This window comes from Gordonia sp. (in: high G+C Gram-positive bacteria), assembly GCF_020438995.1.
GTDB lineage: Bacteria > Actinomycetota > Actinomycetes > Mycobacteriales > Mycobacteriaceae > Gordonia.
Genome location: NZ_JAGQTN010000041.1, coordinates 1 through 112,485, shown reverse-complemented (window position 1 = coordinate 112,485; position 112,485 = coordinate 1). Strand labels below are relative to the sequence as shown.

The 112,485-nt window shown below is 65.9% G+C and carries 91 protein-coding genes and 1 pseudogene; 44 read left to right on the top strand and 48 right to left on the bottom strand.

Going from position 1 to position 112,485, the window contains the following annotated elements:
• On the top strand, positions 1–346 hold a 346-nt coding region (locus KDB67_RS03580; RefSeq protein ID WP_291012465.1), incomplete at its 5' end, for a hypothetical protein.
• 330 nt (positions 347–676) lie between these two features.
• On the opposite strand, the gene KDB67_RS03575 is transcribed toward KDB67_RS03580, so the two are convergent.
• The 5 genes from KDB67_RS03575 to KDB67_RS03555 form a co-directional block, all read right to left on the bottom strand.
• A complete protein-coding gene (locus tag KDB67_RS03575; protein ID WP_291012463.1) occupies positions 677–1,231 on the bottom strand; it encodes a hypothetical protein in 555 nt (184 codons plus the stop codon).
• Between the two features lie 7 nt (positions 1,232–1,238).
• Entirely contained in the window at positions 1,239–3,599 is a 2,361-nt protein-coding gene (locus KDB67_RS03570; RefSeq protein WP_291012460.1) for an AAA family ATPase, read from the bottom strand.
• A gap of 74 nt (positions 3,600–3,673) precedes the next feature.
• A complete protein-coding gene (locus KDB67_RS03565) occupies positions 3,674–4,909 on the bottom strand; it encodes a restriction endonuclease subunit S (RefSeq protein WP_291012457.1) in 1,236 nt (411 codons plus the stop codon).
• On the bottom strand, positions 4,902–6,527 hold the full coding sequence (locus tag KDB67_RS03560; protein ID WP_291012454.1) for a class I SAM-dependent DNA methyltransferase: 1,626 nt from the start codon (positions 6,525–6,527) through the stop codon (positions 4,902–4,904). Before KDB67_RS03560 ends, KDB67_RS03565 begins: the two co-directional genes overlap by 8 nt.
• Positions 6,528–6,695: 168 nt before the next feature.
• Entirely contained in the window at positions 6,696–8,612 is a 1,917-nt protein-coding gene (locus KDB67_RS03555; RefSeq protein WP_291012480.1) for a helix-turn-helix domain-containing protein, read from the bottom strand.
• Between the two features lie 377 nt (positions 8,613–8,989).
• Between KDB67_RS03555 and KDB67_RS03550 the strand changes: the two genes are divergently transcribed.
• Both KDB67_RS03550 and KDB67_RS03545 read left to right on the top strand, forming a co-directional pair.
• Positions 8,990–9,400: a hypothetical protein gene (locus KDB67_RS03550; RefSeq protein ID WP_291012451.1), complete on the top strand. Its 411-nt coding sequence runs from the start codon at positions 8,990–8,992 to the stop codon at positions 9,398–9,400.
• A 31-nt stretch (positions 9,401–9,431) separates the two neighbouring features.
• The gene (locus tag KDB67_RS03545; protein WP_291012448.1) at positions 9,432–9,953 is read left to right on the top strand and encodes an MmpS family transport accessory protein; all 522 of its coding nucleotides are present in this window, start codon (positions 9,432–9,434) and stop codon (positions 9,951–9,953) included.
• Here the strand turns inward: KDB67_RS03545 and KDB67_RS03540 are convergent.
• Positions 9,950–11,014: an acyl-CoA dehydrogenase family protein gene (locus KDB67_RS03540; RefSeq protein ID WP_291012445.1), complete on the bottom strand. Its 1,065-nt coding sequence runs from the start codon at positions 11,012–11,014 to the stop codon at positions 9,950–9,952. The two genes, KDB67_RS03545 and KDB67_RS03540, sit on opposite strands and share 4 nt — an antisense overlap.
• A gap of 88 nt (positions 11,015–11,102) precedes the next feature.
• Here KDB67_RS03540 and KDB67_RS03535 point away from each other — a divergent pair, with 88 nt between their 5' ends.
• A complete protein-coding gene (locus tag KDB67_RS03535; protein WP_291012442.1) occupies positions 11,103–11,495 on the top strand; it encodes a VOC family protein in 393 nt (130 codons plus the stop codon).
• Here the strand turns inward: KDB67_RS03535 and KDB67_RS03530 are convergent.
• The gene (locus KDB67_RS03530; RefSeq protein WP_291012439.1) at positions 11,477–12,145 is read right to left on the bottom strand and encodes a helix-turn-helix domain-containing protein; all 669 of its coding nucleotides are present in this window, start codon (positions 12,143–12,145) and stop codon (positions 11,477–11,479) included. The genes KDB67_RS03535 and KDB67_RS03530 overlap by 19 nt on opposite strands.
• Before the next feature lie 29 nt (positions 12,146–12,174).
• On the bottom strand, positions 12,175–13,056 hold the full coding sequence (locus tag KDB67_RS03525) for an SIP domain-containing protein (RefSeq protein ID WP_291012433.1): 882 nt from the start codon (positions 13,054–13,056) through the stop codon (positions 12,175–12,177).
• Positions 13,057–13,194: 138 nt separating this feature from the next.
• On the opposite strand from KDB67_RS03525, the gene KDB67_RS03520 reads away from it, so the two are divergent.
• Positions 13,195–14,244 (top strand): hypothetical protein, encoded by a 1,050-nt coding sequence (locus KDB67_RS03520; RefSeq protein ID WP_291012431.1) that lies wholly within the window; start codon positions 13,195–13,197, stop codon positions 14,242–14,244.
• A gap of 28 nt (positions 14,245–14,272) precedes the next feature.
• On the opposite strand, the gene KDB67_RS03515 is transcribed toward KDB67_RS03520, so the two are convergent.
• Together KDB67_RS03515 and KDB67_RS03510 are read right to left on the bottom strand one after the other, a co-directional pair.
• Positions 14,273–15,112, bottom strand: coding sequence for an HAD family hydrolase (locus KDB67_RS03515; protein WP_291012428.1), 840 nt, complete (start codon positions 15,110–15,112; stop codon positions 14,273–14,275).
• Entirely contained in the window at positions 15,109–15,855 is a 747-nt protein-coding gene (locus tag KDB67_RS03510; RefSeq protein ID WP_291012426.1) for a lysophospholipid acyltransferase family protein, read from the bottom strand. The genes KDB67_RS03515 and KDB67_RS03510 overlap by 4 nt, the downstream gene beginning before the upstream one ends.
• 209 nt (positions 15,856–16,064) lie before the next feature.
• Between KDB67_RS03510 and KDB67_RS03505 the strand changes: the two genes are divergently transcribed.
• Complete coding sequence (locus KDB67_RS03505) at positions 16,065–17,735, top strand: MBL fold metallo-hydrolase (RefSeq protein ID WP_291012424.1); 1,671 nt, start codon at positions 16,065–16,067, stop codon at positions 17,733–17,735.
• Between the two features lie 82 nt (positions 17,736–17,817).
• Here the strand turns inward: KDB67_RS03505 and KDB67_RS03500 are convergent, their stop codons facing one another.
• From KDB67_RS03500 to serS, 3 genes are all read right to left on the bottom strand, one after another.
• Positions 17,818–18,726, bottom strand: coding sequence for an EamA/RhaT family transporter (locus KDB67_RS03500; RefSeq protein ID WP_291012422.1), 909 nt, complete (start codon positions 18,724–18,726; stop codon positions 17,818–17,820).
• A gap of 66 nt (positions 18,727–18,792) precedes the next feature.
• The gene (locus KDB67_RS03495; RefSeq protein WP_291012419.1) at positions 18,793–19,299 is read right to left on the bottom strand and encodes a hypothetical protein; all 507 of its coding nucleotides are present in this window, start codon (positions 19,297–19,299) and stop codon (positions 18,793–18,795) included.
• A gap of 128 nt (positions 19,300–19,427) precedes the next feature.
• Complete coding sequence (gene serS / locus KDB67_RS03490; RefSeq protein WP_291012416.1) at positions 19,428–20,684, bottom strand: serine--tRNA ligase; 1,257 nt, start codon at positions 20,682–20,684, stop codon at positions 19,428–19,430.
• An 804-nt stretch (positions 20,685–21,488) separates the two neighbouring features.
• Here serS and KDB67_RS03485 point away from each other — a divergent pair.
• The 3 genes from KDB67_RS03485 to KDB67_RS03475 are packed head-to-tail and all read left to right on the top strand — an operon-like array spanning position 21,489 to position 23,780.
• On the top strand, positions 21,489–22,514 hold the full coding sequence (locus KDB67_RS03485; protein ID WP_291012478.1) for a septum formation family protein: 1,026 nt from the start codon (positions 21,489–21,491) through the stop codon (positions 22,512–22,514).
• Positions 22,515–22,518: 4 nt separating this feature from the next.
• On the top strand, positions 22,519–22,869 hold the full coding sequence (locus KDB67_RS03480; protein WP_291012413.1) for a metallopeptidase family protein: 351 nt from the start codon (positions 22,519–22,521) through the stop codon (positions 22,867–22,869).
• Positions 22,870–22,913: 44 nt separating this feature from the next.
• Complete coding sequence (locus KDB67_RS03475) at positions 22,914–23,780, top strand: SDR family oxidoreductase (protein WP_291012410.1); 867 nt, start codon at positions 22,914–22,916, stop codon at positions 23,778–23,780.
• A 23-nt stretch (positions 23,781–23,803) separates the two neighbouring features.
• Here the strand turns inward: KDB67_RS03475 and KDB67_RS03470 are convergent, their stop codons facing one another.
• Together KDB67_RS03470 and pheA are read right to left on the bottom strand one after the other, a co-directional pair.
• The gene (locus KDB67_RS03470) at positions 23,804–24,469 is read right to left on the bottom strand and encodes a histidine phosphatase family protein (protein WP_291012408.1); all 666 of its coding nucleotides are present in this window, start codon (positions 24,467–24,469) and stop codon (positions 23,804–23,806) included.
• Positions 24,470–25,381: a prephenate dehydratase gene (gene pheA / locus KDB67_RS03465; protein ID WP_291012477.1), complete on the bottom strand. Its 912-nt coding sequence runs from the start codon at positions 25,379–25,381 to the stop codon at positions 24,470–24,472.
• A 207-nt stretch (positions 25,382–25,588) separates the two neighbouring features.
• Between pheA and KDB67_RS03460 the strand changes: the two genes are divergently transcribed.
• The 4 genes from KDB67_RS03460 (at position 25,589) to KDB67_RS03445 (ending at position 29,535) form a co-directional block, all read left to right on the top strand.
• Positions 25,589–26,341: a DUF2470 domain-containing protein gene (locus tag KDB67_RS03460; protein WP_291012405.1), complete on the top strand. Its 753-nt coding sequence runs from the start codon at positions 25,589–25,591 to the stop codon at positions 26,339–26,341.
• A 22-nt stretch (positions 26,342–26,363) separates the two neighbouring features.
• A complete protein-coding gene (locus tag KDB67_RS03455) occupies positions 26,364–27,170 on the top strand; it encodes a CPBP family intramembrane metalloprotease (protein WP_291012402.1) in 807 nt (268 codons plus the stop codon).
• A 67-nt stretch (positions 27,171–27,237) separates the two neighbouring features.
• Complete coding sequence (locus KDB67_RS03450; RefSeq protein ID WP_291012400.1) at positions 27,238–28,851, top strand: LCP family protein; 1,614 nt, start codon at positions 27,238–27,240, stop codon at positions 28,849–28,851.
• Positions 28,852–28,971: 120 nt separating this feature from the next.
• A complete protein-coding gene (locus KDB67_RS03445; RefSeq protein ID WP_291012397.1) occupies positions 28,972–29,535 on the top strand; it encodes a ferritin in 564 nt (187 codons plus the stop codon).
• 139 nt (positions 29,536–29,674) lie between these two features.
• Here KDB67_RS03445 and KDB67_RS03440 read toward each other — a convergent pair whose 3' ends face one another.
• The 6 genes from KDB67_RS03440 to msrA form a co-directional block, all read right to left on the bottom strand.
• A complete protein-coding gene (locus KDB67_RS03440) occupies positions 29,675–30,592 on the bottom strand; it encodes a DUF5926 family protein (protein ID WP_291012394.1) in 918 nt (305 codons plus the stop codon).
• 57 nt (positions 30,593–30,649) lie between these two features.
• Positions 30,650–31,438, bottom strand: coding sequence for a glycerophosphodiester phosphodiesterase family protein (locus KDB67_RS03435; RefSeq protein ID WP_291012391.1), 789 nt, complete (start codon positions 31,436–31,438; stop codon positions 30,650–30,652).
• Between the two features lie 70 nt (positions 31,439–31,508).
• Positions 31,509–32,354 carry a DUF4328 domain-containing protein gene (locus KDB67_RS03430; RefSeq protein WP_291012388.1) on the bottom strand — a complete coding sequence of 282 codons (846 nt, stop codon included), beginning with the start codon at positions 32,352–32,354 and terminating at the stop codon, positions 31,509–31,511.
• Between the two features lie 143 nt (positions 32,355–32,497).
• The gene (locus KDB67_RS03425; protein WP_291012475.1) at positions 32,498–32,821 is read right to left on the bottom strand and encodes a rhodanese-like domain-containing protein; all 324 of its coding nucleotides are present in this window, start codon (positions 32,819–32,821) and stop codon (positions 32,498–32,500) included.
• Positions 32,822–33,159: 338 nt separating this feature from the next.
• A complete protein-coding gene (locus tag KDB67_RS03420) occupies positions 33,160–34,227 on the bottom strand; it encodes a winged helix DNA-binding domain-containing protein (RefSeq protein WP_291012386.1) in 1,068 nt (355 codons plus the stop codon).
• Complete coding sequence (gene msrA / locus KDB67_RS03415) at positions 34,224–34,922, bottom strand: peptide-methionine (S)-S-oxide reductase MsrA (RefSeq protein ID WP_291012383.1); 699 nt, start codon at positions 34,920–34,922, stop codon at positions 34,224–34,226. The genes KDB67_RS03420 and msrA overlap by 4 nt, the downstream gene beginning before the upstream one ends.
• 214 nt (positions 34,923–35,136) lie before the next feature.
• Here msrA and KDB67_RS03410 point away from each other — a divergent pair, with 214 nt between their 5' ends.
• Both KDB67_RS03410 and KDB67_RS03405 read left to right on the top strand, forming a co-directional pair.
• Complete coding sequence (locus tag KDB67_RS03410; protein ID WP_291012381.1) at positions 35,137–35,346, top strand: hypothetical protein; 210 nt, start codon at positions 35,137–35,139, stop codon at positions 35,344–35,346.
• 265 nt (positions 35,347–35,611) lie between these two features.
• A complete protein-coding gene (locus tag KDB67_RS03405; protein WP_291012378.1) occupies positions 35,612–36,241 on the top strand; it encodes a superoxide dismutase in 630 nt (209 codons plus the stop codon).
• A gap of 82 nt (positions 36,242–36,323) precedes the next feature.
• Here the strand turns inward: KDB67_RS03405 and KDB67_RS03400 are convergent, their stop codons facing one another.
• On the bottom strand, positions 36,324–37,154 hold the full coding sequence (locus KDB67_RS03400) for an FkbM family methyltransferase (RefSeq protein ID WP_291012376.1): 831 nt from the start codon (positions 37,152–37,154) through the stop codon (positions 36,324–36,326).
• Between the two features lie 104 nt (positions 37,155–37,258).
• On the opposite strand from KDB67_RS03400, the gene KDB67_RS03395 reads away from it, so the two are divergent.
• The gene (locus KDB67_RS03395) at positions 37,259–37,615 is read left to right on the top strand and encodes a VOC family protein (protein ID WP_291012373.1); all 357 of its coding nucleotides are present in this window, start codon (positions 37,259–37,261) and stop codon (positions 37,613–37,615) included.
• Between the two features lie 6 nt (positions 37,616–37,621).
• On the opposite strand, the gene KDB67_RS03390 is transcribed toward KDB67_RS03395, so the two are convergent.
• A complete protein-coding gene (locus KDB67_RS03390; RefSeq protein WP_291012371.1) occupies positions 37,622–38,374 on the bottom strand; it encodes an energy-coupling factor transporter transmembrane protein EcfT in 753 nt (250 codons plus the stop codon).
• The gene (locus tag KDB67_RS03385) at positions 38,371–40,428 is read right to left on the bottom strand and encodes an ATP-binding cassette domain-containing protein (RefSeq protein WP_291012369.1); all 2,058 of its coding nucleotides are present in this window, start codon (positions 40,426–40,428) and stop codon (positions 38,371–38,373) included. Before KDB67_RS03385 ends, KDB67_RS03390 begins: the two co-directional genes overlap by 4 nt.
• Before the next feature lie 276 nt (positions 40,429–40,704).
• Here KDB67_RS03385 and KDB67_RS03380 point away from each other — a divergent pair, with 276 nt between their 5' ends.
• Together KDB67_RS03380 and KDB67_RS03375 are read left to right on the top strand one after the other, a co-directional pair.
• The gene (locus KDB67_RS03380; protein ID WP_291012367.1) at positions 40,705–41,226 is read left to right on the top strand and encodes a peptidase; all 522 of its coding nucleotides are present in this window, start codon (positions 40,705–40,707) and stop codon (positions 41,224–41,226) included.
• A gap of 148 nt (positions 41,227–41,374) precedes the next feature.
• Positions 41,375–42,079: a TMEM165/GDT1 family protein gene (locus KDB67_RS03375; RefSeq protein WP_291012365.1), complete on the top strand. Its 705-nt coding sequence runs from the start codon at positions 41,375–41,377 to the stop codon at positions 42,077–42,079.
• Here the strand turns inward: KDB67_RS03375 and KDB67_RS03370 are convergent.
• The 5 genes from KDB67_RS03370 to KDB67_RS03350 form a co-directional block, all read right to left on the bottom strand.
• Positions 42,049–43,167: an MAB_1171c family putative transporter gene (locus tag KDB67_RS03370; RefSeq protein ID WP_291012363.1), complete on the bottom strand. Its 1,119-nt coding sequence runs from the start codon at positions 43,165–43,167 to the stop codon at positions 42,049–42,051. The genes KDB67_RS03375 and KDB67_RS03370 overlap by 31 nt on opposite strands.
• A gap of 9 nt (positions 43,168–43,176) precedes the next feature.
• Complete coding sequence (locus KDB67_RS03365) at positions 43,177–43,731, bottom strand: hypothetical protein (protein WP_291012361.1); 555 nt, start codon at positions 43,729–43,731, stop codon at positions 43,177–43,179.
• A 42-nt stretch (positions 43,732–43,773) separates the two neighbouring features.
• A complete protein-coding gene (locus KDB67_RS03360) occupies positions 43,774–44,355 on the bottom strand; it encodes an XRE family transcriptional regulator (RefSeq protein ID WP_291012359.1) in 582 nt (193 codons plus the stop codon).
• Between the two features lie 321 nt (positions 44,356–44,676).
• Positions 44,677–45,192 (bottom strand): hypothetical protein, encoded by a 516-nt coding sequence (locus KDB67_RS03355; protein ID WP_291012357.1) that lies wholly within the window; start codon positions 45,190–45,192, stop codon positions 44,677–44,679.
• A 257-nt stretch (positions 45,193–45,449) separates the two neighbouring features.
• Positions 45,450–45,635: a hypothetical protein gene (locus tag KDB67_RS03350; RefSeq protein ID WP_291012355.1), complete on the bottom strand. Its 186-nt coding sequence runs from the start codon at positions 45,633–45,635 to the stop codon at positions 45,450–45,452.
• 166 nt (positions 45,636–45,801) lie between these two features.
• Here KDB67_RS03350 and KDB67_RS03345 point away from each other — a divergent pair, with 166 nt between their 5' ends.
• Entirely contained in the window at positions 45,802–46,194 is a 393-nt protein-coding gene (locus tag KDB67_RS03345; protein WP_291012353.1) for a hypothetical protein, read from the top strand.
• On the opposite strand, the gene KDB67_RS03340 is transcribed toward KDB67_RS03345, so the two are convergent.
• Positions 46,171–47,982, bottom strand: a complete 1,812-nt coding sequence (locus KDB67_RS03340) for a TM0106 family RecB-like putative nuclease (protein WP_291012351.1) — start codon at positions 47,980–47,982, stop codon at positions 46,171–46,173. The two genes, KDB67_RS03345 and KDB67_RS03340, sit on opposite strands and share 24 nt — an antisense overlap.
• Positions 47,983–48,135: 153 nt before the next feature.
• On the opposite strand from KDB67_RS03340, the gene KDB67_RS03335 reads away from it, so the two are divergent.
• Positions 48,136–48,831, top strand: coding sequence for a DUF6474 family protein (locus tag KDB67_RS03335; protein WP_291012348.1), 696 nt, complete (start codon positions 48,136–48,138; stop codon positions 48,829–48,831).
• An 87-nt stretch (positions 48,832–48,918) separates the two neighbouring features.
• Here the strand turns inward: KDB67_RS03335 and KDB67_RS03330 are convergent, their stop codons facing one another.
• Together KDB67_RS03330 and rraA are read right to left on the bottom strand one after the other, a co-directional pair.
• Positions 48,919–50,472 (bottom strand): succinic semialdehyde dehydrogenase, encoded by a 1,554-nt coding sequence (locus tag KDB67_RS03330; RefSeq protein WP_291012345.1) that lies wholly within the window; start codon positions 50,470–50,472, stop codon positions 48,919–48,921.
• Positions 50,473–50,530: 58 nt separating this feature from the next.
• Positions 50,531–51,022 (bottom strand): ribonuclease E activity regulator RraA, encoded by a 492-nt coding sequence (rraA, locus tag KDB67_RS03325; protein ID WP_291012342.1) that lies wholly within the window; start codon positions 51,020–51,022, stop codon positions 50,531–50,533.
• Positions 51,023–51,120: 98 nt separating this feature from the next.
• On the opposite strand from rraA, the gene KDB67_RS03320 reads away from it, so the two are divergent.
• The 5 genes from KDB67_RS03320 to KDB67_RS03300 all read left to right on the top strand — a co-directional run bounded on the left by KDB67_RS03320 (position 51,121) and on the right by KDB67_RS03300 (position 59,750).
• Entirely contained in the window at positions 51,121–51,333 is a 213-nt protein-coding gene (locus KDB67_RS03320; protein ID WP_291012339.1) for an RNA-binding S4 domain-containing protein, read from the top strand.
• 317 nt (positions 51,334–51,650) lie between these two features.
• Positions 51,651–51,809: a hypothetical protein gene (locus KDB67_RS03315; protein WP_291012337.1), complete on the top strand. Its 159-nt coding sequence runs from the start codon at positions 51,651–51,653 to the stop codon at positions 51,807–51,809.
• Positions 51,810–51,901: 92 nt separating this feature from the next.
• Positions 51,902–54,649 carry a serine/threonine-protein kinase gene (locus KDB67_RS03310; protein WP_291012334.1) on the top strand — a complete coding sequence of 916 codons (2,748 nt, stop codon included), beginning with the start codon at positions 51,902–51,904 and terminating at the stop codon, positions 54,647–54,649.
• Between the two features lie 90 nt (positions 54,650–54,739).
• Positions 54,740–57,337: a serine/threonine-protein kinase gene (locus tag KDB67_RS03305; RefSeq protein WP_291012332.1), complete on the top strand. Its 2,598-nt coding sequence runs from the start codon at positions 54,740–54,742 to the stop codon at positions 57,335–57,337.
• A gap of 22 nt (positions 57,338–57,359) precedes the next feature.
• Positions 57,360–59,750, top strand: coding sequence for a serine/threonine-protein kinase (locus KDB67_RS03300; protein WP_291012330.1), 2,391 nt, complete (start codon positions 57,360–57,362; stop codon positions 59,748–59,750).
• Positions 59,751–59,810: 60 nt separating this feature from the next.
• Here the strand turns inward: KDB67_RS03300 and KDB67_RS03295 are convergent, their stop codons facing one another.
• From KDB67_RS03295 to gltB, 3 genes are all read right to left on the bottom strand, one after another.
• A complete protein-coding gene (locus tag KDB67_RS03295) occupies positions 59,811–61,298 on the bottom strand; it encodes an NAD(P)/FAD-dependent oxidoreductase (RefSeq protein ID WP_291012329.1) in 1,488 nt (495 codons plus the stop codon).
• 254 nt (positions 61,299–61,552) lie between these two features.
• Positions 61,553–63,004, bottom strand: coding sequence for a glutamate synthase subunit beta (locus tag KDB67_RS03290; protein WP_291012327.1), 1,452 nt, complete (start codon positions 63,002–63,004; stop codon positions 61,553–61,555).
• Entirely contained in the window at positions 62,997–67,646 is a 4,650-nt protein-coding gene (gene gltB, locus KDB67_RS03285; protein WP_291012325.1) for a glutamate synthase large subunit, read from the bottom strand. Before gltB ends, KDB67_RS03290 begins: the two co-directional genes overlap by 8 nt.
• Positions 67,647–68,156: 510 nt before the next feature.
• Between gltB and KDB67_RS03280 the strand changes: the two genes are divergently transcribed.
• Together KDB67_RS03280 and KDB67_RS03275 are read left to right on the top strand one after the other, a co-directional pair.
• The gene (locus tag KDB67_RS03280) at positions 68,157–69,215 is read left to right on the top strand and encodes an alpha/beta hydrolase (RefSeq protein WP_291012323.1); all 1,059 of its coding nucleotides are present in this window, start codon (positions 68,157–68,159) and stop codon (positions 69,213–69,215) included.
• A gap of 56 nt (positions 69,216–69,271) precedes the next feature.
• Positions 69,272–69,883 carry a DUF937 domain-containing protein gene (locus tag KDB67_RS03275; protein ID WP_291012320.1) on the top strand — a complete coding sequence of 204 codons (612 nt, stop codon included), beginning with the start codon at positions 69,272–69,274 and terminating at the stop codon, positions 69,881–69,883.
• A 93-nt stretch (positions 69,884–69,976) separates the two neighbouring features.
• On the opposite strand, the gene KDB67_RS03270 is transcribed toward KDB67_RS03275, so the two are convergent.
• From KDB67_RS03270 to KDB67_RS03255, 4 genes are all read right to left on the bottom strand, one after another.
• Positions 69,977–70,414: a DUF779 domain-containing protein gene (locus KDB67_RS03270; protein ID WP_291012318.1), complete on the bottom strand. Its 438-nt coding sequence runs from the start codon at positions 70,412–70,414 to the stop codon at positions 69,977–69,979.
• Between the two features lie 172 nt (positions 70,415–70,586).
• Positions 70,587–72,110 carry an aldehyde dehydrogenase gene (adh, locus tag KDB67_RS03265; RefSeq protein WP_291012316.1) on the bottom strand — a complete coding sequence of 508 codons (1,524 nt, stop codon included), beginning with the start codon at positions 72,108–72,110 and terminating at the stop codon, positions 70,587–70,589.
• Between the two features lie 282 nt (positions 72,111–72,392).
• Positions 72,393–73,721 carry a transcriptional regulator gene (locus KDB67_RS03260; RefSeq protein WP_291012313.1) on the bottom strand — a complete coding sequence of 443 codons (1,329 nt, stop codon included), beginning with the start codon at positions 73,719–73,721 and terminating at the stop codon, positions 72,393–72,395.
• Between the two features lie 112 nt (positions 73,722–73,833).
• The gene (locus KDB67_RS03255) at positions 73,834–74,502 is read right to left on the bottom strand and encodes a TetR/AcrR family transcriptional regulator (protein WP_291012311.1); all 669 of its coding nucleotides are present in this window, start codon (positions 74,500–74,502) and stop codon (positions 73,834–73,836) included.
• 126 nt (positions 74,503–74,628) lie between these two features.
• Here KDB67_RS03255 and KDB67_RS03250 point away from each other — a divergent pair, with 126 nt between their 5' ends.
• Complete coding sequence (locus KDB67_RS03250) at positions 74,629–75,672, top strand: NAD(P)-dependent alcohol dehydrogenase (RefSeq protein ID WP_291012309.1); 1,044 nt, start codon at positions 74,629–74,631, stop codon at positions 75,670–75,672.
• A gap of 33 nt (positions 75,673–75,705) precedes the next feature.
• On the opposite strand, the gene KDB67_RS03245 is transcribed toward KDB67_RS03250, so the two are convergent.
• The 4 genes from KDB67_RS03245 to KDB67_RS03230 form a co-directional block, all read right to left on the bottom strand.
• Positions 75,706–77,436, bottom strand: coding sequence for a SulP family inorganic anion transporter (locus KDB67_RS03245; protein ID WP_291012472.1), 1,731 nt, complete (start codon positions 77,434–77,436; stop codon positions 75,706–75,708).
• Between the two features lie 188 nt (positions 77,437–77,624).
• A complete protein-coding gene (locus KDB67_RS03240) occupies positions 77,625–78,251 on the bottom strand; it encodes an MBL fold metallo-hydrolase (RefSeq protein WP_291012308.1) in 627 nt (208 codons plus the stop codon).
• On the bottom strand, positions 78,248–79,339 hold the full coding sequence (locus KDB67_RS03235) for an S-(hydroxymethyl)mycothiol dehydrogenase (RefSeq protein ID WP_291012306.1): 1,092 nt from the start codon (positions 79,337–79,339) through the stop codon (positions 78,248–78,250). Before KDB67_RS03235 ends, KDB67_RS03240 begins: the two co-directional genes overlap by 4 nt.
• A 143-nt stretch (positions 79,340–79,482) precedes the next feature.
• Positions 79,483–80,463: a hypothetical protein gene (locus KDB67_RS03230; RefSeq protein WP_291012304.1), complete on the bottom strand. Its 981-nt coding sequence runs from the start codon at positions 80,461–80,463 to the stop codon at positions 79,483–79,485.
• Between the two features lie 397 nt (positions 80,464–80,860).
• Between KDB67_RS03230 and KDB67_RS03225 the strand changes: the two genes are divergently transcribed.
• Together KDB67_RS03225 and KDB67_RS03220 are read left to right on the top strand one after the other, a co-directional pair.
• Positions 80,861–82,315: a MinD/ParA family protein gene (locus tag KDB67_RS03225; RefSeq protein ID WP_291012303.1), complete on the top strand. Its 1,455-nt coding sequence runs from the start codon at positions 80,861–80,863 to the stop codon at positions 82,313–82,315.
• Between the two features lie 187 nt (positions 82,316–82,502).
• Positions 82,503–83,942, top strand: a complete 1,440-nt coding sequence (locus tag KDB67_RS03220) for a MinD/ParA family protein (protein WP_291012302.1) — start codon at positions 82,503–82,505, stop codon at positions 83,940–83,942.
• A 60-nt stretch (positions 83,943–84,002) separates the two neighbouring features.
• Here KDB67_RS03220 and gdhA read toward each other — a convergent pair whose 3' ends face one another.
• On the bottom strand, positions 84,003–85,343 hold the full coding sequence (gene gdhA, locus KDB67_RS03215; protein ID WP_291012301.1) for an NADP-specific glutamate dehydrogenase: 1,341 nt from the start codon (positions 85,341–85,343) through the stop codon (positions 84,003–84,005).
• Between the two features lie 124 nt (positions 85,344–85,467).
• The gene (locus KDB67_RS03210; RefSeq protein ID WP_291012300.1) at positions 85,468–86,943 is read right to left on the bottom strand and encodes a CCA tRNA nucleotidyltransferase; all 1,476 of its coding nucleotides are present in this window, start codon (positions 86,941–86,943) and stop codon (positions 85,468–85,470) included.
• Positions 86,944–87,906: 963 nt separating this feature from the next.
• Here KDB67_RS03210 and KDB67_RS03205 point away from each other — a divergent pair.
• The 8 genes from KDB67_RS03205 (at position 87,907) to KDB67_RS03170 (ending at position 100,828) form a co-directional block, all read left to right on the top strand.
• Complete coding sequence (locus tag KDB67_RS03205; protein ID WP_291012470.1) at positions 87,907–89,022, top strand: NUDIX hydrolase; 1,116 nt, start codon at positions 87,907–87,909, stop codon at positions 89,020–89,022.
• A complete protein-coding gene (locus KDB67_RS03200; RefSeq protein ID WP_291012299.1) occupies positions 89,015–92,029 on the top strand; it encodes a DUF6049 family protein in 3,015 nt (1,004 codons plus the stop codon). The genes KDB67_RS03205 and KDB67_RS03200 overlap by 8 nt, the downstream gene beginning before the upstream one ends.
• A 332-nt stretch (positions 92,030–92,361) precedes the next feature.
• A complete protein-coding gene (locus tag KDB67_RS03195; protein ID WP_291012297.1) occupies positions 92,362–96,339 on the top strand; it encodes a murein biosynthesis integral membrane protein MurJ in 3,978 nt (1,325 codons plus the stop codon).
• A gap of 254 nt (positions 96,340–96,593) precedes the next feature.
• Positions 96,594–97,181, top strand: coding sequence for an RNA polymerase sigma factor SigM (gene sigM, locus KDB67_RS03190; RefSeq protein WP_291012295.1), 588 nt, complete (start codon positions 96,594–96,596; stop codon positions 97,179–97,181).
• A 16-nt stretch (positions 97,182–97,197) separates the two neighbouring features.
• The gene (locus KDB67_RS03185; protein ID WP_291012293.1) at positions 97,198–97,908 is read left to right on the top strand and encodes a hypothetical protein; all 711 of its coding nucleotides are present in this window, start codon (positions 97,198–97,200) and stop codon (positions 97,906–97,908) included.
• A 139-nt stretch (positions 97,909–98,047) separates the two neighbouring features.
• On the top strand, positions 98,048–99,085 hold the full coding sequence (gene trxB, locus KDB67_RS03180; RefSeq protein ID WP_291012292.1) for a thioredoxin-disulfide reductase: 1,038 nt from the start codon (positions 98,048–98,050) through the stop codon (positions 99,083–99,085).
• A gap of 61 nt (positions 99,086–99,146) precedes the next feature.
• On the top strand, positions 99,147–99,479 hold the full coding sequence (gene trxA, locus KDB67_RS03175) for a thioredoxin (RefSeq protein WP_291012291.1): 333 nt from the start codon (positions 99,147–99,149) through the stop codon (positions 99,477–99,479).
• A gap of 206 nt (positions 99,480–99,685) precedes the next feature.
• Positions 99,686–100,828, top strand: coding sequence for an N-acetylmuramoyl-L-alanine amidase (locus tag KDB67_RS03170; RefSeq protein ID WP_291012288.1), 1,143 nt, complete (start codon positions 99,686–99,688; stop codon positions 100,826–100,828).
• Positions 100,829–100,924: 96 nt separating this feature from the next.
• Here KDB67_RS03170 and KDB67_RS03165 read toward each other — a convergent pair whose 3' ends face one another.
• The 3 genes from KDB67_RS03165 to KDB67_RS03155 all read right to left on the bottom strand — a co-directional run bounded on the left by KDB67_RS03165 (position 100,925) and on the right by KDB67_RS03155 (position 104,330).
• Entirely contained in the window at positions 100,925–101,815 is an 891-nt protein-coding gene (locus KDB67_RS03165; protein WP_291012285.1) for a hypothetical protein, read from the bottom strand.
• 198 nt (positions 101,816–102,013) lie between these two features.
• Positions 102,014–103,171, bottom strand: a complete 1,158-nt coding sequence (locus KDB67_RS03160; RefSeq protein ID WP_291012283.1) for a ParB/RepB/Spo0J family partition protein — start codon at positions 103,169–103,171, stop codon at positions 102,014–102,016.
• A 208-nt stretch (positions 103,172–103,379) separates the two neighbouring features.
• Positions 103,380–104,330 (bottom strand): ParA family protein, encoded by a 951-nt coding sequence (locus KDB67_RS03155; protein WP_291012281.1) that lies wholly within the window; start codon positions 104,328–104,330, stop codon positions 103,380–103,382.
• A gap of 1,291 nt (positions 104,331–105,621) precedes the next feature.
• On the opposite strand from KDB67_RS03155, the gene KDB67_RS03150 reads away from it, so the two are divergent.
• The 6 genes and pseudogenes from KDB67_RS03150 (at position 105,622) to KDB67_RS03125 (ending at position 111,740) form a co-directional block, all read left to right on the top strand.
• The gene (locus tag KDB67_RS03150; protein WP_291012279.1) at positions 105,622–105,822 is read left to right on the top strand and encodes a hypothetical protein; all 201 of its coding nucleotides are present in this window, start codon (positions 105,622–105,624) and stop codon (positions 105,820–105,822) included.
• A 786-nt stretch (positions 105,823–106,608) separates the two neighbouring features.
• Positions 106,609–107,355 (top strand): IS30 family transposase, encoded by a 747-nt coding sequence (locus tag KDB67_RS03145; RefSeq protein ID WP_291012468.1) that lies wholly within the window; start codon positions 106,609–106,611, stop codon positions 107,353–107,355.
• A 1,519-nt stretch (positions 107,356–108,874) separates the two neighbouring features.
• Positions 108,875–109,382, top strand: a pseudogene (locus tag KDB67_RS03140) (transposase); the annotation flags it as partial.
• A 538-nt stretch (positions 109,383–109,920) separates the two neighbouring features.
• Positions 109,921–110,163, top strand: a complete 243-nt coding sequence (locus tag KDB67_RS22340) for a transposase (RefSeq protein ID WP_366851720.1) — start codon at positions 109,921–109,923, stop codon at positions 110,161–110,163.
• Between the two features lie 51 nt (positions 110,164–110,214).
• Positions 110,215–110,577, top strand: a complete 363-nt coding sequence (locus KDB67_RS03130) for a helix-turn-helix domain-containing protein (protein ID WP_291012275.1) — start codon at positions 110,215–110,217, stop codon at positions 110,575–110,577.
• A 182-nt stretch (positions 110,578–110,759) separates the two neighbouring features.
• Entirely contained in the window at positions 110,760–111,740 is a 981-nt protein-coding gene (locus KDB67_RS03125; RefSeq protein WP_291012272.1) for an ATP-binding protein, read from the top strand.
• Positions 111,741–112,485: the final 745 nt, after the last annotated feature.

The window sequence follows — 112,485 nt, the reverse complement described above, 5'->3', positions numbered from 1 at the left end:
TTCACCGACAAGGTGCTTCTCCCGGTCTGATAGTTTTTGGCTTCGCAACCTCAATTATCAACCAGGACAAGCACTTTTGTCTTCTCAAACGCCGGAACTCCCACCACTACTCGCGGATCTAGGTCAGTTCAGGCAACGGTTTCAACAGTTGCGTGAAGCGGTACGTGATCGCGTACCGCTGGACTGGTACAGCTCCGATGATCCCAGGTATGTCGATTTCAAGACACTCGCCACTCGAGTGGAGCGGATCATCCTGAGCGAAACTAGATTGCCAGAAAACGACGATGATACACCCGCACGTGTGCTAATCGAGATTACATCCAATCGATGGGAAAGGCGAAATTAGTATATCAATTTCACCTTGGGGCACTATACGAGAATGTCCTTGACGGACAATTTTCCGGCTGCCCTCTGCGCCGAGGATCTCGTAGACGACCCGGAAGCTGTGGCCCTTGAGGAACTCCGATCAGATCACCGAACATTTTTCGTGACGTTCGCTCGTAGCTCATGTCGTCACGCAATAGAGATAGAAATCGGACACACCACAGGGTACCGGACCCTGCCACATGCGACCGCTATCGCGCCGCTTTGGGTGCAGGCGGTAGTGGGGACCGAAGGAAGCATGAAGTGTCGATATGCCCAACGTTCGCGATCATCGCCACGCTACCGCTCGTCATCAGCAAACGGACTCGCTGCTACACACGGCTTCGGCCAGCCCCGGAGCACCGGGAAACGTCCGAGGATGGTCAGTTTCACCACGGAGGTGGTCCCGACTGGTCCTGATCGTCTCAAGCTCAGCCCAAGCATCCGCGAGGCTTTGCACCCACCGCGCGATCCCCAGGGTGTATGCAATGTCTGGGTCATCTGTAACGCCAGGAAGGGTCTGGAAAGCTGTATCGAAGGTCAGAACATCGGGGATCATCGACCATTCAATGGGTGCCCGCGGCGCGCCGGACTTCGTCAGTGACAATGTGTTCAATGTTTCCAACCGATGCTGTTCAGCGAGTACCACCTTCCAGCATTCTTCAAACTGGAAAACCTCCATCTCCATCACCGATTCCGGGGTCGGTCCCTGGCCTGCAAGTAGTACAGCGCTGGTCTTCGATGCGGGCACGTGCCCGGACGTCCATGCTCCGACCAATCTTGTCATCACCGGCTCAGGACGTACCGAAACCTGCCAAGAAATTACCCGGTCCTCGCCGGCGTTGACAACCACGACATAAGAGAACACCCTCTATCTACCTTTCCTCTACTTCCGAAACCCAGTCAAGGAACTCTCCGGTCGCGACGATTGCTTTGTTGTACTTCTTCGCGTCCTGACTCTTCCTTGACTGAGACCCTATCTGTGCGGTTACAAGCACATCGCATCTACTCTTGGTCACAGCCTTGACCACCGTCAAGCCGCTCCTGCCGGCAAGTGCTTCCAGATCCCGTTTGCTCACCACCTCCCCGTTTGGATCAACGTAGCTGCCGGTAAAGCATACTCTCGCGCCGGGCCTCAACACTTCCGCAAGACAAGGTGCCATGAGATCGGTCGCATCCCGGAGCGGCGATCTCACGAGCGCTTCTACGCGGTCCAGCCGCTCGATAAGCCCCTCCGAGAGACGCCCAGCGCCCTCAGCCACGCTCCGAAGGCGCGCGGTTACAGCGCGGGCGACGTGGCCGTCTGTCACGAAATCCTCGGAAATCGACCCTGCGTCCGGACGCTTGTGCAAAGCCACTTCGCTCAGAATCAAGCTGTCGCGAACCACTTGGCTCCCCGAAATTCGGGACCCGGCCGATTCCGGTTGTACCAGCCCGTCTCGCGATAGGAGGTACCCAGACGACGAGCCTCGTTCCTCATACTCCGAGAAGACCTGGGCTACGTCGTCAACAGGACCTAACGATGCCCAATACAGATCACGAACTGCCTGTTGCAAGGCGGTTCTGGGTTGAATGTCGTCTGGCATGATTGTCACTACCGTTCCCAGTGGCAATGCAATCGACTGTCCCAGTCTCTTGGCCTCGTGGTCAAGAATCTCGGCGACGCGGTCCAGGTCGGCACCAACCGGCGTACAACCTGTAACGAAAGGTGCGATCACGGACCACGCCTCCGTCAGCGTCGGAGCAATCAACAGGTCGTCGTTCGATAGGCCGTAGTCCGCCAGTGCGTCTCCTGGGTCTCGTTGCGGATTTACGATGCTGGATATTCTGCTTCCGTCGGAGAACGCTACACCAATTTCCACTGGCCGCGCCTTGCCCCCGAACGTCGAGTCCGCCCCCACCGTCCAGACTGATATGGCACACCGAGGAGCTTCCACGGCACCAGGGTCATGCGGAGACAGAAACCTCTTCACCCGGATGTCGGTCCTCAGGTCCTTCGGCGCAACAGGCTTAGTAAGCACTATCCCTTCCAAGGAAGTTGCACGACTGAGTGCAACGTAAGTCTGCCCATCGCTGAACGTACCCCCCGATAGATCCACGACCATCCGATCGAGCGTCTGGCCTTGGCTCTTGTGAATCGTGATCGCCCAGGCAAGCCTGAAAGGAACCTGCTCGAATACGCCGACAACCTGGTGCACAATTCTGCCATCCTCTACGCTAGGACGTGTAGTTTCCCAACGGTGTCGACCTACCCATGCAGTGCCACCCGTTCGGAATTCGACCAGGACCCGATCGCCTTCAGTAGGATCAACAGCCACAATTGTGCCGACCGTTCCATTGACCCACCGATCGGCAGGATCATTGGTAAGCATCATGATCTGTGCACCCACCTTGTACTTCACGACGGGATCGTTCGGCTCCTCTACATCCGAAATATCGCCCTCGACTGAGGAATGGCTTTCGTACGAAACACCTTCCAGGGCGTCGAGCCTCATGCTGTTCCGCGCGGCTGCAATCCTATTGGTGGTTGTCAACGTCAACCAGAACTCATCATTCGGAATACTGAAGTCAGGAATCACACGACGGTTCAGCGCATCACACACACCTCCTGCGGCATCTCCTTCTCGTACTTCGTTGAGCAGCTGTGTCAGTTCAGGGTCACCTGATTGGCGAAAAACCTTGGTCAGGACGAACGGTGGAACGAGTTCACGGATATATCGGTGGCCGGAGAAGAAGAACGGAGAATCGTACACGGTCCGGAAATAGTCCTTCTCCTCATCTCGAACGACTGGTGGGAGCTGATACAGGTCACCGACGAGAACGAGCTGCACACCTCCGAAGGGTTTCTCCGGCTGCGGGCCATACATTTCAAGTATTGCGACAATCATGTCGAAGGTGTCCGCCCTCAACATCGACGCCTCGTCGATAATCAGGGTCTGAATCGATCTGATAACCCGCGAACGTGACTTCGGATGATAGCTGCCGCTATTCACATCGTACTCAGTCGTTCCTGGTTTCATACCAAGCAGCCGGTGAACAGTCTCGCCACCAATATTGAGCGCGGCAATTCCGGTGGTAGCGGTAACGAACACTTGGGCGTCAGATGTAGCAATGAAGTCACGTATCAGAGTGGACTTACCTGTTCCAGCTTTACCGGTCAAGAATATGCTATGACCCTTGTGCAGCGCGTCAAGAGCCGTAGCGAATTCGGCCGTATATTCAATATCAGGATTCACCTGATACTCCTCCCTCTTGGATCGGGACGAAACCACCACCTACCGTTAGGTAGTCGACACGTCACGATTCCAGGCTACTCAGGTGAACCACCGTTGATGCTGTTTACCGAAATCCTTCCCGACATCAGGAGAGGGAGGAGTTGGTCGCGGGTATACGCGAGGGCAGCGTTTTCGTTCACGAGTGCGTGGGCCTGACCCAGTAGTTGACGTTGAACCGCTCCGATTTCTTGCTGTGTCGCGATGTCCGGGACCGGAATCGATACGCTGCCGACGTCTTTCAAGTTGACGTATGGCGCCATGTCGCTCTTATGCATCAGGGGTTCGATCTGGCGTTGCGGATCGTCGCTGAGGAACCAGCCGGCAAAGTAGCCCCAGTCAAGACCGCTCGCGTCCTCTACCCGGAAGTAGCAACACTGTGGGCTGTAGACGGCCAGATCGACCTGACTAGGTACCACCGCAACTCGTCCGACGGTTCCCTTCGTCGTCATGACAAGATCACCCGGCTGGATAGTCTTGGCGCCGATCCTGCTTGCGTAATCGGTTGAGACGCAGTTTCCCCCATCCGGGAACGTCAGCTTCGCTCCCTTCACATCAGCGGCCCGAACTATCGCATAGCCCGACTCTGCCAGCTCCGACTTCTTCGTCCGGTACCCGTCACCGAATGCGAGCGACCCGCGAGCAGCGAGGTCGGAAAGTGACATCCGTTCGCTCCCTACCGACCGACTGAACTGCTCAAACTCCGCTTTCGCCAGGGATCTCCCAGCCGCGATCGCCCGCTCGTTTGCTGCGATCTTGTCGTCGAGAGCGCCAAGGACTTCGGCGATGGCTCGTTGGGTTCTCAGCGGTGGCAGGGATAGTTCAATTGAACGCAGATCCCGCAGCGAAATATAAGGGGCCATATCAGTGCTTGCAGATCTATCGCTCCGTTGGCGGCCGAAGGCCGATGACTTGAACCAGTAGGCGAGGTAGCGAGGATGTAAACCATTCCCTGGCCGAACCCTGAAATAGCACATCTGTGGGCTGTAAACGACCTGCTCCAAGCCCTCCGGGTAGATCGCGACACGGCCCACAGTGCCCTTCGTTGACAGAAGCACGTCTCCAGGTTCGCTCAGCTTGGGTCCGATCGCACGTCGGTACTCCTCTCGGACGTGGTCCGGGCCGTCTGCATGTACGGCCCAGTCTTCCATGTCCGCAACACGGAGAATACGGAACCCTTCGTCGCCGAGTTCCGTACGCTTGGTGCGATAGCCATCACCCAATTCGAGGACACCCTCATCTGCCAGCGTGCCTAGAGTCGTTACCTCACCCATGAACCCGCCCCATCTGCTCCCGCACCACAACATCCAAGCGCGCTGACTCATCCAGCGCCGCAAACAACTCCGTCTTCAACCGGGCGATCTTTTCGGCGATGGGTTCGCCGTCGTCTTCTACTTCGGGGGCTCCGACGTAGCGGCCGGGGGTGAGGGCGTAGCCGGCGGCGGCGATCTCGGCTAACGAAGCGGACTTGCAGAAGCCGGGGACATCCTCGTACGAGATACCCTTGGCCACAGCAGAACTAGAGCCGCGCCAGGCGTGGTAGGTGTCGCCGATGCGCACGATGTCGTCGTCGGAGAGGGCGCGTTCGGCGCGGTCGACCATGTAGCCGAGGTCGCGGGCGTCGATGAACAGGACCTGGCCGGAACGGTCCTCCGAACCTTGGGTGCCCTTTGTCTTGTCTTTGGCGAAGAACCAGAGGCAGACCGGGATTCCGGTGGAGCGGAACAATTGAGTGGGGAGGGCGATCATGGCCGATACGAGGTCGGCGTCGACGATTTCGCGGCGGATGTCGCCTTCGCCGTTGGAGTTGGACGACATGGAGCCGTTGGCCAGGACCACGCCCGCTTTGCCGCCGGGGGCGAGTTTGTACAGGATGTGTTGCAGCCAGGCGTAATTGGCGTTGCGGACCGGGGGGACGCCGTAGCGCCAGCGGGGGTCGTCCTCGTTGCGGGCCCAGTCCTTGATGTTGAACGGGGGGTTGGCCATGACGTAGTCCATCTGGACGTCGGCGTGTTGGTCGCGGGCGAAGGTGTCGCCCCAGCGCGAACCCACGCCGTTGTTGTCGATGCCGTGGATGGCGAGGTTCATCTTGGCCATCCGCCAGGTTTCTTCGATGGCTTCCTGGCCGTAGATGGCGACGTCTTTCGGGTCGCCGTCGTGTTCGTAGATGAACTGTTCGGTCTGCACGAACATGCCGCCCGAACCGCAGCATGGGTCGTAGACGCGGCCCTTCTTGGGTTCGAGGACTTCGACGATGACCCGCACGACGCTGCGGGGGGTGAAGAACTCGCCGCCCCGTTTGCCTTCGGCCCTTGCGAAATTGCCGAGGAAGTATTCGTAGACCTCGCCCATCAGGTCGCGGGCCTTGTGTTCGCCCTGCCTTGAGAATCTGGCGCTGTTGAACAGGTCGATCAGTTCACCGAGGCGGCGCTGATCGATGTTGTCGCGGTTGTAGATTCGGGGCAGGGTGCCCTGTAGCGATTTGTTCGCGGCCATTACCGCGTCCATCGCCTCGTCGATCAGCTCGCCTACGTTCCTGGCCGGCTGATCGTCGGTGGCCGGTTTGCCTTTGGCATTTTCGGCCAGATACGTCCAGCGGGCGATCGGGGGGACCACGAACACGCCGTAGCCCTGGTACTCCTCCGGGTCGTCGATCAGTTCGGTGATCTGGTCGTCGTCCATGCCGTCGGCTATCAGCTCCGCCCGGATCGCTTCTCTGCGTTCGTCGTAGGCGTCGGAGACGTATTTGAGGAACACCAGGCCCAGGATGACGTCCTTGTACTGGTTCGCCGACAGCGAGCCGCGGAGTTTGTCGGCGGCCTTCCACAGGGTGTCCTTGAGTTCCTTCATCGTCGAAGGGGTTGCGGGGGGCTGTTTTTGGCCGGGGGGCATGGGGTGGGGGTTCCTCTTTGCGGTTATGGGTGGTTGGTTTGGGAGCCTTGGGTCGCCGGACCCTTCGTGACCCTCGCTCCTTCGTCGCTTCGGCCTCAGGGATCAAGATGAGACCACGGTGTTGCCGGTCACGATTGCGATAGGGAAAGCTCCTTCGTCGCTTTGGGCTCAGGGTCCGTCTGCGGGTCGGGCGGTGTGGGTGGTTACCTCGATTCCGGTCGTGGTGTCGGCGGTGTCCAGGGTGACAGCACCGGCGGCGACGCCGTTGATCAGGGCTGTCGCCAGATCGTGGGCGGCGCGGACCTTGGCTTCGGCCTCGGTGCGGTAGCCGGTGACCTGGGCCAGGACGGTTTCGAGGTGGCGGGCGTCGTCGTCGGTGAGGTTGGGGATGCTCCACGTCTGCCATTCGGAACCCGGTTCGGCGAGCGTGTTGACGGCGGTGGCCAGCAGGTTCGGACCGAATGCGGCGTTGGGGCCGATGCGCAGGAGTTTGGCGGGGGATGCGACCAGTGAGCCGCCGTGCGGGTCGATCCAGGCCCGCGGCAGCGGCTTTTCCGTGAACACGACGTCGCCGGGGTCGGTGCGGCGGGCCTTCGGGTAGAGCTGGGCCGCGTCGAACGGGTCGAGCATGAGCGTGCGATCGGGCAGTACCGGGACCGTTCCGGCCGGATCGTGATGGTCGGCATTGAACCGGCTCCCCGAATACACCGAGATGAGACCACGTTCGCATAGTTCGTGAAAAGAATACTGCTGCAACCGGAATCGGCCCGGCGACATACCGATCGGCACGTCGAGCGGCGGCAGCAGCGCCGATGTCACCAGGGTTGCCGCGTGCACCCGATCGGTGTACTGCGACGGGTCGTCGGTGAGCAGGCGCGGGGCACTCGTGCCACGGGGAACGAGCGTGCCCGAAGTGCGGATCCGCTGTAACTCACGCGACCGCGCGTAACGGTAGGCCCGCCGCGACCCGGCCAGGCCACCACCGACGATGGAATCCTCAAGGGCCGCAGCGATATCGGCGGCGAGATCGGCTGACTCACCCGGTGCCGCCAGATCGACCGTCGCCACCTCGCCGGCCTCCGCCCCGCCCAGGCATACCCACACACCCAGACACTGACGGTGCGCCTCCCGCCACAATCCACGCGGAAGACGCAGCGCGGCAACCAGATTGCCGACACCCAGGGTTTGCAGGCGCCGCGTGTGCAGGGACCCGGCCAGATGATCGGTCAGTTCCCTGGCCGGGCCCAGCACCACCGCCGCACAGCCCGGCGCGAGATCGAGCACGACGTCGTCGAGGCCGTCGAGGGCCTCCCGATCGGTGAGCCCCACCAGCGACGACACCGTCACCGTCGGGCGGTACGCCACTGAGTCGACGTCGACACCCAGAATGAGTGCGCGACGCCGCAATTCACGGGTGGCGGCGTCGCGTGCATGCACCACGAGCGATCCTTCGGGGGCGGCCACCGATAGGGCAAGCGCCGGATCGCCGGCCGGGATCAGCGGCACACCGTCACCACCGATATGGGTGCGTGCGGCGCCGACCACTGTGCGCACCACGTCGACCGCGTCGGCTGTCAGATCACGCAGGCCGAGCTCCCGTCCGACTCTGCTGGTCTCCAGCCGGGTGAGAGCGTCGGCGGGGCCGTACGAGGCGCCGATCAGATCATCGACGTAGCCGAGCACATCCCCCGTGACCGAGAGCCTGCGCACCTCGCGAAGCAGCAACTCGTCGTCGGGGTCGGCGGCGCGGGCAGTGTCGACGAGATCGCTGTGCGACATCGACCCGAAATCGGCCCCCGACAGCGCGTACAGCGCCAGCAGGGTGACGACATCGCCGAAACGTGCCTCGTCCGGGGCGGTGAAAGCTGCCGCATCCAGGGCCTGATCGGCCTGGTTGTTGCCGCGACCGGTGCGCTGCAACCAGTCGACGACGTCGGTGCGGTCGAAGCGGTCGACGCCGTCGACGCGCTCGACCACCGCGGGAAAGGGCATGACCTCGCCGCGCACCGTGGTGCGTTTGCGCCACTGGCTGACGGCAGGGCGGGATACCCTCGCCAGGGTCGCGATGTCCTGCATCGTCAACATGCTCACGCCGGTCACCTCCTCGTGGTCGCACCGATTCCTTCCGTCGACGACAGTAGCCGTCTGGCGTGACATTCGGATGCGTGATTCCTGTTAAGGCCACTTAACAGCAATCGATATCGACACCAGGTCTTGCCCAGGTCATCGTTGTGCAGGCCGCCGGCCCTGGTGGTCGAGAACAAGTGCCGAACCGGTTTGTCAGACCCTCATGCAATAGTCCTCGGCATCGACAAGCTGCACAGGTTTCCTGAGGTAGCAGAGGGCGGCGAGGCCGCTCTACCTCGATATCGACCCACCCACGCGGACTCCGGATCGTTGCCGGCCGTCCGCATAACCGGATCAGCGAGTCACACTTTCGCGTCCACATGAAGGAGAGTTTCATGAACAAGAAGCAGATTGTCGCGGCCGTCGCGATCACCGCAGCCGCAGCCGCCAACGTCGCGATCGGGGTAGGCACCGCGGTCGCGAGCACCGAGGACCCCACCGCCGGCGACCGGGTCCGCTACGTCTTCATCAGCGACGTCGCAAACAACATGTCGTCCAACTGGTTCAACGCCGACAACGATCAATCCTCGCTCACCACAACCCATTTGCCGACATACGGCAAGTACACGCGGTCCGGCTCCAAGTTGTACTCGGGCACGCAGTCATTCACCTCTCGGTCGACCTACCAGCTCACCGCGGCCGCCATCCAGACAGACGGCTACTACGCCGAATGCCGAGTGTTCGTCAACGGCGTTCAGAAGTCGGTGAATTCGGCGACGGGCCGTTACGCCCTCGCCGTCTGCTGACCACCACCCGCCCAACATCCCAAGGAGAATCATGAGCAACAATCCGCCTCCCCAGTTCCCGCAGGGGCAGTATCCCCAGCAGCCGTATGGTCAGCAGCCGTACGGTCAGCAGCTGTACGGGGGCCAGTACCCGCCGCAGATGCCGCCCGCGCGCAAGCGCAAGAAGTGGCCGTGGATTCTCGGCGGCATCATCCTGCTGTTCGTCGCGATGGTCGGCGGCTGCGTAGCACTCATCGGCGGCGCCGCCAACGAGATCGACAAGGAGATGAACCGGGAGGTCATCGTCACCTACCGCGTCACCGGAACCGGAACGGGTTCGATCACCTGGACCGACAAGGACTTCAACATGGCGCAGGAGACCGACGCGCCGCTGCCGTGGGAGAAGCAGGTCACGGTATCCGGGTTCGGCAAGATCGCGTCGCTGACCGTCACCAACAGCAGCGACGACGGCGCGACCTCGACCTGCGAGATCGTCGTCGACGGCGAGGTGAAGTACACCCAGACGGCCAAAGGTCCGTTCGCCAGCGCCAACTGCTCCGGCAGCGTCGGTTAGGAACTGTCCTCCACGCCACTGAATTGGTGAACGAGGAGATCCTTCAATGCGGGGCGGCTGGCCGCGACCAGCGTGAACGCGGCCTCCCGGACCAGCCGCTCCGCATGGGAGCCCCTGATGAGCGCCGGGCCGCCGCCGGCCGCGACCAGCGCCGACGCCGCATCGACCGCCAGCCGGGCCGCGTCGGCGCGGGCCCGGATGAGGGCATCGGGGTCGCCGAGTCCCTGGTCGAGGCGGGAACGGACCTCGTCACCGCGGCGGCGCAACGCCTGTGCCGCGTCGGCGTGGCCGGACTCGTCGAGAAGTCCGACGGACCGGCGGATCACCCCGAACGGCTGAGTCCCGTTGATCCGGACGCCGATGGTCTGGGTGGCGAAGAAGGTTTCCAGCGGAACCCGGCTGACGACGTCGGCGTCGCGAACGATCAGCGAATTGACCGCCAACGCAACTGTGCGGGAACCATTTCCGGCGGTCAGATCAACCGAAGCCGACCGGACCGCAGACGTCGGCAGTTTGTCCGTCTCGATGATCGCCGCGACGACGTCGTCGGTGTCGACATCGCGGGCGCTGATCTGCAGCAGTTCGGTGATGCCCCAACCGCTGACGAACGGCGCGTAACCGTCCAGGCGCCAGCCACCGTCGACGCGGGTCGCACGCATCCGCGGCGGCGTGGGGACGGCTCCCGCATAGGCGACGCCGGCGCGCTTCGTCCCCGACGTCGCTTTAGACAGAAAACGTTCCCGCAGTTCAGCATTGGATGTTGTGGCGAGTGCGATCACGACACCGTGATGCTGGAGCCAGGTGAATGCGGTGGTGAGGCAGCCGCTCATCATCACCTCGAGGATCTCGATGAGCTGCCCGAACTCGAGTCCCGGACCACCGAGTTCGCCCGGTAGTGCAATGCCGTAGAAGCCGGCGTCGGCGAGCGTGCGCCAGTGCGAGTCCGGGATCGTCGAGGTCCGGTCGACTTCACCCGCCGCCGGGAACAGCACGTCGTCGGCGATCCGGTAGGCCTCGGCGACGAGCTCGCGACCGGCTTCTTCCTGATTGTCAGCGCTCACCCGACCACCCTACGACGCCGGCTGCCTGATTCCGGCGTGTCCGAAACGTTCATGCGGCGCCGGGGTGTCGCCGGTTAGCGTCGACGTCATGAACAAACCGATTCCCAACGCGCTGTCCATCGTGGTCGCCGACATGGCCGCGGCCGTTGCGTTCTACACGCGGTGCGGCCTGAGCTTCGCCGGTGACGCCACATCCGCACCGCATGCGGAGGCGCAGGCAGGTGACTGGCGCGTCATGTTCGACACGCGGGAGGTGATGACGTCGATCGATCCGTCGTGGACACCGCCGGCGGGTGGTCACGCGATGGCGGTGGCGTTCGCGTGCGCCACGCCGACCGACGTCGACGCCGTGCATGACGCACTGGTCGCCGCGGGTGCGCCGTCGGTACACGCACCGTTCGACGCCCCGTGGGGCCAGCGTTATGCGACGGTCCGCGATCCTGACGGCAACGCCGTCGACTTCTACTGTGCGCTCGCCTGATCGGCGGTGAAGGTGACCGGTGATCGGCCGGTGAGCTCGGTGAGATCGCGGAACATGTGCGCGTAGTCGGCGTAGCCCACCGCATGCGAGACGGTCGTGGGATCGGCGCGGGGCAGCAGGGCGACGGCGCGTTGCATGCGCAGGATCCGGGCGAGTGTCTTGGGTCCATACCCGAAGTGCTGCAATGATAGTCGGTGCAGAGTCCGGGTGGTGATGCCGAGTCGGTCGGCAGTGTCCGCCACAGAACCGCCATCGCCGAGCATCGTCGCGGCAGCCGCCACCGGTGGGGGACGATAAGCCGTTTCCGTACAGAGCATCGCCAGTGCTGCCGCGGGATCATCACCGCCGCAAAGCTGTTCGGTCCACTGATCGACCCGGTACGACGGCCAGAGATCCGCGGCGGGGATTCGGACATCGGTCAGAGCGTGGGCGGCGTGGCCGATCACCGAGGGTCCGACACCGGGACGGAACCGAAACCCTATGGGCGACCACGTGTTCGGCGAACTCCCGACATAAGGACCGGTGTCGGGACCTGCGACGAGGAGCCGCTCACCGCTCCAAATGATGTCCATACATCCGTCAGGCAGCACCGTGTACTCACCGGCAAGATGACCCGCACGCCACAGCACACCGGCCGACCGATCACCCATCCCACTCTCCTTGACCGACACCAGATCCGTTACAGCCCTGCCTGTTCGAGCGCCTGCTCGTAGGTGTCCATCGCCTCGTCAGCAGACTGCCCCGCAGCCACCGCCTGGTCATAAACCTTCATGAACTCGTCGGCCCGCGCATTGAAGCGCGTGAGCCACCGCTCGGAATCCCGCCGCCAGTAGCCGACGACGTCGTACCGGTCTCTGCCGAATCCCGCTGCACGCAAGGTCTTTTTGGCGGCGCGAATATCGGCTGATTCAGCCGAGTACCAGACATAGGCATCGGGTTTCGGGTCGAGTTCGGCCAGGGCCGCCGACAACCGCGACTCAGCGGCATCGTTTCCCGAACCGACCAATTCGACGACGGTGGTGTTGTCTCGGTGCGGAAGGTATGAAAGATCCTCGGCATCAAGCACTTCGGCGAGAACCGTGACGGCTATATGGCCGGGTGTGTTCTCCAGGATACGGGCGAGCGCCGGCAACGCCGCCAGGTCTGCGCCCAGCACATGCCGCGTGGCGTCGGCGGGCGGGTCGTACCACGACCGCGGACCGGCCATCAGCAGTTGCCACCCCGGCTCCGCCTTGCGGAACCAGTCGACGGCGAGTCCATGCGGATGCTCGGCAATGTCGATGATCAGCTCGCGAGATACGTTGTCGTAGCCGCGGATCGTGAAGTTGCGGTTACCCAGGCTGCGCTCGGTGTCGGCGACCTCCCAGCCCCCGAACGACTCCGGGCCGTCGCTCTGCTCGGTCCGCAACGCGACGCCGTCTCGGGAAAAGTACAGCACCACCGACTCATCGCCGGGTCTGATAGGCACATACCCACCGTCGACGACGAACGTCGCACGGATCATGTTCGGCGTGACGTGCCCGATCCCCGTAAGCGTGCCGACGAAACTGTCCCATCTCATGACTGCCATTGTCGACCACCTGACTGCGGCTGCGTGTGCCGACCGCTGGCTGTGTACAACTGAATACTTATCCACAGATGTGCCGACAGGCCCTGCTCACGCGACCCGATGCGCGAACAGGGCCATACCATTTGTTCCATGCCGTCACCGGAACACGAAGCGCCCCTTGAACTGATCCGTAACCGCGCGGAGTTCGGGGTCGAGTTGCTCACCGGCCTCGCCCAGGTCACGGTGCCCGAACACGACAGTGTCACCGTCGACGACTCGGATCTGACCGATGCCGTCCCCAAACAGCTCCTCGCCGACGCCGTTCTGGTCCTTCGCGACTCCGCAGGCGACCCCGTGGCTGGTCTCATCGTCGAGAACCAACGGCGACCCGACAACGACAAGCGGTTCAGTTGGCCGCACTACGCGGCCGCCTTGCGGAGCCGCCTCCGACATGCCGTCTACCTGCTCGTCCTGTGTCCCGACGAGAGAACAGCACGATGGGCCGCCACACCAGTCGAGACCGGACACGGCTCCTTCATCCCGATAGTTCTGGGTCCATCCCGGATACCTCCCATCACCAATACCGCGGCCGCGCGCGCCGATCCCGATCTGGCGATGCTCTCGGCAATGACGCATCCCGGCAACTGGGATGTTCTCCGTGCACTTCCAGCGGTTTTCGACCCTGACATCGTCAATCATCGGATGTACGCTGCGATCACACAGACCGTCTTCCCTGCCCATGTCCTAGCGCAACTGGAGGTCGTTTTGACAACCCAATCCCACGCATGGGTCGCGGAAACCGATTGGGGCCGCGAACTCATCGACAAACTCAAAGCCGAAGCTCAGACGGAAGGGCTCCGGGAGGGTCTGCGAGCGGGTCTGGAACAGGGACTCGAACAGGGACTCGAACAGGGACTCGAACGAGGACTCGAACGAGGACTCGAGCAAGGACTCGAGCAAGGACTCGAGCAAGGACTCGAACGAGGACTCGAACGAGGACTCGAGCAAGGACTCGAGCAAGGACTCGAACGGCAGGTGGCGAATCAGGCCAAGACACTTCTGACGATGCTCGCGACGAAGAACATCGCCGTCGACGACGCATCCCGCGACCGGATCAATGCGTGCACCGATACCGATCAGCTCAGCACATGGACGGTGCGGGCCGTGACCGCCTCCTCGATCGAGGAGATCCTCCGGTAGATCCGCGTGCTCAACGGCCACCGCGGGTTCAGAACCAGCGTTCCAGGACTACGGCCACTCCGTCGTCGTCGTTGCCCGCGGTCACCTCGTCGGCGGCGGCGAGGGCGGCCGGATCGCTGTGGGCCATCGCGACGCCGTGGTCGGCCCAGGTGAGCATCTCGATGTCGTTGGGCATGTCGCCGAACGCCACCGACGTCACTGGGCCGAGGCCGGCGAGGTCGATCAGCGTGCGCAGCCCGGACGCCTTGTGGGTGTCGGGTACCGAGAGTTCGATCAGGCCGTGGGAGGTGGAGTAGGTGATCTGGGCAAGATCGCCTACCTCGCCGGCCAGAACGGTGGCCATGTCGCGGCTCTGCATCTCCGGCACCCGGACCAGCAGTTTCACGGCTGGTTCGGCGAAGATCTCGTCGTTGGAAACCTCGATGTGGTCGGGGTTGAGCCAGGCGTGCTGGTAGCCGGGCGAGGCCACGAACGGTGGGGTCGCGGTGTCGTAGGCCGAGTTACCGGCACGTTCAGAGGCGACACCGGCGGTGGGCAGCAGCCGGGCGACTATGTCGCCGAGGTGCCGCTGCACGTCGGGGGCGAGTTGCGCCGCGTGCAGGATCCGGTCGTTCTCCAGGTCGTACACGATGGCGCCGTTGGCGCAGACGGCGTACCGCACCCGGGCGCGGGTTCCGGCGAACTGCTCGGTGATCTCCGGAATCCAGCGCGGCGGCCGGCCAGTCGCCAGCACGAACTCGGTTCCGGCGTCACGGGCGGCGCCGAGCACGTCGAGGGTGCGCTGTGACACCAGGCTGCAGCTGTCGATGAGGGTGCCGTCGACGTCGCTGGCGATCAGCGTCGGCGGCTGCGATAGGCGCGGCGTCACTCGGGTTTCTTTCTGGCCCGTCTGGCCTGGTCGGCGGCGTCGAGTTCGTTGGCTTCCTCAAGGGTGGGCGCCGAACCACCGAGCCGGGCGGGCACCCAGAACTCGCCCGACGGATGCGTGCCGTAGGCGTCCTGCAATTCGAGCAGCTTCTCGCTCATCACCTTGTGCAGCTGCGCGGTGATCGCGTCCGCGTCGCCGACCGGGTCGATCGGCTCGCACACGCTGATCAGGATCTTGACCCCGGTGCGGCCGAGGCGCTTCGGGTGGCCCTTGGTCCAGATGCGCTGCGAACCCCACATCACCGTCGGGATGATCGGTGCGTTCGCATCCAGGGCCATCCGCGCCGCGCCCGACTTGAACTCCTTGATCTCGAAGCTGCGGGAGATCGTCGCCTCCGGGAACACGCCGACGAGTTCGCCCTGCTTGAGATAGTCGACGGCCTGCGCGTAACTCTCGGCACCCGCGCCGCGGTCGACGGGGATGTGCCGCATCCGCCGCATCAGCGGTCCGGCGATCTTGTTGTCGAAGACCTCTTTCTTGGCCATGAACCGCACCTTGCGACGCCCCTGCAGGAAGGCGGGGATACCGGCGTAGGTGAAGTCCATGTAGCCGGTGTGGTTGACCGCGACCACACCCGGCCCGGTCTTGGGAACGTTCCCGACGCCGGATACGCCGAATTTGAGGCCTTCGGCCAGCCACAACAGTCGGGCAGCGGTGATCACGGTGCCATAGAGGGGTTCCATGACGACGAGCTTAACCAGGTGGGCGCGGATCGGTCGCGCCGTTACACCATCCGGTACACCATCCGGAGTCGCACCCGCCGATGTGTATGTCCCGTCACATCCGCACCAGGTGTGACAGAGGGCCCAGTCCTGACGCCATCGGACTCGATACTCTGGACAATTGACGTACGCATCGCGCCAGCCCGCGCGACACCTGAAAGGCCCAGATCGTGAAGATCACCAGCATCGGACATGCCGGTTTCCACATCGAGACCGCCGCCGGCTCGATCCTCTGCGACCCGTGGGTCAATCCCGCATACTTTGCCTCCTGGATCCCGTTCCCGGACAACTCCGAGCTGGACTGGAAGGCGCTCGGCAAGTGCGACTACCTGTACGTCTCGCACCTGCACCGCGACCACTTCGACGAGGTCAACCTGCGCGACAACGTCGACAAGGACACCACCGTCCTGCTGCCCGACTATCCGGTGCCCGACCTCAAACGCGAACTCGAACGACTCGGTTTCCACAAGTTCGTCGAGACCACCGACTCGGTGAAGACCACTGTCACGGGCGACAAGGGGTCGCTCGACATCATGATCATCGCGTTGCGGGCCCCCGCCGACGGCCCGATCGGTGACTCCGGGCTCATCGTGTCCGACGGCGAGACGGTCTGCTTCAACATGAACGACGCCCGGCCCGTCGACCTCGACGTCGTCGACGAGGCGTTCGGGCATGTCGACGTGCACCTGCTGCAGTATTCGGGCGCCATCTGGTACCCGATGGTCTACGACATCCCCCGCAAGTCCAAGGCCAATTTCGCGGCGCAGAAACGTCAGCGCGGCATGGACCGGGCACGTTCGTACATCGATCAGGTCGGGGCCACGTGGGTGGTGCCGTCGGCGGGGCCGCCGATGTTCCTCGATGAGGACCTGTACTCGGTCAACGACCTCGGTTCCGGCATCGCCGACAGTGACATCAAGGCCGGGGCGATCGGCGATCTCGACGTGGCGCCCGGCACCAATCCTGTGCCCGGCGACGTTACGTCGATCTTCCCCGACCAGATGACGTTCCTGGAGCAGATGCGCATCCACGGCACCGACGACGGCGTGAAGCATCGTGGGCTGATGATGGTGTCGGGGTCGGCGGCCGATTTCACCGGGTCGACGCTCGACGGCATCGAACATCCGTATCCGCCGGAGGAGGTGTTCGGCCCCAACAAGAAGGCCTATCTGGAGCGGATGCAGGCCAAGTTCGCGCCGATCATCGCCGCGGAGAAGGCCACCTGGGCGCCCGCCGAGGGCGACAAGCTGCTGCCGGCGCTGCGCGACCTGTTCGAACCGATCATGAGGCAATCAGATCTGATCTGCGACGGCATCGGCTATCCGGTCGGTCTGGTGATGACCCCGCACAGTTCATCGAAGGAAGTCACCGACGAGACCGAGATCGTCGTCCTGGATTTCCCGAATCGTATTGTGCGCGAACCGAAGGAGGGTGAGGGAAAGTACCGGTACGGGTTCCGCATCGCCACCGAGATCGTGCGAACGGTGTTGCGCGACAACGAACCCGACTGGGTCAACACCATCTTCCTGTCGACCCGGTTCACCACCTGGCGCATCGGCGGCTACAACGAGTACCTGTACACATTCTTCAAATGCCTCACCGACGAACGCATCGCCTACGCCGACGGCTGGTTCGCCGAAGCGCACGACGACGACGCGTCGATCCGTAAGGACGGCTGGGAGATTCAGCGCCGCTGCCCGCACCTGAAGGCCGACCTCGACAAGTTCGGCGTCGTCGACGGCGACAAACTCACCTGCAACCTCCACGGCTGGGAATGGAACCTCCCCACCGGCCGCTGCCTCACCACCAAGGGCCACGACCTCCGCGCCGAAAAGCTGTAAAATCGTTCCCGCTCAACGGATTCATTCGACGCTGAATTGATCCGCCCGGTGCTGAGGGAAATTGTTGAGCGGGAAGGGTTGTTCAGGCCACGGGGACGTGCACTGTTGAGTTTTCTGCTTTTTCTACGGTGGTCACCGCGCCTGACCATGCGAGCACCACCCCGCCTACTACGGCCGCACTGAATGCGACGATCGCCACCGGGCCCCAGCCGGACCTGGTGACGTCGCCGAGGAAGGCGATGCCGATCGCACCTGGCAGCACCGTTTGCCCGACGACCAGCGCCGCCGCCGCACCGTTGACCGACCCGGTCTGCAACGCGATGGTGAACAGATAGAAGCCGCACATGCCGCTGATGAGCAGACCGTAGAACGCCGGATCGGTGAACAGGGCGGTTACGTCGAACGGGTCAAGACCGTCAACGATCCGGGACGCGACCGCCATCACCCCGAAGATCGCGCCCGCGATCAGGCCGGTGGCCGAGGCGATATGACGATGCAGCCGGCGCATCGCGACGATCCCGAGCAGCAGCAACAACGGACCCGCCGCGAGCACGGACCAGTGCATCCACCGCTGATCGTCGACGCCCTCCTTGCCCGCCGACACCGCCAGCAACACGAGCGAGAAGACCACCACCAGCACCGCGATCCAGTCACGTAGCGACAGGTGGATCTTCATCACCACCATCGCCAGCAGCGCCGTGGCCACGAGCCGCGCCGAGATGATGGTCTGCGACAGGAACAGCGGGATCATCCGGGCCGACGCGATGGTGGCGACGAAACCGATGACGTCGAAGACGAATCCGATCAGGAACGGGCCGGTGATCATGGTCGCGCCGGTCGATCGCAGCGACGGATGCGACTTGTCCGAGCAGCGTCGTTCCTCGATGGTCGTCGCGCATCGTGACACCCGAGCCGCGCCGAGTGCCTGCAGCACCGCCGCCGCCGCGAACGCGAACGCGCCGACCGCCGCGACAATCGAACCCGCGATCATCGGCCGGACCCGGACCCCGCGTCCGGCATGTCGATGGAGTCTGCGGCGCGGTTCATGGCTACACCTTTACTGCTGTTCGGGTTCCAGTTGCTCGTCCGGAGTGCCCGGGCCGTCGGCATACGCGGAATCCCTCGATTCGCGGGTCTGCTGGAAGGATTCCGAATGCCTGCGGTCCACTTTACGCAGCACCAACTGGCCGTAGGGCAGTCCGAGCAGGTAGAGGGGACCTTTGTACCCGGTGCGGGTTTTGCGCAGTTCCGCCCGGTAGATGAGGTCGCCGAGCCCACCGGGGGTGACGACTCCGCCCGCGCGGGTCTGCCGGATCACGTACTGGTTGGTGTTCCACGGCCCGACACCGCTCTCGTCGTAGTACAGCCGGTTCCCGATCACCCGTGCGTTGGACGGCAACGGCGACGGCGTGAACGCCGGACCGCCCGTCACCACGGTGGTAAGCTCATAGAATCCCGGCTCGACCTTCGCCGACGCCGGTCCGGCACCGGTCACGACACCCCCGACGGCCGCCGCCCCCACGATGACGCCTGCCACGGACTTCCCCACCCAATGCTTCGTCATGTCCGGAAAGTGTAGCGGGCGCCACAGCATACATACAGTTGTGGCGTCCGCCCGTCCTAAACCCCACGAATAGACCGAGGCATCGCAATTATTGCGATGCCTCGGCTCAGCGGTGGGGTTTAGGACAGCTACTTCGGCTCAAGGACCTCGGTGCCGACGAACCGGGCCAGTTCCGGCGGCAGGACGACCGAGCCGTCGGGCTGCTGGTGGTTCTCCAGGATCGCCACCAGCCAGCGGGTGGTGGCCAGAGTGCCGTTGAGGGTGGCTGCGACCTGCGGCTTTCCGTTGTCGTCGCGGTAGCGGATCGAGAGGCGCCGGGCCTGGAAGGTGGTGCAGTTGGAGGTGGAGGTGAGCTCGCGGTAGGTGTTCTGCGTGGGCACCCATGCCTCGCAGTCGAACTTGCGCGACGCCGACGAACCGAGGTCACCACCGGCGACGTCGATCACCCGGTACGGCACGTCGATCGCGGCGAGCATCTCCCGTTCCCAGCCGAGCAGCTTGCGGTGTTCGGCCTCGGCCTCCTCGGGTTTGCAGTAGATGAAGCCCTCGACCTTGTCGAACTGGTGCACGCGGATGATGCCACGGGTGTCCTTGCCGTAGCTGCCGGCCTCGCGCCGGAAGCAGCTCGACCAGCCCGCGTACCGCTTCGGCCCGTCGGACAGGTCGAGGATCTCGTCCATGTGATAGCCGGCCAGCGGCACCTCGGAGGTACCGACGAGGTACAGGTCGTCGTCGGGCAGGTGGTAGATCTCGGCCGAATGCGCGCCGAGGAAACCGGTGCCCGCCATCACCTCGGGCCGTACCAGCACCGGCGGCACCATGAGGGTGAAATCGTTGGCGACGGCCTTCGCGGCGGCCATGTTGAGCAGGCCGAGCTGCAGCAACGCACCCTGACCGGTGAGGAAGTAGAACCGCGACCCGGACACCTTGGTGCCGCGTTTCATGTCGATCAGGCCGAGCGACTCACCGAGTTCGAGGTGGTCCTTCGGGTCGTCGATCTGCCGCGGCTCACCCACATGCTCAAGGACGATGAAGTCGTCCTCGCCGCCTGCCGGGGCATCGTCGGCAACGATGTTGGAGATCGAGCGATGCGCCGCCTCCGACGACTCGCCCGCCTCGTTCTGCCGGGCGACAGCCGCTTTGACCTGCTCGGCGAGTTCCTTGCCGCGTGCGAGCAGCGCGGCCTTTTCCTCGCCGGACGCCTTGCCGACCTGCCTGCCGAGCGCTTTCTGTTCGGCGCGCAGACCGTCGGCCTCGACGATCGCGTGTCTGCGGGTCGCGTCGGCGGTCAGCAACGCATCGACCAGACCCTCGTCCTCGCCGCGTTTGCGTTGCGAGGCACGGACGAGGTCGGGGTTGTCGCGGAGAATCTTGAGGTCGATCACGAAGGAAAACACTACCGGCCTGCCGCTTCGCGGCTTCATTTCCGGCATGGTTCTTCGGTCATATCACCCGGGGAGGCATGATAGACGGTGATGAACGATCCAGACGAGGACCGCGACCCCCGGGTCGAGGGCGACACCGAACCGGATGCGGACGGCCTCAGCGGCCCCGGCACCGACGATTCCGATGCCGACGACACCGCAGATTCCGATGCCGACGGCACCGACGAATCCAGTACGGACGACACCGCTGAATCCGATGTCACCGAATCCGATGCCGCCGACGGCACCGATGTGAACGATGCCGATCCGAGCGATGCCGATCCAAGCGATGCCGACGCGAAGCAGGCCGACGCGGACGAAGCCGACCACAACCCGGCCGGTCCGGACGAAGCCGAGCCGGAGAAAGTCAGCCTGGACAAGGCCGGCGCGGACGAGACAGACGGGGGCGAGACAGACCCGGGCGAGACAGACGGGGGCGAGACAGACCCGGGCGAGACAGACGCGGACGCGGCAGACCCGGGCGAGGCCGACACCGACGACTGGGTCGCCGCCGACGACGGTGCCGAGACCACGGTGCTGCCCGTTGTCGACGATGAGTCCCACAGGCTTGCCTACACACAGGTTTCCGAGAATCCCCCCGCAGCCCCGGGCGACAGCCCGAATAAATACTCAGGCGACAGCTCGAACAACAACTCAGGCGACAGCCCGGCTGACAACTCTGGCGACAACCCCGACGAGGGCCCGAACAACGACGCCGAGTCCGAACCAGAACGCCGATCCCGCTCAGGTGCGCTCGCCAATCCGCTGCGGGTAGTGCTGACGGCCGCGATCATCGGTGCGCTCATCGCCGGTGCGATCGGGATCTTCCAGGGCATCGGCGACGGCGGCGACGTCGCCAACACGGGCATCGGCGGTAAGGAAAAGCTGGCCAAGAACGCGTTCACCGAGTCCGCGGCGGGCGATTGCCTGGACTGGGCGGCCGGCAATCCGGGCGATCCCAAGAAGGTCGACTGCCAGCTTCGGCACCGATTCGAGGTCGCAGGGCCCCTCGACACCGCGCTACTGCCGGGTTCGGAGTTCGGTGAGTCCGCGCCGTGGCCCGGCGTCGCGCGGTTCGCGCAGATCCGCGACGAGCAGTGCGCGGTGATCGCCGACCGCTACCTCGGCGGTAAACGCGACCCGCACGGCCGGTTCTCGGTGAGCATGATGTTCCCGTCGCAGGTGCAGTGGGACAAGGGGGCGCGGGAGTTGCGCTGCGGTCTGCAGCAGACCGGGCCCGACGGTCAGCCCGCCCAGTTCTCCGGCCGCGTGGCCGATCAGGATCAGTCGTTCAAGTGGGCTCCGGGTACCTGCGTGGGTATCGACGCCGCGCGCAAGCCCACCGTCGAGGTCAATTGCACCGAGAACCATGCCTTCCAGACCACCGGGACGGTGGATCTGTCGGTGAAGTTCGGTGACCGGCTGTCGGGGCGGCCGTGGCCGTCGAAGGATGAGCAGAACGCGTTCCTGGCGTCGGTGTGTCCCGGCCAGGCCGAACGGTTCATGGGCGGCAAGGCCAAGCTGGAGGCCACCACGCTGAACACCCAGTGGTCGGTGATCCTGGAGCCGAGTTGGCTGGCCGGCAGTCGCACCGCCGTCTGCTATCTGGGTCTGCCGGACCAGGGCGGTTTCGCCACGCTCGTAGGCGATGCCCGCGAGACGCTGCTGATCAACGGCAAGCTGCCGGTGCCGCCGCCGCAGGCGCCTCCCGGCCGGGCGCTGCCCACGCCGGTGCCGCTGCCTGGTGGGTACGAGGCGAATCCGGTGGAGGTTCCCGCTCCGGCGGGGTAGTGCGATGCCCGTCTACATGTCCGACGACGAGTTCGACGGGTTCGTGTCGGACGCACTCGATCAGGTGCCGGCCGAGTTGTCCGCCGAGATGTCGAATGTGGTGATCCTCGTCGAACCCGAGAACGCGGAGGACCCGCACATTCTCGGGTTGTATTCGGGGGTGGCGCTCACCGAACGCACCCACGACTACGCCGGCTATCTGCCCGATACCATCACCATCTACCGTGATCCGATTCTCGGGATGTGCCACTCCCGTGAACAGGTGGCCCACGAAGTGGTGGTGACGGTGATGCACGAGATCGCGCACCATTTCGGCATCGACGACGACTGGCTGCACGCCAACGGTTGGGGATGACGGGGGTTGACGGTTACCGAAAGCATGACTGTACTGTCATCGGTATGACCACCGTCTCAGTGATCACCGGCGCGGGCGGCATGGGCGTGCCCACGGCGCGGCTCCTCGGTTCCGGCAACCACATCGTCCTGTTCGACATCTCTCAGGACCGCCTCGACGCGGCCGTCGCCGAACTCGACGGCACCGGGCTCGACGGCACCGGGCTCGACGGCACCGCGGTGACCGCGATCCTCGGCGATGTCACCGACCGGGTCGCCGTCGACGGATTGTTCGCCGCCGCAACGGGTATCGGCCCGATCGCGTCGGTGGTACACACGGCCGGCGTCAGCCCCCGGATGGGCGATGCCGAGTTCGTCAGCCGGATCAACGCACTCGGCACCGTGAACGTGAACGAGGCTCTGCTGGCACTCGATTCGGGTGCGATCTCCGACGGGGTCGCCATCGTGAACGTCGCGTCGATGGCCGCCCATATGGTGCCCACCGAACTCATTCCCGAGAAACTCTTTCCCGGGGCGCTGACCGACGCGGAGACCTTCATCGCCGCCCTGCTCGAGATATACGCCCCGTACCCCGAGCAAGTTCAGTCGGGTTTCGCGTACGGGATCAGCAAAGCATTCGTGAAGTGGTATTCGTCGGCACAGGCCGAGCGTTTCACCATCGCCGGTATCCGCATCGTGTCGGTGTCCCCCGGTTCGGTCGACACCGAGATGGGCAGGCTCGAAGCCGAATCCGGCGCGGGTGCGCTGCTCGAGGGCGCCAACGTGCCGCGCTGGGGCACCGCGCAGGAGATGGCCGATTTATTCGCCTACTGTGTCAGTGACAAAGCCGGATACCTCACGGGCACAGACATTCTCAACGACGGCGGCGTCATCGCGTCGATACGGGCCCGGGCCGCCGCCGCCGAGGCGTAGACCCTCGCCGGTGGGCTTTCACATCAGCCCATCGGTTCTACGACCAGGGGTTCGTCGTTGCGACCGAAGGGGGCGGGTGTGGCACCCCAGCGTTTGCAGACCCAGACACCCGACTCGGTGTATTCGATCTCGATAGAGCCAGTGTTGCGCAGATGTGTTGCGGCGGCAAACTTTCGGTCGATGCCGGTGAGGTGGGAGGCGATCAGCCGGATCACCGCACCGTGACTGACGACGTACACGTCGCGCGGGTCGGATCCGGCCAGGTGGGTGGCGGCGAGGTGATCGATGACGGGCAGGTACCGGCCGTGCACCATCGTCAGCGATTCGCCGCCGGGAATCCGGGCGTCGACTTCGCCTGCATACCAACGGTTCACGATATCGGTGAACACGCCGTGCGCCTCGTCGTCGTAGCGGGATTCGAGGTCGCCGACCTGGACTTCGTGAATCCCTTCGAGGGCAACGGGATCGACGTCCCACACCGATGCGATGGCCTCGGCGGTCTCCACCGCCCGCCGCGCCACCGAACTGACCAGTACCGGCTCGCGAGCGGGACGATTGTCGAAGCCGAACCGAACCCCTTGCCGGACACCGAAATCGGTGAGCGAATCACCAGGCAGCGCGGTGTCGAGGCGGTGCATGACGTTGGCGGTGGTCTCGCCGTGCCGGATCAGGTGCAGTGTCGCCGCCATCTACGTCTCCCCCTGTAGCTGTCCGGTGAACCAGTCGACGCTCTCGGCGGTATCCGGCGGCGGCGATCCCACCTCGTTCTCGGCCGGCCACGAACCCAGGAACACAACGGATTCCACGTTGCGATGCAGTGCGCGCAGAGCCTCGCCGACGGCGTCGTCGCGGATGTGCCCGACGGCGTCGAGATAGAACCGGTACTGCCCGGCAGAGGTCTTGTCGAGCCTCAGGTCACGCCGCGGCCGCGACTCGATCCGGGTGAGATCGACTTTGCGCGTGGCGAATTCGTCCATCGCCCGCATCAGGCTGCCCGGCTCGTTGGGCAGGCCGAGGATGACCGCGGTGCGGTCGGACCCGGTGCGCGCGGGCGGTGGTGCGGGCCGACCGATGAGCAGAAAACGGGTCACCGCGTCCTGGGCGTCGGCCACCCCGTCGGCGAGCACCGTGAGCCCGTGCAGCCGAGCGGCCGGGCCGGTGGTGACCGCGGCGTCGGCGCGACCCTCGACGACGTCGATCGCCGCACCCGAGTTGGACGAGGCGATGACGAACGAGGCGTTCGGGTAGAGCCTCTCGATGCTCAGCCGCACCTGTGCGGAGGCCACCGGGTAGGCGGCGACGGTCCGCACCCGCTCGGGTTCCAGTGCCCCGGCGGCGGCCACGGTGAACGCGATCGGCAGCGTGACCTCGGCGAACACCTGCACGCGGCGGCCGTCGACGGGCACCAGCGCGTCCATCGTCGCCGGCACCGAACCCTCCAGCGAACTCTCGATGGGGACGCAGCCGTAGTCGGCGACTCCGTCGCGCACCATCGCGATCGTTGCGGTGGGGCTGGGTGCGGCGATCGTGGTCACCGGACCGGCCAGCGCGGGCACGTCCTGAAGCGGCAGTCGCGCGGTCAGCAGTCGCTGCAGCGCCATCTCGGTAAAGGTTCCGGCGGGACCGAAGTAGGCGATCACCGGCGGGTCGGGCGACACAGACACGACCAAAGGTTACCGGCAGCAGGTGACCGGACCCGTCCGGTTCGAGTCCTTGTGACCAAAAGTTGGCATTGACCTGGTCCACCGGCGAGGCTTAGGTTAGGGTTGCCTTATTGATGCACGACATCCCCTGTCCGAGGAGCACTCATGACACAAGCGGTCACCAGCCGGCCATCACACGCTGAGCTCATCGTCACCGCCTGTCGACGGGTCTCCGACGCCATGCTCGCCGTCGAGGGAACCGAACCCACTCCGCTCTCGGTGGTGCACCTGTTCGAATCGCAGGCCTTCATCCTCGCCCCCACCGACGGTGAGGCCATGGCCGCCGTACACGCCGCCGACGGCCTGGCCGCGATGCTGGAGATCACCGACTGCGCCCCCATCGACCTGCGCGAACGTGTCCGGTCCCTGATCTGGCTCAACGGCACCCTGTTCCCCGTGCCCGCCGACCTCGAACGCGACCTCGCCATCGAAATCGCCGCCGAACACCCCGACGACGGCCTCCTCGACGTCGGCCACGGCCACTCCCTGCTCCGCCTTCAGCTCAACTCGGCCGTCATCGCCACCGGCTCCGGCGCCGCGTCCGTAACCGCCGGCGACCTCGCCGGCGCCACCCCGGACCCGTTCTGGGAGTACGAGAACGACTGGATCGCCCACCTCGACGCCGACCACGCCGACATGGTCGGTCAATTCGCCCGCAAACTGCCCAGCCATCTGCGCACCGGCCGCGTCCGCCCCCTCGGCCTCGACCGCTTCGGCATCCGCTTCCGCATCGAAGGACCCGACGGCGACAACGACGTCCGCCTCGCCTTCCCTCGCCCCGTCACCGACGTCCACGAACTCTCCTACGCCCTGCGCGGCCTGGCAGGCTGCCCCTTCATCAACAGCCTGCCCGAATAGCGACGTCGGTAGCCTGGCGCGTATGCGCGCCAACCTCCGCCTGATCCTGCGGCCACCCGACCGGCCGGGTATCGACGCGGTCACCGACCCGGTGGCGCGGCGCGGCATCGTCATCGAGCTGGTGATCGTCGGGGTCCTCACCTTCGGGTTCTCGGCGCTGTCGGCGGCGCTGTCACTGCTCGAAGCACAACTGGCCGGCGGCATCGGCAACACCACCATTGCGCTCAACCCGGCCACCTCCGATCTCGCCGCACTCGACGCGATCCGGCGGCTGATGCAGGCCACCCGGCTGTTCGCCGTCGCTGCGCTCGGCGCCTATCTGCTGTGGCGCGCCGGGCTGCTGCGCAAGGTGGGTCTGGGCGTCGGTCCCGTGGCATCCGATGTGCCGCCCGCCCTCGCCCTCGCCGCGGTCATCGGGCTGCCCGGCCTGGCGCTGGTGGCCGTCGCCCGCGCGCTCGGCATCAACGCGACCCTCGTGCCCGCCGACGCCGACGGACTGTGGTGGCGGTGGCCGCTCCTGATCCTGCTCGCCATCGGCAACGGCGCGGCCGAGGAGATCGTGGTGGTCGCGTACTTCATCACCCGGCTCCGGCAGCTCGGCCTCACCGCCAACGGGGCGCTGGCCTCCAGCGCCCTGCTGCGTGGCGGCTACCACCTGTATCAGGGCATCGGCGCGGGCATCGGAAACGTCGTCATGGGGCTGGTGTTCGGCCGCTGGTATCAGCTCACCAACCGGGTGTGGCCGCTGGTCATCGCCCACTCCGTCATGGACATCGTCGCGTTTGTCGGCTATGCGCTGCTTCGCGAGCATCTGGGGTGGATCACGTAACCTGCCGTGTCAGTCGGATGAGTGGCCCCGGTCCCGTGGTGGCGTCGCGATGCGTAGATTTGGTCGGGTGAACGGGAACGAACCGCCGAACAGGCGACGCCGAGGGAGTGAACCCCCGGCGCCGCCGGACGGGCGTTACCCGCCTCGCGGGTACCGGACGCCGCAGAGTCCGGCCGACGGTGGCCGCCACGCCAAACCTCCCCGGCAGGAACCGCCCCGGCAGCGTCCCGCGGGTCCGGGATTCCCCAAGCAGCAGCCCCCCGGCCAGGCGGCGCAGCATCGTCGGCCCGCCGAACCACCGGCCGCGGCGCCGATACCCCAGCTCAGACCCGAGGATCGGCAGCCCGCCCAACCCCGGAACGGCAACGCCCAACCCCAGAACGGCAACGCCCGACCCCGGAACGGCAACGCCCAACCTCAGAACGGCAACCCTCCACCACCCGAGTACGCGCCCACGGTGCACGCCCAGGCCAGGCCCGCGTTCGCCTACTCCGGGACGCCCGGAGAGAACACACCGCCCAGGGACGTCCCCCGGCACGGCAACCAGCCCCGGCCCGATCGACCCGATCCCGGCCCTCGGCAGGGCCCGGCCGGTGTGGAACCCGTGCGGGTACCGGCGCAGCGGCACCCATACCAGTCGGCCCCACCGCCATCCGCGGTCCCGTACGGCGAACCGCCACGCGAGTCGCCGCGCCGGTCACGCAACCCGCTCCGGCGCCTCCCCGGCCGACCAGCCGGCCTCGGGAAGATCGCGCTGATCCTGGTCGTCGCGATGCTCGTCTCGACGGTCGCGGCCGTCTTCTACTTCGACAACCAGTTGCGTCGTGTCGACGCCCTGTCCTCCTACGACGGCAAGCCCGGACCGACACCGGGTAACACCTGGCTGATCGTCGGCACCGACTCCAGGGAGGGTCTGTCGCAGGAGGACAAGGACCGCCTGGCGACCGGGGACAGCGACGGCGCGCGCACAGACACCATCATGCTGGTGCACAAACCGCCGAGCGGCCGATCGATGATCATCTCCATCCCCCGCGACCTGTACGTCGAAGTTCCCGGCAATGGCCAGCGAAAGATCAACGCCGCCTTCAACTTCGGTGGTCCCAAGCTGCTGGTGCAGACGGTCGAACAGCTCACCAAGTTGCGCATCGACCACTATGGGGAGATCGGTTTCGGTGGTTTCGCCGACCTCGTCGACGCCGTCGGCGGCGTCAATATCTGCATCGACAAGAACCTGAACGATCCCAAGGCCGGACTGAAACTGAAGAAGGGCTGCCACGACCTCAACGGCAAGCAGGCCCTCGGCCTGGTGCGCACCCGCGCCTTTCCCAACGCCGACCTCGAACGCGTGGTCAATCAGCGCAAATTCCTGTCCGCGCTGATGGCCAGGGCGACCAGTCCGTCGGTCGTGCTCAATCCGTTCCGGCTCGTTCCGTTCGTGAACGGTGCGGTCAACTCGCTGACCGTCGACAAGAACGATCACATCTGGAATCTGGCCGGCCTGGCGATGGCCCTGCGCGGTAATCCGATCACCACGACAACGCCGAATGCGGGTGCTCAGGTGACCGAGGAGGGGGATTCACTCATCGTTGGTTCCAACACGGAAGAATTCTTCAACTACTTACGGGAAGGTAAATCCGTCCCCGACGCCATGATCGAAAACAACGGTGGCGCAATCGAATAGCGAATCCGAACCATTGCGTACGAGTACTGAGGCTTACCTAATCAAATGCGATCCGAGGTAGGTTCGCCTTACTATTGTTAGGCTGACTTTGGATGCGCAAAGGGTATTGATGCTCCTACCATGTCCACTATGACCGAGCTGATCGACAACACCGTACGCACCAAGTTCCACGACCTTCTGAACGACCAGATCGCCAACGAGTTCTCGGCCTCGCAGCAGTACATCGCCGTCGCCGTCTACTACGACGGCATCGACATGCCGCAGCTGGCCCGCCACTTCTACCGGCAGGCCGTCGAAGAGCGCAACCACGCGATGATGATCCTGCAATACTTCCTCGACCGCGACATGCACATCGAGCTGCCCGGCGTCGACGTCCCGCGGTCGGAGTTCGACAACTACAAGGCCCCGATCGACCTGGCGCTGGCGCAGGAGAAGCGCGTCACCCAGCAGATCGTCGATCTGGCGCGCGCCGCCCGCGACAACGGCGACTACCTCGGCGAGCAGTTCATGCAGTGGTTCCTCAAGGAGCAGGTCGAGGAAGTGGCCACCATGACCACTCTGCAGACCATCGCCGAACGTGCCAACGGCAACCTGTTCGACGTCGAGAACTTCGTCCAGCGTGAGTTCGCCGGCGCAGCCGGTGCCGACGCCACTGCGCCGGCCGCCGCGGGCGGGACCATCTGACGTGGCCCATGCCTGTTGAGGTGCGAGCTTGCGAGCCTCGAAACCGGTGAGATGACATTGTTCTCTCGCGAGGTTTCGAGGCTCGTCGCTTGCGCTCCTGGCACCTCAACCGGCGAAGGGGCTCAACCGGCTGGGGAAGCTAGCGCAGGGTGACCTGACGGCCGCGGATGCCGTCGCGCGATCGGCGCTGCGCCGCGGTCAGGTCGCTCGTGTCGGCCAGTGCCTCCACCAGGTGGGCGTCGAAGGTGTTCAGCGCCTGCGTCCACTCGGTCGGGTGCCGCTCGGCATCGAGATCGAACACCGGCACGAGCAGCCCGTGCGTGCGGAACGAGCCGGCGAACCGCGACCCCTCGCCCAGGGTCAGGTTCCCGGCCGCGTGGATCCGCGCGAGTGCGCTCATCAGGTCGTCCTCGGGTTCGGGCCGGACCCAGCGCAGGTGGGCCCGTTCCCCCGCGTCGACCCACCACGGGGCGCCGATGCCGCTGTCGTTGGTCAGGCGAGCCGTCGGCAGGATGGTGTCGTTGGCCCGCTGCAGCATCTGCCCCACCTCCGGCGTCACCGCGGCACCCGGATGCAGCCACCAGCCGAAGTCGTCGTGCACGGTGATGTCGAGCACCGCGTCGGCAACGAGCAGGTCGGTCAGCGGCGCCGGGTCGCCGGCGTCGGCGAAGTCGGAACCGACGGCCGCCGTCGTCGCCCAGGTGATCGCCGACGCCAGTCCCACCGCCACGTCGGCCGGTTCCGGATCTGTTTGGGTGGCGACGAAAGCCTGTGGTGCACCATCGGTTTCGCGCACGATACCGGGAACGGCGCCGGGCAGGACGGTCCCGAGCACGATGCTGCGGCCGTCCGCCGGGGTGCTCGCGAGTTCGAGGGTCGCGGTCGCCGACGCCACGAACGCGCGCAACGCGACCAGATCACATTCGGCGGCCAGACCGCCGAACGGCCGCGCCGGTGCCTCCAGCGCCGCCTCCTGCCGCGCCCGGCGGGCAGCCACCCGCTCGGCCCGATTGCTCCCCGGACGTGGTCCGCTGCCGCGCTTGCTCTTCTTAGCCATGGCTCTACCTTGGCAGATGGCGGTAACGCCGAGGGGACCGGTCCCCACTGCCCCGGATCAGACGCTGACCAGCCATTCGCGCACCTGGGCGGGGGTGTTGGTGGCGAGCCAGCGCACGCCGAGTTCGGCGCAGAGTGCGACGTCGGCGAGCTCGTCGACGGTCCAGCAGTAGGTGACCCGGCCCGATGCGGCGGCCCGGTCGACGAGGTCGGGGTGCTGGCGCAGGGTGCCGATGGACGGGCCGATGCCCGTGGCGCCGACTGCGGTCGCGGCACTGCCGCGCAGGACGCGGGAGGTCTCACCGAGCAGGATCGTCGGCAGCATCGGGGCGTTGCGGCGGATGCGCCACACCCCGGCCGAGGAGAACGAGATGACGACGGCGCGACTGTGGTCGGCCGACGGCGGAGTGGCGACGCCGAACTCCTGCAGTGTTTCCAGGATCGCCTGTTCGACGAGGCTGCCGTAGCGGACCGGATGTTTGGTCTCGATGAACAGCCGGACCGGCCGGCGCCAGTCGAGGGTGAGGGTGAGCAACTCGCGCAGGGTGAGGATCTGCGCCGGTTTGCCGTCGGCGTGCCAGCTGCCGAAGTCGAGTTCGCGCAGCTGCGCGAGCGACATCTCGCTGACGACGCCGGTGCCGTCGGAGGTGCGGTCGACAGTCCGGTCGTGGATGCAGACGAGCTGATGGTCGCTGGTCATGCGGACGTCGCATTCGAGGCCGTCGGCCCCCTGGGCGAGCGCGAGCTCGTACGCTTTCGCGGTGTGCTCGGCAGCCTCCCGCGACGCACCGCGATGAGCGACGACAGCGGGCTTCCCCGACCGCGAGACGTGGTCAACCGAACTCATCGACACCCCTTACCGTGCGGCCCGGCCCGCCGGTCGTCCCCGGTCCACAACGCCTCCGGCCCACATCTGGTCATTGTTGCGCCACCTGCACCCATCGGCGAGTCGGCGCGTCGATGTACGGCGTGTCGTCGAAGACGCGGATCAGCCTGGGCAGCACCCACCGCACGAACGCTGCGGACAGCGCAGCCGACACGATGGTCAGCCACAGGCCGTCGGCACCGGTCTGCAGGGAGTCGGACCGGCCCGCGATGAACCGGGTGACCAGCGCGGCGACAGCGGCGAGGTTGACGATGGTCCAGGCGATCGCGGTGCGGCCCGAGACCAGGTGGGCGCGGCGCTGGTCGATGTCGTCGCGCTGCGCGATGAGTTCACGGACCAGGACGGGCGCGCCGGCGAGGTTGACCAGCGGGATCGCGGCGAACACCGTGAGCTGCCAGCGCGGGCGCGGATCGAGTCTGTCATGACGCCGGTAGGCGGCGGCACGGGCCCCGCGCAGCCAACCGACGACGGACACGGTGGCGGTGGCGAAGAAGACGACGGCGGTCAGTCCTGCCGCCCATACCAGGACGACGGACGCGATGTCGAGCCACGTGGGAATCGGCGTGGTGCGGTTGATCACCAGCAACACGTACCGCAGCAAATGCACGACGGCGGTGACGACCAGCGCGATGGCCGTCACGTGCAGCGTCGCGTCGAGTCCGCCGCGCCGGGCATCGGCGGCAGCGTCTTGCGCACCGGTGACCGGCCGGTCGTGCAGACCCCAGGTGGGGAGATAGCCGTACCGCGGTATCAGTGCCGGTCCCTGCCGGTGCGCGGGCCGCGGCGGCGGGAACGTCTCGGGTGGGCGCCGGGCGACCCACCGCACGTGCGGGCTGCGGTACATGCGCGGCGCGTTGGCGGGCCTGGTGTGCCCCACCCGGGGAGGTTGCCCCGGCACAGGCGCGGGGCCCGCGGACCCGGCAGCGTTGTCGATGACACTCAGCGGCCCGCCGCAGCGCGGGCACTGCGAGCGTCCGGGTTTGTGAGGTGCCTGGATGCGGCACCGGGGGCACAGATCAATCATCGACCCGACTCGACGGGCTTTCCGCTCTGCACCCAGGACAACATGCCGCCGGCCACGCCGCTGCCGTCGTAACCGTTGCGGAGCAGGTACTGCAGGACGCGTTCCGAGCGTCCGCCCGAGTGACAGATGACGAACAGTTCGGCGTCGGGGTCGATCTCGTCGAGGCGGGCGGCGACCTCGGTGAGCGGGATGTGGATAGCGCCACGCACGTGGCCCGCCTCCCACTCGTCGTATTCGCGCACATCGAGCATCAACCGGCCGGGTTCGTCGGTGAAGTCGTCCGGCAATTGCGTCACCGGGATCTCGGGGATGTCGAACATGCTCACGCAGTCCATGGTGTCACAGGGCATCGCGTCGGCGGGATTCTATTCACAGGGTGGCCGCTCACAGACGGGCGAGTTATACAGAATCCGCTTCTCGGGCTGTGGATATCCCTGTGGAATTGTGGATAACAACTGCACAAACCGGCTTCTGAGTGATGTACGTCACCGAAAATCGGGAACGGTCCGGCAGGAAGTTCACGGAAGTGAAGGTATGGATGATCCACAGCTGTTTACAGCTCTGTGGATAACTTGGGGAAACCTGTTGATGAAACCCCGGCCCGCGGTGCCGCTCAACTCCCGCGGCGGTGCCGCTCAACTCACGGCGGCGGTGCCGCTCAACTCACAGCGAACTCCCGCAGCCGCTGCACCTCGGTATCGAGCTGGGCGCGTTGCGCCCGGTCCGGCTCGCCGAAGAGTTCGACGTTCACCCCCGGTCTGGTGAGCGACCAGGTTCCCGACAACCAGCCGTCGATAAGGACGAGTCCGCGCATCAGTCCGTTGGTGGTCTTGATCGCGTTCAGCGCGTCCTCGCCGGCCACCCGCCGACGATCCGCGGCGGCCGTGACGACGTGGTCGTAGGGGGCCAGCAGCCGCACCGGGGCGGGTTCGTCCGCGGCGGCCAGACCCAGACCGTCCAGGTCGTACAATGTTTCGCCGTCCGGGCCGGTCAGCTTCTCCAGCTCCCAGTCGGCTTCCATCTTCTCCACCAGCGGCTTCAGCCCGCCGATACCCGACCACATCTGGATCGCCGCGACCGTGGCCGGCCCGAAACCGCGCAGATACAGCCGCACCAGTTCCGCGCGCGCGTCGTCGCCGGTGAGCGCCGGTTCACCCGGACCGGCCCAGTCGTCGAACAGGCTGTAGGTGGGTTTGCCGCTGCCCGACCACAGGCCGCGCGGGGGCACCTGAACGAGCGCCAGGGCGCAGCGGACCACTCTGGTAAGGGTGGCCGGCACCTCGTCGGGGAATCGCTGCGCCAGTTCTCTGCCCAGGTCATCGCCCCCGATCGGGCCGGCGGCGAGCAGGCCACGCGCGGCATCGACAATGGCCGCCGGCGTCGCCGAAACCAGCTTGCGGGCGTGCGTGCCGGTGAGTTCGGCGTCGAGTGCGGGCTGTACCGCGGGCCTGATCCACCGTGCGTCCTCGGTGTCGATGAGGCAGATCGTGCTGCGCAGCAACGCCATCCGGACCGTCTCGCGGTCGATCATCAGATCGTCGAGTTCGTCGGGGGCGAAGTTCTCCAGTCGGGCATGCAGCCCGAAAAACGCCGCCTTGGGATCCTGCGATTGCATGCCGACGACCCGGTCGAGAACCTCGACGGCGTCGTCGTCGACACGGGCCAGCAGGTGCTGACGCTGCAACAGAGTCCGATTCCACTGTTGCAGGCTGATCCGATCGCTCACGCGGGATACTTCAGCCCGGTCGACGAGTGACAGCGGTAGCCGTTCGGGTTCTTCGCCAGATACTGCTGGTGGTAGTCCTCGGCGTAGTAGAACCAGCCGTCGCCGGCCTGCGCGAGCGGTGCGATCTCGGTGGCTATCGGCCCCAGACCCGCCGCGTCGACGACAGCGGCGAACCGTTCCGCACTCTCCCGTGCGAGCCGCGCGTCGTCGTCGGACACGGTGTAGACGGCCGAGCGGTACTGGGTGCCGACGTCGTTGCCCTGCTGCATCTCCTGCGTCGGGTCGTGCGTCTCCCAGAACACCTTGAGAATGCCTTCGAGGTCGATGACCTGCGGGTCGAACACCACCAGCGTCGACTCGGTGTGTCCGGTGCGTGCGGTGCACACCTCCTCATAGCTCGGGTTGGGCGTGTATCCACCGGCATAGCCGACGGCCGTGGTGTACACGCCGGGGACCTGCCAGAAGATCTCCTCGACGCCCCAGAAACAGCCACCGGCCAGGACGACCGCGTGCCGTCCGGAAAACTCGCCGATACCTGCGGCCGACTCCGGATCGTCGCCGCGCATGGGGTGGCCGAGCACCACATTCGCGGCAGCCACGGCCACCGGGGTGGTCCGGCCCGGCAACGCCTGGTCCGGGGTGATCATCGTCCGCTTCGACGAAGCCCCGGAGAATACTTGATCAAGCCACGACATGCCGGTAACTCTACGCGCGTCCCCCGAATCGGGACTTGTGTGATAGCTGCAACTCGTGATTCAATCGCGACTGTGACTGCTATCACGATGCAGTCACGTTGCACGACACCGGGTGTTAACCCGCAGTTCAGACCGGTGTTAACCCGCAGTTCAGGTAGGCCTGAGGTTCAGGTAGGCCTGAAGTTCGGGTGACCCGTAGAAGGACGGAGAGGCCATGGCCGCGCACGCGACGACGCGTCACACCCAGCCACGCCCGACCCGGCCCGCATACGCGGCAGCCCGGCCGCCGGAAGTCGGCACCGTACGAGCACCGCATACGGCCGATTTCCCCGTCATCATGGATAGCATCGGCAATCGTTGCCGCGTCACCGCTCTCTCCATCGTGGTCCTGCTCGCCATCGTGCTCGCCCTTGTGCTTCTCTGAGCCAGTAGTGCTTCTCTGAGCCAGTACTTCTCTGAGACCGGCACCATCTCGCCATCCGGTGAGCCCGGTCGCGTTCACCGCCACTCAAGGCCGTATGTCGCTACCGGTGCGAGTAGGTTGATTCTGGGACTATTGGCCCTGGGAATATTGCTCAGGCCTCACCCGCTGAGTAAATGTGAAGTATCCCCCACCCGCATTCGTGCGTTGGGGCACTGCGTCCACCCGGGCGCGGACAGCAGCTCAACACTCGTCAGAGAGGACCATCGTGGCTGAATACACCTTGCCGGAACTGGACTATGACTACGGCGCACTGGAGCCGCACATCTCCGGGCGGATCATGGAACTGCACCACAGCAAGCACCACGCCACCTACGTGAAGGGCGCCAACGACACCCTCGCCAAGCTGGCCGAGGCCCGCGAAGACGGCACCATCGCCGGCAAGGCCTACGGACTGTCGGCCACCCTCGCCTTCCACCTCGGCGGCCACACCAACCACTCCATCTTCTGGAAGAACCTGTCCCCCAACGGTGGCGACAAGCCCGAGGGTGAACTCGCCGCGGCCATCGATGACCAGTTCGGCAGCTTCGACAAGTTCCACGCCCACTTCACTGCGGCCGCCACCACCCTGCAGGGTTCGGGCTGGGCCATCCTGGGCTACGACACCATCGGCGGAAACCTGGTCGTCCTGCAGCTCACCGACCAGAGCGGCAACATCCCGGCCGCGATCATCCCGGTCGTCATGCTCGACATGTGGGAGCACGCCTTCTACCTCGACTACCAGAACGTGAAGCCGGACTACGTCAAGGCGTGGTGGAACATCGTCAACTGGGCCGATGCGGCCGAGCGCTTCGATCGCGCCCGCAGCCAGGGCAACGGCCTCATCGTCGTCGGATAACGCGCAGCGCTCGCTTCTGAAAAACTGCCGGTCACCCCTCGGGTGGCCGGCAGTCGTTCTATCGCGGCGTCTGCCTCGGACCTCAGACCCGCCGCACGTAGAGCAGGTTCTCACCCGAGATCAGCAGATCGAAACCACGCTCGGCCATGGCCTTCTGGAAATCGGTACTCGTTCCCGAGCCCGGGAGCAGCCAGTCGTGCGGCTCGATCATCACCGCCGCGGCTTGATCAAGCCATTCCAGGTTCGCTGCGAACAGATCCGACTCGAATCCCTCGATATCGACCTTGACGATGAACAACTCCGCGCCCTCACCACAACGGGCAACCAACTCCGGAACCGTCACCACAGCCACACCGCCATCGACCGCTCGCCGGGTCTGGACAGCCCAGGAACCGTTCCCCTCATCGACCAGATCGACCGATCCCGGTTCGGACCCGATCGCCGCCTCGACGACGAGCACCGAACGACCGGCCGTGTTCTCACGACAGATCGCAGCCGACTCCGGATCAGGTTCGACGGCCACCACCGTCGCCTCCGCATAGCAGGTGGCAAACCACAGCGCGCTGGCCCCGTTGTTGGCCCCGAGGTCAACGATGATCGGAGTCCGGCCGGCGTCGAGCAACTCACCGTAGCGCCGCGCCACCCAAGCACCCTGCGAATGCAGGTCCAGATCATATTGCCGCTCGCAGAAGACCTGCCGGAACACAGCGGCATCGCTGGACGCCGTGCGCACCGTGACCTCACCCAGCCCGCGCACCGTACACCGATGCCGTTCCCGACCGCGTATACCGGACCAGCGCCGCGCGAAGAACCCCGGTCCCAGTTCCTGCCATTCGGCGACCCGGAGGGCCATCTCATTCAGCGATCCCCGCAATATGCCGCTACGGCGTGGCACCCCTGTCGTTCTCAACACCCGCGCAGTATGCCAGAGTTGCCCGATCCGGCCTATCGCCCGACAAGACGATTTCCGTTCGAATCAGGACTCCCGCTGTCCGGGTTTCGGCTTAGGTTCTGGACATGACACTTTCACTCGCCATGATCACCATCGACACCGCCGACGCCCTGCCGATCGCCCGCTGGTGGGCCGAACAGACCGGCGGCAGCATCGTCGCCGAGAACGAGGGGTGGTTCGTCACCGTCTCCCTCGGCGACGGACAGCCGATGCTGGCCTTCCAGAAGGTCGACGACCCGACCCCCGGCAAGAACCGCGTCCACCTCGACCTCACCACCGACGACCGCAAGGCCGAGTCCGAGCGGTTGATCGCCGCCGGTGCCACGCTTGTGGCCGAACGGGAGATGCCCGGCTTCTCGTGGACGACGCTCGCCGACCCCGACGGCAACCAGTTCTGCGTGGCGAGCGCCGGCGACCACTGACCGCGGTCACAACACGATCGTCGCGGCAACGGCAGCGGCGCAGCCGAGGAACACGATCACCAGGATGACCGCGTCCAGGCGCCCGGGCCGCGACTCGTAGGCGGTGAGTCGGCCCGTGCCACCGCGGGCGGTGATCGCCTCGGCCATCTCCGAACTGCGCCGCAATGCCGACGACATCGCGCTGACAATCATGTCGATGATGCCCATCTGCGCCGACGGATGATCGGCGTCCGGCGGCGACTTGGGCCGCAGCCGGTGCACGGCCCGCAAGATCCGCATCTCCTCGATGAGCAACGGCAGACCACGCAGGCACAGCGCGATGGCGACGGCCCACTCGTCGACGGGCATCCGCAGTCTGCGCAGCGGGGCCATCAGTTTGGCGAGGGCGGGCGCGATCTCGGCCATCGGCGTCGTCCAGATAACCAGCACCGAAGAGGCCACCAGGACCAGCCCGAGCGCGGTCGCACGCAGGAAAACGATGAGTCCGGCCCACCCTGCGACCGTCGAGTTCATCGCCGCACCGATCGCGATGAGCCCCCAAAACCACCACGGGGGCCGCGGGATCGCGCCCAGCGGGATGCCGGCGATCAGCGCGGTGATCACCACCACCGCCGCCACCAGACCGAGAGCGGGCCAGCTCGGTAACACCCAGGTGAGGATGCCGAGCGCCAGCACGACGATCAGCTTGGTGCCGGCCCACAGCCGGTGCACGAGCGAATCACCGGGCACCCGGCGCAACGGAACCGTTCGCATCGTCATCGTCGGTTACCTCCCAGGTCGGGGCCCGCTGTTCGCCCTTGTTCGGTCTGCCCGTGTTCGGGTTGCAGCGAACCTTCCGCCAGCACGACGCGACGGTTGCACACGCGCGCGAGTCCGTCGTAGTCGTGCGAGATGATCACGATCGTCTGCCCACCGCGGCGCAGGTGCGCCAGCAGCGACACGATCTCCTCCCGTGCGTACGGGTCGAGGCCGGCGAGCGGTTCATCGAGGATCAGCACTTTCGGTTTGCGGGCGATCAGCCCGGCCAGCACCACCCGGCGCATCTGCCCGCCGCTGAGGGAGTCGGTGTGCCGGGCCGCGATCGACCTGGGCAGGCCGACCAGGTCCAGCACCCGGCCCACCTCGGTGGTTCCCACATCGAGACCGCCCGCGGCCATGATCTCGTCGCCGACGTTGGCCCGCTGCAGCTGCAGTCGCGCGTGCTGAAAGCCCAAACCCACCTCACCGACGTGCTTATCGACGGACTCGCCGTCGAGCTCGCAGGTACCCCGCCCCGGTTCGAGCAGTCCGGCCATCACCCAGGCCAGGGTCGTCTTGCCCGATCCGTTACCGCCGACGATCAGCAGTCCATCACCGGCGTTGACCTGCAACGACACCTCGTGCAGAGCGCGTACCTGCCACGGTGATCCGGGCAGATAGGTGTAGCTGACCCGGTCGAGCGAGAGCATCGGACGCGTCCACCCGGGGTCCGCCGCCGGACCGGGATGCCGCGGCTCATCGAAGGCCGGCGCGGGAACCGCCACATCCCGCGGAATCCAGTCCGGCGGATGTGCGACGAGGCGACCCTGATCGAGGTGGATCACGCGGTCGGCGGCGGCCGCCTCGACACCGCGGTGGGTGATGAGGACGACGGTCATGCCATGCCGGGCGGGCAACCCGGCCAGCAGATCGAGAATCTCGTCGCGACCCCGGGGATCGACCATCGACGTCACCTCGTCGGCGATGAGCAACTGCGGGCTCCGGGCCAATGCCGCGGCCACCGCGAGCCGCTGCTGCTGCCCGCCCGACAGGTCCGACGTCTCGCGCTGACCGAAGCCGGCGAGCCCGACCTCGGCGAGCAGTGCCTCCACATCGACGTCGACGTCGTCGGGCAGCCCCCAGACCAGGTCGTCGGCCACACGTGAGCCGAGCATCTGCGATTCGGGGCGCTGCAGCACCATCGCCGTCCCGCTGCGGCGGCCCAGACCCGGCAGACCCGGCCGGTGCACGCTGCCGCGCGTCGGCGGCCGGCCGGCGATGACCTTGACCAGTGTCGATTTGCCGGACCCGTTGGCGCCGACGATCGCGACGAACTCGCCCGGATAGAGCCGCAGGTCAACTCCGGACAACACCAGCGGAGCCCCGTCTCGGTAAGCGAAGTCGATACCTGATGCGACCAGCGGCAACGGCGCAATGGCCGCAGCGTCGGCGAGTGCCTGCCCCTGATCGAGGGTGTCCTCGGCGGGGACGTCGGCGAGCCGGTCGATCACGGCCCCAAGGACCCACCACGCGACGACGATCGAGATCGCCGTGCCGATGGTCCCGGAGATCCAGATCCACGCCCACCAGTAGTCGACCGCGTTGCGGGTCAGGCCGTTGACGAAGTCCTCGGTGCCGTCGAGACCCGGAATCCGGCCGACCCAGTTGCCGAGGCCGTCGAGGCTGTTCTTCATCGCCGTCAGCATCAACTCGCGCAGCGGCTTGAGGATCCACAGCAGCACCACCGACATGCCGCCGATCAGGGGTGCGGCGATCAGCGTGGCCAGCGCAATCGTCGGCAGGCCGCGCCCGCGGCGTTTGGTATCGCCGACGATGCCCGCGATGATCGCCGAGATGAACACACCCGACGCCGCGCCGGTACCGGCCATCGCGAAGGTGACGCCCGTCGTGGCGACCGCCGCGGCGATCAGCGCGCGCGGGCGAGTGCGTGCGGCGACCACCGCGAGAGGGACGGGCGCGAGCAGTCCGACCGCGGTGGCCACCGGAATGACCGCCGCGATCACCACCGCGGCGACGGTGACGCCACCGAAGATCGCCACCGAGGCGATCTCCATCGGACGTAAGGGTTGGCTTTTCTGCACCCGACCAGTGTGCCTGGCGCGCGCAGGCAGGTCCGGTGGCGGTCTCATCATGCGCCGCCGTCGCCTGACCCTTCGTGATGCGAGGAACAAGCAAGGGCCGCGTTGGGTCAGGTGAGACCCCCGCCTGGCGTCACCACATCCCAGCCCGCCGGCAGTCGGCTGTTTGTGTAAATAATGCGTGTTCCACTTGTCGGCCGCGCCGGACCGGACGATTCTTGATCACACGGTTCGTGTGGAAGGAGTTGTGCGATGTCTGCTGTTCCCATCGGTCTCACGCCTTTTCATGAGGGTGGGAAGTTGAACGGAATCCTGATCTCGGGTCGCTGGCCGGCGTCGACGCTGGAGTGGACGCAGACGCTGGTGGCGTCAGTGCGTATCGCGTGTCGGCCGGGTTTTCTGAGCACGACCACGATCTTCGGGGTGGTGGAGGACCATCCCACCGGTGCTGAGCCCGACGCCGTCGGCATGATGCTCGCGGTGGGCAATGTCGTCGACGACACGTTCCTCGAGGCGGGCCGGTTTCTGCACAACCCGCCGGCGTTGCTGATGCTGCATCCGCCGTCGCATACGCGGCCGTCGTTGCCGGAATGTTCGGAGGTGGCGTCGGGTTGCGTGTTGCTGCCGGGGCTGCCCGAGCTGGGTCTGGAGCATCGCGCGGGGTGGGCCGAGGCGGAGGCGGATGGCACGGTGGTGACGTTGCGCAACCAGGTGGGCATCGACCCGGGTTCGGACCCCGACACCGCTGTGCTGGCCATGCTGTTGACGGCCTGACCAGCATTAATCGCGCCTCGTTACGGTAAGTGTTACCGTAACTTGGGATTCAGGGTACCCGAACTTCCCATTTTGGCCCTCCTACCTGCGACGATTCGGCAAATCCAGCTGTTGCGAGGTCGAGTAAGGTCTGGCTAACCTGGACCTCATGATTTCTGCCTTGCTCCTGAGTTTCGGCGTGATCTTCGTTGCCGAGCTCGGTGACAAGTCGCAGCTGATGGCGATGACCTACGCCCTGCGGTACCGCTGGTGGGTGGTGCTGCTGGCCATCACGGTCGCGACCACCGCCGTCCACGCGGTGTCGGTGTTCTTCGGTCACTTCCTGGGCCTGTCCATCCCCACCGACCTGCTGTCGATCTTCGCGGGCCTGGCGATGATCGTGTTCGGGCTGTGGACCATCCGTGGCGACAGCCTCGATGACGACGAGTCACAGAAGGCCACCCGGGTCGGCGCGTCGGTGTTCCTGGCCGTGATGTCGTCGTTCTTCCTGGCCGAGCTGGGCGACAAGACGATGCTCGCGACCATCACCCTGGCCACCGACCACGACTGGCTCGGTATCTGGATCGGCTCCACGCTGGGCATGGTGGCCGCCGACGCCCTCGCGATCGCGGTCGGCGCGCTGTTGGGCAAGCACCTGCCCGAGCGCGTCATCGCCGTGGGTGCCGCGGTGCTGTTCTTCGGGTTCGGCGCATGGCTGCTGGCCGACGGGCTGGTCGGCGCATCCACGGTCACCGTCGTCGCGACGGTGTCGGCGACGGTCGTGCTCGTCGGGGTCGGTGCCGCCTACATTCATCGCGGTCGGCGCCAGGGGCGCACCGGTGGTCAGTCCACCGCCTTCGCCGACGCCTGCTGATCAATCGCGATGATCCGCGACAACCGCACCAGCGGGGCGGCGTCGGCGTCGATGCCCTGACCTTCGGCGGGCAACATGTGACGGACGTCGCCGGTGATCCTGCCGTAATGGGTGTAGGAATCGGCGGCATCGTAGAGCATCGTGACCCGGGTGTCGTCGTCGGCGATCTCGAAGTCCTCCGACAGGTAGGGACTCAGCTGCGTGAGGGCATCACGGGTTTCGATGATGCGCCGGTGGAAACGTTCCGTGGCCGTCTGCTTGCCGGGCTGCGGGAGCACCACCTCGGGCACTGCGCCGGTCACCACCTGCCACAACGGCACCAGCTCAGCGTCGCTACGGGCGCGCGTGCGCTCGGACCGGAACGCGTGCCATTTGCCGTACACCATCGGGTAGCAGATCCCCATCAGGAACAGCACCACCCCGACAACGGCGGTGACCTGACTGAACCGCAGCAGCCACGGCACGTGCGCAAGCGAGGTCATTCCGAAGACGACGAACAGGATCTGCGTGACCGAGCTGAGCGCCAGCAGGGCCAAACCGGCCACCAGCAACGACAGCGACACCTTGAGGTAGCCGTCGGCCGTCCTGAGGAACCGCCGGATGCTGCGGATGCACGAGACGAACCCGTAGCCGAGATAGCAGCTGGCGATGAGGAAGAAGAGGCCGAATGCGACGTTCTGGGCGTTCCATTCGGTGAGGTCGGTGGTCCGCAGATCCAGTGGCGTGACAAGCATCGTCGCCTGCAGGCCGATCAGCGCCACCACCAGCGGCACCGCCTCGAAACCGATCCGGCGGCGACGCGTATCACCCGGCGATGGGAAGAAGAAGACCAGGATCAGCGCCGCGACGCCGAGCGAGAGCATCGCGTAGAAGACGACGCGGGCAGCGCCGGTGAAGGTGATCGTGTCGATGGCGTCGACCACGTCGCCGTTCGCCGAGACGAAGGCGATGACGAGTGCGGCGATGGACACGGTCAGGGCTATCGCCTGAAAACCGCCGCCGTGTTTCCGTATCTGATCCAGACGCCAACAGAATGCGACGGTGAACACCACCAGGGCGATGGTGTTGAAAATCCCGACTGATACCACCGCACCAACCTACAGCCAGCCGTGATGGCCACCGAGAAGCCGCTGCATACCGCGTAAATCGTCGTCGGACGCACTGGCCCCGACGCGGTCGCCGGCACCCTCGGCCCAGGTCAGGATCATCGATGCGAGCATCTCGGCCTCCCATTCGCGGTCGTCGGAATAGCAGGTCCGACGCAGCGCGCCCTCGGAGTCCTGTTCGTCGGGCGCCCCACCGGCCAGCAAGGCCGCCGATGACTGATCGCCGAGCATCTGATGCCCGGCGATCAGGTGACCGAACTCGTGGATGACGATCTGTTGCTGATGCATCTTCGAGGTGTTGGCCTGGTAGAAGAAGTAGTCGGCGTCCTCGGCCGCCAGCCACACCCCGTTGGGCATGGCGGTGGGCAGCGGATAGGCGATCAACTTGATATCGCGGCCTCGACGAGTGCCATAGCGCTCACACAATTGAGCGGCGTCAAGCGGTAGATCGAGGTCCAGGCCCCGCAGCGCACGCCGACACAGGGACCGCAGTGCCCGTTCACTGCGTCGGCCCTGGTCGCCGTGCGGCTTTCGTTCAAAACGCATGGGCAGGGCCCGATACGTGAAGCGATCCGAATCCCGGCGCGATCAGTCTTGCGCCTGATGGCCACCGACGACGCGCAGGCGCTGCGCCTCGGAGGTCGGATCCTGACTTCCGGACGACATCAGGTCCGGCGGATCCTTCGGCAGGCCCTGCTGCTCGCGCAGGACCTTGATCAGCTCGTTGACCACCGTCACCGAATCGCTGGACAGTCCGGCGAGCCGGAATGCGGCGAGTTGGACGTTGGTGTCGGCCTGTAGGCGCATGAGGTCGATCTCGTCGCGGGTGCGTTGCGCGGCCCGATCCTCGAGGAAGTAGTGCACGTCGACGCCGAACGCCGCGGCGATACCCTCGACGGTCCGGAACGACGGCGACTTGGCCTTGCCGGATCGAAGCTGACTCAAATACGACTCGCCCAGGCGGAACCCACGCTCGGTGGATCGCGCGGCGATCGCCTTGGCACTGTATGCCCGGCCATTGGGACCCGGTACCGTGCGGAACAGCTCTTCGAGCCGGCGCGCGAACAATCCCGGATCCACTACATCCTGCCGGGGTCGCACCGGCTCCCCAGAGCCGTCGTACCGACGAGCGGCCGCGCCCTCTGGCTTTTCCGTACCTCGTGAACTCAATTCGTCTCCCCGGAAAACAAAACTTGCTGTCGTAAACATTAAAGCCCCCTACGCATCCCCAACGCAACGCTGCGCAACGTCGAGGCGACCCAGATAAAGTGTTTACACGACTGTCCCTCGGTCGGATGACACAGACGCTGCGGAATGTGAGGCGTTTCACAGCTGGGAACAGGCCATATACTTGATGAAGTCTTTGGCATACGAACGTGAGTGCAGCACTGGTTCGATCGCCGAATCAGCCGATGCCCTTGCCCGCAGCCCGGCACCTGCCGGGCCCTTGCCCGCAGCCCGGCAGCTGCAGGTCAGGTGCCCCGACCCCGGCTAGACCGGCCCGCCGCAACCTGGAGAAGGATCTTGACCCACCGCGTAAGTCAGCCGCAACGACTCCGGCGGCGGCGGATCGCCGCCGCCGTCCTCGGCGTCGCGTCCGTGATCCTGCTCCTGCTCGGCGCTGGTCTGAGCATGGCCGGTCCCGAGGACCACGGAGGCGGTACTCCGCAGTCCGGCGGCGGTAATCAGAGTGGTGGCGGCAACCAGAGTGGTGGCGGTAACCAGGGCGGTGGCGGCGGCCAGGGCGGTGGCGGCAATCACAATGGTGGCAACGGTCACACGGGTGGCAACAACGGACCTGGCAACAACAACGGCGGTCCCGGCAACGGCGGATCCGGTAGCGGCGGCAGCGGACCCGGCAACGGCGGACCCGGCAACGGCGGCAGCGGACCCGGTAGCGGCGGCAGCGGTCCCGGCAACGGCGGCAGCGGTCTCGGCAACGGCGGTCACTCGGGCAACAACGGTTCCGGCAACAACAACAACGGTTCCGGCAACAACGGCGGACACGGGAACGGACCCGGCAATAACGGCGGCAACTCAGGCAACAGCAACGGACCCGGGCACGGCGGCAACGGCGGTAGCAACGGACCTGGCCACGGCGGATCAGGCAACAACGGACCCGGGCACGGCGGCAACGGCGGTAGCAACGGACCTGGCCACGGCGGATCAGGCAACAACGGACCCGGGCACGGCGGTAACGGCCCCGGCAACGGGCCAGGAAACGGCGGCGGGCACAACCCCGGCGGCCCCGGTAATTGCCACCATCATTGCGGCGGAACCCCGACCACGACGACACCCCCGACCACGAGCACGACGACCCCAACCACGAGCACGACAACGTCGGAAACGACGACAACCGAAACAACCACTGGGACGACAACCACAGGGACAACAACCACAGGGACAACAACCACCGAGACGACAACCGGTACGTCCGGCGCTACTTCCACGGGACAGTCCGGCTCCCGGCCGCCGAGGCGTCTGCCGCACGTCGTCGCCCTCGGTCCGCGGACGGGTTCCTCATCGAACCCTGATAGGTCGAACTCTGATAGGTCAAACTCGGACGGCAGCGACGATTCCTCGGCCGCTGCCGACGACGAGTCCGATAATCGAGCCGTGCCGACGGCCCCGGCGTCGCGGGATTCCCGACCGCGTCGCGGTTCCGGCGGCGGCGGTGGCGGAAACAGCTCCGGCGGTGGCAGCGGTGGCGGAAACGGCTCGGGTGAGGCAACCGCGGCCGCGGGCATCGGCGCGGCTTCCGGTGGCGGCGGCAGTTCCGGAAACTCACCGGGGTCCGGCGGCACATCGGATGGTTCGGGTCAGGGCGGCGGATCGTCGGCGTCCGACACCACCGTCGATGCCGCTCCGGCACCGCAGACGGCGTCGGCATCGAGCCTGCGCAATATTCTCATCGGGCTCGGACCCGGGATGCTGCTGATGCTCGGCGCGGTGGCGCTGGCCGGCAGCGGATCGTTCCTCGACTCGCTACGCGCCCTCGCCCGAGTCTGACGGGCGGACGGCGGTCCCGGCAGGCCGCAGATCATCGACGTGCGGGATGTCGGCGACCTCGGGACCGGTCATCCATTCCCTCAGCACCTTGGTGGCCACGACGTCGTCCTCGTTGTAGTGGAGCAGTCGGGTGCGCTGGTCGTGGTCGGGTGTCCGGCCCGTCAGGCCGACGGCCGCGGCGTACCAGTCCATCGACGCCTCACCGCCGGCTTCGGGATCGCGCCAGCGGTGACCGGCGATCGGTGCGACGCGTTTGAGGCCTTTGCCTCCGGTGCTGATGAAGTTGTCGCCGACGGCCTCGAACACGTCGACCCACTGTTCGGAGGCGATGAATGCCTCGACGTCGGCACGGGTGGGGATGCCCGGCATCCCGGCGAACCGGTCGGCCGAGCCGAGCAGCCACCGATTCTCGGCCTGCTGTGAGTAACAGTAGGCGGCGAACGTCTTCCCGCCCGATGCGGCACGTTCGCGCTGCGTGCACAGCCATGTCCAGAACTCGGCGAACGAGCGCGCCTCGTCGGCGGTCGGCAGTGGCGTCCAGGTGACGAATGGCCGGTACCGCACGGGTACGTCCGGGTCGGTGGTGTCGGTCAGCAGGGTGCCCCACAGGTAGGCGCCGCTTTCACCGAAGCTCTCCATGTCGACGTCCACCTCGATGTCGGCGCGGTGGATTCTCGGGGTGCGGACCCGCCGGATCAGCGGAACGTCGGCGAGCCACGCCGCCGCGGTGACCACGGCGTCGTCGAACGATCCGCCCGCCCAGTCGACCGGCGGTTCCCCCGTGTACCGGGCGAGCTGGTCGACGGTGGCGATGCCCACGCCGAGCAGCGCGTCGGCCTGCGCTCCCCGCACGACGAGGCTGACGTCGCGGCGGTCGAGCAGTTCGGCCTCGCAGTGCGGCCACCAGATGCAGCCGCGGCATTCGGCGATGCGGTGCGGCTCGGTGTGTGCTTCGCCGGTGGCGACGGCCTGTCTGCGGGCGAAGACCTTATCGTAATCATCGAGGACCGGCCCCATATCGCTGACGACGATGCAGTCCGCGTCGAGGCCGATCACCCCTGCGGGCAGCGCACATACCGGGATCTCGGGCCCGGTATCGGTCACCGCATCCTCATCCGGTTCGCCGAGAACGGTCAGGTCGGCGGGACCTGGGGAAAGCCCCAGGTCGATCAGCATCTCGGTGAGCTGCGCCAGCCGCAGCTGGTCGCGGCGGTTGCTGCGCGAACCCCGCGTCCGATCGGGTACAGGCCGCCAATGGTCGAGCGGGCTCGTGGTCAGCTTCGGCGCGTCTGCGCCGTCCTGTCCGGTGCCGCCCTGATTGCGGGCCGGATAGGTGACGCGATGGTTGACGACGATGACCGGAACGTACCCGGCTTTCCCGTCGAGGTCGGGCCTGTCCTGTGCCCAGGTTCGGCCGTCGTGACACACCCGGACCAGCAGTTCGCTGTCGCCCCGGCGGCCCCGCTCCCGGTCGGTGGGCAGCGTCGCACCCCAGATCCATCGCACCCCGTCGGCGCAGGCCTGCCGCGTTGCGGCGATCCGTTCGCCGCGTCCGGCGTCCGGGTCGATGATGCGAAAGGCGCCCGGATCGTCGCGGTGCAGGTCCGCGAGCATGTCGCGGACCCGTTCGCGATGATCGGCCGCTGCGGCCTTGCGCCGGGCCACCGACGGGGTGTCGGCGACCGGTCCGGCATCAGGACTTGCTGCGCCTTCACGGGCGGCGGCGCTGTCGAGGGCCAGGCGATACTCGCAGCCCGCGAGGTCCCGCGGATGAAGCACCGTTCGCATCCACCACTCCACATCTGGTTCCGGCGTGCCTTCGTTCACATCGACCCTATGTAATGCTTGTATCGAGGCGGGCCCGGGGCGTGTCACCGGCGGCCCACGGTTCGCCCACCCGGCACAACAGACTCCGGGACAACAACTGCTGAAAGGCCCGTGATGGGATTGTTCTCGTCGTCAGATGGAAAGACCCGTGCGCAGCGACGGGCGGACGCCAAGGCCCTCAAACGCAAGGCCAAGCTCGAGGCGAAGGTGCAGCACGCCGAGCAGCGCAAGGCGCAGAAGAAGAGCCTCAAGGACGAGCACAAGTTCCACAAGAAGGGCCTGAAGGCCGAGCGCAAGAACGCCCAGCAGGCGTCGAAGGCGCAGACCAAGGCCGCCAAGGCCGAGACCAAGGCGATCGAGGCCAAGCAGAAGGCCGACGAGAAGTCCCGCAAGGTCACCCCCGCCAACATCAAGCGCTATCTGACCGTGGCCCGCTTGGTGTCCCCGGTGGTCGCACCGCTGGCCTACCGCGGCGCGGTCGTCGCCCGTGAGCAACTCAACCAGTTCAAGGCCACCCGCGCCGGTGTCGCCCCGGAACTGCTCGCCCAGTACTCCGGCCACGGCGCCCCGCTGTCGGCCCGCATCGAATCGGCCCGCGGCGCCCTCAAGCAGGTCCCGGCCAAGGATCCGTCGGCCGACACCGACAAGTTCGTCGCGGCCATCGGTACCCGCCTGGACAACCTCGCCATCGCCGTGGACGCCGCCGAAACAATGCCGTCGGCCCAGCGCCGCGCCGCCCACGCCTCCATCGACTCCGAGCTGGGCGCCATCGACGCCGACGTCCTGGCCCGCCTCGGCGTGCGCGCCTGATCCGTCCCGCGTAGCAAACTGCGTCCCGCTTATCGGATGTCTCGATATCCGATAAGCGGGACGCAGTTTCAGTCGCGGGAGCGCGGATTACCGGCCGGGGAGGTACTTGAGGGCGCGGACGGCTGTGGGGGTGATGGCTCGGTAGATGTGCTGGGGGACGAAGGGGGCGCGGTCGATGCCGAGGAAGCGCTGTTCGGCGATCGTCTGGGGTTCGGTGTACTTGAGCAGGCCCTCGGCACCGTGGCGGCGGCCGACTCCGGAGATACCCATGCCGCCCATCGGGGCCGCGGTCGATGCCCAGGCAGCGGCGTAGCCTTCGTTGATGTTGACGGTACCGGCCCGCAGTTGGTCGGCGATGGCGTTGGCCTCGGCGCTGCTACCTGCGAAGACACTGGCGTTGAGGCCGTATTCGGTGTCGTTGGCGCGCTTGATCGCCTCGTCGGTGGAGTCGACGGGGTAGATCGAGACGACGGGCCCGAAGGTTTCGGCCGCGTAGCAGGTGGCCTCCTCGGTGACGCCGGTGAGGACGGTCGGCTCGAAGAAGAACGGGCCGAGGTCGGCGCGGCGTTTGCCGCCGGCGACGATCGTCGCACCCTTGGCGACCGCGTCCTGCACGTGCGCCTCGGCGGTGTCGACCTGCGCGGCCGAGGCGAGCGAACCCATGTCGGCGTTGAAGTCGTAGGTCGCGGCGAGGGTCATGTTCTTGACGTACTCGGCGAAGCGGGTGGTGAACTCGTCGGCGATCGCCTTGTCGACGTAGATCCGTTCGATCGAGATGCACAGCTGCCCCGAGTTGGAGTAGCAGGCGCGCGCCACACCCGGGACGGCCTCGTCGAGGTTGGCCGAGGCGGTCAGGATCAGCGGGTTCTTGCCGCCGAGTTCGGCGGAGAAGCTGATCAGTCGCCGACCGGCCTGCTCGGCGAGCGAGGCGCCGGTCTCGGACGATCCGGTGAACATCACGTAGTCGGTGGTGGCCATGATGGCCTGCCCGACGACGCCGCCCGGACCGGGGACCACGGCGTACAGTTCGCGCGGCAGACCCGCCCGGTACAGCAGTTCGGCCAGCGCGAGCGCACAGTACGGCGTCTGGCTGTCGGGCTTGATCACCACGGCGTTGCCGGCGATCAGCGCGGCGACGGCATCGGACACGGCCAGGGTCAGCGGGTAGTTCCACGGGCTGATGACACCGACGACGCCCTTGGGCTGGTAGCGCACGCGGACGCTGGTGGCGCCGGGCAGCATGCCCTTGACCTTGTGTTCGGCGAGCAGCTTGGGTCCGTTGGTGGCGTAGTAGCGGGCGGTCAGCGCGACGTCGAGGACCTCTTCCTGCGCGTAGCTGCGAGCCTTGCCGGTCTCCGCCTGCGCCATGTCCATGAGTTCGCCGGCATGCTTGTGCACGAGTTCTGCGAACGCGTCGAGCACCTTGGCACGCTTGGCGACGGAAAGCTGGGCCCAGCCCTCCTGCACCACGCGGGCGCGGTCGACGGCGGTCTGCAGATCCTCGGCGGTGGCGACGGGGATGGTTGTCATCTCGGCGCCGCTGAACGCCTCCAGGACGGGCCGCGTGCCGCGGTCATCGGGCTTGTCGATGGCGGCCAGCTCGCGGAGCCGGTCGAAGGTTTCGGGGGTTGGCTTGGCCATGATTGCCTCCTGTGGCAAATTCGCCCGCACGCCGTGGCGGGCCTGTCGGTCGGGGCGACTATGCGTTCTCGGGAGCGACGAGCACGATGCCGTCGTCGTCGGAGTAGGCGATGTCGCCGGGGTTGAAGGTGATGCCGCCGATGGACAGCGGCACGTCGCGTTCGCCGGCGCCGGTCTTGGTGGACTTACGGGGGTTGGTGCCGAGCGCCTTGACGCCGATCTCCATGCCGCCGATGGTCTTGGCGTCCCGGATCGCGCCGTGCGCAATGATGCCGACCCAGCCGTTGGAACGGCCGAGTTCGGCGATGATGTCGCCGACGAGCGCGGTATGCACCGAGGCGTCGCCATCGATGACGAGCACACCGCCGGGGTTGGGTTCGCTCAGAACGGACTTGAGTAGGGCATTGTCCTGGAAGCAGCGCACCGTGCTCACCCGGCCGACGAACTCGCGGACGCCCCCGTACTGGGTGAACTGGGTGTCGCAACTGCGCACGTCAGCGCCGATCTCGTCGACGAGATCTGCCGTGGCGGTGAATGTGAGATCGCTCATGCCGAACAAGCATAGGCGCGGAGAACGCCTGTGCCTACCCGCGGGTAAGTTCTGCGGTCAAGTTCGTCCTGGCGGGTCCGTCGGCGATACTGGTCGGCATGTTCGATGTGCCGATCTCCGACGATTCGATCCGGCTGGGGCAGTTCCTCAAGCTGGCCAACCTGGTCGAGTCCGGTGCCGACGCCAAGGGTGTTCTCGCCGACGGGCTGGTCCGGGTCAACGGCGAGCCGGAGGTCCGCCGCGGCCGGCAGCTTTCGGTGGGCGACGTCGTCGAGATCGACGGCGAGTCGGCCCGCGTCACCCGTGCGTAACACCCTCTTCCGACACGCGAACGCCACTTTTCGGCAAACATCACGGCGGGGATGGGTTTGTGATCCGCCTCTCCCGGTTTACCCCTATGACGTTGCGCACACTTGTTACTGGTGTTACTGAAGCAACTGGTGAGGCGATTTTCTTAGCCTTTGGTAACGAAATGCCGTGTGAGGGTCGATCTATATCACGCATGTCGGGCAACCCGGTGTGCCAAGCGTGGCGCTAGCTCAATCTCGCGCAAACTTCGCGATAGTGAATTGTTCGCTAGAGTACTCAGCGTCGGTTGTTGTCGTAGTAAACGAGGATGTGACCTGTCATGAAGCTGACCCCGACGTTCCAGAACGGTCGTGGCGCCGCACGGATCCGCCCGTTCGGGGCTACCAGGCGTACCCGCACCCGTTCTGCACGCATGTTCCCCGCCGAGGCCGAGCGCCTCGTCACCCAGGCAGAGCTCCGGCGTCTGCTGTCCGCCTGACGACCCGCCCGGACCCGTCGCGGACGATCCGTGTCGTCAAAAAGGGCCGAGCCACTCCCATAGTGGGTCGCTGACCACTTAAAGATTCACCGGTGAGCAGGCTCAGTCCCGGCGACGTGTTCGCCGGCTACACCATCGAGCGCGAACTGGGCGCCGGCGGGATGGGCGAGGTGTACCTGGCCCGCCACCCCCGGCTGCCGCGCCACGACGCGCTCAAAGTCCTCGCCGCGCATCTGTCCGAGGATCCCAAATACCGCGCACGCTTCGAACGCGAAGCCGATGTCGTCGCCGCGCTGCGGCACCCGTCCATCGTCGGTGTACACGACCGTGGCGAAAGCGAAGGCCGCCTCTGGATCGCCTTCGAGTACATCGAAGGCCACGACCTCACGCGGCACGTCAGCGACGACCCACTCCCGCCCACCGAAGTCACCCGCATCATCGCCCAGGTTGCCGACGCCCTCGACGCCGCCGCCCGCCGGGGCCTCACCCACCGCGATGTCAAACCCGCCAACATCCTGCTCGACGAGGACGGACGAGCACAGCTCGCCGACTTCGGCATCGCCTACCCCGGGGACGGCGTCACCAAGCTGACCGGCACCGGCATCGCCCTGGGCACGGTCGCGTTCGCCGCCCCCGAGCAACTGCAGGGCCGCGCTGTCGACGCCCGAGCCGACCAGTACGCGCTCGCCTGTACCAGCTTCGCGCTGCTCACCGGCACCAACGTCTACATGGGGACCAGCGTCGCGGCTATCGCCGTCTCGCATGTACGCGACCCGATCCCGATGGCCGCCGACCGCGCTCCGGGACGGATCACCCCCGCAGTCGACACCGTGCTCACCCGCGCGCTGGCAAAGAACCGCGACGACCGCTACCCCGACAGCCGCGGTTTCGCCGCCGCCCTGGCCGAGGCCGTGGCCACCCCCGCGCCGGCACCGGGAGCCACCGCCGCGAAGATGGCGGCACAGACACTGATCCCCCCGACGAACACACCGCAGCCGGGCACACCACAGCAGGGCACGCAACAGCCGGGCACACCACAGCCAGGCACAGCACCGCCGGGCCGTCCGCCCGCGCCCGAGCCTCCGAGGGCAACCACCCGGAAGGATCCCCGGGTTGTCCAGCAACTCCCCTATCCCCAGTCGAAACTGCTCAGCGGACAGCCGAAGGCCCGCCCCGAACAGGATCCGACGACCACCAGGTTCAACCGGACCAGTCCCACCGAGGATCTGGCACCCCCCACCAAGCGCTTCGCCTCGCCCTACCAGGCCGCGCAGCCGACCGCCCCTCGTGGCGCGTACCAGGGGCCGACCCCACCCGAACCACCACAGCCCCGGCCACCCCGACCGGGGTCGGCTCAGCCCCCTACCGCCCGCCGGTCGGCCCCGGCCGGCACCCCCCCGGCACCCCGCACGCGGGTGTCGACAACCCGCCCCGAACCACACCGGGCGCAGTCCCTGTCGGGCGATCTCGCCTCCCCGCGGTCCGGGCCGGCGGCGATGCCACCGCCGGTCGAACGCGGCGGCCTCCGCCGGCGGGGACCACTGATCGGCGCACTCGTGCTGGTGGCGGTTCTGGTGGTGTGCATCGCCGCCTGGGTACTGACCTCCGACGACGACCCGTCCGGCACCTCGACCACCGTGAATCTGAAAACCGCACGCACCGAACCACTGTGGACGTGGAATCCGAAGGTCCTGTCCGACAATTATCAGGAAGACCTCGGAATCGTGGGCGGCACACCGGCATATGCCGTCGCGGTTAGCAAGATCGATTCCGGCGCAACCATTCTCAGCATCCTCGATACCGCCGACGGGAAGACCGAACGTACCCTAACGCTCAGCGACAAGACCATCACGATCACACGCTGCCAACAGCTCGGGGACGCCAAGTCCTCGACCGTGGCCTGCTGGGGATCGGACACCGGCAACCCGCAGCCCTACATCGTCGACCTCACGAAGGGAACCGTGAACAAGGCCGACGCCGAGGGAACCGCGTTCGCGGTGACCGGCCCGGACTACATTCTGGTCTCGAGCAACGGCGTGTATTCAGGTTCGGCCAAGGGCAAGAACTTCTCCCAAAGCGGTGTCCGGACACGCTCGGTGTATCCGCCGGTGAACGGGTCACCGGTGATCAACCTCGTCGACGACGCGGGAAACATCACGCTGCGGCAGATAGCCGCCGGCGACACCATCTATGCGTTCTCCGACGACAACACCGATGAGCTATGGCTTCCTTTCCGGAACGGTTTCGTCATCCGCAAGACCGGCTCCGATTCGTCCGTCGCGCCGCAGTTCACCTTCTACGACGGCACCGGCAACATCACCGCCGAGCTGTCCGGGCAGTGGACCCTGCCGTCGCTGCCCACCGACAGCGCGATACCGGCCGACGTCCCGCCGGTGCCGGTCCTGGTCAACACCGACGACCGCCTCATCGCCGCCTTCGACCCGGAGTCGGGAAAGAAGCTGTGGGAGAAGAGTTATCAATCGCGGTCCGTCACGTCCGTGCAGGGTCTGGGGGACACGATCGTGCTCACCTCCTCGGCCAACGAGTTCGAATGGTTCAACGCCTCCGACGGATCGGGCGGCCCGATATACGTGCCACCCAAGGGCGGCCAGGCCGGATCACCGCTCGGCGGCGACGGCTCGTCGTTCGCGATGCTCTCGCAGCCCGCCTACGGTGGTGCCGGTTCCCAGGAGCTGATGGTCTTCGGCAAGGACAAGTCGAGTCCGACGTGGCAGATGCGTGTCCCGTCGACGGGCCAGTACCCGGGCGCTCCCGTCATCGCCGGCGGCAAGGTCTATGCGGGCGGTGGCCTGAAATTCGGTGACCGGCGGATTCTTTAGAACCGGAACCCGTTGGGAGCCCAGCGTCGCCGGACCACGTCGTGCACAACTGAACGACGATGAGCCTCTTGGGCGACTAAAGTTCACCCGGTGACCAGCCTCAATCCGGGCGACGTGTTCGCCGGCTACACCATCGAGCGTGAGCTCGGTGCCGGCGGCATGGGCGAGGTGTATCTCGTCCGGCACCCGCGGCTGCCCCGGTTCGAGGCGCTCAAGGTTCTCGCACCACATCTGTCCGAGGATCCCCGGTATCGCAGGCGCTTCGAGCGGGAGGCCGATGTTGTTGCCGCACTGCGTCATCCGTCGATCGTGCGGGTCCTGGACCGCGGTGAGGCCGACGGCCGGCTGTGGATCTCCCTGGAATACGTCGACGGCCACGACCTCAGCGAACACGTCGGTACCGATCCGCTGCCCCTGGCCACCATCGGCCGCATCATCGAGCAGATCGCGCACGCATTGGACGTCGCCGCCACACACGGCCTGACCCACCGCGACGTCAAACCGGCGAACATCCTCCTCGACACCGACGGCCAGGCGCTCCTCGTCGACTTCGGCATCGCGCACGCGAACGACCAGAACACCGTGCTCACCGGCACCGGGATCGCGCTCGGCACCGTCGCATTCGCCGCACCCGAGCAGCTCCAGGGTCTGGACGTCGATTCGCGGACCGATCAGTACGCACTGGGCTGCACAGCGTTCGCCCTGCTCACCGGAACGCACGTCTATGTGGGCAACAGTGCCGCCGCCATCGCAATCGCGCACGTGAAGGACCCCATCCCGGTTGCCACCAAACGATGCCCCGGGCGGGTGCCGGCCACCGTGGACCCGGTGCTGACGAGAGCTCTGGCCAAGGCTCCCGACCACCGCTTTCCCGACAACCGCACGTTCGCCCGGGCCCTGACTGCCGCACTGCGCGAGGCACCGGCCACCGCGCTGCCGGAGTCGCAGGCACCGCCGACGCTACGCACCCCCGCCACCGCTCCCGGCATACCGAGGCCGGCACACGGGCCAACGCTCCCCGCGCGCGGACCCCGACCCGCGGCATCCGCCCCGCACCGTGACGCCGGGGCACCCACCGTCCGTCGGCAGCCCCCCACCCGCGACTATCCGACTCGCGACCAGCCGGCCCGGACCCCGCGGCCCGGAGGACAGACCGGTTCGTCCGTGCCGCCACGCACCCGGCCAGTGACAGCCACCCGGCCCGCGACATACCCGGATGCCCCTGCCAGGCCGGCCACGGATGCGTCCGACGAACGCCAGATCCCCACCCGGCGTGCGCAGCCCCTGTCGCCCGGTACCGCCCGTGCTCACCCCACCGATCCCCCGCGCGGTGTCCGGCCCGGTCGGCGCCGCACACTGCTGCTCGGTGCGTTCGTCACCGTGCTCCTGCTCGTAGCCGGCGTGGTCGGTGCGCGGCTGCTCACCTCCGGCGGCGGCAGCACCTCCCCGTCGGCGAGCGGCCCCACGGCCGGTGTGCTGCTGCCCGACCTGACCTCGCCACGTACCGCGCCTGCCTGGACGTGGAAACCCGCCGCAGTGGGTTCCGGAGCCCAGGTCGACGTCGGAATCGTCGGCGGCACAAGCGAATATGCCGTAGCGGTCAGCAAATCTGATTCGGGTGCAACGGTTCTCGGGGTTCTCGACGCCGACGACGGTACAACCGTCCGCACGATCACGCTCAGCGACCAGAACCTTGGCGTCCGGCGCTGCCGGCAGCTCGGCGACACATCGTCGGCGCGCATGGTGTGCTTTGCCGCCGACCCCGCCGGGGGCGGTACCAACCCCTACCTGGTCGACCTCGACGCGGGCTCCGCGAAGAAGGTCGACACCTCCGGAGCCGAATTCGCGGTGACCGGCGACAATTTTGTGGTCGCCTCCGCCGGCGCCGTCTACTCGGGGACGTTCGCCGGCAAGAGCTTCGCACTTGACGATGTTCTTGTGCCCGAAGCATTTCCACCGGTGTATGGGTCTCCGGTGGTCGCGGTGCAGCAACAGTCCGATGGCACCACCACTCTCAGGCGGGTCACCGACGGAAAGGTGGTCTACAGTTTCGCCGCGGACTCCGCGGATGCATCATGGCAACCGTTCCTGAATGGCTTTGTCGTACGCAAGGATTCACCCACGGCACCGACACTGACATTCTTCGACGCCCAGGGGGGCGCCACCGCCGAGATCAGCGGCGACTGGACGCTACCCAACCCGTCGACCGACAACCTGATCCCTGGCGCCGTCGCCGCGGTACCCATCCTGCTCAGTTCCTCCGGCAAGCTGATCGCCGGCTTCGACGCCAAGACCGGAAAGGTGCGGTGGCAGAAGAACTACCGGATGGACACCCCGGCGTGGATCAACGGCTACGGAACCCGGGTCCTGCTCGGCGCATCGGCCAACGAGTACGAATCGTTCGACTGCTACGACGGCAACGGCGGCCCGATAGTCGTGCCGCAGGACGGAACTCAGGCCGGAACACCGATGGGTACCGACGGCACCCGGTTCGCGGTACTGTCCCGGCCGCAGAAGTTCGGTGGTGCCGGCAAGCTCGAACTGCTGGTGTACGCACCGGGAAGTCCGGACCCGTTGTGGCGCATGCCGATTCCCACGACTCGCGAGAATCCGGGCATCTCCGTCCAGGGCGGCGGCAGGGTGTACGCCGGCGGCGGCCTCGACTTCGCCGACGGTCGGATCATCTGATGCAGCCGTCAAGGTTCACCCGGTGAGCAGAATTCACCCCGGCGACGTATTCGCCGGCTACACCATCGAGCGGGAACTCGGTGTCGGCGGCATGGGCCGAGTGTATCTGGCCCGCCACCCACGACTGCCACGTCACGACGCCCTCAAAATCCTCTCCGCGGATCTATCCGACAATCCCAGCTACCGCAGGCGCTTCGAACGTGAAGCCGATATTGTTGCCGCACTGCGGCATCAGTCCATCGTCAGCGTCCACGACCGCGGCGAGTACGACGACCGCCTGTGGATCACCCTCGAGTACATCGACGGACACGACCTCGGCGAACACACGGCCGGCAATCTGCTGCCCCTGGCAGCGATCGGCCAGATCATCGAGCAGATCGCCGATGCCCTCGACACCGCCGCCGACCACGGACTCACCCACCGCGACGTCAAACCCGCCAACATCCTCCTCCAGAACACCCGGAACACATCACGACCCGGAGCCGTCCCCGTCGCCCTGCTCACCGATTTCGGTATCGCACATGTACTCGACGATGCCACCCGGCTCACCGGCACCGGAATCGCGATGGGGACCGTCGCCTTCGCCGCACCCGAACAGCTCCAGGGCCACGCCGTCGATTCCCGGGCCGACCAATACTCACTCGCCTGCACCGCGTTCACCCTGGTCACCGGTACCGAGGTCTACTCGGGAACCAGCGTCCCGGCCATCGCCATGGCTCACGTCCACGATCCGATCCCGATGGCGACCGAACGCTCCCCCCAACGGGCTACGGCCGCCGTCGACGCCGTACTGACCCGAGCCATGGCGAAGGACCCGGCGCAGCGCTTTCCCGACAACCGCAGTTTCGCAGCCGCACTCATCGCGGCACTACACGAGCCGCCCACGCCTGAAGTACCGACCGTACAGGAATGCGGAATATCACCCCAGGGCCTGAATCGGACCCCAGAACAACCGGCGACACAGTTCTTCCCGGAACAGATCACCACCCGTTTCGCGCCGACACCGCCGCCCGAACTCTCCACCCCGACCCCACCCGCGCGGCGACGAGCACTGCTGATCGGTGCACTCGTGGTAGTGCTGGTTCTCGTCACCGGGTCCGTCGGCACGTGGCTGCTGTGGCCCGACGACGGACCGGACGACGACGGGACGGCCGGTCCGGCGGCTAATCGCCTGGCGGTCGGAGCCACCCTCGCCGACCTGAAAATGCCACGCACCGAACCGATCTGGAGATGGTCACCCAAGGTGCTGTCCACCGCCCGCCAGGATAATCACGGAATCATCGGCGGTACGAGCAACTATGCGATTGCGGCCAGCAATGTGGATTCGGGCACGGCGATTCTCAGCGTCCTCGACGCCGCCGACGGAACGACCATCCGCACAATCACACTCAGCAGTAACAGTCGTGTCCGGCGGTGCAGGCAGCTCGGCGACACCTTGTCGACGCGGATGATATGTCTCGCCTACGACGAGACCGCGGGCGCCGACGATCCGAATACGTTTCTTGTCGACGTCGTCACCGGAGCCGTCGATACGGTGAACGTCTCGGGCAGTCAGTTCATGGTGACCGGCGACGACTACGTGATCGCCTCGGAGAACAACTCCATGTACGCGGGATCGCCGGCGGGAAAGAACTTCACCCTCGAAGGGATGGCTGTACCGGAAGCCTATCCACTGGTGAGCGGCTCACCCGTCGTCGCCGTCCAACCCGTATCGACCGGTGAGGCCACCCTCAGGCGGATCACCGACGGTACGATCGTCCATAATTTTCCCACTGGCGGGTCCGCCGAGTCGTGGCAGCCATTCCTGAATGGTTTTGTCGTGCGCAGGAATTCCGACGATGCCTCCACACCCGCAAAGCTGACGTTCTTCGACGCGCGGGGCATTCCCACCGCCGAGATCGCGGGCGACTGGACGGTGCTCGCCCAGCCGACCGAGAACCTGATCCCGGGTCATGTCGCCGCAACCCCCATACTGCTCGACACCGCGCGCAAGCTGATCGCCTCATTCGACCCGCAGACCGGAAAAGTATTGTGGCAGAAGCAGTATCAGATGGATAGCCCGTCCTGGGTGAACGGCTACGGCACCAAGGTACTGCTGGGAGCCTCGGTCAACGAGTTCGAATGGTTCGACTGTTACGACGGTACCGGCGGACGCATCGCCATATCGCGCGACGGCCGGCAGATCGGGACACCCATGGGCACCGACGGCACCCGCTTCGCGGTACTTTCCCGGCCGGAAGATTTCGGTGCCACGGGCAGGCTGGAACTGCTCACATTCGCTCCCGGCAGTCCCGACCCGCTGTGGCGGATGCCCATTCCGGCGGTGACGTCGACTCCCGGTATCGCGGTGCTCGGCGGTGGCAAGGTCTATGCGGGCGGCGAACTCAGATACGGCAACTACCGGATACTGTAAATCCTGTCGTCTCAATGGGTTTCGAGACATGGAACGACCGGCCACCGACGCATTCCGGTTTCAGGAACTCCGTCGAACCGCCGACCCGATCGCTTTCGCGGCTTCCTTGCCGGTAACCGCACCACCTTCCATGTACCCCTGATAGTCGAAGCTCGTGTGCTCACCCGCGAAGAACATGCGGCCCGTCGGCACCGCGGCACCGGAAAATGCCGTGTACTGCCCCGTGGTGAAGCACGAATAGCTGCCCTTGCTCCATTTGTATTCAGGCCACGCGAATCGGGCCACCTTTCCGTTCCGGTACCTGTTCGCACCCGGAAACACCTGATTGACCGAACGCATGGCAAGGTCACGCTGGTGCTGGGCCGACCCCCTGGCCATCTCGATGCCGCGTTGCCCGCCCGTGTAGATAGTCAGGCTTGCCTGCCGACCCGGTTGCAGCCGGGAACTGTCCCAGCCCGACTGGATCGGCAGGTCCGTGAAGAACAAACCGTTGTCACCCCTGTCACGCCAATAGCGGCGATCGAATCCGAGAACCAGTTTGCTGTTGGTGCCGTATACACACTGATCGATGTAGTTGCGCAGCACCGTCGGCAGGGAGACTGAGATGTCTACTTCGCGTAGCGTCGAGAACGGGAGCGTCAGAAGCAGATAGTCGGTCCGGACATCTTTGTACGCACCACTCGGCTGCCGGAACGTCAACTTGTAGCCGGCACCGTCGGGCCCGATCGCCACCAACTTGTGCCCGAGTCTGACCGGATCCCTGAGGTGACGTGCGATCGCCGAGGTGATCTGATCCGCCCCACCGACGACCGTGTACCGCTGGTCGCTATCTCCGAACTCGTTGAAGCCGTTCTTGGTCTCGGTACCGATCAAGAAGACAAGATTCAGTGCGGACTGGACGCTGGTTTCGGCACCGTATTCGGTGAGATAGGCGACGTTGAGCAATTCCCTGATGAAGCCGGTGGCACCGATATTCACGAGATACCGGGACAGCGGAGTATGGTCGATATCGAACGCGCGTTGATTGTATTTAGTGTGGCTATCGAACTCGACACTGTTCTGATCATTAGCCAGGGTGGCGGCTATCGGCCGGAACGCTTTGACAACCTCATGCTCGGTCCACCGCCGACCACGGAAATAGAAGGACTTCGTCAGACGGCGTTCGCTCGGCGCTTCTGCGTCGAGCAGGCCGAGGCCGAATCGGCGTGCCAGTCGGAGCATCTCCTCGTGCCCGGAGTCGATCATCTCGGCACCGAGCTCGGTGGTCAGCTGCGGTCCCATGATCCCGCGTCGCGTCCAGATCCGGCCACCGACCCTGTTCGAGCCTTCGTATACGGTGGCCCGCAATCCGGCCCGATTGAGATACCAGGCGGCGTTCAGCCCGGCGATGCCGGCACCCACGACGGCGATCCGTGGCTGACCCGCAGCAGCTGCCCGCACCGGGAGTGCGCCTACCGCGAGAGCACCCAGCCCTGCGGCACCCGCCTTGAGGACCGTCCGGCGACTTATGCCCTTTTCCTCAAGGTTCTGCAGATGGGCCTCATTCATGAGGCGTGATACATCCCGGAAAATGGGTGTGTGACCAGGCATGGAGTCCAAGGCTAGGGACAATCATGACCCTGGTCAATAGCCGGATATCCATGACGGGTGATCCGACTTCGGCCGGCGACCAAATTCAACACATTTGGTCGGATTCGTCTGATTTGCCCGGAATATCGGAAGGTTCGGCGGATTCAGACGACGGTGTCCGCAACAACTCTCACGCGAAAGTCGTTGCGGACACCGTCATTGAAGCAGGGGCCTCAGCGCTGGGCGACCTGCGTGGGAACGATCGGTGCGGGCAGCACCGTGTGACCCTCGAGGAACTTGTCAACGGCGGCCGCGGCGGCGCGACCCTCGGCGATGGCCCAGACGATCAGCGACTGGCCGCGTCCGGCGTCGCCGGCGACGAACACGCCCGGGACGGTCGAGGCGAAGTTACTGTCGCGCTTGATGACTCCGCGTTCGCCCCAGGCAACGCCGAGCTTGTCGAGCAGGTCCTCGCGTTCGGGGCCGACGAAACCCATCGCCAGCAGAACCAGGTCGGCTTCGAGGGTGAAGTCGGAGCCTTCGACCTTCTCGAACCTTCCCGCCACCATCTTGACCTCGTGGGCCTTGAGAGCGGTGACCTTGCCGTTCTCGCCGGTGAATTCCTCGGTGTTGACCGAGAAGACGCGGTCGCCGCCCTCCTCGTGCGCCGACGACACCCGGTACATGAGCGGGTAGGTGGGCCACGGGGTGGAGCCGGCGCGTTCCATCGGCGGGCGCGGCATGATCTCGAACTGGTGCACGCTCTCGGCGCCCTGTCGCAGCGACGTGCCGAGGCAGTCGGCGCCGGTGTCGCCGCCGCCGATGATGACAACCTTCTTGCCGGTCGCGACGATCTGACCGGGGACGGTGTCACCGTGCTGCACGCGGTTGGCCTGCGGCAGGAACTCCATCGCCTGATGGATGCCGTCGAGTTCGCGGCCCGGGATCGGAAGGTCGCGGCCGATGGTCGAACCCACGGCCAGCACGACGGCGTCGAAGTCCTCACGCAGCTCGTCGACGGTGACGTCGACTCCGACGTTGACGTTGGTGCGGAAGACGGTGCCCTCGATCTGCATCTGCTCCAGACGCCGGTCGATGAAGCGCTTCTCCATCTTGAACTCGGGGATGCCGTAGCGCAGCAGGCCGCCGATGCGGTCGGCCCGCTCGAACACGGTGACCCCGTGCCCGGCGCGGGTCAGCTGCTGTGCGGCGGCCAGACCCGCAGGGCCCGAACCGATCACGGCCACGTTCTTGCCGGTCTTGACCGTCGGCATGACCGGGGCGACCCAGCCCTCGTCGAAGGCGTTCTCGACGAGTTCGACCTCGACCTGCTTGATGGTGACGGCGGGCTGGTTGATGCCGAGCACGCACGAGGCCTCGCACGGTGCCGGGCACAGCCGGCCGGTGAACTCGGGAAAGTTGTTGGTGGCGTGCAGGCGTTCGATGCCTTCGCGCCAACGATCCTTGTACACCAGGTCATTCCACTCGGGAATCAGGTTCCCCAACGGGCAGCCGTTGTGGCAGAACGGGATTCCGCAGTCCATGCAGCGGCTCGCCTGCGTCTTGAGGTGCCCCTTGTCGAATTCGGTGTACACCTCCTTCCAGTCGAGCAGCCGCAGGTCGACCGGACGACGGTCCGGCAGTTCGCGGTCGGTGTGGTTGAGAAAACCTCTGGGATCAGCCACGAGCCGCCTCCATGATCGCTTCGTTCATGTCCCGGCCGCTGGTTTGGGCGGCCTCGATTGCCAGGAGCACCCGCTTGAAGTCGCGGGGCATCACCTTGACGAAATCCTGCTGGGCGTTCTCCCAGTCGTCCAGAATCGCCTTTGCGACGGGTGAATCGGTCTCCTCGAAGTGCTCGCGCACGAGGTCGGAGACGAACCGCAGGTCCTCCACGTCGAGCGCCTCGACGTCGACGAGTTCGGCGTTCAGGTTGCCCGGGCGTCCCTCGCCTCCCTCGAGCTTGCGCTCGGGGTCGTACAGGTAGGCGATGCCGCCGGACATACCGGCCGCGAAGTTGCGGCCCGTGGCACCGAGCACGATCACCCGGCCACCGGTCATGTATTCACAGCCGTGGTCGCCGATGCCCTCGACGACCGTGGTGGCACCCGAGTTGCGGACACAGAACCGTTCGCCGACCACACCGCGCAGGAAGATCTTGCCGCCGGTGGCACCGAAACCGATCACGTTGCCCGCGATGATGTTGTCCTCGGCGACAAAGCCCTCGGGGGCGTTGCGGGCCGGGCGGACCACGATGTGCCCACCGGAGAGGCCCTTGCCGACGAAGTCGTTGGCGTCGCCTTCGAGGCGCAGCGTCACACCGTTGGGCACGAACGCACCGAAGCTGTTGCCGGCCGAGCCGGTCAGCCCGATCTTGATCGTGTCGTCCGGAAGTCCTTGTGCCCCATACACCTTTGTGACCTCGTGGCCGAGCATGGTGCCGACGGTGCGGTTCACGTTGGTGATGGTGGTGTTGTACTCCACCGGTTTACCGGTGTCGATTGCCGCGCGGCACGCCGCGATCAGCTGCTGATCGAGCGCCCTCTCCAGTCCGTGATCCTGCTTTCCGGAGCAGTAGAAGTCTTGGTTCATGAACGGCGACTCCGGCTGTTCCAGGATCGCCGACAGGTCCAGCTTGCCGGCCTTGGCAGAACGCCAGTGCGCCAGCGCCTTCCGCGTGTCGAGGGCCTCGGCGTGACCGACGGCCTCCTGTAGCGTCCGGAATCCGAGGCGGGCCAGCAGTTCCCGGACCTCCTCGGCGATGAACAGGAAGAAGTTCTCCACGAACTCCGGCTTGCCGGCGAAACGCTCACGCAGCAGCGGATTCTGGGTGGCCACACCCACCGGGCAGGTGTCCAGGTGGCACACCCGCATCATGATGCAGCCCGACACCACCAGCGGCGCGGTGGCGAAACCGAACTCCTCGCCGCCGAGCAGCGCGGCGATCACCACGTCGCGACCGGTCTTGAGCTGGCCGTCGACCTGCACGACGATGCGGTCGCGAAGTCCGTTGAGCAGCAACGTCTGCTGCGTCTCTGCCAGGCCGATCTCCCATGGCGCACCCGCGTGCTTGAGGGAGGTGAGCGGGGAGGCGCCGGTGCCGCCGTCGTGCCCGGAGATGAGCACCACATCGGCGTGCGCCTTGGACACGCCCGCGGCGACGGTGCCCACACCGAGCTCGGAGACGAGCTTGACGTGAACGCGCGCTTGAGGATTGGCGTTCTTCAGGTCGTGGATCAGCTGCGCCAGATCCTCGATCGAGTAGATGTCGTGGTGCGGCGGCGGCGAGATCAGACCCACGCCCGGCGTCGAACCACGCACCTCCGCCACCCACGGGTACACCTTGTGCGGCGGAAGCTGGCCGCCCTCACCTGGTTTGGCGCCCTGAGCCATCTTGATCTGGATGTCGGTGCAGTTGGACAGGTAGTGCGAGGTGACACCGAACCGGCCCGAGGCGACCTGCTTGATCGCCGAGCGCCGCCAGTCGCCGTTCTCGTCGTGGTGGAAGCGGCGCGGATCCTCGCCGCCCTCACCGGAATTGGACCGGCCACCGAGACGGTTCATCGCGATCGCAAGGGTCTCATGGGCTTCGGCGGAGATGGAGCCGAAACTCATTGCGCCGGTCGAGAATCGCTTCACGATCTCGCTGGCCGGCTCCACTTTGTCGATCGGGATCGGGTCGCGGTCACCGAAGTTGAAGTCGAACAGGCCGCGCAACGTGCCCAGCTGCTGCGTCTGGTCGTCGACCATCTTGGTGTACTCCTTGAACACCGAGTACTGGCCGGTGCGGGTGGAGTGCTGCAGCTTGAACACGGTGTCCGGGTTGAACAGGTGGTATTCACCCTCACGGCGCCACTGGTATTCGCCGCCGACCGGGAGTTCGCGGTGTGCGAGCTCGGTGGGCCGGTCGGTGAACGCGAGTGCGTGCCGGGCGGCGACGTCGTCGGCGATCTCGTCGAGGCCGATGCCGTCGAGCTGGCTGTTCAGGCCGGTGAAGAACTCGTCGACCGTCGCCTGGCCGATGCCGATCACCTGGAACAGCTGGGCGCCGGTGTACGAGGCGAGCGTGGAGATGCCCATCTTGCTCATCACCTTGAGCACGCCCTTGGACGCGGACTTGATGTAGTTGGCGCGCGCCGTCGGGAAGTCGACGCCGGTGATCGCACCGCGTTCGATCATGTCCTCGATCGACTCGAACGCCATGTACGGGTTGACCGCTGCGGCGCCGAAACCGACCAGGGCCGCCACATGGTGCACCTCGCGGCAGTCGCCGGATTCGACGATCAGGCCCACACGGGTGCGCTGACGTTCGCGCACCAGGTGGTGGTGGACGGCGGCGGTCAGCAGCAGCGACGGGATCGGTGCCAGCGTCTCGTCGGATTCGCGGTCGGACAGCACGATGATCGAGATACCGTCCTCGATGGCCTGGCTGACCTGGGCGCGGACGTCATCGAGCGCCCTGCGCAGGCCGTCGCCGCCCTCGGCGACCGGGTACAGGCCGTAAATCTGCCGGCTACGCAGGTGCGGTAGGTCGTTGTCCTCCTCGATGCGCACCAGCTTGGCAAGGGCATCGTTGTCGAGGACGGGCATCGACAGCACGATCCGCCGGCACGACCCGGGTCCCGGGTTGAGCAGGTCGGCCTCGGCGCCGATGGTGGCGCCGACGCTGGTGACGATCTCCTCGCGGATCGCGTCCAGCGGCGGGTTGGTGACCTGCGCGAACAGCTGCTGGAAGTAGTCGAACAGCATCCGCGGGCGCGACGAGAGCACCGCGATCGGGGTGTCGGTCCCCATCGAACCGATCGCTTCGAGGCCGGTACGGGCCATCGGCGCGACCAGCAGGTTCAGCTCTTCGTTGGTGTAGCCGAACACCAGCTGCCGCAAGTTCACGCGGTGGTGCGGCATGTGCTCGTGCGGGCGGCTCTTGAGGTCGTCGAGCGTCAGCAGACCCTCGTCGAGCCACTGCTGGTACGGGTGTTCGGCTGCCAGCTCGTCCTTGATCTCCTCGTCGTCGACGATGCGGCCGGCCTTGGTGTCCACCAGGAACATGCGGCCCGGCTGCAGTCGCAGTTTCTGCACCACGTCGGCGTGGTCGACGTCGAGCACGCCCACCTCCGAGGCCATCACGACCAGACCGTCCTTGGTGACCCAGATGCGGCTCGGGCGCAGACCGTTGCGGTCCAGAACCGCGCCGACGACGTCGCCGTCGGTGAAGCACACCGACGCCGGGCCGTCCCACGGCTCCATCAGCGACGAGTGGAAGCGGTAGAACGCCTTGTGCTCGGGCTTCATGGTCTCGTGGCGCTCCCACGCCTCCGGGATCATCATCAGCACCGCGTGCGGCAGGCTGCGCCCGCCCAGGTGCAGCAGCTCCAGGACCTCGTCGAAGCGGGCGGTGTCCGAGGCACCCGGGGTGCACGCGGGGAAGATCTTCTCGGCCATACTCGACCCGCTCGCTGCGCTCCCGGCGTCGGCGGCATCCTTACCGAACGCCGAGGTGTCGATGAGCGCCTCACGGGCCCGCATCCAGTTCTCGTTGCCGGTAACGGTGTTGATCTCGCCGTTGTGGGCGACGCGCCGGAACGGGTGTGCCAGCGGCCACGACGGGAAGGTGTTGGTGGAGAACCGCGAATGCACCAGACCCAGGGCCGATTCGAGGCGATCATCCTGCAGGTCGAGGTAGAACTCGCGCAGCTGCGGGGTGGTCAGCATGCCCTTGTATACGAAGGTCTTGCCCGACAGGCTCGGGAAGTACACGGTCTCGCGGCCGGGGCCGTCCTGACCCGCGCCCTTCTCACCGAGTTCGTACTGCACACGCTTGCGCACGACGAACGCGCGGCGCTCGAGCTCCATGTCGTCGGCGGCGTCGCCCGACAGCGAGATGAACAGCTGCCGGAAGGTGGGCATGGCATCGCGGGCCAGCGCGCCGATCGATGAGTCGTTGACCGGCACCTCGCGCCAGCCGAGCAGCCGCAGCCCCTCGGATTCGACGATCTTCTCCACACCCTCGCAGGCCAGCCGCGCATCCTCGGCACCCTGCGGCAGAAACGCGATGCCGGTGGCGTACGCGCCTTCGGCGGGCAGCTCGAAGTCGACGCTCTCGCGCAGGAAACGATCGGGGACCTGCAGCATGATGCCCGCACCGTCGCCGGTATTGGGTTCGGCTCCCGCCGCGCCACGATGTTCGAGATTGACCAGCGCCATGATCGCCTTGTCGACGAGGTCGCGGCTGCGCCGACCGTACATGTCGACGACGAACGCGACACCACAGGAGTCGTGTTCGTTGGCAGGGTCATACAGGCCCACGGGGCCCGGAGCGTGCTTCATAATCGGCCTCACTTCGTACGCGGCGTCGCCTGCGCACCCGAGTTCACGGTTTCGTCTGCGGTCACAGATCACCTGGATTCACAGTTCGACTGGGGACTTCCGGAGTCACTCCAAGAGGCGGCCCCGACCAGGGCGCGGTTGTGCCGCGTGCGGTGGGGGACCGATCTCGCCGACTGTTGCGTCACCCAGGGCTGCCAGGGCTGTCCGACGCGCGGTTGGAGCAGGTGTCCGGTTCGTCAGCGCCGTTGCTGACCCGGCCAGCGCCGTTGCTGGCCCACTATCTTGCCCGCCGACAACCAACGAGGGCTGTGTGATGCCGACGACTCAAGAAGCATCGTCGGCTATTTTCTCACGCTGTGTGCCAGGTTCGGAAATCCGGCTACCACAATCGGGTGATCATCGCGAGATTTGAACCGTTAACGCCATGTCACAAGCAGTTCTCAACGATCTTGCGAGATCGTGTCCGGAACCGCCATTGCCGACCGGTCCGATCGCCTACCGTCGACACCTGTGAGCTCAGCATCCGCGCCCCGTGTAGCAGGAACAGACCCCGCACCGGCCAACCCGGCCCGAACCCGCCCGATCGGTAAGCGCTCCCCGCGGCACCACGTCGAGCGGCTGGTGTCGACGACGTCGGCCCCCGTCATGAAGACCACCGCCATGCTGCCGACGACCGTGGTCGCCGGGATGATCCGGGCGAGCCGGCCCGGAATCAACCGCCTGCTCACATCGGTGACCAGGGTTCCGGCGGGCACCCGGGCCATCCAGGTCCACCAGACCATCCGCACCCTCGACTATCCGTCGAGGTCCGAGCAGGTGCGTGGCGAATGGGTGATCGGCGGACGCTCCGGCGTCGGACACGTACGCACCGATCAGCCGATCATCTACTACCTGCACGGCAGCGGGTACGTCATCTGCTCCACCCGCACACATCGCGGCCTGACCGCACGTCTGAGCAACCGCACCGGGCGGGCGGTGTTCAGCCTCGACTACCGCCTCGGACCCCGCTACCGCTGGCCCGCGGCCGGTGACGACACCATCCGCGGCTACCTGTGGCTGCTCGAACAGGGCTTCGCCCCGGAACAGATCGTCGTCGCCGGCGACTCGGCGGGCGGTCACCTGGCCCTGGATCTGCTCGGCCACAACCAGCGCACCCGCACCCCGCAGCCGGCCGGGGTCGCGCTGCTCTCACCCCTGTACGACCCGACGTTCGGTATCGCCCACGCCTACCAGCGCACCGGGAGTTCGCGTGACCCGTTCATCGAGGCCACCAGCGGCCGCACGTTCCTGCGCCTGTACACCGGCGACGCCGACGCCGACCATCCGCGGATGAAGGTGGTGCTGGCCCCCGGCGATCAGCTACCGCCGGTCCTCATCCAGCACGGCGCGATCGAGGTGATGACCGCCGACGCCCGCGCCGCCCACGAGATGCTGTCCGCGGCCGGCTCCGACGCCCGGATCACCAGTTGGGACGGCCAGGGCCATGTGTTCCAGATGTTCGGCAGCCGTGCGGCCCGCGAGGCGCTCGACGAACTCACCGCCTTCATCGGCCCGCGCGCCCGAACCTGATCGCAGGTGACACGGGTTACAGTTCTGACAGTTCAGGAGATGGAAGGCTCACCCACATGTCAGATCTCGACGACCTGCTCACCCGCATCCCCATCAGCGACATCGCCAAGAAGCTCGGCGTCGATGACGCGACCGCCCGATCCGCCGTCGAACAGGCCGTGCCCGCGCTGCTGACCGGCCTGAAGCACCAGACGACCGACGAGAACTCGGCCCAGGGCCTGGCGAATGCACTGGCGCAACATCCGGCCGACCTCGCCGAAGGCGTCATCAAACTCGCCGACGTCGACACCGCCGACGGCGGCAAGATCGTCAACAAGATCTTCGGCTCGGAAACCGACAACGTCGCGCAGGCGCTCTCCGGCGCGAACTCGGCTGCGGCCGTCGACCAGGGTCTGGTCAAGAAGCTGCTCCCGATGCTCGCCCCGATCGTGCTCAGCTACCTGACGTCCAAGGTTCTCGGCGGCGGGGGCAAGACCTCCGGCTCCGCCAAATCATCGGGCGGCGACCTCGGCAGTATCCTCGGTTCGGTGCTCGGGGGCAACGCGGGCGGCGGCCTGGGGAGCATCCTCGGCTCGGTGCTCGGCGGTGCGGCCTCGAAAGGCGGCGGATCCTCCAAGGGCGGCGGCCTCGGTGATCTGCTCGGCGGAATCCTCGGCGGGCACAAGTAATCCCACGCCGCCCTCTTCTGCCGACCCCTCGCACGTCAACCGGCGAAGGGGTCGGCTTTCAGAATTTCAGGGTAAGGGTGCGCAGGTGGCGAATCAGCCGCTGAAATCGGCCCCGACCTTCGGCGGCGACTGCGCCAGCTGATCGTTCTCCTGCTCGCTGAAAGCCCTTGAGCGGGAAAGGAACCGGACGCCCTCGGGGGCTTCGAGACTGAACCCGGCGCCGCGTCCTTTGACGACGTCGAGAATCAGCTGGGTGTGCTTCCACAATTCGAACTGGTCACCATTGATCCAGACCCGTACCGCCGGAATGGGTTCGGGCAATCCGATCTCGCCCACCAGAACGTCGCGCTGGCCGATCCGGTATTCGCCGACCGGATAGCACATCGGGGCCGAGCCATCGCAGCATCCGCCGGATTGGTGGATCATGAGGCCGCCGTGCAGCTCCGATAATTTGGTCAGGAGCTGCACGGCGGAGTCTGTGGCGGTGACCCGATCAGGAACGTCCTGTTGCGAAACATTCTGTTCTGACACGGGGTGTCACCTTTCTATTGAGTTGATGAGTCAGGTTCGCGTCCGAGCCGGAACTCCGTTACGTGTCAACCACAGTGGCTGTCACCGCAGCGGAGCACCGACTCGAACAATCCTTCCCGGAGACATTCCTTCCCGGAAATTCAGACGGAGTCCCGGATCAGAAGAAACCTGATCAGAAGAAGCCCTTCGCACTCTGAGCGTAACCGACCAGCAGGTTCTTCGTCTGCTGATAGTGCTCGAGCATCATCAGGTGGGTTTCGCGACCGATGCCCGACTGCTTGTAGCCACCGAAGGCGGCGTGGGCCGGATAGTCGTGGTAGGTGTTGGTCCACACCCGACCGGCCTGGATCTCGCGGCCGGCACGGTAGGCGGTGGCACCGTCGCGGGTCCACACTCCGGCACCGAGGCCGTACAGGGTGTCGTTGGCGATGGTCATCGCGTCCTCGTAGCTGTCGAACGTGGTGACGGCCAGGACCGGTCCGAAGATCTCCTCCTGGAAGATGCGCATCTTGTTGTCGCCGGCGAACACGGTCGGCTGAATGTAGTAGCCGCCGGACAGGTCGCCGCCGAGGTCGGCGGGCTCGCCGCCGGTGAGCACCTTGGCGCCCTCCTCCTTGCCGATGTTCAGGTACGAGGTGATCTTCTCGAACTGGTCGTTGGAGGCCTGCGCACCCATCATGGTGTCGGTGTCGAGCGGGTTGCCCTGCTTGATCGCCTTGACGCGCTCGACTGCCCTGCCGATGAAGTCGTCGTAGATGTCGCCCTGGATGAGCGCACGGCTCGGGCAGGTGCAGACTTCGCCCTGGTTGAGTGCGAACATCGTGAAGCCCTCGAGGGCGCGGTCGAGGAAGCCGTCGTCCTTGGCGGTGACATCGCTGAAGAAGATGTTGGGGCTCTTGCCACCGAGTTCGAGGGTGACCGGGATCAGGTTCTCCGAGGCGTACTGCATGATCAGGCGGCCGGTGGTGGTCTCACCGGTGAACGCGATCTTGCGGATCCGGTTGCTGGAGGCGAGCGGCTTGCCGGCCTCCACGCCGAAGCCGTTGACGACGTTGATCACACCGTCGGGCAGGAGGTCGCCGATGAGGCTCATCACGTACAGGATCGACGCCGGAGTCTGCTCGGCCGGCTTGAGCACCACCGCGTTGCCGGCGGCGAGTGCGGGGGCGAGCTTCCACACGGCCATGAGGATCGGGAAGTTCCACGGGATGATCTGACCGACCACGCCGAGCGGCTCGTGGAAGTGGTAGGCGACGGTGTCCTCGTCGACCTCCGAGATCGAACCCTCCTGTGCGCGAAGTGCTCCCGCGAAGTAGCGGAAGTGATCGACGGCCAGCGGGATGTCGGCGGCGAGCGTCTCACGCACAGCCTTGCCGTTGTCCCAGGTCTCGGCGACGGCGATCTTCTCGAGGTTCTCCTCGATGCGGTCGGCAATGCGCAGCAGGATCAGTGAACGCTCGGCGACCGAGGTCTTGCCCCAGGCGGGGGCGGCGGCATGGGCGGCATCGAGAGCGAGGTCGATGTCCTCGGCGGTCGACCGGGCGACCTCACAGAACACCTGGCCGTCGACGGGCGACGGATTTTCGAAGTACTGGCCCTTGACCGGCGGTACCCACTTGCCGCCGATCCAGTTCTCGTAGCGGCCCTCAAAGCTCATCACCGAGCCCTCGGTGCCCGGCTTTGCGTAAACAGTCATCGCGTCTCCTCAACGTCGTGGTGCGGATGGATGTGATCTGTTACACAGCTTAGACCCATCGTGGTTGCAGTCACGATGCACAAAAGTTGCCAACGTTCCCTGTCGCACATCAGCGAGCCCTCCAAGACCACCGACGCAACCAGCCATCCCGCCACGTGAACAGCGCCGACGCGACCAACCATCTTGATTCCTGAGGCCGAAGCGACGTAGGAGCGAGGGTCTCGAAGGGTCCGGTGAGATGCGCACCTGAAGACACCACCCGAATAGTCGGGAAACACCCCGTCAGATGCCGAAGCGCTTGTCCAGTAGTCGGATCCGACCCGCACAGATCGCCCGATCGGGGTGTCCCGGTGGCAATCGGTGCTCCAGCCTGCGCCAGGCGGCGAGATCGTCACGACCATGCACCGACGTCGTCCACTTGCGCAACGCGGCCACATCACCGGAATCGATGATCCGCGAACGCAGATCCTCACGGAGTTCCTCGAGGATGTCAACGATGCCCGGTGCCACCGACTCCGCCAACAGCCCACCCCGGCCCAAGAGCTCGATCGCCGGAACCAGGTCACTGCCCGAAGCGATCCGCTCACGGACCTCACCCAGATCCGACTCGACAGTGATGGTCAGCCGGTACGGGCGCGAACCCACCACCGTGCTCCCGAGATCCTTGCGGAGACGGGAGATCTCTGCACGGACCGTCACCGGGTCGAGTCCGTCCTCGGCGAGCATCAGAGCGAGCTGTTCGGTGGCGAGACCGTCGGGGAAACTCTGCAGCAGCACCAGTATCTCGGCATGCCGCTTGGACAGGTTGCGGCCACCCGCCGCGTCGCCGGCCCGATGCCAGCGGTATCGGCCGTCACCGAGCACCTCCAGCCGTGCCCGGCGCGGCATCGACACGGTGGTTCCCGCGACATGCGGGACCGCCGGCGCGGGACCGGAAGGACGCGCACCACCTCGGATGGCCGCGAGGTCGACGGCTTGCGATCTGAGCTCACGTTCGACGGCCGCGACCACCGAACGGACCGCTGCAAGCGCGAACGGTGCCTCCACCTCACGCCCGCCCGTGACGTCGATGGCGCCGATGACATGCCCGGTGATCGGATCGTGAACGGGCGCGGCGGCGCAACTCCATTTCTGGACCGGCCCCGAAAAGTGCTCGGGACCGATCACCTGCACGCCACGGTCGACGGCCAGTGCCAGTCCCGGCGCGTTCGTGCCGACCACGTCTTCGCTCCACACCGAGCCCTCGACGAAATTGATACCGTCGGCCTTGTTCCGCGACTCGGACGAACCTTCCACCCACAGCAATCTGCCCACCTCGTCGGTGAGTGCCACCAGCACACCCGAATCGGCGATATCGTCGAGCATCAGCGACTGGACGAGTGGCAGGACGGCAGTGATGGGATGCGCGGCGCGATACTCGATGAACTCCGGATGACTCATCACCCGCGGGTCGTCGGGGCTCGCGATACCCGGATCGACACCGCTGTGCAGCGATCGCGCCCACGAATCCCGGACCACCGTACGGACAGCATCAGATGACGGCGTCACGCCGGACAGAAAGTCCTCGTACGCTTGCCGAACACGCGAGGACACCGCAGTGGGGTCGCTCATCCAGTCTCCGTCTTCACCATCATGTCCAATTGTGCCGTGTGTTTGGTGCAAATTGCATTGTTTCACGTGAAACGTGCGGTGAATGAGCCCGGAGGCGATGTCCGATCTTGACCTATGTCCGATCTTCTAGGTCTGCCCGGCGCTGTTCGAGTCCGTCGATGATGAGTTCGAGTCCCGGATCGAACTCATCGCCGAAGGAATAGCCGGGCATGCAGACGCGCTCGGTTGCGTACTCGTGCAGGTACGGCAGGTCCCCGGCGGGCATGGCCGCGACGATCTCCCCCGCGACGTCGGCGGGCCCGGCGTCGTCGCTGAACGGGAGCGCGAGTTCCTGCACCAGGAATCCGTACAGATAGGCGTCGAGCACAGCGAACGCGGCGCCGGCCGCCTCGAGCGTGAATCCGGCCTCTCGTAGGGAGCCGAGCACGGCGTCGTGATGCCGCAACGTCTCGAACCCGGCACCCTTGCGTGAGTCCATCAGCCCGATCGCCCACGGGTGCCGCGTGAGCACCTCACGCCCGGACCGGCAGCGAAGGCGCAGTTCCGCCGCCCACGGCTCACCGATGCACGGCGTGTAGATCTCGGCGAATACCGCGTCGACGAGGGCGTCGAGAATGGCGTCCTTGTTGGCGACGTGGTGATACAGCGACATGGCCTCGACGCCGAGGCCGCGGGCGATGGCGCGCATGGTGACCGCGGCCAGCCCGTCGGTGTCGGCGATGGCCATGGCCTTACCGACGATGTCGGCGCGGGTCAGCGGTGTCGTACGGGTTCCGGACATGGACGTACCTTCCCATGGATCACGGCTTCACCGTTGACGCCCTTACGCAGTAAGGGTAGCTTGTGGCCATGCCTTACAAAGTAAGGACGACCGCGCAGCAGGGGCGACAGGGACGAGGGCGACGCGATGACCACCACACCAGCCGGCGAGACCACCGGCACCGTGACCATGAAGGCGATCGTGCAAGGTCGGTACGGCGGCAGCGAGACATTCGAGGTCACGCGGCTCACCCGGCCCGAGCCCGGTCCGGGTGAGCTTCTGGTCCGGGTGCGCGCGGCGGCCATCGACCGCGGCACGTGGCACCTGATGACCGGGCTGCCACTCATCGCCCGGCCGGCCATCGGGCTGCGCAAACCCAAAACACCCGTCCCCGGTCGCGATACCGCCGGGACCATCGCGGCCGTCGGACCGGGCGTCACCGGCTTCGCGGTCGGCGACGAGGTCATCGGGACCGCCGCCGGGTCACTGGCCGAGTACGCGCTCATCCCCGTGGCCCGGCTCGCCCATGCACCATCGTCGGCAACGCCCGAGCAGGCCGCCACCCTGCCGATCTCGGGTCTGACCGCACTGCAGGCGGTGCGTGCCGCGCGCATCACCGCGGGCGACCGGGTGCTGATCACCGGTGCCTCGGGCGGGGTCGGGTCGTATGCGGTGCAGATCGCCGCATCGGCCGGTGCGCTGGTCACCGCGGTCGCATCCGGTGCCAAGGAGGACTTCGTCCGTTCGCTCGGCGCGACCGCATTCATCGACTACACCGGCGGCCCGATCGACCGCACCCCGACCTCGCCTGAGATCTCCCCCATCGGGCGTTTCGACGCGATCCTCGATATCGCGGGCTACCTGCCTGTTCGTCGGCTGCGGCGCCTGCTCACCGCAGGCGGAACACTGGTCGTGGTCGGCGCCGAAACGGGAGGCCGCTGGACCGACGGTGTGCAACGGCAGCTGTACGCGGCACTGACCTCGCCGTTCGTACGACAACGCCTCACCGGGCTGATCAGCAAGGAAACCGGCGAGGACATGGCCGAACTCGCCGCGATGGTCGACGACGGCCGCGTCCGCCCCGCAGTCGACAGCGTGTTTCCACTCGACGACGCCGCATCGGCGATGGAGTATCTGCTGTCGGGGCGGGCCTGCGGCAAGCTCGTCGTCACCGTCGGCACCGGCCGCTAGCGACGCACCCCGACCTCAATTATCTCCCGACCCTCAATCGTCTTCTGGCCCGGATGCCTCGGGTTCCGGCGTGTCCGGAGGCGGCTGCGGGTTCAGCTCCCGGTACGCCTGTACCGCCGCACCCACCGACGCGAACACGTGGTCGGGGTCGAGCCCGGCCAGCACACCCTCGGTGAACAGCGCCTTCTGGAGGACGGGATCGACGCCGGCGAGGATGAAATGCGCGCCGTGTTTGTGTACGTAGTCGATGAGTGAGCTGAGCATCGTCGAGGCCGAATAGTCGACGTCGCCGATCGCCGCGCAGTCCAGGACCAGCCAGTTCACCGGGGTCGGCGCCGACCGTAGCAGGCCCTGCACGTCGTCGGAGAAGCGGTTGGCGTTGGCGTAGAACAGGTCGGCGTCGTAGCGGAAGATGATCAGCCCTGGCAGCGACTGCAACCCGGGGCGGGCGGGCAGGAAGGCACGTTTGCCGCCGTCGCTCACCGTGATCACGAAGCGGTCGGGCCGATACTGCCGCCGGATCAGGGCCAGCAGCGACACCACCATCGCCACGACGATGCCGGTCTGGACACCGAACACGATCACCATGACGGCCGCGAACGCCGCGGTGGCCAGTTCGGATCGACGGGCCCGGAAGATGCGCACGACCTCACGGACGTCGATGAGTTTGGCGGCGACCACGAAGACGATCGCGCCGAGCACCGCGTGCGGCAGGTGGGCGAGCGCATCGCTGAGGAACAGCACCACCAGCAGCGTCGCCACCGCCATCGTCAGGTTTGCCACCTGGCTGCGTGCGCGCTGTTCGTCGAGGACCTGTGTCTTGGTGGGACTGCCGTTGACGACGAAGGTGCCGCTCAGACCTGCGGCGAAGTTGGCCCCGGCCAGACCCAGGATGTCGCGGTTGACGTCGGCGGACTCTCCCCTGCGCTGGGCGAATCCGCGGGCGGTGGCGGCGCTCTGCGCGAGGATGACGATGGTGCAGCCGAAGGCGACGGTCGAGGCGGTACCGATGTCGGTGAAGCCGGGGCCGTCGGGCAGGCCCAGTTCGGGCAGGCCGGCGCTCACCTTACCGACAACCGACACGTCCTCGTCCCAGCCGAAGATCCACACCGCGGCGATCGCGCCGGCCACCAGGACGAACGGGATCGGCAGCCGGGGTGCCAGCCGTTTACCGAGGATCAGGGTCAGCAACGCCACGACGGACAGCAGACAAGCCCAGATGTCGATGTCGTCGACTCCCCTGGCGATGGCGAGCCAGCGATTCCAGATCTGATCCTCGTGGGTGTCGGAGATGCCGAGCATCGTCGGCAGCTGCCCGGTCATCACGGTGATCGCGGTGCCGGCGAGAAATCCGGTGAGTACCGCCGTGGACAGGAAGTCGCCGAGGAACCCGAGCCGCAGGACCCACGCCGCGGCCAGCATCGCCCCGGTCACCAGCGCGATCAGACCCGCCCACTGCAGCCACTCGTCCGAACCGGCGCGCAGTCCCGCCACCCCGAGCCCGGCGATGCCGGACGAGAGCAGCGCCGCGGTGGCCGAGTCGGCGCCGACCACCATCAGCCGCGACGATCCGATGAGCACGAACACGATGGTGGGCAGGATGATCGTGTACAGACCGGCCACCACCGGGACCTGGGCGATGGCGCCGTAGCCCAGGCATTCCGGAATCGCGATGGCGGCCAGGGTCACCCCGGCGAGCACGTCGCGGCCCAACCACTGGGTGCGGTATCCGACGAGCGAGGGCGGCGCCACGGACCGCAGCAACCCACGGCCACGTGAGCCCCGGCCCCACTGCGCCAGTTTCGCCAGGGCCGGGCGCGGCGCCCCTGAGTCACTCACCTACCGGACGTTACGCGTGGTCCCGGCGAAATACCCTGGATGTTGGTCCGCTTCGGGTCTTTCGACCCATACGGGTGTTCGCCGGGCCAGGCGTCTGCGCGCATGCGGGTGTGTCAGTGACCGCGCGCGATCCACTCCTCCAGATGCGGGGCCTCGTCCACGATCGACGTGCCCTCGCCGTGACCGGTGTACACCTTGGTCTCCGGATCGAGTGTGAAGATCTTGTCGCGGATCGATTCGATGATCGTCGGGAAGCTCGAGAACGAGCGTCCCGTCGCGCCCGGACCGCCGTGGAAGAGTGTGTCGCCGCTGAACAGAATGCCGGCCTCCGGCGCGTACACCACACACGAACCCGGCGAATGCCCCGGCGTGTTGATCACCGTGAGTTCGGTTCCGGCAACCGAGATCCGTTGTCCGTCTTCAAGATCGACGTGCGCGACATCGGGATGGGTCTGGTTCCAGAGCATGTCGTCGCCGGGGTGCAGCAGGATCGGCGCGCCGGTGGCCCGCGACAGCTCCGGGGCCACAGTCACGTGGTCGTTGTGCCCGTGCGTCAACACGATCGCCTTCACGGTGCGATCACCGACCGTCTCCAGAATCGGCGCCGCGTTGTGTGCGGCATCGATGATGACGACCTCGTTCTCGTCGCCGATCACCCAGATGTTGTTGTCGACGTCCCACGTGCCGCCGTCGAGTGAGAACGTGCCGGAGGTGACGACACTCTGAACCCCGAAGGTCATCGGATCTCCACCACCGAACGCAGCACCTTGCCGGCCTTCATCGCGTCGAACGCAGCTTCGACGTCGTTGATCCCGATGCGTTCGGTGACGAACTTGTCCAGCGGCAGACTGCCCTGCTCGTACAGGTCGATCAGCATCGGGAAGTCGCGTTCGGGCAGGCAGTCGCCGTACCACGACGACTTGAGCGCACCGCCGCGCGAGAAGAAGTCGACCAGCGGCAGCTCGAGTCTCATCTCCGGCGTCGGCACACCCACCAGCACGACGGTGCCGGCCAGGTCGCGGGCGTAGAACGCCTGCTCGTACGTCTCCGGACGACCCACGGCATCGACGACGACGTCGGCGCCGTTGCCGTCGGTCAGCTCCTGCACGGCCGCGACCACGTCATCGACCTCGGCGCCGTTGATCGTATGCGTGGCGCCGAGCCCGACGGCCCAGTCGAGCTTGGCCGGGTCGCGGTCGATGGCGATGATCGTGGTGGCCCCAGCCAGCTTGGCGCCGGCGATCGCGGCATCGCCCACGCCGCCGCAGCCGATGACGGCGACCGAATCGCCGCGGCCCACGTTGCCGGTGTTCATCGCGGCGCCGAGGCCGGCCATCACGCCGCAGCCGAGCAGACCGGCGACGGCCGGGTCGGTCTCCGGGTTGACCTTGGTGCACTGCCCCTCGTGGATCAGGGTCTTCTCGATGAACGCGCCGATCCCGAGTGCCGGGCTCAGCTCGGTGCCGTCGGTCAACGTCATCTTCTTGCTCGCGTTGAAGGTGTCGAAGCAGTACCACGGGCGGCCCCGCTTGCAGGCCCGGCACTGTCCGCACACGGCCCGCCAGTTGAGGATGACGAAGTCGCCGACCTCGACATGCGTGACGGCCTCACCCACTGTCTCGACGATGCCCGCGGCCTCGTGGCCGAGGAGGAACGGGTATTCGTCGTTTATGCCGCCGTCGCGGTAGGCGAGGTCGGTGTGGCACACCCCGCACGCCGCGATCTTCACGATCACATCGTTGGGACCCGGGTCGGGAACCACGACGTCGACGACCTCCGTCGCCGCTCCCTTGGCTCGTGAGATGACACCTTTGACGGTCTGTGACATGCGAGGTTCCTTCCGCGACGCTGTGGCGATGACACTGTGGTGATGCAGGGCTTCCCCCAGCCTAGACAAGTGTCCAGTCTTCTGCGTCCAGAACCCTTCAGTCAGGCCCCCTTCAGTCAGGCCCCGTCGGGGCAAGGCACCCGTCAGTTGAGAGCTTTCGTCAGCTGCGCCTTGGTCATCGACGAATATCCTGAGATCCCCCGGGCCTTGGCCTGTACACGCAGTTCGGCAACGGTCGGACCGCCGCGTGCCGGTGCCTTCTTGTTCTTCGTCCCGGCGTCCTTCTGCGCAGTGTCTTTCTGCGCAGTGCCCTTATTGTCGGTGTTCTTGTGGGTAGCGCTCTTATTAGACGAATCCTTTTGTGCACCAGATGCTTTCGTGGGAGTGGCGGCAGATTCGGCTTTTCCGGCGGCGGCCTTCGTTCCGCCGACCTTGCGAGCCGGGGCCTTCGCCGGCACGGCCTTGCTGTCGGCGCGTTTCGCCGGCGCGGCCTTGTCCGCACGGGTCTTGCTCGCGTCGGCCCTACTCGTGGTGGCCTTGCTCGCGTCGGCCTTACTCGCAGTGGCCTTACTCGCGGTGGCCTTGCTCGCGGTGGCCTTGCTCGAACCGGTTTTGCTCGTGGCGGCCTTGGTCGGAGCGGCCTTGCTTGGAGCGGCCTTGCTTGGAGCGGCCTTGCTTGGAGCAGCCTTGCTTGGAGCAGCTTTGGTTGGAGCGGCTTTGGTCGGAGCGGCCTTGCTTGCGGTGACCTTGCGAGCCGGGGTCTTCTTCGCCGGCGACGACTTCACCGGGGCTTCCTCCACAGGGGCTTCCTTCACGGACACCGCGTCCTTCGCCGGCGCCGCTTCCTTCGCCGGCGCAGCAACCTCGGCCGGCGCAGCAACTTCGGCCGCGGGCTTCGTCACGAGCTGGGTGACGGAGGCAAGGGGGCCGGAGTCGCTTTTGCGGAAGGGCAGGGATGCCAGCAGATCGCTACGCAGTGCCGAGATGTCCTGCTCGGCTTTGCGGAAACGCTTGCGCGCCAACTTGTCCGCATGCCTGGCCTGTTTGGTGACCTTGGCGAGCTCACCGCGCAGTCGGGTGACCTCGACCTCCAGCCGCCCGATGATCTTGTTCTTCTTCGACATATAAAGGATCCATTCATCACGGGTACGGACGCAACACCGGCAGCATCGCCGATGCTGCGTGCAGCGTAACCAGCCACCGACCGGTTGCGAGGGAATACCTGCCGACCACATCCGCCGACGACTCTTGGGAGACACGTCAGGACACGCCACGTAACCGAAGGGTCTAACCTCAGCCGGGATCGGGTGGTATGCGGACCGGTGCCGGTAGGATGTTGCACGGCCAGTCTGCAACGACCAGCCATTTCGCGTGGCGCCTGGCCGCCCACAGACGATTGGAATTGCGATGTCACTCCCCGACCACTCGCAGCCACCGCCGTGGCTCCGGTCAGTCGACAACCCCGCGCCGGACCCGCAGCCCCAGAACTCGGCCCGTTCCGGGCCGGTGGGCCTAGGTCCGATGGCAGTCCCCATACAGGCGATTCCCGATCCGCCTGCCGACCAGGCCGGCGTCGTCGGGTCCGCCACCGGGCAGCGCCCGGTGGAACCTGAACCCGGCCAGCCCGAGCGCCAGGTGACCGCAGACCAGGCCGCGCCCGAGTTCCGGAGCCCCACCGCGTCCCCGCGGTCGGCCGGTCAATCGGCTCCGTACCAGGTCACCGGTCGCAAAGCTCAGATCCCGGGCCCCGAAGCGCCGGTCGCCGGTCCTGAATTCCCTGCCCCGCCCGGCTATCCACAGTCACACGCACCGCACACGTCCCAGGTCTACCCACAAGCACAGCAGTACTCACAGGCCCAGCAGTATTCACAAGCACAGCAGTACTCACAAGCACAGCAGTACCCTCAACCCCACCAATACCAGCAGCCGTATTCGTCGCCGGCCGGGCAGGCGCCCATGACCGGCTCCGTTCCGGCACCGACCACTGCGAACCAGTCCGGTACGCCGGCGGTTGCGACCGAGCGACCATCAGACCCAAGGCCCGATTACCGCGGCGGCAGGTATTCCGGTGGGTGGCGCGAGAAGCTCCGCGCCGCGTCGGGTGGCTTGATCACCTTCGGGGCGAGCAAGACCGATCAGCAACTGTCGATGCTCGTGCAACGTGCCCGCACCCCTATCCACGGAGACTTCCGTCTCGCGGTCATGTCGGTGAAGGGCGGTGTCGGAAAGACGACCACCACAGTGGGGTTGGGTTCGGCATTCGCGTCCCTGCGCGGCGACAGGGTGATCGCGGTCGATGCCAACCCCGACTTCGGGACGCTCGCCCGGCGGATCCCCGAGCAATCGACGGCCACGGTGCGCACATTGCTGGCCGACGAGAACCTGTGCCGGTACACCGATGTGCGGCGGCACACCAACCAGGCAGCGAGCCGGCTGGAAGTGATTGCTTCCGAACGTAATCCGGCTATGTCCGAATCGTTCGACGCGAACGATTACCGGCAGGTCATCGCAATCTTGCAGTCGTACTACAACATCATCATCACCGACTGCGGTACCGGCGTGGTGAATTCGGCGATGGAGGGTGTGCTCGAGATGGCCGATGCCATCATCGTCGTTACCACACCCGCCGTCGATGGCGCGCAAAGCGCCGCGGCCACACTGGATTGGCTTGAGGCACACGGATATCAGCGGCTGGTCAGGGAGTCGGTGGTGGTGATCTCCGCGGCACGTCCGGGCGGCGCGGCCATCGACGTCAACGCGCTCACCGACCACTTCCTGGGCCGGGTGCGGGCGGTTCAGGTGATCCCGTATGACGATCACCTGGCCACCGGATCGTATATCGACCTCGACCAGATGGACCGGCGCACCCGCACCGCCTTCCTGGAACTCGCTGCCACCGTGGCTGATTCCTTCGGCCCGATCGGACCCCTGTCGGCACCCCAGGGTTGGTCACCGAACGAGCAACGACGCCGGTAACGCGGTCCGAATCCGGCAATCGGATAGATTCGACTGTGGGACTGACACCGACGGACAGGCCCAGCACACGAGGGGGAGCGACCCGATGGGCACACGCGACGACACAACCACTGATCACACCGCCGATGCGGCGGGGTCACAGAGCTCAGATCAGTCGCCTCCGGTTCCGTCTCAGCGCTTCGGACCGGTGAGTTTCCCCGACCTGCCCCCCGTGCCCGAACCGGATTCCCTGCTCGAACCGATTGAGGCCGAGGTGGTTCCGCTTCCCACTGACGAGCGCCCACACCGCGGCTCGGCCGGCGGGCCCGTCCCCTTCGCCGACCAGGTGCCCGCAACCGAACAGGTGCTGCCCAGTTGGGTACCCAGGGGAGACAACGCCGAGGCTCCGCCGACGGCGTACGTACCGCCGTGGGCCGGCCAGGACAATTCCACCGCCGGACACCCCGGTACAGGCGGCTTCAACACCGGTGGGTTCGGCGCCGCCTCCTCAGTCAATGGGTCCCCCGGTACCGGGCCGTTCAGCGGAGGGTTTCCGGCCGCCACCGGGCCACAGCCTGCGCAGCCGAATGTTCCGCCGTATCCGGACGGGTCCGAGCAGACGACAGTCATCCCCCCTGTCGCTCCCCCGGCCGGCTTCGACCACTCCGAGACGCGACACGACCAAACTGGACACAATCACGTCGAATCTCCTGTACTACAAGGAGATTCACGTCCCCTCGACGATGGCACCCTCGTCAAACGTGAACGCCAGGCGCCGCGGAAGGGCTGGCGGCGCGCCGTGTACAAGGCGACCGGCGGTACCATCAACCCGCGCAACCCGCGATCGGAGGTGTATCGCGAGAAGCTGGTGTCGGCGATCCGGACGCCGCTGGCCGGCGATTACCGGATCGCGGTGCTCTCACTCAAGGGTGGCGTCGGAAAGACCACTACCGCAATCGCTTTGGGTTCCACGCTGGCATCACTGCGCGGCGACCGAGTGATCGCCGTCGATGCCAACCCCGACCTGGGAACGCTGGCGCAACGCCTACCGCGCGAGACCGATTCCACGGTGCGCGATCTGCTCGCCGACCGAAACCTCAACCGCTACTCCGACATCCGTGAGCACACCTCCCAGGCCCCGAGCCGTTTGGAAGTTCTTGCCTCCGAACGTGATCCGGCCGCCGCGGAGGCGTTCAACGACGAGGAGTACCGAGGCGTGCTCGGTATTCTGCAGCGCTTCTACAACATCATCATCACCGACTGCGGTACCGGATTGAGCAACTCGGTGATGAAAGGCGTTCTGGATACCGCTGATTCGATAATCGTGGTCTCCTCCCCCGCCATCGACGGCGCACGCAGCGCGGCATCGACCCTCGATTGGCTCGACGCGCACGGCTTCGGTCGGCTGGTGTCGTCGGCGATCGTCGTGATCAGCTCGTCGCGGCCGGGATCGCCGAATGTGGATATCGAGCAGATGACCGAGTACTTTTCGGCGCGCTGCCGGGCTATCCGGCTGGTCGGGTTCGACGATCACCTGGCCGAGGGTGCCGACGTGGATCTGAATCTGATGAGCAAGTCCACGAGGATGGCGTTCATGGAGCTCGCGGCCACCGTCGCGACCGACTTCACGAACCCCCGGCACCGGTAGTCCCGACGGCCGAGCACCCAATGCTGTTCGGGAATGCCAACCACCCCGTCGAAGTGGTTCTCAGATGACGCCTAGGGCCAGCATCGCGTCGGCGACCTGGATGAAACCACCGATGTTGGCGCCGACCACATAATTGCCTGGCGCACCGTATTCTTCGGCGGTGTGCAGGCAGCGGTCGTGGATGCCGCGCATGATGTCGGCGAGGCGTTCCTCGGTGTGCTCGAAACTCCACGAATCGCGAGATGCGTTCTGCTGCATCTCCAGTGCGCTGGTGGCCACACCACCGGCGTTGGCGGCCTTACCCGGTGCAAACAACACACCGGCGTCGGTGAACAGCCGAATGGCCTCGGGGGAGCAGGGCATGTTGGCGCCCTCGGCGACGATGGTGACGCCGTGGTCGATGAGCTGTTTGGCATCCTTGCCACCGAGTTCGTTCTGCGTGGCGCACGGAATCGCTATGTCGGCGGGCACATCCCAGATACTGCCGCCGCCAACAAATTTCACATTCTCACCGCGCAGGCGCGCATAGTCGACAATCCGGCCCCGTTGAATCTCCTTGACTTCCTTGAGAACGTCGAGGTCGATCCCGAGTTCATCGACCACATAGCCGGACGAGTCCGAACACGCGACGACGGTGCCGCCGAGCTCGTGCACTTTTTCGATGGCGTAGGTGGCGACATTGCCCGAGCCGGACACCACCACCCGTTTGCCCTCCAGGGAATCGCCCTTGGCCTTGAGCATTTCATGGACGAAGAACACGGCTCCGAAACCCGTTGCCTCCGTGCGCACCTGGGAACCACCCCAGGCCAGGCCCTTGCCGGTGAGCACACCGGACTCATAGCGGTTGGTGATGCGTTTGTACTGTCCGAAGAGGTAACCGATCTCGCGCCCGCCCACACCGATGTCGCCGGCGGGAACATCGGTGTATTCGCCTATGTGCCGGTACAACTCGGTCATGAACGATTGGCAGAAGCGCATCACTTCGGCGTCGGAACGGCCCTTGGGATCGAAGTCCGAACCGCCCTTGCCGCCGCCGATCGGCAGGCCGGTGAGCGCATTCTTGAAGATCTGCTCGAAGCCCAGGAATTTGACGATGCCCAGATACACGCTGGGATGAAAACGCAGGCCGCCCTTGTACGGTCCGAGTGCCGAATTGAATTCGACCCGGAAACCGCGGTTGACGTGGATCTGGCCGGCGTCGTCGATCCACGGCACCCGGAAGATGATCTGCCGTTCGGGCTCGCACAGCCGGGTGATCACCGCGGCGTCGGCATAGTGCGGATGCTTGTCGACGACGGGGGAGAGGCTGTCGAACACCTCGGTGACGGCCTGATGGAACTCGGCCTCGCCGGGATTGCGCTGGAGTACCTGCTCGTACAGATTCTGGAGTTTCGCGTGCACCGTTGATCCCTTCCGAATCGCCCCGCTCGTACGGGTCCTTCTCGCGAGCGGTCAGGTTTTACCGGGTGTTTACACGGCAGTGACTCCGAGATTACCTCTGTATACAGCGGCGCCGGAAGGCAGGTCAGTTGCCCTCAGAACGACGCGCGGCCCACCATTTGAGCAGTTCGGCCTCCGCCTCTTCACGGGGGAGCGGGCCGCGGTCCAGGCGCAGCTCCTTGAGGTACTTCCACGCCTCGCCGACCTCCGGGCAGGGCTCCAGACCCAGCAGTTCCATGATCGCGTTGCCGTCGAGATCCGGCCGGACTCGACCGAGATCCTCGGCAGCCTTGAGTTCGGCGATGCGTCGCTCGAGGTCGTCGTAGCTCTCCTGCAAGCGCCGGGCGCGATGCTTGTTGCGGGTGGTGCAGTCGGCGCGCACGAGCTTGTTGAGTCGATCGAGCAGGTCACCGGCGTCGGTGACGTAACGGCGTACGGCCGAATCGGTCCAGGCACCGTCGCCATAGCCGTGGAACCGCAGATGCAGGAAGACCAGGGTCGCGACGTCCTCGACCGTCGCCTTCGGATACTTGAGCGCCCGCATCCGCTTGCGCACCATCTTGGCGCCCACCACCTCGTGGTGATGGAAGCTCACACCGCCGCCCTCCTCGTGCCTCCTGGTGGCGGGTTTGCCGATGTCGTGCAGCAGCGCCGCCCAGCGCAGCACCGGGTCGGGATCGGATTCCTCGAGGTCGATCGCCTGCCGCAGCACGGTGAGGGAGTGCTGATAGACGTCCTTGTGCTGGTGGTGCTCGTCGATCGTCAGCTTCATGCCGGGGATCTCCGGAATGACCCGTTCGGCCAGACCGGTGTCGACCATGATCTCCAGACCCTCGATCGGATGCTCGCCGCAGATCAGTTTGTCGAGCTCGACGCGGACCCGTTCGGCGGTGATGCGCTCGATTTGTCCGTTCATCTCCGCGATGGCGTCGATGACGCGCGGTGCGAGCCGGAAACCCAGCTGGGACACGAACCGCACCGCACGCAGCATCCGCAGCGGGTCGTCGTCGAACGACTCCTGCGGGGTGGCCGGGGTGTCGATGACGCCGGCGAGCAGCGCGGTCATACCGTCGAGCGGGTCGCAGAACTCCTGCGCGCCGTCCGGCCCGATGCGCACCGCCATCGCGTTGATCGTGAAATCGCGACGGACCAGATCACCGTCGAGGGTGTCGCCGAAGGTGACCACGGGGTTGCGGCCGACCCGGTCGTAGGCCTCGGCACGGTAGGTGGTGATCTCGATCGTCAGGCCGCCCTTGCGGACGCTGACGGTGCCGAACTCGATGCCGGTATCCCAGATGGCGTCCGCCCAGCCGGTGACCAGCGCGACGACCTCGTCGGGCCGGGCACCCGTGGTGAAGTCCAGATCCTCGGAGAGTCTGCCGAGCACGGCGTCACGCACCGACCCACCGACCAGGAACAGGTCGTGGCCGGCGTCGGTGAACAGCGCGCCGAGCGGCACCAGGACGTCGGAGTATCCGCGCAGCGCGATCGCCGCCGCGGCCAGCAGCCTGGTGCGGCGTTCCTCGAAATGGGGGAAATCCGGAGTATCGGGACCTGTCACGTCTGGTCAGACTACCGGGACCGGGCAATCAGGTTTTCTGTGCGGGTTTTACGGGTTCTCCCTGCGGGTTTACTCGGCACACACGCGCGACACGCCCGATGGCAAAGTGGATTCGGGGAACAACGTGCTACCCAAAAGTCACTCGTGTCACACACGTAACAGCTGAGGCCGCCTCAGTATTTGTCCACAGCCGGAGCCATCCAGGCAAACGGTCGGTGACCAGCGGCTAGCATCAGGAACGTGTCCACCGATTCGTCTACCCGCCGTCACGACGGCCCCGCCGACGCCGTCGGTCGCGGGCCGAGTCCGGCAACCCTTGCCCTGCGGGCGGGTAGCGCGATATCTCCGGCCACCTCCGTCACGCCTCCGCGTACCCTGCAATCAGCGAAAACGCATTCGGCCGATGCCCTCGGAGCCGCACGTGCACCCATCCCCAACGGCCACCACAGCGATGCGGCCAACGGCCGCCAGGGTGATGCGCAAAGTGTCCACCGCAACGGGGACCAGCGCAAGAGCGCCGGCGGTGACGCGGTCAGGTCTCCCGGGGATGGGGTTCCGGGTGGTGCGGCTCCCGGTGGCGAGGCTCCCGGTGACGAATCAGATCGGGCCGCACCGGCCGGGCGGCGGTCACGACGCTCACGTCGCGGCAGGCGCCGCGCGCGTCGCTCCCCGGGTCAGACGAACCCCGAACAGAGCACCGGCGCCGCGCAGGCAGCCGGCGCGAGCGCCACACAACCCGCATCCGACGACGCTCCCGCCCCGCGCAGGGTTCCCAAGCCCGGGCCGCACAACGCACCGGACCGCACCCCGGCCGCGGATACTCCCGCAACGGCCCTGCCACCAGCAACCCAGACCCCAGACTTGACCGCTCCGGTGGCCCAGGACGCGACCGAGCGGCCGAGCGGACCCACCGCGCGCGACCAGCCCCGCAGACGCAAGGCACGACGCCCCTCACCGTCGTCGATGCCGCGGCGGAGCGGACCTGTGAACTACACCACCGAATCGGTCATCGATGAGCGGGCCGCCTCGCATGTCCAGTCGGCGGTCACCCCCGCCCGTCCGGTGTCCCCGGGCGCCCATGGCGCTGTGGCCCCGGGCGCCCATGGCGCTGTGGCCGACGCCTACGACCCGAGCCCCACGCAGGGGAAGCCGGTCGTTCCCGACGCAGGCCCTCGCCACGACGGTCGCGGCGTGCCGGACCGCATCGGGAGCCGACCCGAGAAGCCCGCCTCCGGAAACGGGACACGACAGACGAAGCCGTCGGACCTTGTGACCCGGGCAGCCGCGATCACCAGGAAGGGCCCCACCCCGGACTACCGTGAACCCTCGGCCGCCGGACAATCGGACCGCATACAAGACGACAGCACCACAGCCGACGACAGGGTCAGGCCCGAGGGCAAGGGCGGACGCAACCGGCGCCGTGCCGCCACCAATAATCCTGTGACCGACCAAGGCGCGGCCAAGCTTCGCACCGTGCGCGAGACGTCGGCCGGTGGCCTGGTGATCTCGGGCAGTCTCGACAACCCGGTCGATGACCTGTGCGCCGTCCTCATCGGCCGCGTCGACCGGCGTGGCCGGATGATGTGGTCACTGCCCAAGGGCCATATCGAAACCGGCGAGACCGCCGAACAGACCGCGATCCGCGAGGTCGCGGAGGAGACCGGTATCGCGGGCACCGTGGTCGCCCCGCTCGGGAAGATCGACTACTGGTTCGTCAGCGAGGGCAGACGCATCCACAAGACTGTGCATCATTACCTGCTGCGCAGCATCGGGGGAGAGCTGTCGGACGCCGACTACGAGGTCAGCGAGGTGGCGTGGGTGCCGTTGCGCGAACTCCCGCGCCGGCTCACGTACTCTGACGAGCGTCGGCTCGCCCGGATGGCACGTGGTGTCATCGCCGATCTCGCGGCCGACCCGTTCCGGCTGGCCAAGTCCGAGGCCGAGAGCATCCGCACCGAACCCAACGCCTATGAGAAAGCCGCCGCCGCACGCAATCAGCGCCGCAACGACCCGACACCATCGGCCCGGTCGCGGCGCAGGCGCAGGCGAGCGCGGCGTCCCACGGCCGGCGATGCCTGACGGAGTAGGCACCCAAGGCCGGGTCCCGGTTCGGGTCAGTGCCGTCCTGGAGGCCGTTCTGACTCTCGTGGCCGTCCTGACGCTTGTGCTCCTCTCGTCGGCCGGGGCACCGGCACTGGCCGAACCGTCCCCGATTCCCGGCACGGGGTCACCTGGCTCGACCCCGGCGCCCGAGAGCCGGCCGCCCACCTCCGAGATCCCCGACATCGATACCTCGCGCAGCAACAGATCCGGGGACAGGTCCGGCGGTCCGGCGAAGAGCGACGGGGCCACCGTCTTCGCCCGCGTCGATATCGGCTCCATCACGCCGACACTGGTCACGACGGCAGGCCCGGCCACCGTGTCCGTCAGCGGTGTCGTCCGCAATACCGGCGACCGGCCGCTGCGGACGGTCGCGGTCCGACTCGAGCGCGGTGATCGGGTCACCGACGCCGCCGGTCTGCGTACCGCCCCGGCGGCCGACGTGCTGCCGGTGAGTGTCGCCGGACCGTTCCGGCAGGTCGCCACCGCCCTGCAACCCGGCGGACAGACCGGTTTCAGCCTGACGCTGCCGCTGTCGCGGGGTGGGCTGGAGATCGCCGCGGCCGGGGTCTACCCGATCACCGTGAACGTCAACGCCACACCCGACTACGGCGCGGCCGCCCGGGTCGCCGACTCGACGACTCTGCTGCCGGTGCTGTCGTTGCCACCCGACGAGGCCCGGGCCGAGCAATACGTCTACCCGGACGCCGGCGACACCGACGAGGACACCGACGGGGGCGATGCCGAGGGCCCCACGCCGCGGTTCGACGGATCAATACCCGCCGACAGGTCCAATCCCTCCCGGATGACGATGCTGTGGCCGCTGGCCGCCCCACCCCAGCTCGCCCCGGGGACGCTCGGCGGGCGGACCGAGCCGGTAAGGCTGATCAGCGATGATCTTGCCGCCTCGCTGGCGCCCGGGGGACGGCTCTACCGCAGCCTCGACGCCCTGCATTCGCTGGTACCGGTCCGGACACCGAGCGTCGTCAACACGCCCACGCCGACCGGACCTACCACCGGCGCACCCGGCCCGGATGCGGCCGGCCCTGGAACATCGGGCTCGCGGACACCGGGGCAACCGCCGTCGGCGACGCCGTCACCTCCCGGTAGCACGGAATCCACAGGGCCGGAATCCACAGCGGCAACCCAGCAGAACACACCCGATCACAAAGCAAGCCGCGCGGCGCTGCGCAAGAGCGTCTGTTTGGCCGTCGACCCAGATCTGCTGGTCACGGTGCGGGTGATGTCGACCGGGTACGTCATCTCCCGGGACCCGTCGTCACCGACATCCGAAACCACACCCGGCGAGGGCACTGCGGTGGCCGCCCAGTGGCTGGCGACCCTCAAACAGCTCGCCGGTGAACTGTGTGTGGTGGCGCTGCCATTCGCGTCGGCCGATCTGGGCTCGCTCGCCCGGGTGGACAACGCCGGGCTCACCGCGGCCGCATTGACCAGTCCGGCAGACATCGTCGACTCGATCCTCGGGGTCAAGAGCGTCCGCGGTATCGCCATCCCCGCCATCGGCGCGATCGACGACGCGGGCGCGGGTGTCCTCAAATCGGCGACCGTGACGAAGGCCGTGTCGTCGGCGGCGACGCTGACACCGGATCGCGATCCCGACCCGAGCGGCCGCTACCAGGTCGGCGACATCAGAGTGCAGACCACGGACGCCCCGGTGACCGCGGCGCTGGGCGCGATGGGCACCGCGCCCACCACACCTGTGCTCACCCCGAGTTCCCAGCTCGTCGACCTCGACCGGGAATCAGCGGTCAGCAGGCGGCAGTCCGCGACGGCGGCGCTGGCGTTCGCCGCGCTCACGCTGCCGCACAGCGGTGCGGCCACCACTGATCAGCAGGTCACCGACCCGCAGGTCACGCAGTTGCCGGTGAGCGGCCGCAGCCAGTTCATCGTGCCGCCGATCTACTGGTCACCCACCGAGGCCGACGCCGACGCCCTGCTCACGACGGCGACCGCCCTGCTCGACGCCGGAGCGGCCACCCCCGAAGGCCTCCACGCCGTGGTCACCGAACTCGACACCGCCCGGCGGATCGGTCGGCTGCACGCTCCACAAGGCAAACCCAGCCCCTCCCGCGGCTGGTGGGTGGTCTCCCATGCCCAGGCCGCGGCCATCAGCGCGCACACCGACCTGAGTCTGCAGTTGCAGGCGTCACTGGTGCGCTCCGCCGACGTCGAGGCGACCCCCGAACGTTATCTGGCGCCGCTACGCGAGGATCTGCTGCGGTCGTTGCGCAGCCCGGACCACGACACCGCGTCCGAACGGACCGCACTCGGGGCCCATCGCGACCGATGGGTGTCCGCGGTCAACTCGACGCTGACCCGGATGCGCGGGTCCGTCACCATGCTCGACCCCGGCGGCCGATATACGCTGGCATCCGAACGCAGCCCGATCCTGCTGGTCGTCCGCAACGACCTGGCGCTGCCCATCCGGGTGTTGCTCAAGATCGATGCGCCTGCCGAACTCAATATCGGCGACGTCGGTGCGATGGAGATCCCGGCCCGCGGCACCCGGCAGATCCAGTTGCCCGCGAACGCCGATTCATCGGAGGCCACGTCGGTCTCCATCGGCCTGACAACGGCGACCGGCCTCGCCCTCGGGCAGCCGATCACCATCTCTGTGCACTCCAACGCATACGGCAAGCCACTGTTCTATACGACGATCGTGGCTGCGGTGCTACTGGTGGCGCTGGTGGCGCGGCGGTTGTGGCACCGTTTCCGGGGCCAGCCCGATCCGGCCGATGCCGATCGGCCCGAGGCCGACGACCATGACCGGGAACTCGCGGCGAGCACATACGAATTTCGCCGCGAGTCATCCGAACACACCGGGGGTCCGGATCAGTACCGTCAAGACGACACACCGGGCCGGGCCGGACCCGAACCGCCCGGCGACCGGCCACCGGAAGACGAGACCCCAGAAGACCAAACCCCAGAAGACCAAACCTCCGAAGATCGTGGAGACGACGCGTGAGCCCTCAACGACCCAACCCTCCCGCCGGAGGTCCCGACCGGCCGGGCGAGCACGCCGCGCCGCCCGGACCCGTACGGGGTCAGCCAGGCGTCCCGCAGGGTCGGGCCGGTGATGGGGGAGTCGTACGGGGGAACGGGCGGCCGGAGCCGCAGCGAGGCGGTCGGCCCGACCAGCGCAGCATCCGACCGCAGGACCGGATACCGGGCCCCGCACGCACGCCGGCACCGGCTCCACGTGCCCGCATCCAGCCCGGTCCGCAGAGTCCCCAGCAGGTTCCGCCCGGCAAGCCGTCGACGCCGGGGCTCAATCGCAGGCCGCCGGCCGCACCACCGATGAGCAGTCGCCCTGCGGCCCGGCAACCGGAGCCACCTCGACAGGTGCCCCCGCAGCTGGGACCCCCACAACAGAAACCTCCACAACAGGGCCTGCCGCAACCGGCGCCCATCCGGCAGCGACGTGCCGAGCGCCCGCCCGTCGGCACGAGTGCGAAATCCCCGGGTGCGAAATCACAGCAGCCGGGCATACCCCTGCCGAACCCGACAGGCCCGAACCCGGCAGGTGACGACACCCGGTCCGGTGCCGCACCGGCCGGAAACACACTGCTCAAGCGTCCGAACACAAACGGCAAGACCTCGTCCGAGACACCGCCCGAGGACTCGGACTCATCGATCCTCAAGACCGGCGGATCGATCGCACTCGCGACCCTGTTCAGCCGGATCACCGGTTTCCTGCGCACGGTCCTGATCCTGGCAATGCTCGGTCCGGCGCTGGCGTCGGCGTTCCAGGCGGCCGACGTGCTGCCCAACATGATCGCCGAGGTCGTGCTCGGCGCCGTGCTCACCGCGATCGTGATCCCGCTGCTGGCCAGAGCCGAGGCCGAGGACCCCGATGGTGGAGTCTCGTTCACCAACAAGATCTTCACCCTGGTGATGGTGGTGCTCGGGGTGGCGACCGTCGTCGCCGTCATCGCCGCGCCGGTGCTGACGTACCTCAACGTCGGCGACGGCAAGGTGGACCGACAACTGGCGACGGCGCTGGCCTATCTGCTGTTGCCGGAGATCCTGTTCTATGGCCTGACCGCGTTGTTCATCGCGATCCTGAACATGCGCGGGTACTTCAAGCCCGGTGCGTGGGCGCCGGTGCTCAACAACATCGTGCAGATCTCGACGCTGGTGCTATACGCGCTGATGCCCGGCGAGATCACCGTCAACCCGGTCCGGATGACGGACCCGCAGCTGCTTGTCCTGGGTCTGGGCTGCATGTTCGGCGTCGTCATGCAAGCCATGATCCTGGTTCCGTGGCTTCGCCGCGCCGGGGTCAAGCTGCGCTTCGAGTGGGGTATCGACGCCCGGCTGCGCAAGTTCGGCAACATGGCGGTCGCCATCGTCGCCTATGTGCTGGTGCTGCAGGTCGGCATGATGATCACCTACCGGATCGCCGCGTCGGCCACTGCGGAGGGCATCAGCGCCTACTTCACGCACTGGCAACTGCTGCAGTTGCCGTACGGCGTGCTCGGCGTGACCATCCTGACTGCGATCATGCCGCGGCTCTCGCGCAACGCCGCCGCCGAAGACCACAAGGCCGTCGTCGACGACATGTCGCTGGCGACACGGCTGACGATGGTGTCGCTGGTGCCGATCGTCGCGTTCATGACGTTCTTCGGCCCCGCCATCGCGATCGCGGTGTTCAACTTCGGCCAGTACGACCTCGACGCCGCCGATCAACTCGGTTCGGTGCTGTCCTGGGGCGCGTTCACGCTGATCCCGTATGCGATGACGCTGGTGCAGCTGCGGGTGTTCTACGCCCGCGAGGATCCGTGGACCCCGACGGTGATGGTGGTGGGTATCACCGGCGTGAAGGTCGCCTCGTCGTATGTGGGCACGGTGCTGTTCGATGACCCGGATCACGTCGTACGCTGGCTGGCGCTGTCGAACGGTCTCGGCTACCTCGTCGGCGCGATCGTCGGCCACCAGTTGCTGCGGCGGCGGCTCGGTTCCTTCCGGATGAAGGATGTGAATCGCACCACAGTGGTGACCATCGTGACGTCGGCCGCGGTCACCGCGGCGGTCTGGGCGATGGCCGAATTGTCGGGCCTGGCACATCTGTCGACCAGCCACGGCAAGATCGGGTCGCTCGGCTACCTCGCGATCACCGCGATGGTGGTCTTGGGCGTCGTGTACTCGGGACTCGCCGCATTCAAGGTGCCCGACGTCGTCGCGATCTTCGACGCCGTCCAGCGGCTGCTCGGCAGATTCGTCCCGGCACTGGCTCCCAAGACGCCGCCACCCGCCGATGACCTCGCCTCGCTCACCCTCCAGTTCCCGCGAGTCGGGAACGACGACGCTCTCCCGTACTCTGGTCAGGTACAGATCGTGCGCCGGTTCGACCGGGGCACCTCGAGCTGGCAATCGTATGCGGTGCATTCGGGTGGTGCGACCGGGATGCACGGTGCGTATGCCGCCAACCGGATGGTTCTGCCACCCGACACGAGATACCGCAGGAGAGGATTCGGGCACGTGAGTGAAACCAGCGCCCCCCAGGCACCGATGGTGCCCGAGACGTTGGCGGCGGATGCCGCCACGCACATCCCCTCCGCCCAGTCGATTCCTGATCGACCGATTCCTGATCCGGTATCACCCGCAACGGGAGCGTCCACACCGGGAATCGGGGCCGATGACGCCCCCACCAAGATCGTCGACATCACCGGGCAACAGACGCCCGAGGTAACTGAAACCCCGGCCGGGCCGCCGTCGGCTCCCGAGCCGGTGGTTCGCGGACCGCGGCTGATCGCGGGCGCAGCCGTCGCGGGTGGCCGCTACCGGCTACTCGAGGGCCATGGCGGCACACGGGGTCTGCAGTTCTGGCGGGCCCGCGACACCAACCTCGACCGCGAGGTCGCGCTGACCTTCGTCGATGCCGACCAGATGGCTCCGCCGCCCTCCCGTGGCGAGCAGATCAAGCCGTCCGATACCGGCCCGCAGGCGGTACTCGCCCGCACGCTGCGCCTCGGGCAGGTCAACTCACCGGGTGTCGCCCGTGTGCTCGACGTGGTCCGGGGCTCGTCGGGCGGCATCGTGGTGTCCGAATGGGTTCCCGGATCGTCGCTGTCGGAGGTAGCCCAGTCCGGTCCGTCGCCGATCGGCGCGGCACGTGCGGTGCGTGCGCTGGCCGCCGCCGCAGAGGCCGCACACCGCTCGGGCGGCGCGCTGTCCATCGACCATCCGAGCCGGATCCGCATCAGTTCCGACGGTAACGCGGTGCTTGCCTTCCCCGGCACTCTCGCCGGCGACGACAAGGCCTCCGACGTGCGCGGTCTGGGCGCTGTGCTGTACGCGCTGCTGCTCAATCGGTGGCCGCTCGACGCGGCAACCGGTTCGGAGGTGATCACCACCGCGGACACCACCGAGCAGGTCGGTGGCCTGGACGTGGCCGAGCCCGACAAGAACGGTGTTCCCGTCGAACCGCTCGATGCCCGCAAGGGGGTACCGTTCGAGATCTCGGCAGTCGCCGCCCGGGCCCTCGACGGCAACCGGGGCATCCGTACGGCGGCCACCGTGCAGCAGGTTCTCGACCAGGCCACGGTCGTTGACCTGAAGACGGATCTGCTGCCGGCGATCGACGGCGATCTGCCGCCGGTGTCGGTGACCGCGCGCAAGGCGGAGCCCGATCCGGGCAAACGCAACCTGGCGGTGCTGATCGGACTCGGCCTGGCCGTCCTGTTCATGGTGCTGGCGATTGTGGCGTGGGCGACCGGCATCTTCGGCGGCGACGACGAGGCGACCGACATCGACTCGATCCTGCCCACCACATCGGCACCCGCCACGCCTGCGAACGCGGCTCGGCCGGCGGCCGCCCCCACCCCGGCCGGACCGATCGGTCTGCGGTCGGTGACGCTCGCCGACTACTCCGGGCAACCCGCCGACGGCACGGTCTACCTGCCGAACGTGATCAGCGGCGCGGCGCCGCCGTGGCAGACCGACAACTACCAGGGCAGTCCGGCCTTCGGTGGACTCAAGACCGGTATGGGGCTGATGTTCGCGCTGAACAAACCGCAGGCGGTCAAGTCGGTCACGATCCGCACCAGCACACCCGGGTTCGATGTGTCGGTACGTTCGTCCGCATCGGCGACGCCGGGCGGGCTGGACAACACCCGCGAACTCGCGACGGTCCGCGTCGCCGACCGCACGACGACCATCCCGATCACCGGCGCGGCACCGACCAGCCACGTGCTGGTCTGGATCAAATCGTTGCCGCCGAGCCCCGACGGCGGGTACCAGGCAACCATCTCCCAGATCTCGATGACGGGGTAGCGCCTTTCGTATCCAGTTTCTCCCCAGACCCGGCCCACTGCGGCCGGGTCTTTTTGTATCTCCGGAATCTGCTGCGGCCCAAGCTATCCAGCGAGTTTGAGCCCGATTCGCAGCAGCGCTACCGGATTCGGGGGACCCCTTGCGCACGAAGCTATCCACAGAGTTGCCCACAACTGTGGATGGTGGGCTGCACCAACGGTTTACATATCACCGGGTGCACTAAGCTCTGAACAGGGAGCGGGGGAAGGGTGCAAGTGACCGGAGATGAAGAACTGCTGTACGCGCACGTGGCCGGTGATCCGGATGCGTTCACCGCGCTCATCGAACGTCACCACAGTCATCTGTGGGCGGTCGCCGTCCGCACCTGCGGTAACCCGCACGACGCGGCAGATGCCTTGCAGGAGGCCCTCATCAGTGCCTACCAAACTGCCGACCAATTCCGCGGTGAGGGCTCGGCAGGCGGTTGGCTGCACCGTATCGTCGTCAATTGTTCACTGGATCGATTGCGGCGCAACAAACTTCACCGGATCATCCCCATTGCCGACCCGGAAACCGCACCGTTTGCCGACCCCTCCGACCACATGGCCGGTGTCGATCTGTCCCTGTCGATCGGTGATGCCCTGCACCAACTCACCGACGAGCAGCGCGCCGTCATCATCGCCATCGATGTCGAGGGACTCCCCCTCGCCGAGGTCGCCCGGCGCCTCGATCTGCCCGTCGGCACCATCAAGAGCCGCAGTTCACGCGCCCGGGCCCGGCTCGCCCGGCTCCTCGGCCATCTCGTGGACCCCGACATGGACGTAGGAGGGATCGTCGATGCACGAGCACCCCAACCCACCTGACCCCAGCGCCAGACCCATGCCCGCCTACCCCGTCGAGTTGCTTGCCGACCTGCACGCGGGCATCGTCGACGAGGCCACGGCCGCACACATCCGCACACATCTCGACGACGACGCCAGGGCTGTCCTGGCGGCGCTCGATCGTACGGTCGCCGACCTCGCGGCCTGGCCGGTGGCGCCGGAGGAAGTGCCCGACGAGGTCCTCGCCAGGTCACGAACCACCCTGGCCGGTCTGTCCGCGCGGCGGGAACCCGCCAGTGCACCGAACAATGCCGATCCGCCCGACCACAAGGTGCCCAACAATGTCGTCGACATCGCGCGGCGGCCGCGCCGTGGCAAGCTGATCATCGCCGCAGCGTCGATCGCGGCAGTCGCCGCGGGAGGGATCACGGTCGCGGCGTTGACAGCCGGCTCCGAGCCGGCCACCGATCCACCGCAAGGCACCCTGATTGCCCTGTCACCGGCCGAACGCGCCGCCCTGCTGACCGCGCTCGGCTCACGAACACCGGCCTTCCCCGACGACGCCGGCCGGCGCGGATGCACGCGAGCCCACGGCATCGCCGACGACGTGCCCATCGCCGGATCCGCGCCCGTGCGCCTGCGTGGACGCGACGTCGTCGTCATCCTCGTCACCACCGGCATGACGGGCCGTTTCACCGCCCTGGTCGTCGGCCCGGAGTGCGGTCCCGGCAACCCCGCCACCATCGCCGAAACGACCATCGGCGGGTGACCGCGTCACGGGTCGGGGGATGAGTGCATCCGGCCGCAGGGAACATGACCGCATACGCTTACGTTGTACGAGCCGGAACCGGCGGATAGCCGTCCCGGTGGTAGAAGCCTGGGCAGCACACCGCAGCACGGAGGAATTGATGACCAACACCGACACCGAACACACCAGCGACGCCCCGATCCACGACGTGATAATCGTCGGGTCCGGACCCGCCGGGTACACGGCGGCCGTCTACGCGGCCCGTGCCGAGATGTCGCCGGTGCTGTTCGAGGGCACCCAGTTCGGCGGCGCGCTGATGACCACCACAGAGGTGGAGAACTATCCGGGTTTCCGCGAGGGTATCCAGGGACCCGACCTGATGGACGAGATGCGTGAGCAGGCGCTGCGCTTCGGCGCCGACCTGCGTATGGAAGATGTCGACGCACTCCGGCTCGACGGGCCGGTCAAGGAGGTCGAGGTGGCCGGCGATGTGCATCGCGCCCGCGCCGTCATCCTCGCCATGGGGGCGGCCGCACGCTACCTCGGCGTCCCCGGCGAGCAGGAACTGCTGGGCCGCGGTGTGTCATCCTGCGCCACCTGCGACGGGTTCTTCTTCAAGGATCAGGACATCGCGGTCATCGGCGGCGGCGACTCGGCGATGGAGGAGGCCACCTTCCTCACCAAGTTCGCGCGCAGCGTCACCCTCATCCACCGCCGCGAGGAGTTCCGCTCGTCCAAGATCATGCTCGAACGCGCCCGTGCCAACGAGAAGATCCGCTTCGTCACCAATGCCACCGTCGGCAAGGTGTTGGGCGAGAGCTCCGTCACCGGCCTCGAGCTCATCGACACCGTGACCGGAGCGACCAGCACCCTGGACGTGACCGGCATGTTCGTCGCCATCGGCCACGACCCGCGTAGCGAACTCGTCCGCGGCCAGGTCGACCTCGACGATGAGGGATATGTGCAGGTACAGGGCCGCAGCACCCACACCTCGCTGCCCGGCGTGTTCGCCTGCGGCGACCTCGTCGACCACACCTACCGGCAGGCGATCACCGCTGCCGGCAGTGGTTGCGCGGCCGCCATCGACACCGAACGCTGGCTTGCCGATCAGCACACCTCACTTGAGGACCACACCTCACTCGAGGACACAGCACTCCAGGACACCGATCCGGTGGCCGCTGCCGCCGTCGGCGTCTGAGCCGGATACCCCCGAAACCTCTCATCCCAACCCCAGATCACCCAATCCAGAGGAGGCCCACATGGGCGCCAACACGATCACCGTCACCGACGACACCTTCGCCGCCGAGGTGCTGCAGTCCGACAAACCCGTCCTGGTGGACTTCTGGGCCACCTGGTGCGGCCCGTGCAAAATGGTCGCGCCGGTTCTCGAGGAGATCGCCGGTGATCACGCCGACAAGCTGACCATCGCCAAGCTCGACGTCGACGCCAGCCCGGCTGTCGCACGTGACTTCCAGATCATGTCCATCCCGACGATGATCCTGTTCCAGGACGGCAAACCGACCAAGACCATCGTCGGCGCCAAGGGCAAGGCTGCGCTCCTGCGCGAGCTCGACGGCGTCGTCGGCTCCTGATCGCCGGCTCACCGGACTGCCAGGTCACCGGACTGTTCGCACCGACTCGCCGGTTCTCGGACAGTCCGGTGATTTTCACCCGCTGCTAGAATTGGCGGCGCCGCCACCACCTGGGACAATCTGAGACAATGCAGATCGGCCCAGCGCTCATACACGGGGTGTGAGTTGTGCACGGGGTGGGCCCGGACGGCAGCAAGGAGCGCTCGATGCGGATCTACCGGCGTGGTGACGAGGGCTCGGGCGTTTCCGAAATCAGGTCGATCCTCGCCGGTCGTGGACTTCTCCCCGCAGTCGGATCTGAAGACACAGGCATCTTCGATGATGCATGCGACCATGCGGTGCGCGCTTTCCAGCAGGAACGCGGACTGATAGTCGACGGTGTCGTCGGACCGGCCACCTATCGGGTACTGCGCGAGTCGTCATACAAGTTCGGTGCCCGCGTTCTGTTGTATCGCCTGTCGGCGCCGATGGCCGGCGACGATGTGGCGACCCTGCAATCACAGCTACAAAACCTGGGCTACTACACCGGTCTGGTCGACGGAACGTTCGGTGAGACCACCCACAACGCTTTGTGTCTGTATCAGAGTGAGTACGGCCTGGCTTCCGACGGAATCTGTGGACCGTCGACACTGGTTTCACTCCAGCGTCTCGGCAGCCGTGTCACCGGCGGATCCCCGTATGCGATCCGGCAGGAGGAGCACGTGCGGAGTTCGGGCCCGCAGCTCTCGGGTAAGCGGGTCCTCATCGACCCGGGGTCGGGCGGCACGCATGAGTTCTCCACCGGCGCGATGGCCGATCTCGAGTCACAGATCCTGTGGGACTTGGCTTCCCGCCTCGAACGGCGCATGGCCGCGGCCGGAATGGAGACATACCTCTCCCACGACGGTCATGGCACACCCACCGACGAGGATCGGGCCAAGGTCGCCAATCAGGTGGGTGTCGACCTCACCATTTCTTTGCGGTGCGCCCACTATCCGAATGAACGAGCTCACGGCGTCACCACATTCTATTTCGGCAATTCGCACGGTTCTTTTTCCACCATCGGACGAGAATTAGCGCAGTTCATTCAGCGTGAAATAGTGGCCCGCACCGATCTCATGGACTGCCGTACTCATGAACGCACGTGGGAACTGTTGCGGCTCACCAAGATGCCGGCCGCATTGATCGAGATCGGCTACATCACCAACAGCGCCGATGCGGCGGTACTGAGCGATCCGCAGTCTCGCGACACCATCGCCGAGGCCATTCTCGTGGCCGTCAAACGCGTATATCTACTCGGCGAGAATGATCAACCGACAGGTACTTACACCTTCGCCGATCTCCTCGCGGCCGAGGGAACCAACTACTAACACCGCGTACCCCACCCCACCGGTTGAGGTACGAAGAGCCCCTAGGCGATGAGCCTCGAAACCCCGTAGAACAACACTGTCCCTTTCACCCAATTATCAACCGCGACAACGGAATCCGGTCACCCCCGCGCCGACCTCCGCACCCTGACGCATCGACAGATCGACCGCGGCCTTCATCACCAGCTTCTCCAACGCGCTCTCCACCTCGGCCTTCCAACTGAGGCCTTCGTCGAGCTCAAGTCGCAACCGCGGAAACTTGGGATCGGATGCGACAACGTCAAATCCGTTGTCTTTCAAGAAATCTGCGTCAATAATGCATTCCGCACAGTATTCGCCGACTCCCGGCAACACGGGATCGTTTCTCAAGACGATCGGATCATCTGGCAGCACAGGAGCATCGAGAATCTCCCTGGCGACCTCGGCGATCGTTTCCTCGGTCCACTCGGCGATATCCGACGGAATCGACGTCACGGACGGCGGACGGCGGACCGGCGTCTGTCGGCCTTGTACCGTGCCGGCCTGACCAGCCGTGAACCCGGAGTCCGACAACGCAGATTCGTCGGCAGACCGGACAATGCCGAATGCTTCGATTGCCCGCACACCGCGCCTGATGAGATCGGTGATCACCGAATCCAACAGACCCAGTGCGCTGTCCTCGAATCCCGGTTCGGTACGGATAGCTGTGAGCAGAACCGCGTCGGCACTCACCGGGGAGGTGGGAAAGTGGTGTGACCGTGGCACCCGTCCCGGCGGTGCGTAGAAGGCGGCACCGACGACGTGTCCTGTGGTCGATTCGGTGGCCAGCTGTCCGCACGTGCCCCACTCCAGGAGCAATCCGGAGATCCACGCCTCCTTGTCGAACTCGCTGCGGAATCCCTCGATGGGGGCGGGTGTTGCAGGCTCGACCTCCCAGAAGACACACTGCCGTGAATGCTTGGGTAGGCGCTCGAACATCTCAAGGTCCAGACTTGATACGGTCACTGCCATCGAACAGCACTCTCGTCAGCACCGATGCCCCGGATATCACGAATCTTGGCTATTCCCAGTGTCTTTGGTTTCACCATCAATTCGCCTCCACCCTTCTGCACCCCTCTACGTCACAGTGACGTTTCTATCGTTAACCCTTGAACCCGCTCATACGGACGTCAGAAGGCCACACATACGAAGTCTCCGCCGGTACGAGCGTCATCCCTGATCGATCACTCCCATGATCCTCTCGAGGTCGTCCACTGACCCGAACTCGACGACGATCCGGCCTTTCTTCTTACCCAGGCTAACCGTCACCCGCGTATCCAGCCGATCAGACAGCCGCTCGGCGAGGTCCTGCAAACCCGGCATCTGCATAGGCTTACGGCGCACAGGAGGCGTAGCGGGAGTACCGTCCCGATTGGCGAGCATCACAGCCTCTTCTGTGGCACGAACCGACAATCCCTCGGCGACGATGCGCGCCGCGAGCGCCTCCTGAGCGTCGGCACCGGCCTCCAGCGACAGCAACGCACGCGCATGGCCTGCCGACAGCACGCCGGCGGCCACTCGTCGCTGAACCGGAACCGGCAGTTTAAGGAGCCTGATCATGTTGCTGATCACCGGCCGTGAACGGCCGATCCGACGGGCGAGCTCCTCGTGCGTCACCTCGAACTCTTCGAGAAGCTGCTGATACGCAGCCGCCTCTTCGAGCGGATTGAGCTGTGCTCGGTGGATGTTCTCCAGCAGCGCATCCCGAAGCATGTCGCTATCGGCGGTCTCTCGGACGATCGCCGGGATCAGTTCGAGCCCGGCCACCTTACTCGCCCGCCAGCGACGTTCACCCATCACCAACTGATAGGTGACACCGTCGTCGGTCGGTTCATCCAGCTTGCGGACGACAATTGGCTGCATGAGCCCGAACTCCGTGATGGAGTGCACGAGTTCGGCCATCGCATCCTCGTCGAACACCGATCGCGGCTGATGCGGATTGGGCTGGATCTCCGACGGCCGCAGCTCACGATAGCTTGCAGCGAACGCGTCCGTGGGCGCCGCGTCGTCCACATCTCTCGCCGACGCGCCGACGGACTGGCCCTTCTTGTCGTGCTTGCTCTTGTCGCCCTTTTGGTGCTTGTCGGACTTCGCCTTTCCCTCCGAGGTAGGGGAGGGGGCCTGCTGGTCACCGTTCTCGGACGCCACATCCCTGGATGCGGATTCGGTTGAAGTCGGCTCCGGACCGCGGCCGATGATGACGTCGGCCGCAGCAGTACCCAGACTCGGCCCCTTCGACGCTGTGTCCTCCTCCGGCGGCCCTGTCGGGATCAGAGCCGCGAGCCCTCGGCCAAGTCCGCCTCGCCGGGTCGATGTGTCACGGCTCATCGGTGATCCTCCGCTATCTGGTGTAGGCGAAATCTGGTGTGGTGGGAAAGTGATCGAAACGACGGTGTGACGAGGCATCGCAAACCGTCATCCCGAACTATTCCATGATGCTGCATGGACGGTTCAACAACCGCAGGTATCCCAGGACTGATCAGGTGTGCCGACATGACTACTGCGACAGGTTCGCAACTGATCGTCCCCGACAAGTTCAGCGTGGACCGGTACTTGCGACGGCTCGCTGCGCGAACTCGCGGGAGGCATCGAGATAGCTCATCGAGCCACGTGACCCCGGGTCGTACTCGATGATCGTCATCCCGTACCCGGGTGCCTCGGACACCTTCACACTCCGCGGAATGATCGTGTTGAGAACCTTGCTGCCGAAATGCCGGCGCACCTCCTCGGCGACCTGATCGGCCAGCTTTGTGCGGCCGTCGTACATGGTGAGGAGGATGGTGGATACATGCAGTCGGCGATTGAGGTGCGCCTGCACGAGCTCGATGTTGCGCAGCAACTGGCCCACACCTTCGAGTGCGTAGTACTCACACTGAATCGGGATCAGTACCTCGTCGGCCGCGACCATGGCGTTGACTGTCAGCAAGCCGAGAGATGGCGGGCAATCGATGAACACGTAATCGATCCCGAGTGCGTCGAGCTGGCTACTGTCCAGGGCGCTGCGCAGACGATTCTCGCGAGCAACCAGCGACACAAGTTCTATCTCCGCACCGGCCAAGTCCAGCGTGGCAGGGATGCAGTAGAGATTCTCTTGCGACGGACACTTCTGGGCAGCCTCGGTGAGGGTCGTCTCGCCGAGTAGAAGCTCGTACACCGACTCGATGTTTGCGGCACGGTGGTCGATGCCGAGCGCAGTACTCGCGTTGCCCTGCGGATCGAGATCGACGACCAGCACCCTGATTCCATGCAGAGCGAGTCCGGCGGCCATATTGACCGTCGTCGTCGTCTTACCAACACCACCCTTTTGATTGGCGACCGTGATGACGCGCCGGTGCGGTGGCCTCGGCAGCAGACCGGACGCACCGGGAGTCAGAACGCGACTCGCACGCTCAGCCGCCTTGGCGATCGGTGTGTCGTCGAGGGACTGTCTGGCAAAGCCTTCTCGCGACGTGGTTTCACGTGAAACACCCGGGTCTTGACCGACCACGCTTGGACTCCTTAACCCGATGGGGAATTTGTGCCGAACCCCCGGCACACTCCCTCCATTTTGCGCCCTTGACCGCCGACTTACCAATCCCGCGGCGAGGTGTGCATGAATCGCCGCGCTATCCACAAATCCTGCTGGGCAAACGTGGGGAAAGGGCACCCCTTGTCTCGCTCTTCTCGCAATTCACAGCAGATGCCCGGGCCGACTCTGCGGCCGGAGGAGTTCAAGAAGCACCGGAATGATGTCGCTATCATCTTCAAGCCGGCGCACGATTTCACCGTTTCACGTGAAACCGTGGCGACCGAGGTGAACCTGCCGATCGACCCGGTGACCCCACAATTCACGCCACCCGATTGCACCACCAGACTGGCACACACCGGTCGAAGGTGCCGTGATCGCGACGTCAATTCCTACCGGGATCTTCACTGGTGCGGAGATCCTCGAGCTCGATTACCAAGGGACTACCAAGGACTGCACTGACGTCCCCGCCATGAACCACTCAGAACGACGAACTAGGCCGTCAACCGCTACCAGGCGCCAGTCCGGCCGAGAGCCAATCCTCGGAGTCGTGCGGACAGAACAGCTACTCTGCGGCCCGACCCAGGCTCAAATATCTGTCTGTATGACCACTAGACCCATCTGTCCGTCCCTATGCGCAATGGTCGTCGGATCCGCTGTACAGGCAGCAAGGACGACAACGACCTGCATCACAACGCACCGGCACCGTACGAAGCACGAGGAAGAGACATTCCCTCGACGCTACCTACCCTGACGACGGCACACAGAACACGCGTCACGCATCTGGATCATGCGTCTGGTTCGATTGATCCGGCTGACCGCATTCTGGCTCGGCTCGCTACGGGCCGTTCGACGCGGACGACGTCAGCAGCTCGGTCGGCGAGGCGGGACCGGGGGAGGGGAGTGGTCACGATACCGGTCGTCCTCTGTCCGTTTGACGACAGCGTTCAAGCACTCGGTATCACCGCGGGACCAGGCCGATGTCACGAAGCACAGTTGTCCGGCATCGCAGCCGTGACGCCCATCTTCGTTTCACGTGAAACTTGCGATCAACTCAGCGATGATGGACCGGCAGGTCGGTCGTTGTCCAGACCGGTCATTGCCGCAACGCAAGTGTCCCGACGTAGGCGAGATGTCGGCGGACATATAGGACGGCCCATCGACGGTCACAAGCGCGTTCATGTGTGGTCATGAGGTGGGTCAAGTGGGCCCCGAGTGTGTTCGGCTATTGCCCACTTCGAAGCGGCATGCGAAAAGTCGATCACCCACATCGATGCCGCCGAGCACCGTTCCCGACTACCGCATCCGCACGCATCCACGCCCGCACGACGCCGAAAGCCAGTCCCTGGCACTGGAGGGCGAAGGACCGCACCTGTGGCTAAAGAAGGCCACCACCGACACTGAACGCATGGACCAGAAGACGGCACACTCCACCGACGTGGCCGCCCTACACAACCAATCGACCACAACATGACCAACGTGGACCGTGCGCTGGGATATGCCGCCGTTTCACGGCTGGTCCGCAACCGGCGACCTCGACTCGATCCTGGCCACCAACCACCTCGATGACCCCGCCCACCGCACCACCTCCGAGGAACACTCGACAACGAGGACCAGAAGCCATCAAGACCTTCGACGTCTGGGACCCGGGTGCCTCCTCGATACCGTCCCCACATGCCCGCACTCTGATTCACCCCACCACCGGCAGATTCATGTCCGCCACCGGGCATCCCGACATGATCATCAGCGGGCAGCTTCCATGTCCGCTCCTGGGCAGCTGCAAACGCGAGCAGAGGCAGGATCCGTCGACGACACCCCAGCCAGAACACCCCAGCCAACCGGTCGCGAAGTTGTTCCTTCCGAAAACCACGCAGCGCTAGGGGAGGGGAGGGTGTCTGCCGCGTAGACCGCGAGATTGCGGGTGTACTCCAGATGGAACATCTCGGTCACGACCATCTATCAATGCGCACTCAGCTTGGCGTCGTCATTCGACAGCGTTTCACGTGAAACTATGCAAGACAGGCACAAAGTACCGTGAAACGTCCTACAACGAAGCCACAGCTGAGGGGTGGCACCCGCAACCCTCGCGCGGGATTCGTCGGTCCGTGTTGACGACGCGTGAAAACTGACCCCCTGACGACGGGGTGGCTTCGAGACCTCGTTGCAACACATGCCCCCGGTAGATTCAGGAGTGGTGTTGTCCCGTCGAGTAAAGAAGGGGCCTGGTCGCCGGCCCCAGTCCGTCAAACGCCGCCGGTTCATCGATCTGAGAGAACGAGGCTCGAGCATCAACGCTGCTGCCCGCGAAGTCGAAGTTTCGAGAACCACGAGCAAGAACTGGTCTCGCGGCTACAAGACGTACCGCAACGGGAAGGCTGTCGGCTTCGTCCCGGCACTCGATCGCCTCGCGGTCCGAGCGGTCAGCCCGCAGTACCTGTCACAGGATGAGCAAATCATCATCACCGACCTGAAGCAGGCCGGTCACAGTATCGGGTCGATCGCCCGCGAGCTCGGCCGTGCTCCGTCGACGATCTCCCGCGAAGTACGACGCAACCCCACGCAGGCCCGAGGCCGCACCGGGTACCGGGCGTTCGATGCGCATCGCCAGGCGATCGAGCGGCGCGTCCGTGACTACGATCTGATCGTCGGTCCCAGCCACCGATCGGCCATCGGTACACTCGTCGAACGGCACACACGTACGATCGGACTGATCCACCTGCCCAGCGCCGACAGCAAGACACTACGCCACGCTTTGATCGAGCGGATGGCCGACCTTCCCGCGCACCTACTCCGGTCGATCACCTGGGATCAGGGAACCGAGATGGCGCGGCACCTCGGCATCACCTCTGCCTTCGGCGCCTTGGTCTACTTCTGCGACGCACACTCGCCGTGGCAACGCGGCAGCAATCAGAACACCAACGGGCGCCTGCGTGACTACTTCCCCATGGGGACAGACCTGTCCATCCACAGCAGAGAGCACCTGTCGGCAGTCGACCGAAGATCCTGACCCCAACCCACAACGGTCTCGATCAACAAGCCCACCGAACTCAACCAGACACCCACACCGACCGGCGATCTACCAGCAGCCGCCCAGTCCCACTGCAGCTGACCACACAAACCGACAACACCGACATTGTCAACTACCGGTGGCTTCAAACCTCCTTGACAAATACCGGGTGCTCCCGAACTTCGGCCTGAAGAGTCAGCATCCAATCGATCGTCAGTCGAGAACTTCGATTCGTCAGTCAACCACCCGAATATGCCTTGTCACAGTGACGTTTCTAGCAAGTACTTGCATGAGACCCCCATCCGCACCATTCCTGCCTGTGCCGGCTTACCTAGCACGTCTACGGCGTCGTCGGCGCCCCTAGGTTTCGGTAGCGAGCCTGCCTCATGGCCAAGCGCTGGCGCTCCAACCGTCAGCATGATTGATACGTGTCTCCGGTTGGTACCGCCAGTCTGTTTAGGCTGTTTGGTGGTAGCCGCGTTCTGACTCTTCGATACTGCTACTCCCGAAATTGTTCGGATGTGCGTGCTTGATCGTGACTGGCTTGGCGCATGTCGACTCCGCCGAGGTCGATCCGGCGGGCGGCGGAGGCGCGGCGATCGACGATGGAGTCGACGGTGACTCGGTCGGGAAGTGCGTCTGCCAGTGCGCTGATCCGGCATCAGCCTTCCGTTCTTCATCAGCGCCGGGCACCTCGGCTGACGCCGACGTTGACGACCACAACCCCACCGGTACGAACCTGCCGGAATCCTGGTACCAACCGGTGCGATGCGTCAATGATCGTGATGGGCCCCAATCGTGACAGACCCCAATTGCCGGCGGACCCAATTGCCGGCGGACGACACTCATACCAGCACCTGGCCAGATGGTCGGGCCCGAGGACCGTGCAAGCGGCCGACTGTCCTGCATGACTAACGTGCATTTGGCAGTAGCGTTCTGATAGTCGGGTAGCGGCCGAAGGGACGTAGGTTAGCTGCCGGGAGCTATCCGGTCTTCAGGATCCCGCTACCAGATACGCGTCTACCGCTGTTTCACGTGAAACGACATCCATACCCATCGCAATCCGGTAATCGGTGCACGGCAGCACGATCACGATATTGAGGAGGTACGACGCACACGGTTCCCGGACCGGCCACAATCAGGCGCTTCTGGATCGGTGATCTCGGTCGGCGCAGATGCCGCCAGCGGCAAGTGTGCACACCTACCGCCACGGACTTATCCGGCTCCAGCGCCAATTACGTATGAGCCGAGAGACTCACTGACGTCATCCGTCATCGACGTGACGGCTGTTGCAGTCTTCTGGTGATACCTACACAAACTCTGGACAACCCCGCCCAACATTCCAGTTGCGAGATCAAAGGCCAAGCATATGCGTACACCCCGGTAGGGGAGGGGAGGACAAGACGTAGCCGCATCGGAGCCCCGGTCCGGCTCATACACTTCCCGAACGGCTCCTCGAACGAGGCAATGCACCGCATCAGCGTTGATCACGCGTAGTCGCCGCCCGCTATCTGGCCAAGTCTCAACCTGCCGAATGGACAAACTCGTCAAGACTCTGTGGCATCGACTCGCTGTCGAAGTCCTAGGTCTCCCGGATGGCCGCTGAACCCGACGAGCAGGTCGCCGCGTTCAGGCACCGTCGCATCGATACCGCCAGGCCGTTCGCATTCGCAATCGTCGGCACCTACGCGGTGACGATGAAGGCGGTCGCGATGATCGCTACCGGCATCAACGCTGATGGACACCGCGAGGCCCTGGTCCCGGCTTTCGGCGCGTTCCCAAAGGACGGACGTATGGGCCAGATTTGGTCGAACAACCCAATCGAGCTGCTCAACCACCAGATCCTGCGCCGCACCTACGACTCGGTCGGGATCTTCCCACCCGCGAGACCATCATCGATCTGCTCGGTGCCATCCTCGCGAACAGTCGTTCAGCAGCTTAGGCGCCCCACAACCCCGACAACGGTCCGTAAGACCTGCCGTGTTTCACGTGAAACACGGCAGATAAGATCCCGCCACCACCCATGAGACAGAGCTGCCCAGCATATCGACAAGCAGCTTCTTCTGAAGCATGTCGATCACTCAACGACTCGGAAGTGCCATCGTCACCCGCCTAGCGAAGGACTTTCCCGGTCGGAGTATCAATGCAGGTCCAAGCGCAGTCGGCCTGCGGTGCAAAATGGGCATGACTGCTCTGGCAACGGCTACATCGCCGCCTCGACAGGACCAGACTGTTCACCTTCGTCACCGCCGACACTCACCAAGGAAGAGAACCGACACCTTCTTCGCCGAGTTGGTCGCTCGTAGCCTGGGTGACGTTCGGAAGTTCAGTGGTGACCTCAGAAGACGCCCCGCCGCGCTCATTGAAGCGAACCAGTCCGGTGCCGTGAACCAGTCCGGTGCCGTATGGCAGCGGTACCGCACCCATGACTCCGTGAATCTCAACTCCGCGAATCTCATGAGTGAGTGCTCGAAGAGCCCAATGGCCGGCGGTTAAGGCGACGCTGCACAAACGCACACGACCAACCCACCGCCAGCCGCGGTCCACGAACAATCCAACCGTCTTCTGGAAGACACCGAATTCGAGCCACCCGAAGTCGCCGAACACCGCGGCGATCCCCGCGAAGACATACTCACCTTCACCGCATTGCCCAGTGATGCATGGAGGAGAACCTGGTCCAACAACCCCACCAAACCCCTCAACCGAGGAGGCCAGGCGCCGCACGGTGGGCATCTTCCCCAGCTGCAACACCATCATCCGTTCATCGGCGCGGTATTGACCGAGTACACCCCTGTTGACGACGCGTGAAAACTGACCCCCTGACGACGGGTGAATTTTGACCCCCGTCTGATCAGGAGGATGATTTCAGTGGAACAGTGGGCGGAGATCCGCCGTTTGCATCGCAGTGAGGGTGTGCCGATCAAGGAGATCGCGCGCCGGCTGGGAGTGGCCCGGAACACGGTCCGGGCGGCGTTGGCTGCTGACGAGCCGCCGAAGTATGTGCGGGCGGCGAAGGGGTCGGCTGTGGATGTGTTCGAGCCGTCGATCCGGGCGTTGTTGGCCGAGTATCCGACAATGCCTGCGACGGTGATCGCTGAGCGGATCGGGTGGACCAGGTCACTGACGGTGCTCAAGGACCGGGTCCGGGTGATCCGGCCCGAGTTCCGGGGTGTGGACCCCGCTGATCGGGTGGTCTATGAGCCAGGTGAGTGTTCCAGGTGAGTGTTCACAGTGGGATCTGTGGTTCCCCGACTACCCGATCCCGTTGGGCCTCAACCAGTCTGCGGTGCTGCCGGTGTTGGTGATGACGTTGGCCTAGTCACAGTACCGGCTGGCGATGATGATTCCATCCCGGCTGGCCGGGGACATCCTGGCCGGTATGTGGTTGCTGCTCTCACAGGTCGGTGCGGTCACGAAAAGGCACGAAAGAGGTCGTGTGGGACCGTGAATCAGCGATCGGAGGTAAAGGTAAACCCACTGCTGAAGCGGCAGCGTTCGTGGGAACGCTGGGGACCAGGCTGGAGCTGGCACCACCACGAGACCCCGAGTACCCACCACGAGACCCCGAGTACAAGGGCATGGTCGAACGCAACAACGGGTTCTTCGAAACCTCGTTCCTGCCCGGCCATCGGTTCGAGTCCCCGGCGGACTTCAACACCCAGATCAGCAGTTGGCTCACCGAGCACAGCAACAGACGTAACGCCCGCGCTATCGGCAGGTGCCCGTCCGATCTGCTGGCCGCCGATGTGGCAGCGATGGCCGCGCTACCGACCGTCCCGCCCCGGGTCGGGATTCACGAACGCCGCCGACTGGCCCGGGACTACTGCGTGCCGGTCGCCGGCAACGACTACTCGGTCCACCCGGCAGCGATCGGCCGGTTCGTCGACATCACCGCCACCCTCGACCTCTACGGCGTCACCTTCACCCCCCACAACGTGATCCTTCTCGGACCACCAGGGGTGGGAAAAGCGCACCTGGCAATCGCGCTCGGTATCAAAGCCACCCACAACAGCTACCCGGTCCTGTTCGACACCGCCACCGGCTGGGCCACCCGCCTGACCAAGGCCCACGCCACCGGACGACTGCAACACGAACTCAAACGACTACGCCGCTACCGACTGCTCATCGTCGACGAAATCGGGTACCTACCGTTCGACTCCGACACCGCCAACCTGTTCTTCCAACTCATCGCCAGCCGCTACGAACAAGGATCAATCCTGATCACCTCCAACATGCCCTTCGGCCGCTGGGGCAAAGTGTTCGCCGACGAGATCGTCGCCGCAGCCCTGATCGACCGCCTCGTCCACCACGCCGAAGTCATCACCATCACAGGCGACTCCTACCGCACCAAAAACCGACGCGACCTCGCCAAACACAACCAGTAACAACCACACCGGGGTCAAAATTCAACCGTCGAAAAGGGGCCAGATTTCAGCCGCCGTTGACAGCCCGACGAATAGGGCTGAAGGCCACCAACACGTTGGACTCGAAGTCCTCATCGATACCGACCGACCCTGACCACCGACCTCGACATGCGACCTCGATATGAACCACCAACGGAGGTGGTCACCGATCCGCTGCTACAACTAACACACCTCACCACCGCCACGGAGGATCACGATCCAGCTGCACCGCTACGAGGCAAATGACCGCGCTAGACAGTACGCCGGCGTCACGTGACCAATCTCCATGGATGAGCAGACATCACACGTTTCACGTGAAACACGACCCCATATCTAGCAACGATGTAAAACGATGTAGCTGTGCTCAGCATTACCCCCAAGAGTTCGGTGACGATGTAGTCCGGGTGACCGTGATAGTGGAGCAGCCGTCGCGATCGAACAGGTTGCCAGAGACTTCGGCGTCCACCCGATGACGCCCGGAAATCGATGAGGCCCGCAGCCCTGGCGTGACCCAGCCCTGGCATGACCTTGGCCAAGTCCGCTGATGGCACGTAGCCCTGCTTGGTACGGGTAGTCCGTGTAGTTGGTACCGGTTTTCTACCTAGTTGGTACTGGTGGGTGTTTGGTCGTGTTCTTCTGGCGGCGACGTCGGCATTAGTAGGGGTGTCGGCGCGTCCAACAGAAGGGACGGCGGATGCCGGCCGATTACCGACGCATCTTGGAGCAG

Bases quoted from the DNA above. Each gene is read 5' to 3' on its own strand.
- KDB67_RS03500 (WP_291012422.1), bottom strand. From the start codon at position 18,726: ATGATCGCGGGTTCGATTGTCGCGGCGGTCGGCGCGTTCGCGTTCGCG.
- KDB67_RS03225 (WP_291012303.1), top strand. From the start codon at position 80,861: ATGGCAGTCCCCATACAGGCGATTCCCGATCCGCCTGCCGACCAGGCC.
- KDB67_RS03230 (WP_291012304.1), bottom strand. From the start codon at position 80,463: ATGTCGAAGAAGAACAAGATCATCGGGCGGCTGGAGGTCGAGGTCACC.
- KDB67_RS03525 (WP_291012433.1), bottom strand. From the start codon at position 13,056: ATGAGATGGGACAGTTTCGTCGGCACGCTTACGGGGATCGGGCACGTC.
- KDB67_RS03535 (WP_291012442.1), top strand. From the start codon at position 11,103: ATGAACAAACCGATTCCCAACGCGCTGTCCATCGTGGTCGCCGACATG.
- KDB67_RS03260 (WP_291012313.1), bottom strand. From the start codon at position 73,721: ATGAGCGACCCCACTGCGGTGTCCTCGCGTGTTCGGCAAGCGTACGAG.
- KDB67_RS03375 (WP_291012365.1), top strand. From the start codon at position 41,375: ATGATTTCTGCCTTGCTCCTGAGTTTCGGCGTGATCTTCGTTGCCGAG.
- pheA (WP_291012477.1), bottom strand. From the start codon at position 25,381: ATGGCGCTGCAGCGACTGCTGACCGCGCGACTGCCGCTTCAGGACGTG.
- KDB67_RS03365 (WP_291012361.1), bottom strand. From the start codon at position 43,731: ATGCGTTTTGAACGAAAGCCGCACGGCGACCAGGGCCGACGCAGTGAA.
- trxA (WP_291012291.1), top strand. From the start codon at position 99,147: ATGGGCGCCAACACGATCACCGTCACCGACGACACCTTCGCCGCCGAG.
- msrA (WP_291012383.1), bottom strand. From the start codon at position 34,922: ATGTCGTGGCTTGATCAAGTATTCTCCGGGGCTTCGTCGAAGCGGACG.
- KDB67_RS03320 (WP_291012339.1), top strand. From the start codon at position 51,121: ATGTTCGATGTGCCGATCTCCGACGATTCGATCCGGCTGGGGCAGTTC.
- KDB67_RS03170 (WP_291012288.1), top strand. From the start codon at position 99,686: ATGCGGATCTACCGGCGTGGTGACGAGGGCTCGGGCGTTTCCGAAATC.
- KDB67_RS03235 (WP_291012306.1), bottom strand. From the start codon at position 79,339: ATGTCACAGACCGTCAAAGGTGTCATCTCACGAGCCAAGGGAGCGGCG.
- KDB67_RS03250 (WP_291012309.1), top strand. From the start codon at position 74,629: ATGACCACCACACCAGCCGGCGAGACCACCGGCACCGTGACCATGAAG.
- KDB67_RS03475 (WP_291012410.1), top strand. From the start codon at position 22,914: ATGACCACCGTCTCAGTGATCACCGGCGCGGGCGGCATGGGCGTGCCC.
- KDB67_RS03340 (WP_291012351.1), bottom strand. From the start codon at position 47,982: ATGCGAACGGTGCTTCATCCGCGGGACCTCGCGGGCTGCGAGTATCGC.
- KDB67_RS03550 (WP_291012451.1), top strand. From the start codon at position 8,990: ATGAACAAGAAGCAGATTGTCGCGGCCGTCGCGATCACCGCAGCCGCA.
- KDB67_RS03460 (WP_291012405.1), top strand. From the start codon at position 25,589: ATGACACAAGCGGTCACCAGCCGGCCATCACACGCTGAGCTCATCGTC.
- KDB67_RS03470 (WP_291012408.1), bottom strand. From the start codon at position 24,469: ATGGCGGCGACACTGCACCTGATCCGGCACGGCGAGACCACCGCCAAC.
- KDB67_RS03150 (WP_291012279.1), top strand. From the start codon at position 105,622: ATGCCGCCGAGCACCGTTCCCGACTACCGCATCCGCACGCATCCACGC.
- KDB67_RS03395 (WP_291012373.1), top strand. From the start codon at position 37,259: ATGACACTTTCACTCGCCATGATCACCATCGACACCGCCGACGCCCTG.
- KDB67_RS03130 (WP_291012275.1), top strand. From the start codon at position 110,215: ATGATTTCAGTGGAACAGTGGGCGGAGATCCGCCGTTTGCATCGCAGT.
- KDB67_RS03390 (WP_291012371.1), bottom strand. From the start codon at position 38,374: ATGACGATGCGAACGGTTCCGTTGCGCCGGGTGCCCGGTGATTCGCTC.
- KDB67_RS03425 (WP_291012475.1), bottom strand. From the start codon at position 32,821: ATGTTCGACATCCCCGAGATCCCGGTGACGCAATTGCCGGACGACTTC.
- KDB67_RS03315 (WP_291012337.1), top strand. From the start codon at position 51,651: ATGAAGCTGACCCCGACGTTCCAGAACGGTCGTGGCGCCGCACGGATC.
- KDB67_RS03160 (WP_291012283.1), bottom strand. From the start codon at position 103,171: ATGAGCCGTGACACATCGACCCGGCGAGGCGGACTTGGCCGAGGGCTC.
- KDB67_RS03240 (WP_291012308.1), bottom strand. From the start codon at position 78,251: ATGACCTTCGGGGTTCAGAGTGTCGTCACCTCCGGCACGTTCTCACTC.
- KDB67_RS03455 (WP_291012402.1), top strand. From the start codon at position 26,364: ATGCGCGCCAACCTCCGCCTGATCCTGCGGCCACCCGACCGGCCGGGT.
- KDB67_RS03410 (WP_291012381.1), top strand. From the start codon at position 35,137: ATGGCCGCGCACGCGACGACGCGTCACACCCAGCCACGCCCGACCCGG.
- KDB67_RS03555 (WP_291012480.1), bottom strand. From the start codon at position 8,612: ATGTTGACGATGCAGGACATCGCGACCCTGGCGAGGGTATCCCGCCCT.
- KDB67_RS03385 (WP_291012369.1), bottom strand. From the start codon at position 40,428: ATGGAGATCGCCTCGGTGGCGATCTTCGGTGGCGTCACCGTCGCCGCG.
- KDB67_RS03295 (WP_291012329.1), bottom strand. From the start codon at position 61,298: ATGAATGAGGCCCATCTGCAGAACCTTGAGGAAAAGGGCATAAGTCGC.
- KDB67_RS03560 (WP_291012454.1), bottom strand. From the start codon at position 6,527: ATGCCCCCCGGCCAAAAACAGCCCCCCGCAACCCCTTCGACGATGAAG.
- rraA (WP_291012342.1), bottom strand. From the start codon at position 51,022: ATGAGCGATCTCACATTCACCGCCACGGCAGATCTCGTCGACGAGATC.
- KDB67_RS03255 (WP_291012311.1), bottom strand. From the start codon at position 74,502: ATGTCCGGAACCCGTACGACACCGCTGACCCGCGCCGACATCGTCGGT.
- KDB67_RS03495 (WP_291012419.1), bottom strand. From the start codon at position 19,299: ATGACGAAGCATTGGGTGGGGAAGTCCGTGGCAGGCGTCATCGTGGGG.
- KDB67_RS03205 (WP_291012470.1), top strand. From the start codon at position 87,907: ATGCCGCGGCGGAGCGGACCTGTGAACTACACCACCGAATCGGTCATC.
- KDB67_RS03520 (WP_291012431.1), top strand. From the start codon at position 13,195: ATGCCGTCACCGGAACACGAAGCGCCCCTTGAACTGATCCGTAACCGC.
- gltB (WP_291012325.1), bottom strand. From the start codon at position 67,646: ATGAAGCACGCTCCGGGCCCCGTGGGCCTGTATGACCCTGCCAACGAA.
- KDB67_RS03435 (WP_291012391.1), bottom strand. From the start codon at position 31,438: ATGAGTTCGGTTGACCACGTCTCGCGGTCGGGGAAGCCCGCTGTCGTC.
- KDB67_RS03530 (WP_291012439.1), bottom strand. From the start codon at position 12,145: ATGGGTGATCGGTCGGCCGGTGTGCTGTGGCGTGCGGGTCATCTTGCC.
- KDB67_RS03200 (WP_291012299.1), top strand. From the start codon at position 89,015: ATGCCTGACGGAGTAGGCACCCAAGGCCGGGTCCCGGTTCGGGTCAGT.
- KDB67_RS03565 (WP_291012457.1), bottom strand. From the start codon at position 4,909: ATGGGTGAGGTAACGACTCTAGGCACGCTGGCAGATGAGGGTGTCCTC.
- KDB67_RS03195 (WP_291012297.1), top strand. From the start codon at position 92,362: ATGAGCAGTCGCCCTGCGGCCCGGCAACCGGAGCCACCTCGACAGGTG.
- KDB67_RS03185 (WP_291012293.1), top strand. From the start codon at position 97,198: ATGCCCGCCTACCCCGTCGAGTTGCTTGCCGACCTGCACGCGGGCATC.
- KDB67_RS03275 (WP_291012320.1), top strand. From the start codon at position 69,272: ATGTCAGATCTCGACGACCTGCTCACCCGCATCCCCATCAGCGACATC.
- KDB67_RS03445 (WP_291012397.1), top strand. From the start codon at position 28,972: ATGTCCACTATGACCGAGCTGATCGACAACACCGTACGCACCAAGTTC.
- KDB67_RS03165 (WP_291012285.1), bottom strand. From the start codon at position 101,815: ATGGCAGTGACCGTATCAAGTCTGGACCTTGAGATGTTCGAGCGCCTA.
- adh (WP_291012316.1), bottom strand. From the start codon at position 72,110: ATGACTGTTTACGCAAAGCCGGGCACCGAGGGCTCGGTGATGAGCTTT.
- KDB67_RS03330 (WP_291012345.1), bottom strand. From the start codon at position 50,472: ATGGCCAAGCCAACCCCCGAAACCTTCGACCGGCTCCGCGAGCTGGCC.
- KDB67_RS03335 (WP_291012348.1), top strand. From the start codon at position 48,136: ATGGGATTGTTCTCGTCGTCAGATGGAAAGACCCGTGCGCAGCGACGG.
- KDB67_RS03545 (WP_291012448.1), top strand. From the start codon at position 9,432: ATGAGCAACAATCCGCCTCCCCAGTTCCCGCAGGGGCAGTATCCCCAG.
- trxB (WP_291012292.1), top strand. From the start codon at position 98,048: ATGACCAACACCGACACCGAACACACCAGCGACGCCCCGATCCACGAC.
- KDB67_RS03440 (WP_291012394.1), bottom strand. From the start codon at position 30,592: ATGGCTAAGAAGAGCAAGCGCGGCAGCGGACCACGTCCGGGGAGCAAT.
- KDB67_RS03480 (WP_291012413.1), top strand. From the start codon at position 22,519: ATGCCCGTCTACATGTCCGACGACGAGTTCGACGGGTTCGTGTCGGAC.
- KDB67_RS03380 (WP_291012367.1), top strand. From the start codon at position 40,705: ATGTCTGCTGTTCCCATCGGTCTCACGCCTTTTCATGAGGGTGGGAAG.
- KDB67_RS03510 (WP_291012426.1), bottom strand. From the start codon at position 15,855: ATGGAACCCCTCTATGGCACCGTGATCACCGCTGCCCGACTGTTGTGG.